Origin of the sequence: Escherichia sp. E2562 (genome assembly GCF_005781075.1) — a bacterium.
Classification (GTDB): Bacteria; Pseudomonadota; Gammaproteobacteria; order Enterobacterales; family Enterobacteriaceae; genus Escherichia.
Genome location: NZ_VATM01000017.1, coordinates 1 through 115,343, shown reverse-complemented (window position 1 = coordinate 115,343; position 115,343 = coordinate 1). Strand labels below are relative to the sequence as shown.

Here is a 115,343-nt window from a genome sequence, read left to right as displayed (position 1 = left end):
GCAAGTAATGAACTGGAAATAGGTCGGCGATGGGCGTTAACGGTGTAGCCAAGCGGCCCGATATCATCGCTGTAACTAACGCCACCGACCACGTCCACGACATTGAAGCCCATCGGCGTGGTGCCAATATCCCAACTCCAGACGTCATTTCGCCAGCCGACCGCCACGCTTGCGCCAGAATCCGACTGACTGCGATTGCCGCTACAATCTTGTAACGTACAGGTCCCCCAGTTGTTGTCCCACGTGCCGTCGTCGTTGGTGGAGAAACTGCCGACATTCATATTAACGAAATCGCTGCGGAAGAACATTCGTCCGTCCGCATAGGGCGCATCTACCTGCAACATGGTGGTGTGCGCTTTCAGATCGGAGTATCCGCCAGTGCCGCTCGATCCCCAGTAGTCGTGCTCCAGGGTGACGTTAAGATCCTGCTGACGATAGAGGTCCGCCGCATCGCTACGTACGCCGCGTTTCAGCCAGTCATCTTTCTCGTCGTTGCGGGTCAGTCGGGTAAAGGTGTCGTTATCCTGCGGACGCGTCGTGGTCACACCGGATGCGACCATCGCGTCTTTGTAGGTTTCCAGCGCCTGCTTTGGATCGCCCGCCTGTGCTTCAAACTTCGCACCATCGCGCAGTACCATCGCGCTTTCCATCGACGGCGGCTGAGATTTTGCCTGCGGGATCAGCTTGTTAAATGTCTGCTGCGCCGCTGCGGTATCGCCAAGCTGCGCCTGCGCCAGCGCCACGCGCCGCTGAGTGTTCAGAGAGGCGTTATCGGTGGCGGGCAGTTTCGCCAGCTGGCTACGTGCCGCCGCTTTGTCACCAGCAGCGATATCCACTTCCGTCAGACCAAGAATGGCGTCGACGTTATTCGACTCGCGCGTCAGGACGTTCTGATAAGCCGCGCGGGCGGCGGTGTAATCGCGCCGTTGCTGCGCCCAGTCGGCCAGGGTGAGATCAATGCGTGTGGAAGGCGGCTGCTGACGCAGCATCGCTTCCGCTTCGGCTTCTTTGCCGCTTTCACGCAGGCGATTGGCTGTTTCCAGCACCTGATCGCTTTGCAGTCGGTTCACCAGTTCATGAATATTGCTGTTCCACTGCGCGCGCGGCAGGCTGTTGATATGCGCCAGTGCCGCCCGGTCCTGATCATGACCGGAGAGATACAGCCCGTAGGCGTAAACCTGCTCCGGGTCGTTCGGCTTCTGCTGCGCCAGATTGCGCATCAGAGTATCAGCCTGGCTGCGTTGTCCGGCCTGCCAGAGATCCTGCGAAAGTCGGTAAGTAATCCACACACTGCCTGGGTCCAGTGCCAGTCGCTGGCGCTGAAGTGCTGCTGCTTGCGCCCATTTGCCCTGTTTTTCCAGCGCTTCGGCCTGCTGTGACAAACGGTCGTTTTGCAGACTACGTTCAATATCGTCAACGCTGCGCCGCTGGCTGGCAGAGAGCGAGGCAATAAATGCTTCAGCCTTTTCCGGCGATTGCTGGCGATAAAGATTCGCCAGACCGCGCACGGCGTTGGTGTTGCCGCTGTCCATCCGCAGCGTCTGCTGATAATAACGTTCGGCTGCAGGGTAATCTTTGCGCGCCATCGCCACATCACCCAGCCCCAGCACCGCATAGCTGTCAGTATTATCTACATTGCGCGCCTGCTGGAATAACCGTTCCGCTTGATCAGGATTGTTCGCTTTAAGCGCGGCATCGCCCTGTTGGATCGCCAGCCAATAACGGTTCACTTTCAGCAGGCTGTTCCATTTGTCGTTGTTGCTGCTGTGCGGGTCCAGCGCGAGGGCTTTCTCCAGATTCGCCACCGCATTGGCGCGATCGCCTTTCTGAGAATACGCCTGGCCCAGCGCCCCCAGCGCTTCACTGTCTTTCGGGTTAGCACGCACCGCCAGTTGCAACTCGGGGATGGCTTTACCCGCCATACCTGAATCCACCGCCGCTAAACCTTGCGCACGGGCACGGAAAGCAGGATCGGCCAGTTGTTTTTGTTGTTCTGCCAGTTGCGATTGTGCAGCAGCCACGTTGTCGCCATCGCTAAATACTGAGAGATATTTTTTCAGCGCCTGCACGCTGGCATCGCTGACAGGCATGTCTTTAATCTGCCCGTACCAGATTTTAGAGGCACCATCACGACCGGCGTTCGATTTCGCCATCTGCTCCAGTACGGCAAAACCTTCGTCACGGCGATCGCTGCTAAACAGCAATAGCGCCAGATTGTTTTGCAGGCCCGTATTGCCCGGCGTATCCGCATTGATGCGTTTTAGCTGATTAATCGCTTCGCCACGGCGAGCCGGAATTTTCGCCACGGTACTCCAGTACTCGACGGCAATGTCACCTTCCGGCGGCGCCCCGTTGAACAGTTTGTTGTAACCCGCCACGGCTTCTTCCGCATGCCCGGTGGTGGCCTGCAATCGTGCTTGTTGCAATGCCTGACGACCATCCGGCGTGGAAAGCAACATCGTCGTCCGCGACGATTTGTAAGCGTTTGAACTCGGCGCTAATTGCGACAATCGGTCGAGTTGTTTTTGCGCCCCATCAACATCACCCTGCCGTAACAGAGAGCGAAAACGGGCAGCAACGACGTCCGGGTTATTCGGATCAATAAGTTCCAGACGATACAGCGACTGCTGCACCAGGTCTTCGCGGTGAGTCGCTTCGCCAACTCGTACCTGCTCCAGTAGCTGTTGCTGGGCGGTTGGCGCCGCCTCGACCATCGGCATCACAGCCAGACCGAGGGAAAGTGTGAGGATGTTTAGTGTGAATTTGCGCATTCCTGGCCCCAGTCCGGTAATAACTCACCTTTTGTCGAGAAGCGGAAACGGTGTTGATCCCAGCCTTGTCCGAACAGGGTCAGCACATAATTGTAATAGGCATCGCTGCCAGGAAAGTTATCTGCCACACGCTGGCGCTGTACAGCCTGCGCGTCACGGTCCTGAAGAAATGGCAACATAGCCGCAGAAAAACCTACCGGCCCTTGCCCTTGCGCTTTACCCGTCGCGACATCAACTTTCTCCGGCGGATAGCCGTTCTTCTCAGTAAATGTCGCCATCGGTTTAAAACGCGCTAACAGCCGTGCTTTTTGCGGATCAGTATCTGGCATCATGCCGACCCACATATAAACGCGAATGGCGTCATAGCTGCTGATCAGCGTTTTTTCAGCTTTCAGCTGCCAGCCTTTATCTTTTTCATAACGCACCCAGTCAGGCGAAAAACCTTTCGGGGCAGTTTCCAGCAGCAAACGTTGATTCGTTTCGCGCAGCGTAGTCCAGGGCGCGCCAAAGCGGGTGAAATACTGCGCCAGCGTCGGTGGTAGATAACTCGGATTCAAACGCCAGCTGTTATTCTCGGCAAAGCCGACTTTTCCCGGTAACAGCATGGACCCCAGCCCCGGCACCGTCACCACTTCCTCTTGCGCAATGCGTTTTAACAATGCGCTGCCGATGTCGGTATAACGCTGCTCTTTCCACAATCGCCCCGCCTCAAGCAACGACCAGGCCATCCAGATATCACCATCAGAGGCCGAATTGCTGTCCAGCACTTCCCACTTTCTGTTCTCTTTTTTGCCCCACAGCCAGGCAGGCAAATGTTCGTTTAAGGCCCCCTGAGCAAGATTGTTCTGGGTCCAGTCAAGTAGGTTGTCAAATGTCGCACGATCATTAGCCGCCAGGGCAAAGAACATGCCGTAGCTTTGCCCTTCAGAGGTGGTAATTTTGCGTGCATCACTGGGGTCAATGACGCGCCCTTCCTGACTGATGTAATCCTTTTTGAACTGCTCCCAGGCAGGCCAGTTGCAGGCTGCCTGAACACTGAAGGCAGCCAACAGCAGCATCGTCACGATCCCACTACGCAAAACTTTCATCATCGATTACTCATTATCCGGATTAAGACGACGACGGCTGATGATGCGCAGCAGACGCCACAGTACCCATGCCAGTAGCACCACGCTGATTGCCGCCAGTATCGCCAGCAGAATCGGATGGTTCGCCAGTGCGTACCATAAACGTTCAAACCACGGCAGATGACCGACGTAATAGACGTCGCCAACGCGCAGGCTGTTAACACCGGACTCGCGAATCACCGCTACGGAACCAAACATAGTGGCGCGTTTACCGCTGTCGTTCACCGCATCGTTGAGCATCTCGTAACCGCGTGGACTATCCGCCAGTAACGCAATTACGCTGCGCTGGTCGTTATACGGTGACTGGAAGCCAATCACCGCCGCCATCGCACCAGAAGAGGTCAGCGTGGACTGAGTTTCTGCTGCGCGGTCGTTTTCGTCAGGTACAATGCCGGGGAACGGAGTCTGGCGCATCGGCGTTTTCACCCAACTTTCGGTAGCCTGCACCAGCAGATCGATCTGCTTGTCATCTTTTAACTTGTCCGGGATACCGCCAATTATCATGATATCGGCGTCTTTCCCCTGAATGGTGCTGCCATCATCGGTCACCGTCAGGTTGATCGCCGGGAAGCCCGTCTGTGCACCAATAAAGCCCACCGTATTAAGCAGTGTTTCCATCTGCGCTTCGTTTGGTGTTTTTGGCATCACGGTAATGGTTTGCGACAAATCCGCCATCCGGCTGAACGGGAAGCCCGCATTTGCAAACGCGCGCAGATCCGGCATCGGGATGAAGTGGTAATACTTCGAGAAGTCGATGGTAGAGTCGTCACCAATCACGACGTGATTCTGCACCGGCTGGAAGGTAATACAGTTATCTACCGAACCACCCGGCATTGGGTTCATATACTCAAAATCGAAACGCAACTGGTTGGTCGCCCCCAGTTTCAGCGCCGGAATGGAGACATCGGTTTTACCATCCAGCAAACCTTGCAACACCGGGATCCGCAGCAGCAGGCGGTTCGCCTCCTGTTTACTGCTCAGGTTGAAAGATTGCAGGAACTGGTTGTTCAGGCTGATATCCATCCGCGAGCTATCTTTCACCGGCGGCATGGTGTAGCGATAGTTGATATCCATATCGATACCGGTGCTGCGCATCAGGTAGAGATCTGGCGGCAAGTTCAGCGAGATATTAATCGCTGCCGGCTCCAGCCCGCTGGACTGTAACTGTTCTTCATAGGTTTTCAGCTCACCAAAGGTGACCGGACGATCGGTTCGCACCCAGTTTGGCGCATCGTACGGTTTACGTGGCAATAGCGGTTTAACATCGTTCACCACTACGCTGTCACCACGGAACAAAATATTGCCCTGAGCAATGCCTTTCGCCGCCTGCAATAGATCTTTGTCATCACGCCCAAAGACCACCAACAATTTGACGTAAGGATTCTCCGGATGGTTGATCATCTCAATCACCGGGGCTTTTACTGCCGGATGATCGCGCAGGAAGTCAGGTCGCTTGTCATTGGTCGCAAAGACAATCGCATTGCGGTCCGGAAGCTGATTATAGAGTACCGGGAAGTTCTGTCCGCGCCAGCCAGAACGCGAACCAAACCACGACGCAACAATCGCCGAAGCCTGTTGCAGACCAACATCCGGCGCACCAGCAAAAACTATCGGCAACGTATTGGCTCGGTTATCCCTCGGGTCGAAAAACGGAATCGGGAAGTGCGACAGATCATTTTTCACATTCAGTGATTGATATGTCAGATCCAGTCCGCTACTGCGTCCAACATCCAGCCAGAGCGTTGTGCTGGCCGGGTTTTCACAGACATCCTGATAATGACCAACAAACTCCAGCCGCACGCGGTTGAAGTCGGTGATAAACAGCGGATTAATCGGCATTTGCGCCAACGTCTTTTTACCCAACTGCTCTTTGGTCACTGGCAGCACGCCCATCAACTCATCGTTCAGATAGACTTTCAACTGTGACTGTATCGGCAGCAGTGATGGCGACGGCGTATATTCAAGGTTAAGCATCGCCTTCGTCACCACTTCATCACTGCGCATACCAAACTCTATGCTGCCGTTTGGGTTAATGCCACGCAGTACCATGCTACCCGGCGGCGGCGCGATTTGCGCAAAGGTCAGCTTCACATCGCGCGAAGGGCCATTCTGCGCCACGATGGGCGCGTCCGCGCCCTGCACGCCTGGCATCACCTGTCCGACCCGCGGATTTTGCTCCGCCTGGGCAGGCACAGTTGGCTCAGCATTGATCAGTGGTTGCGTCGTCGGTGTCGCCTGCGTCATGAAAGAGGGGAACGCACTCATCCCCATAGCCACTGCACAAATCCAGAATAGTTTTCTTTTCATCGCGTTATCATCATTGTTGAGCCAAAGCCTGATCCGATGGTTGTACCGTTTCGCTCCGCTCCGGGCGACGCGGAATGAACGAAACAACCCAGGAAACCAGAGAAGTCAGCACACGGAAAATGCCCTTCACCGAAGAAGGCGCAAACTCCGCCAGATGGCGGTAGCCACGGAAGCCGAGCTTCAGAATATCCAGCAGACTTTCCAGCGGCTTATCTTCCGGGTAGCTGTCCTGCCAGAGCGCCCATGTATCCGCACGGGCAAACGTACACTGCACAAAATCGATATGTTGCTGGGTAGTGAGCGGCATCAATTGCAGCCCCACTTCGTTACCCATCACGCGCGCAACCTGAGTCGGGAAGGCATACTCTTGCTGACCGCGTTTGAGCAGCAGATTCACTTTCTGTCCTTCCAGAATCTGCGCCTGACCGTTGATCTTGATCCCCAGGCCGCCGTCAGAGAAGTCCTGAACGGTGCAGGAGAAAAGATGCCCATCTTCCCGGGCAATCGCCGCTGGCATGGTCATCTCAACACGGTGCGAACGACGTACCTGCTTGCTTTCTACCGATACCGCTACTGCACCGCCGAGAATAATCAGGTTGTAGAACACCCAAACCATACTAACGACCACGGTGAGCATTTCAGTCGGCGGGCCATAGAAGTAACGCCAGATGCCGACAGCAACACCGACCAGGTTGAGTAATACGAGGAAGATGTACGGTCGCGAGATCACCCAGTCGACGTACTCTTCCTCCACCAGACCACCTTTGGCGGTGACGTTAAATTTGCCTTTGTGCGGGTTAATCAGCGCCACCAGCGTCGGCGGGGCGATATACCAGGCGAGCACCGTCTCGTAGATTTCACTCCAGAAGGAGTGGCGATATTTACCCTGAATCTTCGAGTTGGTCAGGCTGGCGTGAATCATATGCGGCAGCACAAACAGGGCAATCATCAACGCAGGCGCGTAAATGATGTAGGCGTGCAGCAGCAGGAACGCCAGCGGTGCGGTCAGGAAGATCAGCCGTGGAATCCCCGACAAGAAGTGGAACATAGCGTTGACGTAGCACAGCCGCTGAGCGAACTTCAGCCCTTTACCAGTAAGCGGGTTATCAAGACGGAAGATTTGCACCATTCCGCGCGCCCAACGGATACGTTGCCCAATGTGCGCCGAAAGGCTTTCAGTCGCCAGCCCCGCCGCTTGGGGAATACGCATATAAGCGGAAGTGTAGCCACGACGGTGTAAACGCAGAGAAGTATGCGCATCTTCAGTCACGGTTTCGACCGCGATGCCGCCAATCTCGTCCAACGGCTTACGCCGAATCACCGCACAGGAACCGCAGAAGAAAGTGGCATCCCACATGTCATTACCGTCCTGCACCAGACCGTAGAACAGCGTGCCTTCGTTCGGCGTTTTACGAAAACGCCCCAGGTTGCGTTCGAACGGATCTGGTGAGAAGAAGTGGTGAGGCGTCTGCATCATCGCCAACTGCTTTTCTTTCAGGAACCAGCCCATGGTCATTTGCAGGAACGAGCGTGTGGGAACGTGGTCGCAGTCGAAAATCGACACGAACTCGCCTTTGGCATATTTCAGTGCATTGTTGATGTTGCCTGCTTTCGCATGTTCATGCGTCGTTCGGGCGATATATTTCACCCCCACGTTTTGCGCAAACTGGCGAAACTCTTCCCTGCCGCCGTCATCGAGGATCCAGATGTTGAGTTTGTCTTTCGGCCAGTCGATACCCAGCGAAGCATAAATGGTGTTTTTCACCACGCTGAGATCTTCGTTGTAGGTCGGTACAAAGATATCCACCGACGGCCATTGCGACATGTCTTTCGGCAGCGGTACTGGCTGACGATTCAGTGGCCATACCACCTGGAAGTAGCCAAGCACCAGCACAATCCACGCATAAGTTTCCGCAAATAGCAGGATTAAGCCACATACCAGGCTGACCGGATCATCCCAGTTCAACGTCGAGGTATATCGCCACCAGATATAGCGACACGAGACAGTCAGCGACAGCACAATCAACATCAACGCCGAGAAGCGCCCTGGCATACGCCGCACCATTAGCGCCACGCCCCACAGCAACATCAGGAAGATAAATTGCGACAACGGGTTAAAAGGCTGAGTGACGCAAATTAGCGCCAGAATCAGCGAGAAAGTCACAATGACGCCAAGAATAAAACGCCGTGCTCCGGTGCTCAGATGGCCCAGTTCTTTTTTCTCATCAAGATGTTGCGTGTTCTGGCTGACACGCTCTGGCAGTTTGTCCATCCATTGATGGTAACGCCCACGGATATTCTGCAGGCCAGAAAATGCCCGCCAGCGTGGTTTTGGCGTCTCTCTGCGTGAAGCGCCGATCAACAACCAGCAAGTCTGAATGACATAACGGACCGGATCCAACGGGCGCGGACGCGAAGCGTTGATATGTGGGTAAAGGTTTTTATGTTCTGCGCGAATACGCTGCCAGCGCGGGTGTTCAAGCGGAATGAACACCCAGGCCAGGATCAGCCAAAAACAGCCAAGCGTCGCGCTGAAAGCCGAGGCGCCGTGACGACGATAATCCCGATAACGCCCGATAAGACGCGCGTTGACCGGCGGGATAAGCAACCACCGGGTCAAGATACTCATGACGCGCTCCCGACTGGCTTTTTCAGACCGGAATAGTTCAACAGGCACCAGTTTGCCAGCGTCAGAACTTCCTCCGCCGCCAGCGCATCACTGCGGTATTCACCTAACGGCTGTTTCGCCGCCAGGCATTCAGCCATCGCTTCATCGCGATGAATCAACATTGGCAGTAACCGGCGCTGGCTTTGCAACCACAACTGGTAAATATCTTCCTGTACCTGGCTGCCAATGCGGAAATCATTAATCAATATATGCGCGCCAGCAGGTAGTGCTTGCTGATGCAGCCGAATATGGCAGTTAGCATCCACTTTAACGATTGCCAGCGAGTGATCGCACAGGCTCAGGATTTGATGCGTTATCTGCGAGGCGTCGCACGGTAAGTCGATCAAAATCCATTGATAACGCCCACTGGCCTGCAGCTGCTGCAAGCCTTCGCAAATTGCACTCAACTGAGTTTGCCAGTGCTGGGGATTCTCTTGCTCTTCAATGGATAACTGACCAAAAGGCAGTAGATCGAGCTGCGAGGTATAGCGCATCCCGGCATCTCGCCAGTCCTGACCATCCAGTATGGCTCTGGCCCAGCCCTGACGATGGGTAAAATCAACGTTGAACGACAAGCGCAACAAATTGTCCGGGCAGGCATCAACCACCAGGACATTTTCTCCCAACATTTGCAATGCCCAGGCCAACGCGGCGGTGATGGTTGTTGTACCCACACCTCCCCGCACCCCCTGTAATCCCAGTACGGCCATTCACTACTCCCCTACTTCTGTTGCGCAAACTCAGCCAACAATGGCCAGCGTTTTAACGCCGCTGCTAACTGCTCACGCTGAGAAATATCGGCATAATCGATATCAGGCAGTGAAAACGCCTGCTTTAACGCCAAAATATCATTCTGAAAGATATAGCCTATCGCGGGATCAGGCAGAGTATCCTGTTCGTTGTTATTCATTATGCTTAATCTCGATAAAATATACCCGCCACGCATCAGTCAATTCTAATCGACAGAATTTTGCCCGTATAATGCCAGACGGCAATACGTAATCCGTTCATTTTTTAACTTTCATGTACGCAACTAACGAAAGTAAAAAACGAAAAGACTGATATCATAAGGCTTCCAGCCTGCTAAATTGATTCACATGCTAAATCTGATAAGTTTTAATTTCAATGGTAGGTTTATTTCTTAGCTTTCGCTAGTAAACTAATAATCAGACAAAATGGTGACTTGAGGGACGTTGTGGACCCTGTATTCTCTATCGGTATCTCATCTTTGTGGGATGAGTTGCGGCATATGCCAGCAGGCGGCGTCTGGTGGTTTAACGTCGATCGTCAAGAAGATGCTATCAGCCTTGTGAATCAAACGATGGCTTCTCAAGCTGAAACCGCGAAAGTCGCGGTCATTAGCATGGATAACGATCCCGAAAAAACCTTCAAATTAGATGATTCTCACGGACCGGAAAAAATAAAATTATTTTCAATGCTAAATCATGAAAAGGGGCTATACTATTTGCCCCGTGATTTACAATGTTCTATTGATCCCGAAAATTATCTTTTCATTCTTGTTTGTGCCAATAATGCATGGCAAAACATTCCAACTGAGCGGCTTCGTTCATGGCTGGATAAAATGAACAAGTGGAGCAGATTATACCATTGCTCACTGCTGGTAATTAATCCAGGAAATAATAACGATAAACAATTTTCATTGTTGCTGGAGGAATACCGCTCACTTTTTGGGCTTGCCAGTTTGCGTTTTCAGGGCGATCAACATCTGCTGGATATCGCCTTCTGGTGCAACGAAAAAGGGGTTAGCGCCCGTCAGCAACTCATCGTTCAGCAGCAAGAGGGTATCTGGACGTTAGTTCAGCGTGAAGAAGCGGAGATCCAACCACGCAGCGATGAAAAACGCATTCTTAGCAATATTGCTGTGCTGGAAGGCGCCCCCCCTTTATCAGAACACTGGCAACTGTTCGACAACAACGAAACTCTGTTCAATGAAGCCCGGACTGCACAGGCTGCAACCGTCGTTTTCTCTTTACAGCAAAATGGGCAAATTGAACCACTGGCCCGCAGCATTCATACCCTGCGTCGCCAGCGTGGTAGTGCGATGAAGATCCTCGTGCGGGAAAATACCGCCAGCCTGCGTGCCACCGATGAACGCCTGTTACTGGCCTGTGGCGCTAACATGGTTATTCCCTGGAACGCCCCGCTCTCCCGCTGTCTGACGATGATTGAAAGCGTGCAAGGGCAGAAGTTCAGCCGCTATGTTCCGGAAGATATCACTACCCTGCTATCCATGACCCAACCGCTGAAACTGCGCGGTTTTCAAAAGTGGGATGTGTTCTGTGAGGCGGTCAATAACATGATGAATAACACGTTGTTGCCTGCTCATGGTAAAGGCGTGCTGGTCGCTTTACGCCCAGTACCGGGCATCCGCGTTGAGCAAGCCCTGACGCTGTGCCGTCCAAATCGCACTGGCGACATTATGACCGTTGGTGGAAATCGACTGGTCCTGTTCCTCTCATTCTGCAGGATCAACGATCTGGATACTGCGTTGAATCACATTTTCCCGTTACCTACTGGCGACATTTTCTCTAACCGCATGGTCTGGTTTGAAGATGACCAAATCAGCGCTGAACTGGTGCAAATGCGTTTACTTGCCCCGGAACAATGGGGGGTGCCACTGCCTTTAACTCAGGCCTCCATGCCGGTAATCAATGCCGAGCATGATGGGCGTAACTGGCGACGAATACCGGAACCGCTGCGACTGTTGAGTGATCCTGTGGAGCATTCATCATGATGACCATCAGCGATATCATTGAAATCATTGTCGTTTGTGCGCTTGTTTTTTTCCCGCTGGGCTATCTGGCGCGCCATTCCCTACGGCGCATTCGTGACACCCTGCGTTTGTTATTTGCGAAACCTCGTTATGTAAAACCGGCCGGTACGTTACGCCGTGCAGAAAAAGCCAGGGCTACCAAAAAATGACTCAATTTACCCAAAATACCGCTATGCCTTCTTCACTCTGGCAATACTGGCGCGGCCTTTCTGGCTGGAACTTTTATTTTCTGGTTAAGTTCGGCCTGTTGTGGGCGGGCTACCTTAACTTCCATCCGCTACTCAATCTGGTATTTGCCGCGTTCCTGCTGATGCCGATTCCGCGCTACAGCCTGCATCGCCTGCGCCACTGGATCGCCCTGCCAATCGGCTTTGCCCTCTTCTGGCATGATACCTGGCTACCTGGCCCGGAAAGTATTATGAGCCAGGGGTCACAAGTGGCAGGCTTTAGTCCCGATTATTTAATCGATCTGGTCACGCGCTTTATTAACTGGCAGATGATTGGTGCTGTCTTTGTTTTGTTAGTGGCCTGGTTATTCTTGTCGCAATGGATTCGCATCACCGTTTTTGTGGTCGCCATTCTGGTATGGCTGAACGTACTTACGCTGGCTGGTCCAAGTTTCTCCCTGTGGCCAGCCGGTCAACCGACCACCACGGTAACAACGACGGGCGGTAACGCTGCGGCAACAGTCGCGGCAACCGGCGGCACGCCAGTAGTTGGAGATATGCCAGCGCAAACTGCACCACCGACAACCGCAAACCTCAATGCCTGGCTGAATAATTTCTATAACGCCGAGGCGAAACGTAAATCGACCTTCCCATCCGCGCTGCCAGCGGATGCGCAGCCATTTGAGCTTCTGGTGATTAATATCTGTTCGCTTTCATGGTCGGATATTGAAGCTGCCGGATTAATGTCACATCCGTTGTGGTCGCATTTTGATATTGAGTTCAAGAATTTCAACTCTGCAACCTCATACAGCGGTCCGGCGGCGATTCGTCTGCTGCGCGCCAGTTGCGGTCAGCCATCGCACACCAATCTGTATCAACCAGCAAATAATGACTGCTATCTGTTCGATAACTTGTCAAAACTGGGCTTTACCCAGCACCTGATGATGGGACATAACGGCCAGTTTGGCGGCTTCCTGAAAGAAGTTCGCGAAAACGGCGGTATGCAGACCGAATTGATGGATCAAACAAATCTTCCCGTCATTTTGCTGGGCTTTGATGGTTCGCCGGTTTATGACGATACTGCCGTGCTTAACCGCTGGCTGGACGTTACCGAAAAAGATAAAAACAGCCGTAGCGCCACGTTCTACAACACGCTTCCACTGCATGACGGCAACCATTATCCGGGCGTCAGCAAAACAGCGGATTACAAAGCGCGAGCGCAGAAGTTCTTTGATGAACTGGACGCCTTCTTTACTGAACTGGAGAAATCGGGTCGTAAAGTGATGGTCGTCGTAGTACCGGAACACGGTGGCGCGTTGAAAGGTGACAGAATGCAAGTTTCTGGTTTGCGTGATATCCCCAGCCCGGCAATCACTGATGTACCGGTTGGCGTGAAATTCTTCGGCATGAAAACACCACATCAGGGCGCACCAATTGTCATCGACCAACCAAGCAGCTTCCTGGCAATCTCTGATCTGGTGGTTCGCGTTCTCGACGGCAAGATTTTCACCGAAGACAATGTTGACTGGAAAAAACTCACTAGTGGATTACCACAGACTGCGCCTGTTTCCGAGAACTCGAATGCGGTGGTCATTCAATATCAAAATAAACCGTATGTTCGCCTGAACGGTGGCGACTGGGTGCCTTATCCGCAGTAATTACGAAAAAGGCCGCAGAGTTTCCCCCTGCGGCCTGGTCCGAGCGCAAATTGCCATTACGGCAGCCTGACGCCCGCATGGCATATTACTTCCGCTTATTCAGCCAGCTCACGATCAGGCTGGCGAGAATGCCAGCAATGACCGGAGCCGCTAAATCGTGCCAGAAGGCCATGCCCAACTCTGCGAGCGTCATATAGCCGCCTCTGTTGTAATGACAACGTTTCGCGGCTATCCTTGAGTGGTCTAGGTTCAAGATTAGCCCCCGTGATGTTGTCAGGTGCATACCTGCAATGTGCGGGGGTTTTCTCTCTCCAGCAACCAATGCCACCGGGGATACAGCCCCCGCAACATTGCGCCTCACCGGAACCCTTCCGGCTTGCCGCTGATTCTACGATCGTTTTTGTGCTTCGAAATCCATCACTTCTTCACTCTGTGCTGCGCATTCCGCAGAATATTATCCGCTTGCAACCGTTGCATTTTTCTTACGAAAAAGGCCGCAGAGTTCCCCCCAGCGGCCTGATCCGGGCGCAAATTGCCATTACGGCAGCCTGACACCCGCATGACACGTTACTTCCGCTTATTCAGCCAGCTCACGATCAGACTGGCGAGAATGCCAGCAATGACCGGAGCCGCTAAATCATGCCAGAAGGCCATGCTCAACTCTGCGAGCGTCATATAGCCGCCTCTGTTGTAATGACAACGTTTCGCGGCTATCCTTGAGTCGTCTAGTTTCAAGAATGGCCCCCGTGATGTTGTCAGGTGCATACCTGCAGCGTGCGGGGGTTTTCTCTCTCCAGCAACCAATGCCACCAGGGATAAAGCCCCCGCAACATTGCGCCTCACCGGAATCTTCCGGCTTGCCGCTGATTCTACGACCGTTTTTGTGCTTCGAAATCCATCACTTCTTCACTCTGTGCTGCGCATTCCGCAGAATATTATCCGCTTGCAACCGTTGCATTTTTCTTACGAAAAAGGCCGCAGAGTTCCCCCCTGCGGCCTGATCCGGGCGCAACTTGCCATTACGGCAGCCTGACGCCCGCATGACATATTACTTCCGCTTATTCAGCCAGCTCACGATCAGGCTGGCAAGAATGCCAGCAATGACCGGAGCCGCTAAATCGTGCCAGAAGGCCATGCCCAACTCTGCGAGCGTCATATAGCCGCCTCTGTTGTAATGACAACGTTTCGCGGCTATTCTTGAATGGTCTAGATGCAAGAATGGCCCCCGTGATGTTGTCAGGTGCATACCTGCAACGTGCGGGGGTTTTCTCTCTCCAGCAACCAATGCCACCAGGGATCAAGCTCACCGGAACCTTCCGGCTTGCCGCTGATTCTACGACCATTTTTGTGCTTCGAAATCCATCACTTCTTCACTCTGTGCTGCGCATTCCGCAGAATATTATCCACTTGCAACCGTTGCATTTTTCTTACGAAAAAGGCCGCAGAGTTCCCCCCTGCGGCCTGGTCCGGGCGCAAATTGCCATTACGGCAGCCTGACGCCCACGTTGCATATTACTTCCGCTTATTCAGCCAGCTCACGATCAGGCTGGCGAGAATGCCAGCAATGACCGGAGCCGCTAAATCATGCCAGAAGGCCATGCTCAACTCTGCGAGCGTCATATAGCCGCCTCTGTTGTAATGACAACGTTTCGCGGCTATCCTTGAGTTGTTTGGGTTCAAGAATGGCCCCCGTGATGTTGTCAGGTGCATACCTGCAACGTGCGGGGGTTTTCTCTTTCCAGCAACCAATGCCGCCGGGGATAAAGCCCCCGCAACATTGCGCCTCACCGGAATCCTTCCGGCTTGCCGCTGATTCTACGATTGCGTTTTACCGTCAGCATCTGGCAATTTTCCTCATTGCGTGATGCCTTCCAACTTAATTTCTTTGTTTACAATAGTTGCAGTTCATATCCGAGCTGACTCCAGACTGGTAGTGAAATGCGCAATTTTGTAGAATTGCGCCTCCTCGCGATCTCCCCAGTGAATCTGCTGTCTCATTCGTTACACACTGCATATTCAACTTCTCTACCAGTTGCGCAAGAGAAGCTGGGGTTATTCATTTTTATGAGGCTGACTTCTTTCTGGACAGGACTTTATGCAGCACAACACACAACCATTACACGATCACAAATTGCCGTTTACGCGCTATGACTTCGGCTGGGTTTTATTATGTATAGGAATGGCGATTGGTGCCGGAACCGTGCTGATGCCGGTACAAATTGGCCTGAAGGGGATTTGGGTATTTATTACCGCTGCAATCATTGCTTATCCGGCAACCTGGATAGTGCAGGACATTTATTTAAAGACACTTTCAGAAAGTGATTCCTGTAATGACTATACAGATATTATCAGTCATTACCTGGGCAAAAACTGGGGAATTTTCCTCGGGGTTATCTACTTTTTGATGATTATCCACGGGATTTTTATCTACTCTCTCTCCGTGGTTTTCGACAGCGCCTCATACCTGAAAACCTTCGGTTTAACCGATGCCGATCTTTCACAATCTCTACTTTATAAAGTCGCTATTTTCGCCGTACTGGTGGCAATTGCGTCTGGTGGTGAAAGGTTGCTATTTAAGATCTCCGGGCCAATGGTGGTGGTCAAAGTCGGCATTATTGTCGTGTTCGGTTTTGCGATGATCCCGCACTGGAATTTCGCCAATATAACCGCCTTCCCACAAGCCTCCGTATTTTTCCGCGACGTCCTGCTCACCATTCCATTTTGTTTCTTCTCTGCGGTATTTATTCAGGTGCTTAACCCGATGAATATTGCCTATCGTAAACGGGAAACAGATAAAGTACTGGCAACTCGGCTCGCGCTGCGTACCCACCGGATTAGCTATATCACGCTCATCGCGGTGATCCTGTTTTTTGCCTTTTCGTTTACCTTCTCAATTAGCCACGAAGAAGCCGTTTCTGCCTTTGAACAAAATATCTCGGCACTGGCACTGGCCGCGCAGGTGATCCCCGGGCATATCATTCATATCACCTCTACGGTGCTGAATATCTTTGCCGTACTGACCGCATTCTTTGGCATTTACCTCGGTTTCCACGAGGCCATTAAAGGCATTATTCTCAATCTGTTAAGCCGAATTATTGATACCCAGAAAATTAACTCGCGTATGCTGACTCTGGCAATTTGCGCTTTTATCGTCATTACGTTGACGATTTGGGTTTCGTTTCGTGTATCGGTGCTGGTGTTCTTTCAGTTAGGAAGCCCGTTATATGGCATTGTGTCGTGCCTGATTCCGTTTTTCCTGATCTCTAAAGTTTCACAACTGAAAAAACTACGCGGGCTAAAAACATGGCTTATCCTGTTTTATGGCATTTTGCTGTGCTTTTCGCCGCTGTTGAAGCTGATTGAGTAAAAGTAACGGGGGCTGCTCACAGCAGCCCCAGACGATGTCGATAGCATTTCAGTACAGCCTGGATATGCTCCTGAGTCATAAAGGACTGTTCATACGTTTCCATAACAATGGCATTTTCTTTACGTATATCCTGAAAGAGTTTTTCCAGCAATCTGGGCGCTAATCCCATCGATTCACCCAACAGCAAAAAGTCCTGCCCGATATACTCGCCATAATCACTTTCAAATCCAGGAGCCAGTTCCCGACCGCCTTCTTCTCGCATCAATAACGGCAGCGCCAGATAGTTTGAGAGAAAATATTCCGGATAGGGAGCGATAGAAACAAAGTCATACACCGGCGCTAACGCTGGCGTCAAACCATCGGAGTACACTAAGCCAAAGTTTCGTAAATGCATGTCGTTATTACCCAGCAACCAGGCGTAAACAATGCGACGAAAGAGATCGATTTTAAATGCGATGTTGTCGTTAACATGGGCAATTAAAAATCGGGCCAGCGTTTCATAGCTGACGTATTGCTCGTTATCATTTCCCGTTTTGCCATATTTATCTGTAATCTGCATCGCACCATCAAGCTGCTCCTGATGCACTGGCTGCCCCTTGTCATCCCGGTCATAGCGCCGGATAACAAACGCGTATTCAAGCTCCTCCTCTGATTGTGGTGCAAAACTCAGCAGGCCATGCACAGGTACGTCAAATCCCAAACGAGACATCAATGTCATTGTTGCATGTTCATTTTCGGCCAAACCGGGAAAGTCGGCTGGAGAGGGCTTAAGGATAAAATTTCCCTGATGATCTACGACGCGGAACTCTCCTTCATCCAGCACTAATTGCAATTTGGGCTGGTAACCGGAAATACTCATCCCTTTTTGTTGACGCGGAAGTTCCTGCACAAACTGAGTTCGCGTAAACCCCAGCCGAGGATTCAATTTTGCAGTGCCGCTCAGGCGCTTCAACCCTTGTGTCGAATATCCGCGCTGTTCGTCACGTTCATTCAGCGGCGTTAACAGAATGCGACAATTCGCCATTATTCCTCCCAAGGTAAAATCTGGATTGCCCCCAGCAGATTCTTGCCGTTATCAATAAGCATTCCCAGCGGATCGTTTTCGTCACGATGCTGTATCTGGCTGTAGCGTTGACGCAGCCATCCTTCTGGCGCCAGTGAGGCAAAATAAGGATGCAACGTCTCACTGGGAAACTGACGCTGTGCGACGGGCAGACTGATTGAGATTGCCGGTCCGTGGTAATCCGGGGCGTACTGAAACAAAAAACCACTGTCGTTCTGAGAGAGTTCACCCACTACCTGACCATAGAGCAACACTTTCACTCGTCGATGCATAGTTTCACTCCAAGAACGTTCGCCACCGCAAACACACTGCCGAATTTAACCTGTTCAGGATCCTTAAAAAGTCGCTTTAACGTGGACGTTGAGATCCCCGTTTGTAGTTCAAGGGTGTATAAATCAATGCCCAATTCTTTGCGACGTGCGTTCAGTTGTTCCCCCAAATGACGAGGAGTCTCAATGGTCCGGAGGGGGCGTGGTTGACTAATATTCGGCCCCTGAATAAGTTTCTTCTGCAACTCCTGGAGCTGGTCGCCGATCGCTTTCAACTCTTGAGCCAGATTCTGTGACCCCGTGTAGATCATTAAAGAACCTTTCAATTGATTAAAGACAAAAAAAGATCATTTATGGTTAAAGAAGTTCGTTAAGCATCACAAATGAACTATTTTTTATTAATTATTATAATTTAGCTCATATATAACCCATTGGCAACAGCAATGGTCAAAAAAGATCTATAAGTGATAGTTAAAGTACAAGAAGGTCATATTTGACATGAGACCAGCATGAAAGCCGGTCTCATCGGGTGGGTTATACAGCAGGCTTCTGCGGATTTTCATCCTGATCAACAGCAAAGCAGGCAACCAGTTGACCGCCGTAGTCTTTTAGCTGCGGCTGCAACTGGGTGCAGGGGCCGAAGCGTCGACGACAGCGGGCGTTGAAGGCGCAGCCCGGCGGTGGATTCAGCGGGCTTGGCAGTTCACCGGTGAGTTTGATGCGCTCGCGGCGATCGTCCGGGTTCAGGCGCGGCGTCGCAGAGAGCAGTGCCTGAGTATACGGATGGCGCGGGTTATTGAAGATTTGGTCCTTCGTTCCCTTCTCCACGCAGCGGCCCAGGTACATTACCATCACTTCATCAGCAATGTGCTCCACCACCGACAGGTCGTGGGAGATAAAGACATAAGACAGCCCCAACTCCTGCTGCAAATCCATCATCAGGTTGAGCACCTGCGCGCGCACCGAAACGTCCAGCGCGGAAACCGGCTCATCGGCAATCACCACATCCGGGTCGAGCATCAGGCCACGGGCAATGGCGATACGCTGACGCTGACCGCCGGAGAACATATGCGGATAGCGGTCGTAATGCTCGGTTTTCAGGCCGACTTTCGCCATCATCGACAGGGCTTTTTCCCGACGCTGTTCTTTGCTTAAGCTGGTGTTAATAAGCAGCGGCTCTTCGAGAATTTGCCCGACTTTTTTACGCGGATTCAGTGAACCATAGGGGTTCTGGAAGACGATCTGGATTTTCTGCCGACGCAGCTTCTGCGCCTGCGGATCGTGCTTGAGCAAATCCTGCCCCTGATAATACAGTTCACCGCCGGTGGGCGTTTCAATCATCGTCAGTAACCGACCAAGCGTCGATTTACCGCAGCCGGATTCACCTACTACCGCCAGCGTTTTGCCACGTTCAAGGTTAAACGAAACGCCATCCAGCGCCTTCACCAGACGTTCCGGCGCGAACATGCCTTTCTTCACCGGATAATGTTTTTTCAGGTCGATAGCCTGCAACAGCGGTTGTTGCGAGGTGGCCTCTTGCGTACTCATAGTGTCGGCCTCCCGGCATCATCAAGTGGGTAATGGCATTTGGACTGACGCCCGTCAGCGAGCATATTCAGCGCCGGTTCTTCAGCGCGGCATTTGTCTGTCGCATAGGGGCAACGCGGGTTAAGCAGGCAGCCGTTCGGGCGGTCGTATTTGCCTGGAACGACGCCAGGCAACGATGCCAGACGTTCTTTGTCCTGAGCAAATTCCGGCAATGCACGCAGCAATGCCTGAGTATACGGGTGACGCGGCGCACGGAAGATGGCGTGGGCATCACCCGTTTCCACCACCTGGCCTGCATACATCACGATGATTTTATGCGCCGCCTCCGCCACCAGCGCCAGGTCATGAGTGATCAACACCAGCGCCATATTCTCTTTCTGCTGCAATTCCAGCAGCAGTTCGATGATTTGCGCCTGAATGGTCACGTCCAGCGCGGTGGTCGGTTCATCGGCAATCAGCAGTTTTGGCCGACAGGCAATTGCCATAGCGATCATTACACGCTGGCTCATGCCGCCGGAAAGCTGATGCGGATAAACGTCTAAACGCGAGGCCGGGTCAGGAATGCCGACCTGATTCAACAGGTCAATCGCCCGCTGACGGCGGGTACTTTTGTTGCCGCCCTGATGCACCTTAATCGCTTCCATGATCTGGAAACCCACGGTGTAACACGGGTTAAGGCTGGTCATCGGGTCCTGGAAGATCATCGCCACTTCGGCGCCCACCAGATTGCGGCGCTCTTTTTCTGAGATACGCTGCAAATCCTGGCCGTTAAACTCCAGCTTTTCTGCCATCACGCGGCCTGGATAATCAATCAGCCCCATAATCGCCAGTGAACTGACCGACTTACCAGAGCCAGACTCACCCACAATCCCGACCACTTCGCCCTGTTTTACGCTGTAGCTGATGCGGTCTACGGCGCGGAACGGTGCGCTTTCGTCGCCGAAATGCACCGATAATTTATCTATATTTAATAACGCCATCTCGAACCTCTTACTGCTTCAGTTTGGGATCGAGCGCGTCACGCAGACCGTCACCCATCAGGTTAAATGCCAGCACCGTCAGCAGGATCGCCAGACCCGGGAAGGTCACGACCCACCAGGCGCTTTGCGCGAACTGCAACACATCGGAGAGCATGGTGCCCCACTCCGGTGTTGGCGGCTGCGCCCCCATGCCGAGGAAACCAAGAGCAGCCATATCGAGAATGGCGTTAGAGAAACCGAGCGACGCCTGAACAATCAACGGTGCAAGACAGTTGGGAAGAATATTGATAAACATCTGGCGCAGCGCCCCGGCACCTGCCACGCGAGACGCGGTGACGTAATCGCGATTCACCTCCACCAGCACGGCGGCGCGGGTTAAGCGCACATAGTGCGGCAAGGCAACGAAGGTTAGCGCCAGCGCGGCGTTACCAATCGACGGGCCGAAAATCGCCACCAGCACCAACGCCAGCAGCAGACTTGGCAGCGCCAGCATGATATCGACCACGCGCATGATGATGTTATCGACCAGGCCGCCGAAGTAACCGGCGACCAGGCCGAGAATAACGCCCATAATCAGCGATAACACCACCACCAGACAGCCAACCAGCAGCGACAAGCGCGCGCCGTACATCAGGCGCGACATAACGTCACGACCGACGTCATCTGTACCGAGCAAGTGCGCCATGCTGCCGCCTTCCTGCCAGGCTGGCGGGGCGAGTAGCGCATCGCGGAACTGTTCCGCCGGGTTATACGGCGCAATCCAGTTGGCAAAGATCGCGATAAACAGCACGATGACGACGTAAACCAGCCCGACAACCGCGCCTTTGTTGCGTTTAAAATAGTGCCAGAACTCCTGTAACGGGGTCATCGGCACCGGTGCGATAATCACTTTATTTTCAGTAACCTGTGACATGATGTCCCCTTACTTCTTATGACGAATACGCGGGTTCACCACGCCGTACAGCAGATCGACCAGCAGGTTGACGAGGATAATCATCGTCGCCACCAGCAATACGCCGCCCTGCACTACCGGATAGTCGCGGCGTTGCAGTGCGTCAATCAACCAGCGCCCAAGACCGGGCCACGAGAAGATGGTTTCGGTCAGAATCGCCCCCGCCAGCAATGTTCCCACCTGAAGGCCGATAACAGTCACCACCGGCAGCATCGCGTTACGCAGCGCATGGACGATAATCACCCGCATCCGGGTTAGCCCTTTAGCGCGCGCGGTGCGGATGTAATCCTCGCCCAGCACTTCCAGCATTGAGGAGCGCGTCATACGAACGATAACCGCCAGCGGAATTGTGCCCAGCACCATCGCCGGTAAGATCATATGGGCGACGGCATCGATAAAGTTACCGTCTTCACCCCAAATAGCGGTGTCGATCAGCATAAAACCGGTTAACGGATTGGAATCATCGAGGAACACCATGTCGCTCACGCGACCGGAGACAGGCGTCAGGTTCCAGTGCACCGAAACCAGCATGATCAGCATCATGCCCCACCAGAAGATCGGCATCGAGTAGCCGGTCAGCGCCAGGCCAACCGCAGTGTGATCGAAAATGGAACCGCGTTTAACCGCAGCCAGCACACCAACCGGAATACCGACTGCCGTAGCAAAAATCATCGCACAGACACCAAGTTCCAGCGTGGCCTGGAAGCGCGGCACGAACTCTTCCCAAACCGGGATGCGGCTTTTCATCGAAATGCCTAAATCGCCGTGCATTACGCCCCAAATGTAATGGAGATACTGCTGCCACATCGGTTTATCCAAGCCGAGTTCTGCCAGCAATTGCGCGTGACGCTCTGGGGAGATCCCACGTTCGCCCGCCATGATCATCACCGGATCGCCCGGGATCATGTGGACAAAGGCAAATGTGAGAAGGGTAATACCGATAAACGTGGGGATGACGAGTCCCAAACGTCGGAGAATAAACTGCAACATAACCCGGATTCTCTGTAGTGACCCGCAGCCTGGAACTGCGTGTCTGTATTGCTCACAAATCAATTCCCGCCCGTGTCGGACAGGGAATGAAGTATTGCTGCCGGATGGCGCTGCACGCAGAGGCACAGCGCCACCGGGTATACAGATTGTTGACAAAGTGCGCTTTGTTTATGCCGGATGCGGCGTTAACGCCTTATCCGGCCTACAAAATCGTGCAAACTCAATACATTGCAGAATTTTCGTAGGCCAGATAAGCGGAGCGCATCAGGCAGTTTTGCCTTTGCCATCAGTCTTGTATGGCTTTTAATTATTCGATAGAGACGTTTTCGAAGTGATGTTTGCCTAATGGATCAACCACATAGCCTTTAACTTCTTTGCGTACCGGTTCAAACACGGTGGAATGAGCGATGATCAGTGCCGGAGCCTGATCGTGCATCACCACCTGTGCTTGTTTGTACAGTTCAACGCGTTTGTTGTGGTCGTCGGTAGCACGCGCCGGTTGAATCAGATCTTCAAACGGTTTGTAGCACCATTTTGAGTAGTTGGAGCCTTGTTCAGAGGCGGCGCAGCTGAACAGGGTGGCGAAGAAGTTATCCGGATCCCCGTTATCGCCAGTCCAGCCCATCATTACCGTCTGGTGCTCGCCATCTTTCGCACGCTTGAGATACTCACCCCATTCGTAGGTGACGATTTTGGCCTGCACGCCGACTTTCGCCCAGTCAGCCTGAATCATCTCTGCCATGCGGCGAGCGTTCGGGTTATACGGACGTTGTACTGGCATAGCCCACAGGTCGATGGAGAAACCTTTTTCCAGACCCGCTTCTTTCAGCAAGGCTTTCGCTTTTTCAGGATCGTAGGTGTAGTCCTGAACGTCATCGTTATAGCCCCACATGGTTGGCGGGATCAGGTTTTTCGCTGCCACGCCCGCGCCCTGATAAACCGCTTTGATGATCGCGTCTTTGTTCACCGCGTAGGTCAGAGCCTGGCGAACTTTCACGTCATCCAGTGGTTTTTTCTGCACGTTATACGAGAGATAACCGACGTTCAGCCCCGGCATTTCCATCAGATTGATGGATTTATCCTGCTTCATGCGAGCGATATCTGCCGGGTTCGGGTACGGCATTACCTGGCATTCATTTTTCTGCAATTTAGCGTAACGCACGGAAGCGTCAGGGGTAATAGAGAAGACCAGCGTATCGATCTGCGGTTTGGTGCCCCAGTAGCCATCAAACGCTTTGTAGCGAATACGGGAATCTTTTTGATACTGCTGTAACTGGAACGGACCGGTGCCGATTGGGTTGAGGTCCAGTTTTTCCGGCGTACCGGCTTTCATCATCGCGTCAGCATATTCTTTTGACAGAATAGAAGCGAAGTCCATTGCCAGGTCAGCCAGGAACGGTGCTTCAGGGCGAGTCAGCACAAACTGAACGGTGTTGTCGTCCACCTTTTTCACTTCGCTGATCAGCTCCGGCAAGCCCATGCCTTCGAAGTATTCGTAGCTACCGCCAGAAACTTTATGGTACGGGTTTTGCGCGTTTTTCTGACGATCGAACGAGAACACCACGTCATCGGCGTTCAGTTCGCGCGTCGGTTTGAATTCTTTGTTGTCGTGCCACTTCACACCTTTACGCAAGTGGAAGGTATAGGTTTTACCGTCATCGCTGACTTCCCACTTTTCAGCGAGGCCCGGGATCACTTCAGTGGTGCCAATTTTAAATTCAACCAGACGGTTATAAAGCGGTACGGAAGAGGCGTCATAGGTGGTGCCGGAAGTAAACAGCTGCGGGTTAAACCCTTCCGGAGATCCTTCTGAGCAATAAACCAGAGTTTTAGCCTGAACACTTGCTGCGACGGTCATAGCCACCAGGCTGAGACCAAGCTTCAGCATCCCTGACTTTTTCAAGGAAATACGCATTATTCTGCTCCAATTGTGATGTTTGTTGTTTTAACCCTTTGCAGTGGGTTGTCGCTGCCTGACCTTTTTTGTTTTTTGCCCGGTCGGGTCAACGTTATGAGGTGGGGATGCCGTACTAATTAACATCAGTGTTACAGTGCGGATCCTCCATAAAATGCCCCTCGTGACCTACAATCTGTCAACAGAATGTGAAAACGTCAATACAGCCCACCGGGATTTACACCAACGGTGAGAATCCACAAACAAAGATTAAAAAAACTTCAAACAACTATTTGCAGCAGAGAAATTTGTGCTACGCCAACATAACCAGAACAATCAGCTTAATATTTAGCAACAATTGGTGATTAAGTTTTATGCATTTAATGAAAAAAATCTGAGGAAAAGGTGGATATCTGAGCGATTAATACCATGAACGCTAAACCGCACAGCGGAAAATGCCAGCGCCAGGCATAAGTAACGCAAAAAAAGATTTAAGCAAATATAAAAAAAGACAATGGTTTCTGTCACAAATCCGTTAATGGATAGTGAGATGTGGGGCGCAATTTTGGCAGGGAAATGTGTGCTGCCATTGCCTGATGCGACGCTGCCGCGTCTTATCAGGCCTACGTTCGAGCGGGTTACAGAAAGCAAAAAACCAGCCCGTAGGCTGGTTTTTCTAAATTGGTCGGTGATAGAGGATTACTCGCCACTTCGTGGCTCGCCCTGCGGGCCGTTGCTGACGCAACGTTCTCTCGCTTCGCTCGAGTCGAACCTCCCTGCCCCCGGAGGTTCTCGTCCTCATGGGCTACAAATGCAAAAAAGCCTGCTCGCTGAGCAGGCTTTTCGAATTTGGTCGGTGATAGAGGATTACTCGCCACTTCGTGGCTCGCCCTGCGGGCCGTTGCTGGCGCAACGTTCTCTCGCTTCGCTCGAGTCGAACCTCCCTGCCCCCGGAGGTTCTCATCCTCATGGGCTACAAATGCAAAAAAGCCTGCTCACTGAGCAGGCTTTTCGAATTTGGTCGGTGATAGAGGATTCGAACCTCCGACCCCTTCGTCCCGAACGAAGTGCGCTACCAGGCTGCGCCAATCACCGAATGCGGGGCGCATCTTACTGCTCAGATACGCCTTCGTCAATCCCTTAATAGCAAAATGCCTTTTGATCGGCGAGAAACTCAGCAGTGCATTTAGTTAGCTTCTGCTTTCTTCGCCTGAGGGATTCGACACCAGTTGTTGTTTTCGTTGATACCACCGTCCGGTGAAGTATAACCAAGGCAACCTAAAATGGTGTCGTACAGTTCTACATGACGGCGTGGCACTTTTATATCCGCCTCTTTTTTCAGCTGCGCGAATGCCTGCGCGTTGGCCGGATTCTCCAGATATTTATCCGACATCCAGACCATCATCGGTACGCGGAACTGCTCCGGTGGCGCATATTCACGTGGTGTGCCATGCAAGTGCTCACGTTCGTTAATTGACTCACCGTGGTCCGCTGCATAGAAAATAATGGCTTTCTTATCGCGGAATTTGTCGATAACCGTGTCGATAAAATGATCAACGTAGGTGATGGAGTTATCATATGAGTTAATCATCGGCGCTCGTGGGCATTTGCGGTCAATGGCATAGCACTCTGGCTTCCACTGGGCAAACTCACGGGGATAACGTTGAGTATAGTTGTAGTGCGAACCTTTGGTATGCAGGACAATCAGATGCTTACCTTCTGGTTTTTTCTCCAGAGAACGCTCGATTTCATTGACCAGTAACATGTCGTCCACCGCTTTCCCACGGTTACGCGGCTCTGCTGCAATTTGCTCGCGATAGGCAATGTTGTCAGCCATGGTGTTGCTGTAGAACCACATCTCACTCTGCATGGCGTACAAATCAGAGCTAAAGCCCAGCTGTTTGAGAACCGCAAATACGTTCTGCTCTTTAAGCGTACGTTGTGGGTTATCTTCCGTTCCACCTTCACGTACAAACATACAGCGTAGTGATAATTTAGTCGCGGTATCACAAGAATAACCACGGTACATCACCAGGTTTTTCTCTTTGGCCAGCTTCGGCGTGGTATCGCGCTCGTAGCCCAGCATCCCCATATGATCCCAACGCGTAGTTTCGCCAATAATGAAAACCACATAGGTGTCGTCGAGATTTTGCGTCGGGGTATAGGTGAATTTTTTTGCCGGATTCATCAGCGACCGATTGTCTGACGATTCATCCACTTGCGCCCAGGCATACAGCCCCAACGCAGAAAGCCAGTTCGAAGGCAGATAAGAGTTCGCCAGCACGCCGCCGTAGCTTGGCATATCCACTCCGGCCAAACGGTCTGCACGCTTTTGCACTACATCCATCAGACGAATTGGGCCCCATACCAACAAGCCCGCCAAAAGCACGGTAAGCGCACTACGCCAGCGAGTTTTCGGGGTACAAAGTTGGCGCCAGAAAGTGTCTTGTGAACGGTTCATCCAGATAAATAGCAACGGGATAATACTCACCAGTACAACCCATGCGATAAGCGTCCAGCCAACCACTTCTTTCGACAGGTCAATGTCGGTGGTCATCACCGAAGCAACAATCCCGTAGCCAATCATGACATTCATAAATGTCATGTAGTAGCTGGCTCCGGCAGAAATCAGCACCAGCAATGAAGCCAGCACTTTCCAGGCCGTTCTGCCAAAGAGTGAAATTAAGCGTAAAAAGAAGAAGGTTGCCAGAACCGTCCCTGCCAGTTCGATAACCGCCGAGACGCCATTAAGAAAAGTGAAGTTATGCGCGTAACCGTCAAACCGACGGAAATAGACTGCGCAATTCATAAACAGACCGATATAGACAGCGAGCAAAAAGCTTAGCTTTTGCTGCGTTATCGTTTTGATATATCTCATGCAAACAAACCCTGGAAAAACAGGTGATAACACCCTGCATTATGGCCTTTCAAGCCAGGCAAGGGAAAAGTGCGAAGGTCGTCAGATAAGGAAAATCTGCACACGCTGATAAGTAGACCACAGCAAAGGGAAAAAGTGTGGGGAAAGAGTGTGCTTGAAGCACAAATTTACAAAAATACAAGTATGAAAAAAGACTTTAGCGTTACAAAAAGCAGTAAAAAGGGCCAGTTTCCTGGCCCCGAAGATGCGAAATTATTCGTACTGAACGGTAAAATCGACCGTTGCATCCGCGCGACCAATGGTTGCATCAGCGCGAATTGGCACATAGCTGGCGATATAGTTCAGTTGATGTGCGCCATCACCGTTAATTGCAAACTCAACCGGTGTCGGTGTCGTATTTTCCGGGAACTGTTGTACTCCCGCGGCGGTTTTGATTTTCAGCCCAACGCCCGTAGCGCCCCCCGCATCCAGCGCAAAAAGATTCGGGTCGTCCGCATTGGGCGTACCATCCATAGTGACGTAGGCTCTGACCACATCGCTACAGTTTTTCAGACCGATGGAAAAAGTAGTGGGATTAAGTTCCGTTCCAATTCTTACTGGCTGTTTAAGGACAGCCCTTCCCAAGTCTACCTCAATATTGTCTTTTACCAGTTCACAAGCACCCTGGCTAATTTTGAGGGTGAATTTCAACGTTCCTTTCGGCCCTAAATCCGTGGTTGCCGCCAGTGACGAAAAGGAAAGAGGCAGCAGACATAACGCAAGTATTGTTCGCTTCATGGCTGTTACTCCAGTTCGACATGCATGGTAGCAATGCCGCTATAATCACCGGCAGCGGGTAATTTTCCGGTCGTGCTAACGGGATAAGCGGTAATTGTGGTTGTCGCTTTGCGTTTGACATCTTCGTACAGCGAACCGGGATTCATTTCTAATAAGCTATTACTGTCATTCGGCTTGAGGATATTACCTTTACCGTCCTCAATGACTGCACCAACATCGGCGTTACCTAAATCAATTGCGCTGGGGTAAGCATTATTCGGTGTTGCATCAATACTGAGATAAATTTTAACGCCATCTGAAATATTATTGCAGTCAAAACTCAGTTCTTTTTGTACCTTCCGAACATTTTGTGGCGGTTGCCCGGCACGCCCTTTAAAGTCATGGGCCTGATATTCTCCGAATGGAATATCCAGCACGGTGCCAGCGGCAAGTTCACAACCTTGAGTGACAGTGATTTTCCCCAAAATACTTACTGTTGCCATTGGAATACTGCCGTAAGATGAAGCTTTTTTTGAACCATAAAGTGCAGCAATTTGAGTTTTTGGAATATCCAGTTCACCAGTAAAAGGCTTGGTTATTTTTATTATACATTACCTTTACTCCCTGTCGTCCAACCCGTTGACAATCCCCGCGTACACTCCAGACCAAGAGTAACATTATCAATGTCCGTAAATGGAACAATATAATCCCCACGTCTAAAAATATAAATCTTCGTTAATACTGATATATTATTATTCAACTTGTAATAATTTGACTGGGGAGTTGAATCCAAAAGAGTAGATTCTCCTTTAAATCTAGTTACTACTCCCGTTTGAGGTATAGGATCAGGGCACTGACAATAAGCGGAATAAGTATACCCTAGATCAAATGGAATACTGACGATTTTACCTGATTTATTTTCAGTCGGGACCATAATGGTTTGCGTTATATCAAACCAATAGTCGTGAGGTATTCCTGAATCAGTCTGACAGGGTCCCCAATCCGCTGCATAAGTACTCGTAGAAAATAAACTTAAGGTTATTAATACAGCACCAAACACTAATTTCACAAAGCTCATCTGCATATCCTTATTTCTCACATACCGCATTAACCATCACGATAGCCGAATTGTCCTTTTTCTCTGGCAAACGGAACGGCACACGGCAACGTTGCGCCTGCTCATTCCCCCAGCTCACCTGTAACTCGCCCTCTTCCGGCATCCCGCTGATATAGAGCTGCCCCTCTTCACCCACAATGCTGCTGGCTGGTTTGCTGTCATCACTTAATGCTGCGGTAGCACCGAACGGTACAGCGTTGCCATTCGCCTGTTTTAAACTCATCAATACGCGGTAACCAACGCGCGTTTCAAAGCGGGAACGAACAACTGCGCCACGCGTTGGCACGACTTTCTGGAACGCTTCCTGTAGTTCAACGTTTTGCCCCAGCGTGTCGCTGCGCAGTTCCACAATGGTTTCACGATATGGCGTGAGATACGGCACCACCGCGTTACCCATCCAGTCAACTTCTACGCCGCTGCTATTAACCACATGTCCACCACGCGCGCCCGGAGCAGAAACAATCGCCAGACTTTCCCCTAAGGGCTGCGAAAGCGTTATACCTTCACTGTGAACGATGACACCGCCGCGCACGCCATAGTTAACCTGTTGGTTATCTTTGGAATAGTTATAGCCCATGTCGATGTTGCCAGAGCCACCCATATACCCCATATTGACGCTGCCACTGTAGCCAACGCCATTACTGGTGTAACCCTGCTGAACGTTATAGTTCAGGTTACGATCTTCCAGTAACGTGCCGCTGACAGAGGCCTGTTGCGACGTCCTGCCATTCTGGTCGGTGGTCATGCGATAACTGCTCCACGCGCCCCCCAGAGGGATCGAAACACTGAATGACCACAGGCGATCGTCTTCTTCCCATTCCGGGCTTCTCGTCCAAGTATAGGCCACACTGTAATTCACCCGACCAATATGACCGTGATAACCAGCGCTTAAGGAGTTCTCCTTACCGTCAACGTTCCAGTAATCCTGCTGCGTCATATTGAAATAAACAGAGCCGTAGTCTCCCAGTTGCTGAGTAATGTTGCCCTGTATCTGGCTGCGCTTGTGATAACGACGGTAATCACTGTCGGCGCCACTGCGAACATCGGTCGCTTCCTGGAAGGTGTAATAGCCGCTAGTTGAATACTTGTAGCCCAGCAGGCGCAAGTCAGTGCCGCCGTCAAAACTTTTCGAATAGAGGAAACGATAAGACTGGCCTTCCTCTTTTTCATTGTTGCGTAACTGACTTTTCGCCTGGGTGACATCCACCGATACCGCGCCAATGGTGCCGAAGTTTTTCCCCAGCCCCAGCGCTAAGGCGTTGTAGTCAGCCGATAACAATGCACCACCATAGGCGGTCATTCCCCACGGCAAGCCGTACATGGCGGTAAACTGCCCGAATCGCGATTTATCGCTGTCGTAATTACCCGCACGATACTCACCGGCAGCCAGGCTATATTTCAGATACCCTTCACGCTGAAAAATCGCCACCGCCGAAAACGGCTGGATGAAACGTTGTTCACTTCCGTCGGCTTCTTTAATGATCACCGTCAGGTCGCCGCTGCCGGAGGTTGCGTAGAGATCGTTAATCTCAAATGCGCCCGGCTGAACAAAAGTGCGATAAATGACATAGCCGTTCTGTTCGATACTGACTTCAGCGTTGCTTTTGGCGATGCCGCGCACCACCGGAGCAAAGCCACGCTGGCTGTCCGGCAACATCTCATCGTCAGATGCCAGTAACGCCCCGCGCATTTGTACGCTGTCAAAAATCTCGCCAGGCGTGGCGGTATCACCCAGTGTTATCTGTGACTTGAGTGGAATAATCGCCCGGTTTAACGATGTACCAACGTTATCCCATTGGTTTTTGCCATCGGTACGGTTCCAGATACTGTTATTACGTAAACGCCACGGACCGACGTTCAAACCGCTGCGCAGGTTCAGGTAATAACTGTCACTGGTAGAGTCTGAAGATGAACCTGTTCCTTCATTGCGCCCATTGCTGCCACTAAAGCTGTAATCCAGCAACAGCGCGGGTATTCCTTCGTCCCAGCGAGAAGGGTCAACCGTGCCACGAGCGGTCATCATCATTGCCGCCTGCGGGAAGGAAAGATGCAGCGTCTGAGTATTAAAATCAAAGCGGCTGGTGGCCTGGGGAATGATTTCATCAAACGCCACACAGGCTTCCGGTGGTGACATCTTCAGCGCCGGAAAGCTGTCAACACGCACGCCCATTTCTTCCAGTTGCACCCGGCTAAGGCAAGGCATAAGCGACTCACCGCTGGCTTTGCGTTTCGCTTCGCTGGCGGTACTAAAATCCAGCGTCCGGGAAGCCATTTTTTCTTCGTTTACAAACACCGAAACCCGGTATTTACCGGGTATTTGCTGGCCGACAGGTGAGTCGTATACCGACAAGTCGACGTGTTGATCGATACCCTGAACGTTTTCGAGAAATTTAGGGTTAAATTTTCCGCCATACGCAGGTAACGAGCTGGCAATCGTTAATGCCAGCAGTGAGAAAGAAAAATGCGCTCTGTAGTGATAGAGAGGTAAATGCATCCAATGCATAGTAAAAGCGCCTTGTAAAAGGATCAGTTAATCGGCTTCGTCAGCATTTCGCCAGCAACACCGAAATCATTAATAATGCTGTATTTCACTTCGTTCGCATTGCCTGTATCGGCTGGAAGGTTAATGTTTAACTTTCCTTTCGCGAGAACCATTCCCGCCCGTTCAATCTTTTGTCCATTAACGGAAAACTGATTAAAGGTCAGGTTATAAGCGGAGTCGTTATTAACCACAATTTGGTTATTTTGACGTTGAAAACGTAACTGCTTCATTGCCTCAAGATTACTTCCCGGTAAGCCTTTCGGACGGTAGAACAACTTCAGACGGGTGCGAACGGCTATCTGTAAGACGTTTTTATTTTCATTTTCAGCGCTTTTCGCAGGAATCGCTTTTACATTAATCCAGTAAACAGATTCACGATCTTTAGGTAAAGTATCTTCAATATTGACGATACGTAAGACGTTATTTTTATCGGGATCAAGTTTGAATAATGGCGGTGTAATAATAAACGGTGTTTTTTTATTGCCATTCACATCATCAATCCATGACTGGATCAAAAACTCTTCATTTTTATTGTGATTTTCAACGGTCAGCGACGCTTCTTTCTTGCCGCCATCATAAATAACACGCGTCGTGCTTAAGGCTATGCCACCAGCAAAACACTGTTGTGCGGTCATTAAAAGTGCCAGCACGGCAAGGCTAATACGTTTCATGATTCGGTCCCTGAGTCATTGGTGCGAATAATGGCAACAGATAATCTGTTGCCATTGAGAGATGATCGTTCCGTCAGGCTCGATTAGTTGTAAGTCAGGTTGAAGTCGACTTCGGCGTTACCGTAACCGATGGTTACTGCATCTTTAGTAGAGACATAGTTAGCGGTGAAATACAGAACGGTCTGGCCTTGTTTCAGAGTAGTTTTGGATTTACCAGTATTCAGTTCAACCAGCGTATTGGTGTTATCATAAATACCAATACCTACGCCAGATGCCGCACCTGGTTCAGTGCTCACAGAAATCAGTTTGCTGTTGTCTGCATCACCAACACCGTTAAAACTGATATCCACATTTTTGAACGTGGAGATATCGCAGTTTTCCAGTTTGATTTTGAACGGAGTTGCTGTGGATTTATCACCAGTAGCAGTAAACACAGACTTGTTCACCTGGCCCAGAACAACTTCTTGTTTTTGAGTGTCTGGAGACACAACACAAGCGGCGTCAACAATCTCACCAGTGAATTTAACAGTACCGTCGCCCGCATCAGCTGCGAATACGGAAGTAGAGGTCAGCGCAAGCGCAGATAAGGCAAACAGAACCTTTTTCATTTATAACTCCATTTATATAGATAAATATGCTTGATGTTGTTCATAACAACGGGGGGGCAGATTATACAAATGGTGCTAAAAAATAAAATTATTTTACTGAAGGTGTATTTTGGTAACAAAGTTAAATTTACTTCAACTTCAATGAATTACAAATAACGCATCAAATAGCCACTGTGTTTTTAGGAATATATTTATATTTATGATTTATATTAAATAACAAAACACATTCTTTATATGAATATTATTGCTCATTTAATATTCGATTATAAAAAAGGGAGACGCTGACGTCTCCCTGTGGGATTTATTTCAGTAGCCACATATTTCTAAATATGTGCTTCACGCAATACTTCCTGCTCTGGCTGGCGAATGGTAGTAGAAAGCGCCAGAGACAAAATCAGCAGGGCAAAAATGACGTAGAAAGTCACATAGAAGCCGCCAAACAGTGAGGCGATAAGCGAGCCGCAAATGCTGCCGATACCGAAACCGAGGTAAATCACACCGTAGTTTTTAGCCAGGTTATTAAGACCGAAAAACTCACTGACCAGTGACGGGAACACAGTAATCGTGCCGCCGAAGTTAAACGCCACACAGGCAATCGCCGCAAAGAATGTCACTGCATTCAATGGTGCAAACAGCAGTGCTGCCATACCCACCAGCGAAATCACCTGTCCAATAGTGATGACACGGATACGGGCGATTTTGTCAGACAGAATGCCCAGCACCAGACGACCAGAAAGGTTAGCAATAGAAATAACCGTCACTGCGTTGGCCGCGGAAATTGCATCAAGATGCGCCAGACTCTGAGCAATATCTTTCGCTACACCAATCACATACAGACCGCTCATGCAGGCAGTGAGGAACATCACCGCCAGCATCCAGTATTGCGGTTTACGCATTGACTCGGCCAGAGTGAAATCATTTTCCACCACACCATTATGGGTTTTGACTTCCTGTTTCGGCGCGTCTTTCATTAACGTCGCGCCAAAGACAATCATCACCAGCGCAATCGCGCCCCAAATCACAAAGGTTTTTTCCAGACCCACCGTCTCCAGCAGATGCGAGTCGATAAATTTGAATCCCAGGCTACCCAAACCATAGGAACCAATAGCAAACGCGGAGATCAGCCCTTTACGCTCCGGGAACCACTTCACACAGTTAGAGAGCGTCAGCAGATAACCTGCCCCATCTGCCAGACCAACCAGCACACCAGCGCTCAACCACAGCATCATCAGGCTGTTGGAGTGCGCGGTAAGAAAGAACCCCAATCCCAGCAGAATACCGGAAGCCATTGTGACGCGCTTGACACCAAAACGTTCCTGTAACTTGCCAGCAACAGAAGAAGAAATTGCCAGTCCCAGACTCAACAGGCCGAAGGAGAAAGCAACCTGACTGACCGGCGCATCCAGTTTGGCTGAGAGCGCGCCATTAAACAGGCTCCAGGTATAAACTGACCCCAGCGCAAACTGGGTGATAATGGTACCGATAAGGGTTAGCCAGCGGGTACGCTGATAGTTTGAAGGTGTCATGGCAGTGTCCTGCAGTAGTAAATTGGAAGATTCTCTGCCGACAACCATAACGAAGTGCATTTTATGCCAGGGGAAAAACGGCATGAAATGCCATCAGAACGGAATGAAATGCTTTAACTAAGGAATGAATGACATGACAAACATTCATTAAAATTATTATTTGAGTGAGTTAGCACCCACTATCATTACAATAATTGTTATTGCCGGGCTTTGATTGTGACCAATTCGTTAAAATCTGGCGCTAACGCCCATGGTATACAAGTAATCACTATCATTGGCGCTATTCTCCGCCTGGGATAACGCGGCATAGGCGGCAATATGTTGGTTAAGCAACATATCGGCTCCTACGGTCACATCGAGCCAGTTACCATTCTGATTTGTCGCTGTCATGCGACTTAGGCCTGATTGAGCCTTCCAGATATTTTCACCAAATTGCTGGTTGTAGCTGATTTGCGCCCAGGGGCGGAAATCGCCAAGTCGGGAATCAACACGCCAGCCTAACGTACTGACGCTGGCATGCCATAACGGATCGGTCAGCATTGCCGTGCTGTCGCCAAACTCGTTATACATCGAAGTGGTCGTACCGTCGTAATGCAATGCGGCAACCGGACCAGTCGTAACGTGTTCATATAAAGGGAAATTCCAGCCCATACTCATGCTGCTGGTTACATCCGCAGGCGTTTCTTCCGCCAGATTAACGTCCAGTCCCAGCACTCTTTGGCTGCTTTGAATACGTTGCGACAAAATATCGTTGTAATCCGGTTGGTGATCGCTATCCCAGGTGTAACGCTCCGTGGTATGTCCGGGTTGCGTATCAACGATATATTCTTGTTGCCAGGCGTAAGCTGTGTTGAGAAAAAAGGAATTGATTACCACGCTCGCCAGTAGACTTAACATCTGGCGACCACCACATTTTTTTATGATCATTAACACGACTCCAGGGAAGAGCCGAATTCGGCATTATTATTGTCATTGTATGAAAGATATCGGGCATAGTAGTCCTGTATTAAATATTGACTTTTTCACCGGTGCGTCAAGAAAAGCCGGTGAAATTTTTACGAACAGGTACATAGCGAGGGAAAGTATGGAACGTTGCGGCTGGGTGAGTCAGGACCCGCTTTATATTGCCTACCACGATGAAGAGTGGGGCGTGCCTGAAACTGACAGTAAAAAACTGTTCGAAATGATCTGCCTTGAAGGTCAACAAGCGGGGCTGTCCTGGATTACCGTTCTCAAAAAACGAGAAAATTATCGCGCCTGTTTTCATCAGTTCGATCCAGTAAAAGTTGCGGCAATGCAGGAAGAGGATGTCGAAAGACTGGTTCAGGACGCCGGGATTATCCGCCATCGCGGGAAGATTCAGGCCATTATTGGCAATGCGCGTGCATACCTGCAAATGGAAGAGAACGGCGAACCATTTGCCGATTTTGTCTGGTCGTTCGTAAATCATCAGCCACAGGTGACACAAGCCACAACGTTGAGCGAAATCCCCTCGTCGACACCTGCCTCCGACGCACTCTCTAAGGCATTGAAAAAACGTGGCTTTAAATTTGTAGGCTCGACGATTTGTTACTCCTTTATGCAGGCGTGTGGGCTGGTGAACGATCATGTGGTTGGCTGCTGTTGCCATCCGGGGAATAAGGCATGATTAGACAAGCGCAACGTTCTGAGCTGCCCGCGATCCTTGAACTGTGGCTGGAAAGCACAACCTGGGGACATCCCTTTATAGAAGAGAGTTACTGGCGTGACTGCATTCCACTGGTGCGTGATGCATATCTTGCTAACGCACAAAACTGGGTGTGGGAAGAAAGCGGTGAATTTCTCGGTTTTGTCAGCGTGATGGAAGGGCGATTTCTGGCAGCGATGTTTGTCGCACCGAAGGCTGTCAGGCGCGGTATCGGCAAGGCGTTAATGCAACATATGCAACAACGCCATCCCCATTTATTGCTGGAGGTTTACCAGAAAAACCAACCAGCGATAAGTTTTTATCATGCGCAAGGCTTTCGCATTGTCGACTGCGCATGGCAGGAGGAAACTCAACTCCCTACCTGGATTATGGACTGGCAGGCGGATCAAACGCCGTAAGCGTAAGTTCAGGGCCGGTGTATTTTTCCAGCCACGCCAGCGCCGTGTTACCTGCACAGCCATTCCCCAGCCGCGAGCTTGGGAGGTCTTTGGTCAGCACATTCACCGCACCGTTCTTACAAATCCCGCCAGCAGTAAAATCCAGATCCGGCCATGCCCCTTCGTGAATGCACATCACACCGGGTTTGATACCTTCGCTAATCACCGCTCCGGCAAGGATTTGCCCGCGTGAGTTCCACAGCCGAACAGTATCGCCATCTTGTATACCGCGCGCCTGTGCATCTACAGGATGAATTGTGACAGGTTCTCGATTTGCCACCGCGTACAATTCGCGCAGGGAACTGTAATTCAACTGACTGTGCAGACGATGCGCCGGATGAGCAGAAAGTACCTGCAACTGTTCCGGTTCGGCGTTGCCCTGCCACTCATCCGGCTCCAGCCACATGGGATGCCCTGGACAATCCGGGTAACCGTAATCCGCGATACGCTGCGAGAAGATTTCAATCTTACCACTGGCAGTTTTTAACGGATGCGCCTGTGGGGCGCGGCGAAAATCAGCAAACCGGATAAACTGTTCGCTGATTGGGTTTTCCGGCATCTCAATGAATTGGTTTGCTTCCCAAAACGCGTCAAACGATGGTAATTCAACCTGCTGACTTGCCCCTCGTTGTCGGGCGACGTTATAAAAAGTTTCCAGCCATTGCAGCTCAGTTTTCCCTTCCGTAAACCGCGCGTAGCCACCCTTCTCCCAACGTTCGCTTAATTCAGCAAAGACATTGAAATCATTACGCGCTTCGTCACGCGGCGGCACGACTTGTTTCATCGGAACAAGATGCTGATTGCTGTAATCTCCGGTCATGGTGAGATCGTTACGCTCAAAAGACGTGGTTGCAGGCAGGACGATATCGGCATGTTTCGCCGCCGCCGTCCAGAAGCATTCTGAAATGACCACCAGTTCCGGTTTTTGCCAGGCTCGAATCAGACGATTAGTGTCCTGATGATGTGTAAAATTGGCGCCGCCCGCCCACCAGATAAAACGAATATCCGGAAAATGTCGGTTCATGCCGTTGTGTTGATACGCGCCGCCAGGATTTTCCAGAGCTTCAACAATGCGAGCTACGGGGATTTTATCTACCGCATCGGTGCCCTCCGGCAAACTGCCCTGCATGGATGAAAGCACCGCAGCGCGGCGCGTGGGATTACCACCGTTGGCAAAATGATAAGAAAGCCCAAAACCGCCACCTGGTGTACCGATTTGCCCCAACATTGCCGCCAGCGTGACGAGCATCCAGTGTTTCTGCTCACCAAACTGTTGGCGTTGCATTCCCCAACCAGCCATCAGCATGGTGGTATTTTGATGGAAAATAGCCGCCAGTTCGCGGATTTTCTCTGCGCCAACACCACAAATCTCCGCCGCCCATTCGGCAGTTTTCGCAATGCCATCGCTCTCGCCCAGCAAATAAGCGGCGAAGACGTCATAACCTGTGGTACAACGTGCCAGAAATGCCTCGTCGTGCCAGCCATTTTCCACCAGCGTATGGGCGATCCCCAGCATCAGTGCTACGTCGGTGCCCATATGTGGAGCTACCCACTCTATTTTGTCGCCAAAGAAATCGACGGTTTCCGATCGCATTGGATCAATGCAGATCAGCTTTTTCCCACTGTCACGCAGTGCACAAAAGTAAGAAAGCCCCTGCTCATCAGACGCATTCCACGCAATTTTCAGCGTATTTAGAGGGTTAGCACTCCACAGCACCACCACATCGCTGTGTTGCAGCACCAACGGCCAGCTGGTCTGCTGTTGATAAACTTCGCTGCCGCCCACAACATACGGCATGATCGCCTGTGCTGCGCCGGTCGAATAATCCCCCAGATGGCCGGTATAGCCGCCTGCCAGCGCCATATAGCGTTGTAACAATGTTGACGCTTTATGCAGCACGCCATTTGAACGCCAACCGTAGGAACCGGCAAAAATCGACGCCGGACCATAAGTTCCGCGAATGCGTTTGTGTTGTTGGTGAATAAGATCCAGTGCCTCATCCCAACTCACGCGAACAAATTCGTCTTGCCCGCGAATTCCTTGTGGATTTTCTGGTGACGCAAGAAAGCCTTTACGCACCATCGGAAATCGCACCCGCGTATTGCTATGAACCTGGTCGCGAACCGCACTCTGCAAAGAGTTTTCCATTCCTGTGGTTAACACACCACGCGAGCTGAAAACTGTTTCACCGTCGGTTTCAACCAGCATTGGGCCCCAGTGGGCGGCAGTAAGAACAGAATAACGTGAGGATGAGTTGGCCAAACCAAAGGCTCCTGAAAAGTTAGATGTATTGAGCAGTTAAATATTACTTACAAATTTCCGAGTATTCCCAGGAATAATCTTCATGTTCACACGGCATAATCTTCCGCCACGAAACCCGTGGCAAAGAATAAAAAGGTTATTAAGGATTAACAATGAAGAAACGTGTTTATCTTATTGCCGCCGTTGTGAGTGGCGCTCTGGCGGTATCTGGCTGTACAACTAACCCTTACACTGGCGAACGCGAAGCGGGTAAATCTGCTATTGGCGCGGGTCTGGGCTCTCTCGTTGGCGCGGGCATTGGCGCACTCTCTTCTTCGAAGAAAGATCGTGGTAAAGGCGCACTGATTGGCGCAGCAGCAGGCGCGGCACTGGGCGGCGGCGTTGGCTATTACATGGATGTGCAGGAAGCGAAACTGCGCGACAAAATGCGCGGCACCGGCGTTAGCGTAACGCGCAGCGGGGACAACATTATCCTCAACATGCCGAACAATGTGACCTTCGACAGCAGCAGCGCCACTCTGAAACCAGCAGGTGCTAACACCCTGACCGGTGTTGCAATGGTACTGAAAGAGTACCCGAAAACGGCGGTTAACGTGATTGGCTACACCGACAGCACTGGTGGTCATGACCTGAACATGCGTCTGTCGCAGCAGCGTGCAGATTCCGTTGCCAGCGCGTTGATTACCCAGGGCGTTGACGCCAGCCGTATTCGTACCCAGGGTCTTGGTCCGGCTAACCCGATCGCCAGCAACAGCACCGCAGAAGGCAAAGCCCAAAACCGTCGCGTAGAAATTACCTTAAGCCCGCTGTAATCACTTTCATGCCAGGTGGTGATTCAATCACCTGGTATTCTTAGGTTTTCCTGCTTCATTTTTCAGGCTAAGGTGATCGCCTTATCAGTGAATGGAGAGAAGCATGAAGCCGTCCGTTATCCTCTACAAAGCCTTACCTGATGATTTACTGCAACGCCTGCAAGCACATTTCACCGTTCACCAGGTGACAGACCTCACTCCACAGACCGTCGCGCAAAACGCGGAAATTTTTGCCGAAGCCGAGGGCTTGTTAGGTTCAAATGAAAATGTTGATGCCGCGTTGCTGGACAAAATGCCGAAACTGCGTGCCACATCAACTATCTCTGTAGGCTACGACAATTTCGATGTCGATGCGCTTACCGCCCGAAAAATCCTGCTAATGCATACGCCAACCGTATTAACGGAAACGGTGGCCGATACACTGATGGCATTGGTGCTGTGTACCGCGCGTCGGGTTGTCGAGGTAGCAGAACGCGTAAAAGCAGGCGAATGGACCGCGAGCATTGGCCCGGACTGGTACGGCAGCGACGTGCATCATAAAACTCTTGGCATTGTCGGGATGGGACGGATTGGCATGGCACTGGCACAACGGGCGCACTTTGGCTTCAACATGCCGATTCTCTATAACGCTCGCCGCCACCATAAAGAAGCTGAAGAACGCTTTAACGCCCGTTATTGCGATCTGGATACGCTGCTACAAGAATCGGATTTCGTTTGCCTGATCCTGCCGCTAACTGAAGAAACGCATCACCTGTTTGGCGCTGAACAATTCGCCAAAATGAAATCCTCCGCCATCTTCATTAATGCAGGACGTGGACCGGTGGTTGACGAAAATGCACTGATTGCGGCATTGCAGAAAGGGGAAATTCACGCCGCCGGACTGGATGTCTTCGAACAAGAGCCACTGTCAGTGGATTCACCGCTGCTCTCAATGGCAAATGTCGTCGCAGTCCCACATATTGGTTCTGCTACTCATGAGACGCGTTATGGCATGGCCGCCTGTGCGGTGGATAATTTGATTAATGCGTTACAAGGGAATGTCGAGAAGAACTGTGTGAATCCGCAAGTCGCGGAATAACCGCGACTGCGTGGAGAAAAGCCCGAAAATCTCCCGGGCTTTTACTCTTTATTGGGTTGCAGTTACTGCTGCGGTCCAGGCCTGATTAAACGCCTGATGTTGTGCCGGTAATGGCGCAATCAGTTTGTTATATTCACTCGCCTGCTGCGAAGTCGGGAACTGAATGCCATTCGCCACAAAGCTTACCTGAGTACCCTGCTGGGAAATATAGTCCCCAACCATTACCAGTTGTTGTGTAAAGGTTTGTGCCGCCGGAATCAACGGTTGTAACGCATCAGCCGGTGTCGTCACCACTTTGGTGAATGCCTGATCAAAGACCGGTTTCAGGTCATCAGTCTGTTTCAGCGCAGAGTGCGCAGCATCGGCCTGCAACTTCGCATTTTGTAGCTGTTGCGCCAGTACACCCAGCGAACCGTTCATTTCACGCAGCGGACCACTTTGCGTGACATAATCCTGTGGTGCACGAATTGCGTTAACGCTGTCTACAACCGGACGTAGACCGGAATCCATCGCCTGATTCACCTGTTGGGAATAGCCATACAGAATCGCGTAATCAGAGACAAAAGGACCAAATTGTTTTTTCTGATCGGCAGTCAAGGTTGGTAGACGTTCACCGCTACGCATCACTGTATTCTGCAGGAAGTCGATAAACGCTTTACGCTGATCGCCTTCTTTATCAAAACACCCACTCAGGCTAACTACCATTAATAACGCCGCAAGAGGCGCAAACCAGCGAGAGCAGGACTTTCCTGTCGCCATTTTCTTACTCCTTTCACCCAAAAAAAGCGCACAACGACACACGCGTGTCTGACGTGACAAGGATAGTCCAGGACAAGCTTGCAAGATACCCTTTATGCATAATCTTCCTGGGAAAATGATGTAGAAAATGAAGGAAGGTTAATTTGTTGTTTCATTGTTAAAAACAGGCATTGCTATTGCGTTTTTTAGCCAGGACTTTACTTCTCTTAGGTAGGTGAAATTTTCGGAATCTTTACAATCCGGGATTCTGCGAAATATATCGGCATTAATCATATCGTTAGGCAACTATAAGTCACAGTTATTGATAGGCTGAATCGAATCACACTCTGGTTGCTTCCCGCTGAGTCTGTGTTTCCCGACTATTCTTAATGAGCTTCAATGCAATTCACGATCCCGCAGTGTGATTTGAGGAGTTTTCAATGGAATATAAAGATCCAATGCTTGAGCTGTTGAGCAGCCTGGAACAAATTGTTTTTAAAGATGAAACACAGAAGATTACCCTGATGCACAGACCTACGCCCTGTACCGAGATTGAGCAATTACGCAAAGGAACGGGGTTAAAAATTGATGATTTCGCTCGTGTTTTGGGCGTATCCGTTGCGATGGTAAAGGAATGGGAATCCAGACGAGTGAAGCCTTCCAGTGCTGAACTAAAATTAATGCGTCTGATTCAGGCCAATCCGGCATTAAGTAAGCAGTTGATGGAATAGAGTTTTATTAACTTTTTTGATGTTTACGGTCCTGATGACAGGGCCGTTTTCCGACCGATTAATCATAAATTTGAAAAATAATTGTTGCATCCACCTCCAATGCGTGGCTTAATGCACATCAACGGTTTGACGTACAGACCATTAAAGCAGTGTAGTAAGGCAAGTCCCTTCAAGAGTTATCGTTGATACCCCTCGTAGTGCACATTTCCTTTAACGCTTCAAAATCTGTAAAGCACGCCATATCGCCGAAAGGCACACTTAATTATTAAAGGTAATACACTATGTCCGGTAAAATGACTGGTATCGTAAAATGGTTCAACGCTGACAAAGGCTTCGGTTTCATCACTCCTGACGATGGCTCTAAAGACGTGTTCGTACACTTCTCTGCTATCCAGAACGATGGTTACAAATCTCTGGACGAAGGTCAGAAAGTGTCCTTCACCATCGAAAGCGGCGCTAAAGGCCCGGCAGCTGGTAACGTAACCAGCCTGTAATCTCTGCTTAAAAGCACAGAATCTAAGATCCCTGCCATTTGGCGGGGATTTTTTTATTGGAAAAACCGCTTTAAATGTAGAGAAGAACAGTCCCAGGAACAATCCAGATCCGGCACCGGGATGCCCGGGCAAAAGTCCGGGATGTGGCAATCGCGACAGGCCGCACCATCACACCCGGAACAATCACAATCATTATTCTTCTTTTTACGTGTAACCTCGTTCAGGTGTTGCTTCTGCCTGATTGTCTGTGCCGCTAGTCGGCAATCTGCAAAACGCTGACGTATCTCGCCCCAGCCTGCAATAACACCTTTCTGTTGAATAATCTCTTTGACCGCTCCCGAACATCCCTGCGTTTGGTGCAACACACTGTAAGCACAGCGATATCCTTTGCGAGGAGAAAGATGTCGTTGATAAAGCATTATCAACAGTAAAAGCAGTTTATTCATGAAGGCTCCGAACCATTCCTGTTCTCAATTAAAAACCTATTTAATAGCCAAATCCATTCGCATTTTTTAAATAATATTCATCAAGGAAATAAATTAGGGTGCATTGAGAATACCCAACACCGTAAGAAAGGCGGGAATAACTTCCCGCCGAAGACTCTTACTCTTTCAAATTGCAGGCTAAAAATGCCGCCAGCTCATAACTCCCCTGTTTAATATGCAATTCACACAGTGAATCTCTTACCATCCAGGTGAAAAATAAAAGCGTGAAACAAATCACTATTAAAGAAAGTAATCCGTATTTTTGCGGCATTCCCAGCCTCCTGTGTTGATTTCCAACGAGTAAGAGGCTAACCTTATGGTGTTCAGGCATAGAGGTAGCCTCACTTTGATTTATAGTCAGGTGGGGCTTTTCTCTGTCTGCCTTTCGGTGAATACCTGAGACAAACAGTCTCAAGCACCCACAGCTATTCTAGCGTAATAAATTCCTTTCCTCTCCTTAATAAAATCCTAAAAAAATCTCATGAAATTAATATATGAGATAATTTTTATTCAGCAGAAAATTATTAAAGGTAGCTGTATTATTTAGCTATAAAAAAAGCCTGCCAAGTGGCAGGCTATTTAATAACAGTGTTATTACTGCAACAGCGAAATATCCGCAACGCGCAGGAATAATTCGCGCAGTTTTTCCAGCATGGTCAGACGGTTGATACGCAGATCTTTGTCATCAACCATGACCATCACTTTATCGAAGAAAGCATCTACAGGTTCACGCAACTCGGCCAGTTCGACCAGCGCATCCTGGTAACGACCTTCAGCAAAGTACGGCTCCAGTTTGTCGCGCAGCACCACAACCTGCATCGCCAGCTTAATTTCTTCCGGCTCTTTCAGGGTAGAGGCATTCACGCGATCGCTCAGCACTTCGTCAGATTTCGCCAGAATGTTAGATACACGTTTGTTCGCCGCCGCCAGTGCAGCCGCCGCATCCAGCGTACGGAAGTGCGATACTGCTTTCATACGAGCATCGAAATCTGCCGGACGAGTCGGACGACGCGCCAGTACCGCCTGGATGGTGTCAACGGTGTAACCTTCGTCCTGATACCAGGCGCGGAAGCGACCAAGCATAAAGTCGATAACGTCATCAACCACGTTGGCGTTGGTCAGCTTATCACCGTACAAGCGCACCGCTTCTTCGGTCAGCGTTTGCAGATCAAGGTTGAGGTTCTTCTCAACGATAATACGCAGCACGCCAAGTGCGGCACGACGCAGCGCAAACGGGTCTTTGTCGCCTTTCGGATGCTGACCAATACCGAAGATACCCGCCAGGGTGTCCATCTTGTCAGCAATCGCCAGCGCACAGGCCACCGGGTTAGACGGCAGGTCATCACCGGCAAAACGCGGCTGATACTGCTCGTTCAGCGCAACAGCGACATCTTCCGCTTCGCCATCGTGACGCGCGTAGTGCATCCCCATAACGCCCTGGGTGTCGGTGAACTCGAAGACCATGTTGGTCATCAGGTCACACTTAGACAGCAGACCCGCACGGGTTGCGTGGTTGACGTCAGCGCCAATCTGTTCAGCAATCCAGCCAGCCAGCGCCTGAATGCGGTCAGTTTTGTCGCGCAGCGTACCCAGCTGTTGCTGGAACAGCACGGTTTGCAGGCGCGGCAGGTTATCTTCCAGACGTTTTTTACGGTCGGTGTTGAAGAAGAACTCGGCATCTGCCAGACGTGGACGAACGACTTTCTCGTTACCGGAGATAATTTGCTGCGGATCTTTCGATTCGATGTTGGCAACGAAGATAAAGTTCGGCAGCAGTTTGCCGTCGTTCGCGTACACCGGGAAGTACTTCTGGTCACCTTTCATAGTGTAAACCAGTGCTTCAGACGGCACAGCGAGGAATTTCTCTTCGAATTTCGCGGTCAGAACAACCGGCCATTCAACCAGAGAAGCCACTTCTTCCAGCAGGTTTTCGCTTAAGTCAGCGTTACCGCCAATCTTACGCGCTGCTTCTTCGGCATCGGCTTTAATCTTCGCCTTACGTTCTTCATAATCGGCGATGACTTTCCCGCGCTCACGCAGAATCTCCGGATACTGATCGGCATTGTCGATAGTGAATTCCGGTTCGCCCATAAAGCGGTGACCGCGAATCACGCGATCGGACTGAATGCCCAGGATCGTCGCCGGAATAACTTTGTCGCCCAGCAGCAGGGTTACGGTGTGAACCGGACGCACGAAGTGTACGTCAGACGCGCCCCAGCGCATCAGTTTCGGGATCGGCAGTTTCGCCAGCGAAGTCGCAACCATATTCGGCAGCAGTGCTTCGGTACTTTCGCCTTTCACGTGGGCGCGATACAGCAGCCATTCACCTTTGTCAGTGGTCAGGCGCTCTGCCTGGTCAACGGTAATACCGCAACCACGCGCCCAACCTTCTGCCGCTTTGCTCGGTTTGCCTTCGGCGTCGAACGCCTGGGCAATTGCCGGGCCACGTTTTTCGATTTCGCGATCCGGCTGTGCTTCCGCCAGGTTAGCTACTTTCAGCGCCAGACGACGCGGAGCAGCAAACCATTGAACGGTGCCGTGTGCGAGGCCAGCGTTATCCAGCTCCGCAGTAAAGTTCGCAGCAAAGGACTCTGCCAGGCTGCGCAGTGCTTTTGGTGGCAGCTCTTCAGTGCCGATTTCCACCAGAAAAGTTTTCTCAGACATAGCCGCCTCTTACTTATCTTTGTTGCACATCGGGAAGCCGAGGGCTTCACGGGAAGCGTAGTATGCTTCTGCCACTGCTTTGGTCAGGGTGCGAATGCGCAGAATGTAGCGCTGACGCTCGGTGACGGAGATGGCTTTACGCGCATCCAGCAGGTTGAAGCTGTGGGCGGCTTTCAGAATACGCTCGTAGGCTGGCAGCGGCAGCGGACTTTCCAGCGCCAGCAGCTGCTGGGCTTCTTTCTCGTACTGCTCGAAGCAGGTGAACAGGAAGTCCACATCCGCGTATTCGAAGTTGTAAGTGGACTGCTCCACTTCGTTCTGATGGAACACGTCGCCGTAGGTGGTTTTACCCAGCGGGCCGTCGCTCCAGACCAGGTCGTAAACGCTGTCTACGCCCTGAATGTACATTGCCAGACGTTCCAGACCGTAGGTGATCTCGCCGGTAACCGGTTTACACTCCAGACCACCAACCTGCTGGAAGTAAGTGAACTGCGTCACTTCCATGCCGTTCAGCCACACTTCCCAGCCCAGCCCCCAGGCACCCAGCGTCGGGTTTTCCCAGTTATCTTCCACGAAACGGATATCGTGGATAGTCGGGTCCATGCCCAGCTCTTTCAGAGAACCGAGGTACAGCTCCTGAATATTGTCCGGCGATGGCTTAATCACCACCTGGAACTGATAGTAGTGCTGTAAACGGTTGGGGTTTTCGCCGTAGCGACCATCGGTCGGGCGACGAGAAGGCTGAACATAAGCAGCCGCCATCGGTTCTGGCCCCAGCGCGCGCAGACAGGTCATTGGGTGAGAGGTTCCCGCGCCGACTTCCATGTCCAATGGTTGAACAATGGTGCAGCCCTGGCGAGCCCAGTAATCCTGTAAGGTCAGGATCAAGCCCTGGAAGGTCCTGGTATCAAACTTTTGCATATTATTTCGTGCTGGATACGTGTGGATTTAAAGGAAGGGATCAGTATACCCGCTGGATGGAAGATATACAGTACGAAACGGGAAAAAGCAGGGCTTAACGCATGGAAAGATGCAAAAAATGGCCATCTGCGTCAAAAGAACAGACAAACTGCTCTTTCCGGAAGGTATAACCACGCATTTCGTAGCTTCCCTGGAACTGTTCAAAGGCGGTGACGTCGATTTTTTGCTCGCCGGTGTTATAACGTTTTGCTGCCTGACCCTTGCACAATGCTTCCATATTCAATGAACGCAGCGGCTCAACCTTTACCCGCTGTGCTTTCTGCTCGGGTGGCGGTGTCGAGCATCCCACTAACACAATAAGTGCCATTGCTGGAAAGAAAGAGTTCATCATCATTAAATTACCGTCTTATTTGCAGGTGAGTCTTATTATTAATATCGGTATAGTGGCTGAATCTAACGAATTTCCTCAAGCCTCTATAAGCTGTAGAGATAAAACTCGGATTATTCCAGTGCACCAGCTGAATGATTTATCGGTCAGACCTTTTTTTAACCAGTTACAGAGACACAGATGCAGCCCAAAATTTATTGGATTGATAACCTGCGAGGGATAGCCTGTTTAATGGTGGTGATGATTCATACTACCACCTGGTATGTAACCAACGCCCATAGCGTTAGCCCCGTAACCTGGGATATCGCGAATGTTCTAAATTCTGCCTCCCGTGTCAGCGTGCCGCTATTTTTCATGATTTCCGGCTATCTCTTTTTTGGCGAACGTAGTGCCCAGCCGCGTCATTTTTTGCGTATTGGCTTATGCCTGCTGTTTTATAGTGTCATCGCGTTGATCTACATTGCGCTTTTTACCGCTATCAATGTGGAGTTAGCGCTGAAAAACCTGCTACAAAAGCCTGTGTTTTATCACTTATGGTTTTTCTTCGCGATTGCGGTGATTTATCTGGTTTCGCCGCTGGTTCAGGTGAAAAACGTTAGCGGTAAAATGTTGCTGGTACTAATGGTGGTGATTGGCATCATCGCTAACCCAAACACAGTGCCACAGAAGATCGACAGCTTCGAATGGCTACCGATTAACTTATATATCAATGGCGATACTTTTTACTACATCCTGTATGGCATGTTGGGCCGCGCCATTGGCATGATGGATACGCAACATAAATCACTGTCGTGGGTGAGCGCCACGCTGTTTGTTGCGGGGGTATTTATTATCTCTCGCGGGACATTATATGAATTACAGTGGCGAGGAAATTTTGCCGATACCTGGTATCTCTATTGCGGACCGATGGTTTTTATCTGTGCAATCGCGTTACTGACGCTGGTAAAAAATACGCTGGATACACGCACTGTTCCCGGGCTTGGGCTGATATCACGCCATTCTTTAGGTATATACGGGTTCCACGCATTGATTATCCATGCGCTGCGTACCCGGGGGATTGAGCTTAAAAACTGGCCAATACTGGATATTATCTGGATCTTCTGCGCCACGCTGGCCACAAGCTTATTACTTTCTGTGCTGGTGCAACGAATCGACCGCAACAGATTCGTAAGTTGAGCAAAAGCCCGGTCACACTGACCGGGCTTACAAGGATTATTCGCTATATTCTTCCTGAACAACCACAGTTTCTTTTGCTGGATTAACTCCAGCATCACGAATATTCTTCTGCACTGCTACTGCACCAAACAAACTTAAAAAGAAGGCCAGACCATAAAACCCTTTTTCGCTGAGTAATAATGTTGCATTCCACAGACCAACTATCAGTAATGCAACAGATATGATAAAGACAACCAGGCAGGTCATATAATAAATGGATGTAGTGGGGATGCCTTCATATTTGTCCCGCACAGTTTTTTGATAAGATGCGGCTGAAAATAGTCCTAGCACCAGAACAGCAAAGTAATATCCTTTTTCATTTAACTGCATTTCCGCATTCCATAGCCCTAATAAATAGGTAACAATACCGCCGCCAAGCGCTATCCATGACACAATGCTAAATGCTGGAGAATAGGTTGATATTTTGTTTTCCATCACAGTATTCCTTTCATTCCTGAATGTGTAAGAGCTTTATGTTGCTCATGCCGAGCGAAACAAACGCATTTGACCAAACAAGCAGACAAAAAAGGCGATGGGGTAGATCACCATTTCATAAGCATTGATAGGTGCATTTAAAACACCGATAAACAACAGACCGATAGTGATTAACGCAACTAACTGGCAGATGCGAATAAACATGTCATCCAGTTGCCCGAGTTTTTCAGCACGAAGATAAGCATAATTGCCAAACGTTCCCGTCATTAACACACCGAGAAAATAGCCTTTGCCGCTTAACAATGGGCATGAGATCCATAGCCCAACCAGATAAACCAACGCCCCGACAACGAATAATAGTTTTGCCACAGTCTTTGAGGTTTTCATAATGATCTCCGTATCTACCAGCGATACATTACGATTAACCAACGAAAGACAAAACTGAAAAATACCATTAACAAATGATTTTCAGAATAAATTCATATTGAATACTAATGAATTGATAATTTATATAGACAGGAATTATCCCTGCCCGGTCAGGCAGGGGATAAGTTTACGCCATTAGTGGCAGAAGTTGCTGGTAGAGACGACGGAATGTTTCGCGTCGTGGCTGATAAGCGGCATGATGCTGCGCGTTCGGCATATGCGACTGCTCTAACGGCAGTTGCGGCAACAATTCACTGAGTGATTTATCTGGATTCACCGCAATCTGCGCCAACCTTGCTGCGCCCAGTGCAGGTCCTACATCACCACCCGTGCGGTAATCCAACTGCTGACCGCTGATATCCGCCAGCATCTGACGCCAGTACTCACTACGCGCTCCACCACCAATCAGGGTAATACTTTGCGGTTTAATACCGCAGGCGTGCACGACATCCATGCCATCGGCCAGCGCATAACCCACGCCTTCCAGCACCGCTCGCGCCAGTTCATTAGGGCCGTGTTGATGGGTCAGGCCAAAGAAAACCCCCTTCGCCTGTGGATTATTGTGCGGGGTACGCTCGCCGGAAAGATAAGGCAAAAACCAGATTGGCTCGGCACTTTCATCTGCCTGTTGCGCAGCTGTAATTAAGGCTGGAACATTGCTCAGGCCGGTTAATTTCGCGGCCCAATCCAGACACGATGCCGCACTCAACATCACCGACATTAAATGCCAACGCTGTGGTAATGCATGGCAAAAGCTGTGTACGGCGCTTTCCGGCTTGCTTAAGAACCCTTCGCTCACCGCAAAATAAACACCAGAAGTTCCCAGCGACAGCATTGCCTGGTTGGCATCAACCATACCCACACCAACCGCGCCAGCCGCATTATCGCCGCCGCCCGCGACAACGGGCGCTGCCGCCATTCCCCATGCTTTTGCCACCTCGGGTAGCAAAGTCCCGGTAACTTCACTGCCTTCGTATAATGCTGGCATCTGGTCACGGGACAGCTGGCAAGCTTGCAGCATGACATCACTCCAGTCACGCTTCGCGACATCCAGCCACATGGTGCCTGCCGCATCAGACATATCACTGGCAAACTCCCCGGTCATACGCAGACGCAAATAATCTTTTGGCAATAAAACTTTGTCTACCTGACGGAATATATCTGGCTCATGGCGTTGCACCCACAGCAGCTTAGGCGCGGTAAATCCGGGCATCATCAGGTTGCCGGTTATAGCGCGCGAATCCGGGACTCGTGCTTCAAGCAAAGCGCACTCTTGCGCACAGCGCCCGTCATTCCACAAAATCGCTGGACGTAATACCTGCTGCCGAGCATCAAGTAACGTTGCTCCGTGCATCTGTCCGGCAATACCTAACGCCTTAACCTCTTGCAAAGAATATTGTCGCGCAAGCGTTCTCACTGCACGATCAGTTGCCTGCCACCACTGTTCCGGGTCTTGTTCCGACCAGAGGGGATGTGGGCGCGAAACGGTTAGTTTTTCTGTTTGTGAAGCAATTACCTCACCCTGTTCGTTGAGCAGAATGACTTTCACGCCCGATGTGCCAAGATCTATCCCGATATACATAGCGATCGTTCCTTAAAAAATGCCCGGTATCGCTACCGATAACCGGGCCAACGGACTGCACAGTTAGCCGTTATTTGTCGAACAGATAATGGTTTACCAGATTTTCTAACTGCTCCTGGCGACCACTCTGATGCACCGGTGCAAGATTATGTTCCTGGGCATATTTTGCTAAATCCGCCAGTGACATTTGGCCTTTCAGAATTTGCTGGCCCAGTTCGCTATTCCAGCCGGAATAACGTTGCGCTACGCGTTTATCCAGCTCACCGTCTTCAATCATGCGTGCTGCAATTTTCAGCGCCAGTGCCATCGTATCCATCGCGCCAATATGACCGTAGAACAGGTCATATTTATCGGTGCTCTGACGACGTACTTTGGCATCGAAGTTCAAACCACCGGTGGTAAAACCGCCCGCTTTGAGAATTTCATACATCACCAGCGCATTTTCTTCCACGCTGTTCGGGAACTGGTCGGTATCCCAGCCCAACTGCGCGTCACCACGGTTAGCATCGACAGAACCGAACAGACCAAGCGCAATGGCGGTGGCAATTTCATGGTGGAAAGAGTGACCCGCCAACGTTGCATGGTTTGCTTCAATATTCAGTTTAATCTCTTTTTCCAGGCCAAACTGCTTCAGGAAGCCGTAGACCGTCGCGGCATCGTAATCATATTGATGTTTGGTCGGCTCTTGCGGTTTCGGTTCGATAAGCAGGGTACCCTGGAAACCGATTTTATGTTTATGCTCAACCACCATCTGCATAAAGCGGCCAATCTGTTCACGCTCCTGACGCAAATCGGTATTCAGCAGCGTTTCGTAACCTTCGCGACCGCCCCACAATACATAGTTTTCACCACCCAGTTTATGCGTCGCTTCCATCGCCGTAACGACTTGTGTTGCTGCCCAGCTGAAAACTTCCGGGTCGGGATTCGTAGCTGCGCCCGCACCATAACGTGGGTTAGTAAAGCAGTTAGCGGTTCCCCACAGCAGTTTCACGCCGCTCTCTTCTTGTTTACCTGCCAGCACATCGACCATTTGCGCAAAGTTATTGATGTACTCTTTTAACGATGCGCCTTCCGGGGAAACGTCCACATCGTGGAAGCAATAAAAAGGCACATGTAATTTGTGGAAAAACTCAAATGCGACATCTGCTTTACGCTTCGCCAATGCCAGCGCCTCGCCAGGTTGCTGCCAGGGACGGTTAAACGCGCCTACGCCAAACATATCCGCCCCGTTCCAGCAGAAGGTGTGCCAGTAGCAAGCAGCAAAACGCAAATGGTCTTCCATACGCTTACCCAACACCAATTCGTCGGGGTTGTAGTGACGGAATGCTAACGGGTTAGAGGATTTCGGGCCTTCATAACGAACGCGATCGAGCTGGTCAAAATAAGCTTGCATAATGAACTCCATAATCAGGTAATGCCGCGGGTAATGGATGATGTCGTAATATTGGGCACTCCCTTTAAGTTGCTCAATTATGTTATTTCACACTGCTATTGAGATAATTCACAAGTGTGCGCTCGCTCGCAAAATAAAATGGAATGATGAAATTGGGTAATTACTCGAAGAGAAAAATGCAACAAATTCGATTAACCAACAAAAATAAGATCTCGGTCATAAATCAAGAAATAAACGAAAAATCGTAATCGAAAGATAAAAATCTGTAATTGTTTTCCCCCATTTAGTTGCTAAAAATTGGTCACGTTTAACGCGGTGATTGTTACTTTTTAAAGCTACCCTCTAACAAAAGAAGGCCTCTGAACCATGAAAATAAAGAACATTTTACTCACCCTGTGCACCTCACTTCTGCTAACCAACGTTGCGGCACATGCTAAAGAAGTCAAAATTGGTATGGCTATTGATGATCTCCGTCTTGAGCGCTGGCAGAAAGACCGGGATATTTTCGTGAAAAAAGCTGAATCTCTCGGCGCAAAAGTATTTGTGCAGTCTGCAAATGGCAACGAAGAAACTCAAATGTCGCAGATTGAAAACATGATTAACCGGGGAGTCGATGTTCTTGTCATTATTCCGTATAACGGACAGGTATTAAGTAACGTTGTAAAAGAAGCAAAACAAGAAGGCATTAAAGTATTAGCTTACGACCGCATGATTAATGATGCTGATATCGACTTTTATATTTCTTTCGATAACGAAAAAGTGGGCGAACTACAAGCAAAAGCGCTGGTCGATATCGTCCCGCAAGGAAATTATTTCCTGATGGGCGGCTCTCCGGTGGATAACAACGCTAAGCTTTTCCGCGCCGGGCAAATGAAAGTATTAAAACCTTACGTCGACTCCGGGAAAATTAAAGTCGTAGGCGACCAATGGGTTGATGGCTGGTTACCAGAAAACGCGCTGAAAATTATGGAAAACGCGTTGACCGCCAACAATAACAAAATTGACGCTGTTGTTGCTTCTAACGATGCTACTGCTGGCGGGGCTATTCAGGCATTAAGCGCGCAAGGTTTGTCAGGGAAAGTCGCCATTTCCGGTCAGGATGCGGATCTCGCCGGCATTAAACGTATTGCTGCGGGTACGCAAACCATGACGGTGTATAAACCGATTACTCTTCTGGCAAATACTGCCGCGGAAATTGCCGTTGAACTGGGTAACGCTCAACAACCTAAAGCAGATACCACGCTGAATAATGGGCTGAAAGATGTTCCATCCCGCCTGCTGACACCTATTGATGTGAATAAAAACAACATCAAAGACACGGTGATTAAAGACGGTTTCCACAAGGAGAGCGAGCTTTAAGCGTTACGTCCCTGTCGACAACGGGGACGTGATTTCTCTCCATGCCGCATGAACTGATTGGCTTAGGTGGAGTCGTTATGTCTTATCTACTTGAAATGAAGAGCATTACCAAAACTTTCGGCAGCGTAAAGGCGATAGATAACGTCAGTTTACGGCTAAATGCTGGTGAGATCGTCTCACTTTGCGGTGAGAACGGTTCTGGTAAATCAACATTAATGAAAGTGCTATGCGGAATTTATCCCTTTGGCAGTTACGAAGGCGAAATTACTTTTGCTGGTGAAGTAATACAGGCAAGTCACATCCGCGATACCGAACGCAAAGGTATTGCCATCATTCACCAGGAATTAGCATTGGTGAAAGAGTTGACCGTGCTGGAAAATATCTTTCTTGGCAATGAGATAACCCGCAATGGGGTCATGGATTATGACCTGATGACGCTACGCTGTCAGAAACTGTTAGCGCAAGTCAGCTTATCCATTTCACCAGATACCCGCGTGGGTGATTTAGGGCTTGGGCAACAACAACTCGTTGAAATTGCCAAGGCACTAAATAAACAGGTGCGTTTATTAATTCTCGATGAACCAACAGCCTCATTAACTGAGCTGGAAACCACAGTTTTACTGGATATTATTCGCGATCTGCAACAACACGGCATCGCATGTATCTATATTTCTCACAAGCTCAACGAAGTCAAAGCGATTTCCGACACAATTTGTGTTATTCGCGACGGTCAGCACATAGGTACGCGTGATGCAGCCGGAATGAGCGAAGACGATATTATCACCATGATGGTTGGGCGAGAATTAACGGCACTGTACCCAAACGAACCACATACCACTGGCGATGAAATATTACGTATAGAACATCTGACGGCATGGCATCCGGTTAATCGTCATATTAAACGGGTTAACGATGTCTCGTTTTCCCTGAAACGTGGCGAAATACTGGGGATTGCTGGACTGGTCGGCGCTGGTCGCACCGAAACTATTCAATGCCTTTTTGGCGTTTGGCCCGGACAATGGGAAGGGAAAATCTATATTGATGGCAAACAAGTGGATATTCGTAATTTCCAGCACGCCATCTCCCAGGGTATTGCAATGGTGCCAGAAGATAGAAAGCGTGATGGCATCGTTCCGGTAATGGCAGTTGGTAAAAATATTACCCTCGCCGCACTCAGTAAATTTACCGGGGGTATTAGCCAGCTTGATGATGCCGCAGAGCAAAAATGTATTCTGGAATCAATCCAGCGACTCAAAGTGAAAACGTCGTCTCCGGAACTTGCTATTGGACGTTTAAGCGACGGCAATCAACAAAAAGCGATCCTGGCACGCTGTCTGTTACTCAACCCGCGCATTCTCATTCTTGATGAACCTACCAGGGGTATCGATATTGGCGCGAAATACGAGATCTACAAATTAATTAACCAACTCGTCCAGCAGGGTATCGCCGTTATTGTCATCTCTTCTGAATTACCTGAAGTACTTGGTCTTAGCGATCGCGTACTGGTGATGCATGAAGGAAAACTAAAAGCCATCCTGATAAATCATAACCTGACTCAGGAGCAGGTGATGGAAGCCGCATTGAGGAGCGAACATCATGTCGAAAAGCAATCCGTCTGAAGTGAAATTAGCCGTACCGACATCCGGTGGCTTCTCTGTGCTGAAGTCACTGAATTTACAAGTCTTCGTGATGATTGCAGCAATCATCGCCATCATGCTGTTCTTTACCTGGACTACTGACGGCGCCTATTTAAGCGCCCGTAACGTCTCCAACTTGCTGCGCCAGACCGCGATTACCGGCATCCTTGCGGTAGGGATGGTGTTCGTCATAATTTCTGCCGAAATCGACCTCTCGGTCGGCTCGATGATGGGGCTATTAGGCGGCGTCGCCGCTATCTGCGACGTCTGGTTAGGCTGGCCTCTGCCGCTCACCATTATTGTGACGCTGGTTCTGGGCCTGCTTCTCGGCGCATGGAATGGTTGGTGGGTCGCGTACCGCAAAGTGCCTTCATTTATCGTCACTCTGGCGGGCATGTTGGCATTTCGCGGCATCCTCATTGGCATCACCAACGGTACGACGGTTTCCCCCACCAGCGCCGCGATGTCACAAATTGGACAGAGTTATCTACCCGCCAGCACCGGTTTCATTATTGGCGCGCTTGGCTTAATGGCTTTTGTCGGCTGGCAGTGGCGTGGAAGAATGCGCCGACAAGCTTTGGGTTTACAGTCTCCGGCATCTACAGCGGTGGTCGGTCGCCAGGCTTTGACCGCCATCATCGTATTAGGCGCAATCTGGCTACTGAATGATTACCGTGGCGTTCCTACTCCTGTCCTGCTGCTGACGTTGCTGTTACTCGGCGGCATGTTTATGGCAACAAGGACAGCTTTCGGGCGGCGCATTTACGCTATTGGCGGCAATCTGGAAGCGGCGCGACTCTCCGGGATTAACGTAGAACGCACCAAACTTGTCGTGTTTGCTATCAACGGTTTGATGGTGGCCATCGCGGGGTTAATCCTCAGTTCACGGCTTGGCGCAGGCTCGCCTTCTGCCGGTAATATCGCCGAACTGGATGCCATTGCAGCCTGCGTGATTGGCGGCACCAGTCTGGCTGGCGGCGTAGGGAGTGTTGCTGGGGCTGTGATGGGGGCATTCATCATGGCTTCGCTGGATAACGGCATGAGTATGATGGATGTTCCGACCTTCTGGCAGTATATCGTCAAAGGTGCGATTCTGTTGCTGGCAGTATGGATGGATTCCGCAACCAAACGCCGTTCCTGATTTTGATAAAAATTTTCTCAAAACCGGTAACGTGTTGCCGGTTTTGAGTTTTTGCATGATTCAGCAGGAAAAGAACCATGTTTACTAAACGTCACCGAATCACATTACTGTTCAATGCTAATAAAGCCTATGACCGTCAAGTTGTAGAAGGTGTGGGGGAATATTTACAGGCGTCACAATCGGAATGGGATATTTTCATTGAAGAAGATTTCCGCGCCCGCATTGATAAAATCAAGGACTGGTTAGGAGATGGCGTTATTGCCGACTTTGACGATAAACAAATCGAGCAAGCGTTGGCTGATGTCGACGTCCCCATTGTCGGGGTTGGCGGCTCGTATCACCTGGCAGAAAGCTATCCGCCCGTACATTACATTGCCACTGATAACTATGCGCTGGTTGAAAGCGCATTTTTGCATTTAAAAGAAAAAGGCGTTAACCGCTTTGCTTTTTATGGTCTGCCGGAGTCGAGTGGCAAAAGATGGGCAGCCGAACGCGAATATGCTTTTCGCCAGCTTGTCGCCGAAGAAAAGTACCGTGGTGTCGTTTATCAGGGACTGGAAACTGCGCCAGAAAACTGGCAGCACGCGCAAAACCGGTTGGCCGACTGGTTGCAAACGCTGCCACCGCAAACCGGGATTATTGCCGTTACTGACGCCCGGGCGCGGCATATTCTGCAAGTTTGCGAGCATCTGCATATTCCCGTACCGGAAAAATTATGCGTAATTGGCATCGATAACGAAGAGCTGACCCGCTATCTTTCTCGCGTCGCGCTTTCTTCGGTTGCCCAGGGTGCACGGCAAATGGGCTATCAGGCGGCAAAACTTCTGCATCGGTTGTTAGATAAAGAAGCGATGCCGTTGCAGCGGATTTTGGTCCCGCCAGTACGCGTCATTGAACGACGTTCTACGGATTACCGTTCGTTGACCGACCCGGCTGTTATTCAGGCCATGCATTACATCCGCAATCACGCCTGTAAAGGGATTAAAGTGGATCAGGTACTGGACGCTGTCGGCATATCACGCTCCAATCTTGAGAAGCGTTTTAAAGAAGAGGTGGGCGAAACCATACACGCAATGATTCATGCCGAGAAGCTGGAGAAAGCGCGCAGCCTGCTAATTTCAACAACCTTATCAATAAACGAGATATCGCAAATGTGCGGTTATCCATCGTTGCAATATTTCTACTCTGTATTTAAAAAAGCATATGACACAACGCCGAAAGAGTATCGCGATGTAAACAGCGAGGTCCTGCTGTAGCAGGAGGAGAAAAGCCGCCAGGCATGATAAGACGCGCCAGCGTCGCATCAGGTAACGCAGCACAACCACCTGATGCGAGCAAAAGCCTTATCCGACCAACAAGTCGGATAAGGCTCGAGGGAATACAATTACATATGCGCAGCGATTAACCGCTGGTTATCCTGGTACATCGCGAACAGGTAGTTGTTATAACTCTGTCCCTTCGTTGAATAACCTTTCAGCTTATGAATCATCGCTGTGGCGGTGATTTCCTGATCAGCTTTACGCAATTGTGCACGTGATTTACGGAACGAAGCGTAAGCCGGGTGCGTATTCAGGTTAGTGACATAGGCGCTCACCGATTCTTTGACAGAACTGAACTGTGAGTAGCCCTTCACTTTACCCGGTGCATTGGTACAACGCCCTTTCATGCACTTCATGCCAAACAGGTTGTTGTTGTTACGCGCCAGCTTCGACGTACCCCAACCACTTTCTGCCGCAGCCATCGTCGCCACCATACTGGTCGGGATAATGTCTACGCGTTCAAGCAGCGTATTCCACGGGATTTTTCGTGTATTACCAGACCACTTCACCTTATAGCGTTTGGCGATGTCTTTCAGACGCGCACGCTCTGCAGGCGACCATTGGCCCTGGTACTGTTTTGAAATCAGCCAGTTACGTTCCGCCGTAATGGCAGCATTTTGGCTGGTAATGTAAGGCATTACGGTCCGGAGAAACGCTTTTTTCCTTGGTGTTCCGGAAGGGTATTTTCGCAAATCAGGAAGTGAACTGCTCTTTGCACTATTGCGAGAATACTCTTGTTTACTGCTTACCTGTTTATTACTAGCTTTGGTTATGTGGGACTTTTGACTCGCTGTTGTCGTGTGCGTTTTCGCTAACACCTCACTCGAAAACATCAGAGTGAGTAACATAAGAATCATCGCCCCATATCGTCGTATGGGAGTCAAAATCATCAGTTCTCCTGGTCGGATTTAATCATTCCAACACCTTATATTTTTCACAAATTTGAGAGTTGAATCTCAAATCATATCAAAAATAGCTGTCAAGAGCACCCCAAGGAATAGTCCAAATCTGAAACTATGTCACGTGTTAACCGTTCAGATTGGCGCTAAATCGCAGAAAATGTGGGGTTTATCGCAAAAAATAAGCTTAAATCTCAGGTGAAATACTCCCCCTTTCGTCTCATCCTGGCGCAATCCTCATCAGGGAGGAGTTTTACCAGTATTATCACTGGCAAACTGGTGAAATTCGCAGCAACAAGGACTCATCCATTATGAAACTTGCCGCCTGTTTTCTGATACTCCTGCCCAGTGTTGCCATTGCCGCCAACTGGACATCTCAGGGATTTCCAACCTTTGCTGAACAAAGTGCAGGAACATTTGTTAGTCATGCCCAGCTGACCAAAGGTACGCGACCGCTGACGCTAAATTTTAACCAACAATGCTGGCAGCCTGCGGATGCGATAAAACTCAATCAGATGCTTTCTCTCAAACCTTGCGACAGCACGCCCCCTCAGTGGCGATTGTTCAGGAACGGTGAATATACGCTGCAAATAGATACCCGCTCCGGCACACCAACGTTGATGATTTCGGTCCAGAACACCACCGAACCGGTAGCGAACCTGGCTCTTGAATGCCCCAAATGGGATGGAAAACCACTGACGCTTAATGTCAGCGGCACTTTCCCGGAAGGTACGGTAGTCCGGGATTATTACAGCCAGCAAATCGCGACGGTGAAGAACGGCCAAATAACGTTACAACCTGCCGCCACCAGTAACGGCTTGCTACTGCTGGAACGGGCAGAAACCGCCACATCCGCCCCTTTCAACTGGCATAACGCCACGATTTACTTTGTACTAACAGACCGTTTCGAAAACGGCGATCCCAGCAATGACCAGAGCTACGGACGTCATAAAGACGGCATGGAGGAAATTGGCACTTTCCACGGCGGTGATTTACGCGGCCTGGCCAACAAACTGGATTATCTCCAGCAGCTGGGCGTCAATGCTTTATGGATAAGCGCCCCATTTGAGCAAATTCACGGCTGGGTCGGCGGCGGTACAAAAGGCGATTTCCCACATTATGCCTACCACGGATATTACACACAGGACTGGACGAATCTTGATGCCAATATGGGCAACGAAGCCGATCTACGGACGCTGGTTGATAGCGCGCACCAGCGCGGTATCCGCATTATTTTTGATGTGGTGATGAACCACACCGGCTATGCCACGCTGGCGGATATGCAGGAGTATCAGTTTGGCGCGTTATACCTTTCAGGTGACGAAGTGAAAAAAACGCTGGGTGAACGCTGGAGCGACTGGAAACCTACCGCCGGGCAAACCTGGCATAGCTTTAACGATTACATTAATTTCAGCGACAAAACAGGTTGGGATAAATGGTGGGGGAAAAATTGGATCCGTACCGATATCGGCGATTACGACAATCCTGGATTCGACGATCTCACCATGTCGCTAGCCTTTTTGCCGGATATCAAAACCGAATCAACTACCGCTTCTGGTCTGCCGGTATTCTATAAAAACAAACCGGATACCCACGCCAAAGCCATTGACGGCTATACGCCGCGCGATTACTTAACCCACTGGTTAAGCCAATGGGTCCGCGACTACGGTATTGATGGTTTTCGGGTCGATACCGCCAAACATGTTGAGTTGCCCGCCTGGCAGCAACTGAAAACTCAGGCCAGCGCCGCACTTCGCGAATGGAAAAAAGCTAACCCCGAGAAAGCATTAGATGACAAACCTTTCTGGATGACCGGCGAGGCCTGGGGCCATGGTGTAATGCAAAGCGACTACTATCGCCACGGATTCGACGCGATGATCAATTTTGATTATCAGGAACAGGCGGCGAAAGCGGTCGATTGCCTGGCGCAGATGGATACCACCTGGCAGCAAATGGCCGAGAAATTGCAAGATTTCAATGTGTTGAGCTATCTCTCCTCGCATGATACCCGCTTGTTCCGCGAAGGGGGCGACAAAGCAGCAGAGTTATTGTTACTCGCGCCAGGTGCAGTGCAAATCTTTTACGGTGATGAATCCTTACGTCCGTTCGGTCCCACCGGTTCTGATCCCCTACAAGGCACACGTTCTGATATGAACTGGCAGGATATCAGTGGTAAATCTGCCGCCAGCGTCGCGCACTGGCAGCGCATCAGTCAGTTCCGCGCACGGCATCCAGCCATTGGCGCAGGCAAACAAACGGCGCTTTCGCTGAAACAGGGGTACGGATTTGTCCGTGAACACGGCGACGATAAAGTAATGGTCGTCTGGGCGGGGCAACAGTAACTTTTCCGGCTTCCCGTGCGGCAGTACGTCGGGAAGCCACCCAGACTAAAATACCATCCTAACCGAAAACCACAGCATAAAGTGTCAACCCACCGTCAACAGCGTGATTTGCACCCTGGCAAATGTAGCGTTATTGTTACCTTCCTTGCTACAGAGTTCGACAGATATCCCGCTATGACATTCTCCCTTTTTGGTGACAAATTTACCCGCCACTCCGGCATTACGCTGCTGATGGAAGATCTGAACGACGGTTTACGCACCCCCGGCGCGATTATGCTCGGTGGCGGTAATCCGGCGCAGATCCCGGAAATGCAGGATTACTTCCAGACACTGCTGACCGACATGCTGGAAAGCGGTAAAGCAACGGATGCGCTGTGCAATTACGACGGCCCGCAAGGAAAGACGGAGCTACTGTCGCTACTTGCCGGTATGTTACGCGAGAAGCTGGGTTGGGATATCGAACCACAGAATATTGCACTAACAAACGGTAGCCAGAGCGCGTTTTTCTACTTATTTAACCTGTTTGCCGGACGCCGTGCCGATGGCCGGATCAAAAAAGTGCTGTTCCCGTTGGCACCGGAATACATTGGCTACGCGGATGCCGGGCTGGAAGAGGATCTGTTTGTCTCTACGCGTCCGAATATCGAACTACTGCCAGAGGGCCAGTTTAAATATCACGTCGATTTCGAACATCTGCGCATTGGCGAAGAGACGGGGATGATTTGCGTCTCGCGACCGACGAACCCAACAGGTAATGTGATAACCGATGAAGAGTTGCTGAAGCTGGATGCGCTGGCGAATCAGCACGGGATCCCGCTGGTGATTGATAACGCCTATGGCGTCCCGTTCCCGGGCATCATCTTTAGCGAAGCGCGCCCGCTGTGGAATCCGAATATCGTGCTATGCATGAGCCTTTCCAAGCTGGGTCTGCCAGGTTCGCGCTGCGGCATTATCATCGCCAATGAAAAAATCATCACCGCCATCATCAATATGAACGGCATTATCAGCCTCGCGCCTGGCGGCATTGGTCCGGCGATAATGTGTGAAATGATTAAGCGTAACGATCTGCTGCGCCTGTCTGAAACGGTGATTAAACCGTTTTACTACCAGCGCGTTCAGGAAACTATCGCTATCATTCGCCGCTATTTACCGGAAGATCGCTGCCTGATTCATAAACCCGAAGGGGCAATATTCCTCTGGTTATGGTTTAAGGATTTGCCGATTACCACCGAGCAGCTCTATCAGCGCCTGAAAGCGCGCGGCGTGCTGATGGTGCCGGGCCACAACTTCTTCCCAGGGCTGGATAAACCGTGGCCGCATACACATCAATGTATGCGCATGAACTACGTACCAGAGCCGGAGAAAATTGAGGCGGGTGTGAAGATTCTGGCGGAAGAGATTGAACGCGCCTGGGCTGAAAGCCATTAAAAATTGCCTGATGCGCTGCGCTTATCAGACCTACATAATTTCTGCAATCAATTGAATTTGTAGGTCGGATAAGGCGTTTACGCCGCATCCGGCATAAACAAAGCGCACAATTCCGGCGTTGAATAACGCCGGAAAAACGTTTCAAACAGGCTGCTGCTGTAGCCGCTGACGCTGGATTTTCTCGACATCCATACATTGCAACGCCTGTGTCGGGCAGGCTTCAACACAGGCCGGTCCCGTCGCCCGATGCCAGCACAGATCGCACTTAATCGCCCTCGCCTTTTTGCGCGCCGAAACCACCTCCATCGCACCAAACGGGCAAGCCAGCATACAGCTTTTACAGCCAATACAACGTGATTGTTCAACAAAGATATGCCCATGTTCGCGGCGAATCGCCTCCACAGGGCAGACATTCGCACACGGAGCATCTTCACACTGATGACAGGCTACTGCAGTGGTCCAGGTATGGTCTTTGATGACTCGAATTCGCGAAATAAACTCGCCCGGCGACAACGCAGAGCAATCCTGATTTTCCTGATGCGACACCGCGCAAGCCACTTCACAGGTACGGCAACCGATACATTTCGTCGCATCCGCAATAATAAACCGGTTCATGATCACTCCTTTGCACTAAAACAGCAGAGTGCCAGAGAGCGCCCCTCTACTGCTTTGATCCAACGAAGGAAATGTTAAAGTTTTGTCACCTGTCTAAAGCGTTATGTGATTGCACTCTGGTCGTCTCTGACAGTAAATCCCAGTTCATTAGAGATGGCCTGAGCGGTTTCACGCAGTGGTTTCAGAAGATTCTTCTCCCCTACCTGTTTCAACCGTGATGTCGAAAGCGAAATCGACACGGCATACGGCACCCGTCGATGAATATCAAATACCGGAACAGCAATACAGGAGACACCGAGCTCATTTTCTTCTCTGTCCATCGCTACTCCGCTTTCACGAATGTGCGCCAGTTCGTCGAACATCGCAGGTAACTCGGTAATGGTATTGCGGGTTAACGGCTGGATTTCATTCTGATGGCTTTCCCAGTACGACTTCACGTAGTCCGGGTGACCAAACGCCATGTAGACCTTGCCCATTGCGGAACAGTAGAGCGGCATATGCTGACCAATATAGGCGCGAGTACGCAGCATACCCGTGGTGGGTTCCAGTTTATAAATCAAAATAGCGTGATCATCTTCGCGACTGGAGAAATTAATGGTTTCGCCGGTGGCGATGTTGAGCGTCTCAAGATGCGGGGCTGCGATATGAATGATATTCAGCGAAGACAAAGCCTTTTGACCGACGGCAATAAATTTGGTGGTCAGGCGGTAACTCCCTGCGGCAGGCGCGGTGGTCACATAGCCACAGGACTGTAATCCCTGCAATAAACGATGGACGGTACTTTTGTTTAAACCTGCCAGTTCTGAGAGATGCGCCAGTGGGCAACCGTTTGGATAGTTACTCAAAATCTCAATCAGCATCAACCCACGAAACAGGCTCTGACTTCCGGCTGGACGCTCTTTTTCCTGTGCCATCTCGTTCTCATTTTTTCCCATCGCTTTTTCCCCATTTTGTCGCGTCCTGATGGTAGCGCAAAGTGTGTCGTAGTTCACGATCTCGACAGATAATTTATAACATTTTGATTTATATGATTTTTGAAAATCATGGCGCGGATTGCTTTGTTAAAAAGCGATCGATATATTTGAAATCAAATTTCGCATAGTGGAATTTTAAGCTAAAAAAGCGTTCAAAAAAACAAGGAAGCCAGGGATGAAAGTGACATTTGAGCAGTTAAAAGCGGCCTTTAATCAGGTCTTAATTTCACGTGGCGTTGGCAGCGAAACTGCCGATGCCTGCGCGGAAATGTTCGCCCGCACCACCGAGTCCGGCGTTTATTCCCACGGTGTAAATCGTTTCCCCCGTTTCATTCAACAACTGGATAACGGCGATATCATTCCTGACGCCCAACCCAAACGCGTGACCAGCCTCGGTGCGATTGAGCAGTGGGACGCTCAGCGCTCAATCGGCAACCTGACGGCGAAAAAGATGATGGATCGCGCCATCGAACTGGCTGCCAGTCACGGAATTGGCCTGGTGGCGTTACGTAACGCCAATCACTGGATGCGCGGCGGCAGCTACGGCTGGCAGGCGGCGGAAAAAGGCTATATTGGCATTTGCTGGACCAACTCCATCGCCGTGATGCCGCCGTGGGGCGCAAAAGAGTGTCGCATCGGCACTAACCCGCTGATCGTAGCCATTCCTTCCTCACCCATTACGATGGTCGATATGTCGATGTCGATGTTTTCCTACGGCATGTTAGAAGTTAACCGCCTGGCAGGTCGTCAGCTCCCGGTAGATGGTGGCTTTGATGATGAGGGCAATTTGACCAAAGAACCTGGCGTTATCGAGAAAAATCGCCGCATTTTGCCGATGGGCTACTGGAAAGGTTCGGGCATGTCGATTGTGCTGGATATGATCGCTACTCTCCTTTCTGATGGCGCATCGGTTGCTGAAGTCACCGAGGATAACAGCGACGAATACGGTGTTTCACAAATCTTTATTGCCATTGAAGTGGATAAATTGATCGACGGCGCCACCCGCGACGCCAAGCTGCAACGCATCATGGATTACGTTATCACCGCCGAACGCGCTGACGAAAACCAGGCTATTCGTTTACCCGGACACGAATTTACTACTTTGCTGGCAGAAAACCGCCGTAACGGTATTACCGTTGACGACAGCGTATGGGCAAAAATTCAGGCGTTATAAGGAGATAGACCATGATATCTGGACATATCACGCAGCCTAATCCGTGCCGTTTACCCGCTGCCATTGAAAAGGCGCTCGATTTTCTGCGCGCTACCGACTTCAACGCCCAGGAACCGGGCGTTGTCGAAATCGACGGCAAGAATATTTTTGCGCAAATTATCGACTTAACGACGCGCCAAGTGGAGGAAAATCGCCCAGAAGTACATCGTCGCTATATTGATATTCAATATCTGGCATGGGGCGAAGAGAAAATCGGCATTGCTATTGATACCGGAAATAATAAAGTCAGCGAATCCCTATTAGAACAGCGCGATATTATTTTTTATCACCATTGTGAAAAAGAATCATTTATTCAAATGACGCCCGGCAGTTACGCTATTTTCTTCCCTCAGGATGTTCATCGACCAGGTTGTATTCTGGAAGCAGCCTCTGAGATACGAAAAGTTGTGGTTAAGGTCGCATTAACGGCGCTGGATTAACCGAAGACTCTTCTACGCCAGAACGACAAGGTAATGTCATTGCGCTAAATATATATACCCTAAATATTTCAAATCGCATCACATGCAATCTGAAGTATGACGGGTATAGCCTAAAGGAATAGCTATGAAGAAAATACTTGAAGCAATACTGGCGATTAATCTCGCCGTGCTCTCCTGTATTGTGTTTGTAAATATTATTTTAAGATATGGTTTTCAGACAAGTATTTTATCTGTAGATGAATTATCGCGTTATTTATTTGTCTGGTTAACATTTATTGGCGCAATTGTGGCTTTTATGGATAACACCCACGTTCAGGTCACCTTTCTGGTAGAGAAACTCTCTCCAGCCTGGCAGCGACGAGTCGCTCTGGTCACCCATTCCTTAATCTTATTTATTTGTGGTGCACTGGCCTGGGGCGCAACGCTAAAAACAATTCAGGACTGGAGCGATTATTCACCGATCCTCGGTTTGCCCATCGGCCTGATGTATGCCGCTTGCCTGCCCACCAGCCTTGTTATCGCTTTCTTTGAACTGCGTCATTTATATCAACTCATCTCGCGCAGCGATTCTGTTACGCCACCACCGCAAGGAGCTTAATCATGGCTGTGCTGATTTTTCTGGGCTGCCTGTTGGGCGGCATTGCTATCGGTTTGCCTATTGCCTGGGCACTTTTGTTATGTGGCGCAGCGTTAATGTTCTGGCTGGAGATGTTTGATGTCCAGATTATGGCGCAAACGCTGGTGAACGGAGCCGACAGTTTCTCCCTGCTGGCGATACCATTCTTTGTGCTGGCGGGTGAAATCATGAATGCGGGCGGCTTGTCAAAACGCATTGTTGACCTGCCGATGAAACTGGTTGGGCATAAACCTGGCGGGTTGGGCTACGTGGGTGTTCTGGCGGCAATGATTATGGCAAGTCTTTCCGGTTCTGCCGTTGCGGATACCGCCGCCGTTGCCGCGCTATTAGTGCCGATGATGCGCAGCGCCAACTACCCGGTCAACCGGGCCGCGGGGCTAATTGCCTCAGGCGGGATTATCGCTCCCATTATTCCACCTTCCATTCCATTTATTATTTTTGGCGTTTCCAGTGGTTTGTCCATCAGCAAACTGTTTATGGCAGGAATTGCCCCAGGCATTATGATGGGCGCAACGCTGATGCTCACCTGGTGGTGGCAGGCCAGTCGTCTTAATTTACCCCGCCAGCAAAAAGCGACAATGCAGGAAATCTGGCACTCTTTTGTCTCCGGTATCTGGGCGCTGTTTCTTCCGGTCATCATTATTGGGGGTTTTCGCTCCGGTCTGTTTACCCCTACCGAAGCCGGGGCCGTTGCTGCTTTCTATGCGTTGTTTGTCGCCACAGTTATTTACCGTGAAATGACCTTCGCCACACTTTGGCATGTGCTAATTGGCGCGGCGAAAACGACCTCTGTGGTCATGTTTCTGGTGGCCTCGGCACAAGTTTCCGCCTGGCTGATTACCATTGCTGAACTGCCGATGATGGTTTCTGATTTACTGCAACCGTTGGTCGATTCACCACGTTTGTTGTTTATCGTGATTATGCTGGCAATTTTGATCGTCGGCATGGTTATGGATTTAACACCAACCGTGTTAATTCTCACTCCGGTATTAATGCCTTTAGTTAAAGAGGCTGGCATTGATCCGATTTATTTCGGTGTCATGTTTATCATCAACTGTTCAATCGGATTAATTACACCCCCCATCGGTAACGTACTTAACGTTATTTCAGGTGTGGCGAGATTAAAATTTGATGATGCAGTCAGAGGCGTTTTCCCTTACGTATTGGTTTTATATTCTTTATTAGCCGCATTTATTTTTATTCCCGATCTCATCATCCTCCCTTCGAAATGGATTAATTAAAAGGAAAATATTATGAAATTACGCTCTGTAACCTACGCATTATTCATTGCTGGCCTGGCTGCATTCAGTACATCTTCACTGGCGGCGCAATCATTACGTTTCGGTTATGAAACCTCACAAACCGATTCACAACATATTGCGGCGAAAAAATTCAATGAATTATTACAGGAGAGAACCAAAGGCGAACTGAAATTAAAACTGTTCCCGGACAGCACTCTCGGTAACGCACAGGCGATGATTAGCGGCGTGCGCGGCGGCACTATTGATATGGAGATGTCCGGCTCGAATAATTTCGCCGGGTTGTCGCCGGTGATGAACCTGCTCGACGTTCCTTTCCTGTTCCGCGACACCGCCCATGCGCATAAAACGCTTGATGGTAAAGTCGGTGATGACCTGAAAGCCTCCCTTGAAGGTAAAGGACTGAAAGTACTGGCCTACTGGGAAAACGGCTGGCGCGATGTCACCAACTCGCGCGCACCGGTTAAAACGCCTGCCGACCTGAAAGGGCTGAAAATCCGCACCAACAATAGCCCGATGAATATCGCAGCATTCAAAGTCTTTGGCGCTAACCCGATCCCGATGCCGTTTGCCGAAGTCTATACCGGGCTGGAAACCCGCACCATCGACGCCCAGGAGCATCCGATCAACGTCGTCTGGTCGGCAAAATTTTATGAAGTGCAGAAGTATCTTTCTCTGACACACCACGCCTATTCACCGCTTCTGGTGGTAATCAACAAAGCGAAGTTTGATGGCCTAAGCCCGGAGTTCCAGCAAGTGCTTATCTCATCCGCGCAAGAAGCGGGTAATTACCAGCGCAAACTGGTCGCCGAAAATCAGCAAAAAATCATCGATGGCATGAAAGCGGCTGGCGTTGAAGTTATTACCGATCTCGATCGCAAAGCCTTTAGCGACGCACTGGGTACTCAGGTCCGCGACATGTTTGTTAAAGATGTTCCGCAGGGTGCCGATCTGCTGAAAGCCGTGGATGAGGTGCAATAAACCATGACGCAATACTGGCTGGGGTTAGATTGTGGCGGTAGCTGGCTGAAAGCCGGGCTGTATGACCGCGAAGGCCGGGAGGCAAGCGTGCAGCGCCTGCCGCTATGCGCATTAAGCCCGCAGCCAGGCTGGGCAGAGCGCGATATGGCAGAACTGTGGCAATGCTGCACTGCCGTCATTCGCGCCCTGCTTACCCATTCCGGCGTCAGCGGGGAACAAATTGTCGGCATCGGTATCTCCGCTCAGGGAAAAGGCTTGTTTTTACTGGATAAAAACAACAAGCCGCTCGGTAATGCTATTTTGTCCTCGGATCGCCGGGCGATGGAAATCGTTCGTCGCTGGCAGGAAGATGGCATCCCGGAAAAACTCTCCCCATTGACCCGACAGACCTTATGGACCGGGCATCCAGTGTCATTGTTACGCTGGTTGAAAGCGCACGAACCGGAACGCTACACGCAAATTGGCTGCGTGATGATGACGCACGACTACCTGCGCTGGTGTTTAACCGGCGTCAAAGGTTGCGAAGAGAGCAATATTTCCGAATCCAATCTCTACAATATGAGCAGCGGTCAATATGACCCGTGTCTCACCGACTGGCTGGGGATCGGTGAAATCAACCACGCCCTGCCACCTGTTGTGGGATCTGCCGAAATCTGCGGGGAAATCACCGCTCAGACAGCCGCACTGACTGGTCTGAAAGCGGGTACGCCCGTTGTCGGCGGTCTGTTTGATGTGGTTTCTACCGCACTCTGCGCCGGGATCGAAGACGAATTTACCCTCAATGCGGTGATGGGCACCTGGGCGGTGACCAGCGGCATAACCAGCGGTCTACGTGACGGTGAAGCGCATCCGTATGTCTATGGTCGCTACGTTAACGATGGTGAATTTATCGTTCACGAAGCCAGCCCTACTTCTTCCGGCAACCTCGAATGGTTTACCGCACAGTGGGGAGAAATCTCGTTCGATGAGATTAATCGGGCCATTGCCAGCTTGCCGAAAGCCGGTGGCGATCTCTTTTTCCTGCCGTTCCTGTACGGCAGCAACGCCGGACTTGAGATGACCAGCGGTTTCTACGGGATGCAGGCCATTCATACCCGCGCGCACCTGTTGCAGGCCATCTATGAAGGCGTGGTGTTCAGCCATATGACTCACCTCAACCGAATGCGCGAACGTTTTACTGATGTTCACACCCTGCGCGTGACTGGCGGCCCGGCGCACTCCGATGTCTGGATGCAAATGCTGGCGGACGTTAGCGGCTTACGTATCGAGCTGCCGCAGGTGGAAGAAACCGGCTGTTTTGGCGCAGCACTTGCCGCCCGCGTCGGCACCGGGGTTTATCGCAATTTCAGCGAAGCCCAACGTGACTTACAGCACCCGGTACGCACCCTGCTGCCGGATATGACCGCGCATCAACTTTACCAACAAAAATATCAACGCTATCAGCATCTCATTGCCGCACTTCAGGGCTTTCACGCCCGCGTTAAGGAGCACACATTATGAGCAGACCACTTCTGCAACTGGCCCTCGACCACTCATCACTTGAGGCCGCACAGCGCGACGTTACGCTGTTAAAAGACAGCGTCGATATCGTCGAAGCGGGCACCATTCTCTGTTTAAACGAAGGGCTTGCCGCGGTGAAAGCCTTGCGCGAACAGTGCCCGGACAAAATCATCGTTGCTGACTGGAAGGTCGCCGACGCTGGTGAAACGCTCGCGCAACAGGCGTTTGGCGCAGGCGCTAACTGGATGACCATCATCTGCGCCGCGCCGCTCGCCACGGTAGAAAAAGGCCACGCGATGGCGCAACGCTGCGGCGGTGAAATCCAGATAGAGCTGTTTGGTAACTGGACACTGGACGACGCCCGTGACTGGCATCGTATTGGCGTGCGGCAGGCCATTTATCATCGTGGTCGTGATGCACAGGCCAGCGGGCAACAGTGGGGCGAAGCCGATCTGGCACGCATGAAAGCGCTTTCCGATATCGGCCTTGAGCTTTCCATTACTGGCGGGATTACCCCTGCTGACCTGCCGCTGTTTAAAGATATCCGCGTGAAGGCGTTTATTGCCGGGCGGGCGCTGGCGGGCGCATCAAATCCGGCGCAGGTGGCTGGCGATTTCCATGCGCAAATCGATGCTATCTGGGGAGGCGCGCGTGCGTAATCATCCGTTAGGGATTTATGAAAAAGCGCTGGCGAAAGATCTCTCCTGGCCGGAGCGGCTGGTGCTGGCAAAAAGCTGCGGCTTTGATTTTGTCGAAATGTCAGTGGATGAAACCGACGAACGGCTTTCACGTCTTGACTGGAGCGCCGCACAACGTGCCTCACTGGTCACCGCGATGATCGAAACGGGCGTTGCTATTCCGTCAATGTGTCTGTCTGCCCATCGCCGTTTTCCTTTTGGCAGCCGGGACGAGGCGGTGCGCGAACGGGCGCGAGAAATCATGAGTAAAGCGATTCGCCTGGCGCGCGATCTCGGCATTCGCACCATTCAACTGGCTGGTTACGACGTCTATTACGAAGACCATGACGACGGCACGCAGCAACGTTTTGCTGAAGGGCTGGCGTGGGCGGTAGAACAGGCTGCGGCATCACAAGTAATGCTGGCGGTGGAGATTATGGACACCGCGTTTATGAACTCCATCAGCAAATGGAAAAAATGGGACGAGATGCTCGCCTCGCCGTGGTTCACCGTCTACCCGGACGTCGGCAACCTCAGTGCCTGGGGCAATGATGTTCCCGCTGAACTAAAACTGGGCATTGACCGTATTGCCGCAATCCACCTGAAAGACACTCAACCCGTTACCGAGCAAAGCCCCGGACAGTTCCGCGACGTGCCGTTTGGCGAAGGCTGTGTCGATTTTGTTGGCATCTTCAAAACGCTGCATGAGCTGAACTATCGCGGATCATTTCTGATTGAGATGTGGACCGAAAAAGCCAAAGAGCCGGTGCTGGAGATTATTCAGGCGCGGCGCTGGATTGAAGCGCGTATGCAGGAGGCGGGATTTACATGTTAGAGCAACTGAAAGCCGACGTGCTGGCGGCGAATCTGGCACTTCCCGCTCACCATCTGGTGACGTTCACCTGGGGCAATGTCAGCGCGGTAGACAACACGCGGCAATGGATGGTAATCAAGCCTTCCGGTGTCGAGTACGACGTGATGACCGCCGATGATATGGTGGTGGTTGAGATAGCCAGCGGCAAGGTGGTGGAAGGCAGCAAAAAGCCCTCGTCCGACACACCAACGCATCTGGCGCTCTACCGTCGCTATGCGGAGATTGGCGGCATTGTGCATACCCACTCGCGCCACGCCACCATCTGGTCACAGGCCGGGCTGGATCTCCCCGCCTGGGGCACCACGCACGCTGATTACTTCTATGGTGCCATCCCCTGCACACGCCAGATGACCGCAGAGGAGATCAACGGCGAGTATGAATACCAGACCGGCAAAGTGATCATTGAAACTTTCGAAGAACGTGGCAGGAGTCCGGCACAAATTCCGGCGGTACTGGTGCATTCTCACGGTCCGTTCGCATGGGGTAAAAACGCCGCCGATGCGGTGCATAATGCCGTAGTGCTGGAAGAATGCGCCTATATGGGCCTGTTCTCACGCCAGCTCGCGCCGCAGCTTCCTGCCATGCAAAACGAACTCTTAGATAAGCACTACCTGCGTAAGCATGGGGCCAATGCTTATTACGGGCAATAATCTCTCACGCCGGGGCTTCAGCGCCCCGGTACTATGAATTGATATACTCCCGTATCCGCACAACACCGCCACTTCGGTTAGCAGCTCGTCTGTTGCAATAGCTCGGTCAGGCTGATGTCCACTGCCATATCCGACATTACATTGATCAGCAAAAGCAAAAACGTTTAACGCAGACGATTATAATCATCGACCATTTCGTTGTACTCGCGTAATGCTTTCGGGAAAGAATCCTGGACCATCCAGCTTGAATTTGCGTCCTGAAGTTGCTCTTTATCCCAGTCAGAGTACGGGACTTTATCTCTGACGCGGCGAACATATTTTTTAGCCTCAAGCTGATACTGGTCTGCCGAAAGGATGAATGAAAAATTCATGCCGCCTTTATCCGCTTCTTTGGCCTGCGCCACCAGCGTTTCCAGTTCAGTCACTTTCTTCATTGCCGCTTCTGCATCAAATTTCTCTTGCGAAATCAGGTTATTAATTTGTTTCGCTGAAATCATGATAGCCAGAGAATAGTAGTGGAATGTTTTCCCTTCTCTTTGTTCAATATTTTTCAGTTCCACAAGCTGGCGCTTATCATTAATTTCCTGAATCGCCGAGTGATAAGATTCCGCAACCGGTTCAAAGGCTTCGATATTTTTCAATAATGCCTGGTGCAGCGTTTTGGCTTTAGCAAATGCGTCGTCTTTATAATTTTCCTGGGTGTAATATTTGTCCATTTCATTAATAGTATTCCCCAGCGCGACTGCGGTATTAATATAATTCAACGCCACGCCATCAATAGGTTGCAGCTCAGGCGTTAACGCCACAACACTTTTCACGCCTTTTTCACACTCAGAAAGACTGGATTCACTAATGCCGTAGATGCCATAAACATGACTCTCTTTACCCGTTGGTCCCTGTTTAAAATCTTTCAGCCAGTCGGCATAACGCGCCAGACTGCTCTGTACAGGGATCTGTAACTTGTTGTAGCACTTAATATAGACATCCATTTTTTCGTCGAAAACCGCTTGTTCATCGACCACCGGTTGCGCAGGCGTTTCAGGTTTAGCTTCTGCTTTTGCAACGGGAGCTTCAGTAGGTTTCGCTTCAGGAGCTGGAGCGGCAGGTTGACTATTGGCGGGCGGGGGAGTTTCTGTTTCGGCTTTTTTATCATCACATCCGGTGATACCGAGGGCCATTATGCCGATAATAATAGCTGAAGATAATAAATTCCTTTTCATTTAATTGCCTTATAAATAGATAAAGAAGAGAGTGAATATAATAAAGGAAAAAAGAAAGCGTCACTACACGCGTTTTGTTTATAAATAAATAGATACAATTCACTGAATGAATAAGTCCTGTAATTTCATATATAAATTACAGGACTTAATTCAATTAACAGTTTAACCGCTGCGGGAGAGAAGTTTCTGCCCCCCGTTATTTAAATCTGCATTACATCCCATAACGTTCAGAAATAGCAGCATGTTTCTCTTCATTCGCTCCGACTTCTTTGGCAAGACGCCACCAGCACAACGGATGTTCCCAGTCAGCGGTCAATTCGTGCAAGGTCTTATCGATATCACCTTTAGAAACTGAACGCGGTGCGCTAATAACAAAATAGAATGCGGGCAGCGGATCAGCGCCTTCTCCCTGATGACTATCGGTTAACGTATAGTCATCATTACTGTTGCTCCAGTAGTACCAGTTTCGTTCACGAAGCGCCTCACGGAAGGCATTAAACTGTTCTTCACCAGGCATAACACCTTCGCAGAACCAGGACTCGCCGTACTCGGTCGGGATAATGGTTTTCAGACACCCATAAAGTGGCGTGAAATTCTTCTGCTCTTCTTCGTCTTCAGGTCGGGTATTCAACATTTCTGCATCGAAAACCACTATTTCATCAACATGTTGCGGGAAATCGGTCCGGTAAGTCGGCTCTATAATCCTTGCTGTTACCGGCCCAATGCGTTGAGCATAGTAGTAGCGGTATTCGTAATTTTCCCGGAAGCGAATGTTTAGCAGCCCCCATTTTTCGTCGATAAAACCTTCGCCTTCTGTGAGTTCGATTTCCAGTTCGGCAGCAATAGCACGCACCAAATCCCATTGTTGCAGGATGCTGGCGGTCGCCATGATATCCCACTGGAGATTACGAATATCTTCTTCACGGCTAATCATCAGTTGCTGCAATTGTTGTAAATAATCCAGCTGTCGCTCCCAGGCTTCCTGTTTTTGTGCTGCCCAGGAGCACATGCGATAAACGCCAACCCACTCACGCCCTTTTTCGTGTTGCAGCAACTGTTGCCCAATCGACTCCAGTTCACTCCAGTCTTCCTGTTGGTTGATCACTCGCGCGCGGAACCACAAGGCCATATGTAGCAGCCCCGCCTGTTCATACTGCTTCGCCAGATGCTCGATAGTTTGCAGATCGTCACGGTGGAGCAAGAGATCCAACAGATCGAAGCAAAGTCCATTATCTTCCTGAAGATGGCTTTCAACGTAGCGTTGCAGGAGTTCAATCGATTCATCAATCGCATTGCAGGCGTTTAACGCATTGACCAGCTTGCCCAGCAATTCCGCATCATCAGGCGTGTTCAGATAAGCGCGGCGGAATGTTTCTACGTCTTTTTCTGGATCTGGTTGCGTTTCTTCATCGCTATTTTCAGGTACTTCTACAACCGGACGAGCCAGCAACTCTGCTTCTTTGGCGGCAATTTTTTCACTCAGTTCGAGAAATTCGCGATCGACGCCCAGTAACGCGCGTAATTTTGGCATGTGTCGCTGGGCCAGTTTCATCGCTATTTTGGCAACCCAGACGGATTCACGCTCCAGCGCCAGGGTAATTTGCAGTTTCGCCAGATCAACCACTTTGCGGTGCGCCCCGGCCTGTGAGCGGTGCTCCAGCATTTTTTGGATGATGCGCGCCAGTTGCCAGTTATTTCTTTGTGGATGGCGAGGCAGTAGCGCAGTGATAATCTTGATCCAAATCCCCCACGAAAAAGGCGTAAGATCAGCCCAGCGCGGCAACTCTGCCCATACTTCTTCGTCCTGTCCACACAACGCCATGATATACAGTTTTTTCAACTGATAACTGATACGGTCGCGCCCCCAGTAATCATTTTCTTCTGCCAGTTCATCAATCAATTTGCGTGCTTCATCGTAGCGCTGTAGTTCAATCAAAATATCGGCACGGGTATTCAATAATGCTTCAATATCATCATCACCGGATGCTTTAACCGCGTCGATTTGCCGATCCAGGTACGCCAGTGCCTCTTCTGCCCTTTTGGAATCTATCAGTGCGCTGGCATATTCGGTGGACAAACATTGAAAACAGCTCCAGGTCGGATCAATGCGCGCGATAGTTTCTTCACACACCGCCATGCGTTCATTCGCCCAGCCAAGTGCATCAATATTTTCGTAGCAGGCGGATAAATCCTGGGTAACGCAAATAGATTGTGGGCAATCTTTTGCCTCTTCCCGGTGCGCTTTTTCAAACAGCGCCACCACGTCTGGCAGTACTTTTTCGCCTTCTTCGCGGTTAGTGAGACGATGGCGCATTTCCCAGTGACCAATAAAAATCTCCAGCCACGGATTTTTTGCCACCTGGGTAAGCGCTTTTACTTCAGGTAATAGCGAATCGCACTTTTCCATTTGCAGGTGCATAACGCCTTCCGAATAATCATCGATAAGTTGCGGAATATATTCCTGCCCGGCATCGCGCAACTCCTTAGTATATTTGTGGTACCACTCCCATATATCCATTTTATTTTCCTTGATTAATTAAAACGGGAATAACCTGAGTAAAATCTTCCAGTGCCTGATGTAAATCCCACTGCTGTTCTTTATTGCCGCTGGAGCACAAAATCACTTTCAGCGATTTTAATAACCGTAATGCTGCCGCTGGCTGTTGATGGTGTTGTAAGGCAGTCACCAGTTGCATGACACAGGGGTTATTAAGATTGATATACAGACTTGAGGTTTTCGTTTTTTGGATTTGCGAGGTAAATTGCCGCGCCAGCATTAACGCTGCGGTACTGATGCGTTTATCTGCGTCATCCTGTTCGAGAATTTGTTTTAATTCTGCTTCACGGTCTGGCGTGACCACGAGCGGTAAAACCGCTGGTTCGAAGCGGGAGATAATTAATTGCTCGCCATCGCAAAGATGCTCTTCCAGATAAGCCACCTGCTCTTCGGGTAATTCCGCCAGGCTGAACAACTGCTCATTACCTGTTTGCGTACCGACTTCGATAATCCGGCAGTGATATAACAGCGCCCAACGGCGTAAAAATGGCACCACCGCATAGCGATCGCCACGGGCTACGGGCCGTTGCAGAATGTGGAACAACATCTCTTCAAAACCGCCGTCGCGGCTTAACAGAATATGAATGCTGTTATTAACGCGTAAATCCTTCGCCAGCAGCGCCCCTTTTGACGTTGGCACCTGCAAGCGATCTTTGAGCAAATCAAACAGGCGGTCATCACACAATGCCGCACCCAGCAACGCTTCGTTATGGCGCGCTAACACACGCCGCCAGATTTCTGGCTGGTTTTGTGCAAGATCGGACAAACCAGAGATCAGCGCCTCTTTTAACGCCTCCTGCACCGCGACCCAGGTTTCGTCCCGCTGGAGATCTTCCCTGCTCGCCGTCGGCGTCAGTTTCGATGACTCAATCACGCCGCCAATAAATCCGGCCCAGGGCGGTAACAACTCACGCGCTTCGTCATCGAGTAACATGCCGCGCAAAAACAACGACAGGTTGCGGTTATCGCTGGTGCCGTAGGTTGCGCCATCCTGAATCCATAAAATCCCGACCGCATCGCTCATTCCCGCTGGCACCACCGGAATGGTGCAAATCGGTTCGAAGGAGGATTCAAACTGCGCGGCAAAGGCGAGATTTTTACGCTGTACCAGCGCGCGGTGCATGGTTACGCCTTCGGGAGCAACTTCACGCCACGGTGGTTGAAGTTTATTTACCGGCTCGCTGGCATCGCCGACATAGACCGGTTCGTGCAGCAATATGCAGTAGCGGGAAAGAACGCGGTTCAGCAAATTGTTACTCGCCAGATGGCTGTACTCTTCTTTGAGCGTCAGAATCACCTGCGTACCCGTTTCCGAGGACTGATGCGGCGTAACGGTATATTTTTGCCCGTCAGTAGAGTGGTATTTCCAGCTCTGATCCGGCGTTTGCCAGGATGTGGTCAACACCGTGACCTCTTTTGCAAGTACAAATGCAGACAAGAAACCAAGGCCGAACATACCAATTAAACCGGTGTTGTCATCCTGCTGGCGCAACATTCGGGTATAACCCACGCCCACTGTTGCCAGGAAGCCGTGAATTTCGCTTTCTGTCAGACCCGCGCCGGTATCGGTAATGGTGATGGTGGACTTCGCCACGTCTGCCACCACACGAATCGCGTTATCCTTTGGCGCATCGGGCTGCTCAATCCTGCGGCGCACAATCGCATCATGTCCGTTCTGCACCAGCTCGCGCACAGCGACCACGGGGGTAGAGTAAAGGTGCTTACTGAGCACCTCAATTAAGCCGTTTAAATTAACTTCTGTAGAATATGAACTGCCAGGTAACTGTAATGTACTCATTTTTCAATACTCATAATCCATCACCCACTATTGAAAATACATTGCTGTTTTTACAACCGGTGCAAGGTTTGTTATTTGCATTCATTCATCAGAAACATTTATTTATTGACGCGATGATTAAAACAAAATGTCTTATATAAATAATGATTAATTCTTAAAGGATTAATGCGACTGGAGTATATCGATATGAACCGGAATTAACGAGATAATTTATTGCGGTGAAATTATTATTTAAATGGTGAATAATATATTGAGGATTATTTAATAGAAAAATAAAACCGCAATCCAGAATCAGAATTGCGGTATTTCTTTAATTATGAATCAAACGCTGCGGATGCGTATAAACCGTTGCCCGCCCCGGTTTACAAAAGCCCACCAGCGTCAGATTACAGCGCTCGGCCACTTCCACGGCAAGTGTGGTCGCGGCAGACACCGCAAACAAAATCTCTACGCCACACATCGCCGACTTTTGCACCATTTCATAACTGGCACGACTGGAAACCAGCACCGCACCTTGCTGCCAGCTTTCCCCTTCTTGCGCCCGGCGGCCCAGCAGTTTATCCAGCGCCACATGGCGACCCACGTCTTCATGCCCGCCGACCAGTTCGCCAGATGGCAACATCCAGGCGGCGGCGTGAGTACAACCAGTCAGTTGCCCCACTGGCTGGAAATCATTGAGATGACGTAATGCATCATCCAGTTTATTGAGATCAAACGTCTGGGTGAACGGTAGCGGCTGCACCGGTTTTCCGATGTCATTAAGTTGCTCCACGCCGCATACGCCACAGCCCGTACGTCCCGCCAGCGCCCGGCGGCGCTCCTTCAACCCCATAAAGCGGCGGCTGGAAAGCTCAATTTGTACTTCAAGACCATTACAGGAAGGAACGACATCCATGCCGAAGATATCGCGCGGGCTTTCTATAATCCCCTCGGAAAGCGAAAAACCGAGCGCAAAGTACTCAAGGTCTTTGGGCGACGCCATCATCACCACATGCGAAATACCGTTGTAGACCAGCGCAACGGGAACTTCTTCCGCCACCTCATCTAACCGTGGGTGTTGTAAATCGTCACGCCGCCATAACTCAATTTGACGAACACCTGTGATATTTGTCACATTTTTGGTTTCTTTTTGCTGTGTTTTTTTCACTTTCTCTTAACCAGATAAGAACACACACACCAACATTATGGTATTCTGTTACAAACCCTTCCTGGATGGAGGGAAATTGAGCCAATTCTGGACCTTTGCGGCCCCTTCCGCAAAGAAAAATAACTCCCACTCCCTGCACACTCAGCAAGCGAATGTAAATGGGACGTGACAATGTCGAAACAAGGAGCAATCCATGCAGGTCAGCAGAAGGCAGTTCTTTAAGATCTGCGCTGGCGGTATGGCAGGCACCACGGCAGCGGCACTGGGTTTTGCACCCAGCGTAGCACTCGCGGAAACCCGGCAGTATAAACTGCTGCGCACCCGCGAAACCCGTAATACCTGCACCTATTGTTCCGTAGGCTGTGGGCTGTTGATGTACAGCCTCGGTGACGGAGCAAAAAACGCCAAAGCATCTATCTTCCATATCGAAGGCGATCCGGATCACCCGGTCAACCGCGGTGCACTTTGTCCGAAAGGCGCTGGCCTGGTGGATTTCATCCACTCCGAAAGCCGTCTGAAGTTCCCGGAATACCGTGCGCCAGGTTCTGATAAATGGCAGCAAATCAGTTGGGAAGAGGCGTTTGATCGCATCGCCAAACTGATGAAAGAAGACCGCGATGCTAACTACATTGCGCAAAACGCCGAAGGCGTGACTGTTAACCGCTGGCTCTCCACCGGGATGCTGTGTGCTTCCGCGTCGAGTAACGAAACCGGCTATTTAACGCAAAAATTCTCCCGCGCGCTGGGTATGCTCGCGGTCGACAACCAGGCGCGTGTCTGACACGGACCAACGGTAGCAAGTCTTGCTCCAACATTTGGTCGCGGTGCGATGACCAACCACTGGGTCGACATCAAGAACGCCAACCTCGTCGTGGTGATGGGCGGTAACGCCGCTGAAGCTCACCCGGTCGGGTTCCGCTGGGCGATGGAAGCCAAAATTCACAATGGCGCGAAGCTGATTGTGATCGATCCTCGCTTTACGCGTACGGCGGCGGTGGCTGACTACTATGCCCCTATTCGTTCCGGTACTGACATTGCTTTCCTGTCAGGCGTATTGCTGTACCTGCTGAACAATGAAAAATTCAACCGCGAATACACCGAAGCCTATACCAACGCCAGCCTGATCGTGCGTGAGGATTACGGCTTTGAAGATGGCCTGTTCACCGGCTACGACGCGGAAAAACGCAAGTACGATAAATCCAGCTGGGCCTACGAACTGGACGAAAACGGCTTCGCCAAACGCGATACCACGCTGCAACATCCGCGCTGCGTGTGGAACTTGCTGAAACAGCACGTTTCCCGCTACACGCCAGATGTGGTTGAAAACATCTGTGGTACGCCAAAAGACGCGTTCCTGAAAGTCTGCGAATATATCGCCGAAACCAGTGCTCACGATAAAACTGCCTCGTTCCTCTACGCGCTCGGCTGGACGCAACACTCCGTTGGCGCGCAAAACATTCGTACGATGGCGATGATCCAGCTGCTACTCGGCAATATGGGCATGGCAGGCGGCGGCGTTAACGCCCTGCGCGGTCACTCCAACATTCAGGGGCTGACGGACTTGGGGCTGCTGTCGCAGAGCCTGCCAGGTTACATGACGCTGCCAAGCGAGAAGCAGACTGATCTGCAAACCTACCTCGCCGCCAGCACGCCGAAACCGCTGCTGGAAGGACAGGTTAACTACTGGAGCAACTACCCGAAATTCTTCGTCTCCATGATGAAGGCCTTCTTTGGTGATAAAGCAACGGCGGAAAATAGCTGGGGCTTTGACTGGTTGCCGAAGTGGGATAAAGGCTACGACGTCCTGCAATACTTCGAGATGATGAAAGAGGGCAAGGTCAATGGCTATATCTGCCAGGGCTTTAACCCGGTTGCCTCATTCCCGAACAAAAACAAAGTGATCGGTTGTCTGTCGAAACTGAAGTTCCTCGTGACCATCGACCCACTGAATACTGAAACCTCCAACTTCTGGCAGAACCACGGTGAGCTGAACGAAGTTGACTCGTCGAAGATCCAGACCGAAGTGTTCCGTCTGCCATCGACCTGCTTCGCGGAAGAGAACGGTTCAATCGTTAACTCCGGTCGCTGGTTGCAGTGGCACTGGAAAGGTGCGGACGCCCCGGGGATTGCGCTGACTGACGGCGAGATCCTCTCCGGTATCTTCCTGCGCTTGCGCAAGATGTATGCCGAACAGGGTGGCGCGAACCCGGACCAGGTGCTGAACATGACCTGGAACTACGCCATTCCGCATGAGCCATCTTCAGAAGAAGTGGCGATGGAGAGTAACGGTAAGGCGCTGGCCGATATTACCGATCCGGCAACCGGTGCGGTTATCGTCAAGAAAGGCCAACAACTTAGCTCGTTCGCCCAACTGCGCGATGACGGTACGACCTCCTGTGGCTGCTGGATTTTCGCCGGTAGCTGGACGCCAGAAGGCAACCAGATGGCGCGTCGTGATAACGCCGATCCGTCTGGCCTCGGTAACACGCTGGGCTGGGCATGGGCATGGCCGCTTAACCGCCGCATTCTGTATAACCGCGCCTCCGCAGACCCGCAGGGTAACCCGTGGGATCCGAAGCGTCAGTTGCTGAAATGGGACGGCACTAAGTGGACCGGCTGGGATATTCCGGACTACAGCGCAGCGCCTCCGGGCAGTGGCGTCGGGCCGTTTATCATGCAGCAGGAAGGCATGGGACGTCTGTTTGCCCTCGATAAGATGGCGGAAGGTCCGTTCCCGGAACACTACGAGCCGTTTGAAACGCCGCTGGGAACTAACCCACTGCATCCAAACGTTATCTCGAACCCGGCTGCGCGTATCTTTAAAGACGACGCCGAAGCTCTGGGTAAAGCCGATAAGTTCCCATATGTCGGAACCACCTATCGTCTGACCGAGCACTTCCACTACTGGACCAAACACGCGCTGTTGAACGCGATTTTGCAGCCAGAGCAGTTTGTGGAAATCGGTGAGTCGCTGGCGAATAAACTTGGCATTGCCCAGGGCGATACCGTGAAAGTCTCCTCCAACCGTGGCTATATCAAAGCCAAAGCGGTGGTGACCAAACGTATTCGCACGCTGAAAGCGAACGGCAAAGATATCGATACCATCGGTATTCCAATTCACTGGGGCTATGAAGGCGTTGCAAAAAAAGGCTTTATTGCCAATACGTTAACGCCATTCGTTGGTGATGCGAACACGCAGACGCCGGAGTTTAAGTCCTTCCTTGTGAATGTGGAAAAGGTATAACGGAGACGACATATGGCTTATCAATCGCAAGACATTATTCGTCGCTCCGCGACTAACGGTCTGACCCCCGCGCCTCAGGCGCGGGACTTCCAGGAAGAAGTGGCGAAACTCATCGACGTCACCACCTGCATCGGCTGTAAAGCCTGTCAGGTGGCGTGTTCAGAGTGGAACGACATTCGCGATACCGTCGGCAATAACATTGGGGTGTACGACAACCCCAATGATTTAAGCGCCAAATCGTGGACGGTAATGCGCTTCTCGGAAGTGGAGCAGAACGACAAACTGGAATGGCTGATCCGCAAAGACGGCTGTATGCACTGTTCCGATCCAGGCTGCCTGAAAGCGTGCCCGGCGGAAGGGGCAATTATTCAGTATGCCAACGGTATCGTCGACTTCCAGTCCGAGCAGTGCATTGGCTGCGGTTATTGCATTGCGGGCTGCCCGTTCGATATTCCGCGCCTCAACCCGGAAGACAACCGCGTCTACAAATGTACGCTGTGCGTTGACCGCGTGGTGGTTGGGCAAGAGCCGGCCTGCGTGAAAACCTGCCCGACGGGTGCGATTCACTTCGGTACGAAAGAGTCGATGAAAACGCTGGCGATCGAGCGCGTGGCTGAGCTGAAAACCCGTGGTTACGACAATGCGGGTCTGTATGATCCGGCTGGCGTTGGTGGTACACACGTCATGTACGTGCTGCACCATGCTGACAAGCCGAATCTGTATCATGGCTTGCCGGAGAACCCGGAAATCAGCCAAACCGTGAAATTCTGGAAAGGCATCTGGAAACCGCTCGCGGCTGTTGGCTTTGCGGCTACCTTTGCGGCCAGTATCTTCCACTACGTGGGTGTCGGTCCGAACCGTGCGGATGAGGAAGAGAACAATCTGCACGAAGAGAAAGACGAGGAGCGCAAATGAAACGACGTGACACCATCGTGCGCTACACCGCGCCGGAACGTATCAACCACTGGGTCACCGCCTTCTGTTTCATCCTGGCGGCGGTGAGCGGGCTGGGGTTTTTCTTCCCCTCCTTCAACTGGTTGATGCAAATCATGGGCACACCGCAGCTGGCGCGCATTCTGCACCCGTTTGTCGGCGTGGTTATGTTTGCCTCGTTCATCATCATGTTTTTCCGTTACTGGCATCACAACCTAATCAATCGGGATGATATCTTTTGGGCGAAGAATATTCGTAAGATCGTCGTCAACGAGGAAGTAGGTTACACCGGGCGTTATAACTTCGGTCAGAAATGCGTTTTCTGGGCGGCGATTATTTTCCTGGTCCTGCTGCTGGTGAGCGGCGTGATTATCTGGCGTCCTTATTTTGCGCCTGCTTTCTCAATCCCGGTGATCCGATTCGCGTTAATGCTGCATTCATTTGCCGCAGTGGCGTTAATTGTGGTTATCATGGTGCATATCTACGCCGCCCTTTGGGTGAAAGGCACGATTACCGCCATGGTGGAAGGATGGGTTACCAGCGCCTGGGCGAAGAAACATCACCCGCGCTGGTACCGTGAGGTCCGCAAGACAACGGAAAAGAAAGCTGAATGAGTATTCGCATAATCCCGCAAGATGAGCTGGGTTCGAGCGAGAAACGTACGGCGGATATGATTCCGCCGTTATTGTTCCCTCGGCTCAAAAATTTATACAACCGCCGCGCCGAGCGTCTGCGCGAGCTGGCAGAAAATAATCCGCTGGGTGATTACCTGCGCTTTGCTGCGCTTATCGCCCACGCCCAGGAAGTGGTGCTGTACGACCATCCGCTGGAGATGGATCTGACCGCGCGCATTAAAGAAGCCAGCGCACAGGGCAAGCCACCGCTGGATATTCACGTTCTGCCGCGTGATAAGCACTGGCAAAAACTACTGATGGCTCTGATTGCTGAACTGAAACCTGAAATGAGCGGCCCGGCGCTGGCGGTGATTGAGAATCTGGAGAAGGCATCGACCCAGGAGCTGGAAGATATGGCCAGCGCACTGTTTGCCTCTGATTTCTCTTCCGTCAGCAGCGATAAAGCGCCGTTTATCTGGGCTGCACTGTCGCTCTACTGGGCGCAGATGGCCAATCTGATCCCCGGCAAAGCCCGCGCTGAATACGGCGAACAGCGTCAATATTGCCCGGTTTGTGGTTCTATGCCGGTATCCAGCATGGTGCAAATTGGCACCACTCAGGGGCTGCGTTACCTGCACTGCAACCTGTGTGAAACCGAATGGCACGTGGTGCGCGTAAAATGCAGCAACTGCGAGCAGAGCGGCAAACTGCACTACTGGTCGCTGGATGACGAACAGGCCGCGATTAAAGCCGAAAGCTGCGATGACTGCGGCACTTACCTGAAGATTCTTTATCAGGAAAAAGAGCCGAAAGTTGAAGCCGTGGCAGATGACCTCGCCTCTCTGGTACTGGACGCGCGAATGGAGCAAGAAGGCTACGCCCGCAGTTCCATTAACCCGTTCCTGTTTCCGGGTGAAGGGGAGTAATCTCTGACGTTTTCCGGGTGGCGCTGGTCGCCCGGATTACAGCTCATAAGGTGTGACGACACCTGCTATTCCCGCAAAATCTCTCGTATTTCGCGTTACTAGTTCAAAGCCATAAATCTGTGCTGTTGCCAGAATTATGGCATCTGGAAGTTTCATTCTATACTCCTGCCTTAAAGCAACGCTTCGTTCCGCGATATCCTGCGAAATCCCAATAACGTTAAACGCACTCATTGCAATCCGTGTGCGATGTTCTTGATCATATTTTTTAGCGCCAACTAGCACCTCCATCCAGGTGACCAGACTAATCGCATTCTGTAGGGGCCATGCCTCCAGTGCCTGTTTTGCCTCAATTCGTCCGCTGAACAAATCGATAAGGATATTGGTATCAAAAAGCGCAGTTCTTTTTGCCATTACCATTCCTCGCGCAGCTTACGCTGATATTCGACACCATCTTCATCACACCCTTGCCAGATACCAAGAGCACTGGATATTGTCGTTTTCGATTGATTTTCCAGATATTGATCTACCGCTTCTCGTAACAGCTCTGCGCGAGGAAGATTGCGCTGCACTTTGAGATCATCAAGTCGCTTAATCACCTCATCGGATAAATCGAGTAAAATTCTGCCCATATCCATACCTGCCATAGCGCTCATATATACCTCCAGTATATCATTTTTGAATGCATGATGAGCAAAATACTCTTGCAAAACCTTTAAAGAAAGCTCATTTACGCATCACTTTTTATTTTTGCGAGGCGTTTTCCAGATATGATGTAACAGTTGCAGTTATTATAAGTTCAGGTAAAACAGCCTTGTGTTAATGCCAGAATAAGAGCATCTGGCTTTTTGTTTTTATATTCAAGAATGAAAAAATCTTTTTGTCATTCCTTATGCTGCTTACATAGTTCTTCAACACCAACTGCCTCGTCCCTTTGCCTGCCGCCTTTTGCCTTACGCACCGGAAATTGCTGACGCTCCAGATATTGTTCTACCGCTTCGCGTAAAATTGCAGAGCGCGAAACCTTACGCCAGCCCCTGAGTTTATTCAGCCGTTTAATTGCCTCTTCTGATAAATGAAGAAAAACCGTATTCATCGCCATTGCCACCACCTTACACATATTACTCATTAATGTATCTGCGAAAATTACGCCGGAAAGTTAATTAACGAAAGCGGATTTTTTCATATTGTTTTGTTTTTGCGAGGCGCTTTCCAAAGATAATGTAATAGTTGCAGTTATTTCAATTGTTAATCAAAAATGGTTTAGTTATAGCCCAGGATGGTTTATTACTTTTAATTAATCGGGGGCACATCTACAGAAAAGCGACAACAAATAATAAGGATGAATTATGGGAGCTATAAATATTTTATATTCAAGAATATTTTTTTGATTGGGTCTTCATTTGCTTCATCAGGATGGTGTACCCGAAAAAAGTCAGCATCTTTACCGCACCAGGGTTTAAAGTGAAATCTACCATTCATAACTGACCGGTCAGTGCCGCACCAACCGGTCTTTAATTGTTAGTAGTAGTAAATTTGTGGATAACAGTCCGGGAACCAGACGATTCCTTCCGGATCATTCCCCTTCATTACCCGATAACATTGGCGTCGATCATCGGCACGACGGCGAAGCGTAGTATAGAGCCGCTTCCATTCATGATCACCCGGTGTACTGTAGTTTACCCAACAATCCATTGAAGTGTGACGCCATTTACCTGTCAGTGTTGGGATCCCTGAATGCTTATGCGGCTTTGCTTTACCATTACGATCCCTATCTTTACGCGTATTAAAGGTGGACATTTTTAGTCTCCTGTTGAGAGTTCTAAAAATGTGCTTCCTTAAAATAGTTCATCATTTTCCCTTAATTCGCATAGCGTGCTTTTGCACGAATTTCCGATATGCGGGGACCATTATGATAGCGTCGATGCCCACACATCCAACAAGAACAAATACAGGGAGTACGAAAGCAAACACCTGATGCTTTTTTGCTTCCATCGCCTGCTGTGCGATAACGACGGCGGATTTTTTTTAATCGCGCCATATGATGGCGACGTTCAGCACGATTACGGGTCATAGCAAAACTCCTGAGCAGGCGGCACTATGCCGCTTTCATAGGAGTTCTGAATGCTGGTGCTTTCTGTATGGCATAACCATGCCTCTAACGGTTAAGTGCTTGCAGCACATGTTGCGGATCATTGGCAATCGCTCGCAGCAAAGCCTTTGCAGGCCCGGTCGGTGAACGCCGCCCCTGCTCCCAGTTACGCAACGTGTCTACGCTTACGGAAATAAGATCGGCAAATTTAGATTGTGACAACCCTGAAGCGCGGCGTATTTCTTTGATTTTCATAGCATCAATTTCAAAAGTCCGTGAAGGCTGTCGCGTTCCTTCAATAATTTCATTCATCTGGGTCATGCTGTGAGTCAACCGCTCAAAAAGTGCCTTATCCATTTACCACCAACGATTAATTTTTGAGATCTTTACTGCCTTTTTGTTAAAGCAAAACTATACGCCATTGGCTTAGACTAACAATCATTTTTGTACGTCATTGACGTACCCTTGAAACCACTAGCTTACTGATAGTGCTCCAGCAAAACCATGTCTCTGCCGGGTTTGTCTTTACATTTGCGAGACGCTTTCCAGATTTTTCACGCCCGTGAATTTCCCTGTATCCATCCAGCAAAAACGGGTGTATAAAACTGTACATTCATACAGCAAAATGAGTTCTACTATGACACTGGAAAAAGGAATTGCAGAGTTAGTCGAAGAATTTATCGCTGCGGGTCGCCCCTCATCGCGTCAACAAAGTATTGCGCAGCGCAGGGAGGGCTATATCGCCAGCGCTGTCCTTGCGGGTGAGACAGAAACGCGGGTAGATATTCAGACTATCGAACTTGAAGGGATGACCTTACGAATAGTGTCACCGCTGAATGCCCCGACATTACTCCCGACGATAATTTATTACTACAGTGGCTGTTTTGTTAGCGGCGGGTTCGCAACTCACGACAACCAGCTGCGCCAGTTAGCCTATTACGGGCAATGTCGTGTTATTGCCGTCCAGTATCGGCTGGCACCGGAACATACTTTCCCCGCCGCCCATGATGATGCGCAACGAGGTGCAGAATTAGTCTGGCAACACGCCGAACGACTCGGCGTTGATAAACAACGGATAACTCTTGCCGGTGACAGTGCGGGCGGACATCTGGCGCTGGTAACTGCTTTGCGATTAAAGCGTGCTGGCGAGTGGCAACCAGCACAACTCATCTTAATTTATCCCATGCTTGATGCGACTGCGCATTTCGAAAGCTACATACGCAATGGTCACGATTACATCATTACACGCGATACTCTACTGAGCGGCTTTGAGATGTACCTGCCAGATATTGATCGCAAGCATCCTGAAGCCAGTCCTCTATGGCGCGATGATTTTAATGGCTTGCCGACTGTTCATATCATTACCGCAGAATATGATCCGCTTTGTGATGAAGGCGAAGCGTTGTATCACCACATGACCGAGCAAGGAGTGCAATGTACCTGCCAACGCTACCCTGGCGTTATCCACGGATTTTTTCAGTTAGGTGGTATCAGCGAGGCCGCGCGTACGGCGCTACGGGATGTGGCCTGGAGAGCGGGAAGGTAGCTCCGGATTCAGATAAAAATTATTTTCAACTTGAAAACATCACAGGTCTGCCTTACAGTGTTTTCAGGTTGAAAACTCGTAATGGAATTACACCATGCATGTTATCAGCCACAAGCCTTTTAACGAGGCGATAAAACGTTTTCCACTTTATGAAGATGCCCTTATTGATTTATTAAATCTTCTTGAAAAAACAACGTTTAGCGATCCGGGTGAGATGAAAAGATATATTTCCTCTCTGGATAACTTTAAGTACAGAGATAAATGGTGGGTGATTAATATTGCAGGCAATCATTTACGACTTATAGCCTATATAGATTTCAGGCTCCAAAAATGTTTTGTCAAACATATTGTTACCCACAATGAATACGACCGACTCACCACCTGGTATCGGAGCCATAAAAATGAGAACACATCACACACCAGCAGAAGACTCGGCCAATTTTGAAACGCTCGTCAGTACCTTCGCCCACGCAGTAAAAGGCATCCCATTATGTGGCCCTAAAGCAGATCAAGAGGAATACCATAATGCGCTGAAACTGATCGAGTTTTTAGTCGATCGTGACGATCTGGAAAACCCTTTATTTGAATTGCTCAGCGCGCGGATCCGCAAATATGAAAATAACGCTCCGGAATTTCAGCATTTCAATCAGCGGTTAGCATCGACCCCACGCGGCGTAAGTCTGTTACGGATCCTCATGGATCAACATGGGCTTAAGGCGGCTGATTTGGCACAAGAACTTGGCTCTAAATCCAATGTGAGTAATATTCTTAATGGTCGCCGGGCGCTCACCGTTCGTCATATCAAGGCGTTAAGCGAGCGTTTTAATCTCCCGGCTGAAGCGTTTATTGATAATTAAAACGCCCCTACTCTTCTTCGTTCCCGCCCTCTTCATACGGGCCAAATGGCTTCGCGGGCAGAACGATATACGTGCCTTCAAACACTGCACCCGGCGTCTCATCGCCAAAGATTTCGACCTGCATCTGCACGCGCGCTTTTCGTCCGCGCGCCAGACGGTCGAGATCGCCGCTTAACGCACCGAGGTCGGCTACCGCATGCGGTTTACCGCTAATCGGTTTGCTATAGCGGATATGCGCATCCGCCAGAATAATCGTTCCACCGAGATGGCGTTCGCGCAGCATCAACCAGATAAGCCCCCAACCGGTGAGCGTAGCCAGCGAGAATAAACTCCCGGCAAACAACGTATGATGCGGGTTCTGATTGCCGGTTTCCGGCATGGTGGTGATAAATTTTTGCCCGGTATATTGCTGAATGCGCACGCCCATTTTTTCACTAAGCGGGATATGTTCATACCACGCCTGTTGCAGCTGCGCGCACCAGTCACCGCGATGCAAAATATCATCCAGAGTGGCGACAGGTTTAATCATCAAAAAATGGCGAATCGGCGTGGTGGTTGGTGTGGTGATTTCTCCCTGATTAACAAACCCCAGCTTGGCAAAAAACTCTACCGCGTCTTCACGGGCGCTACAGGTCACGCGCTTAACGCCTTCCTGGCGCGCTACAGACTCCAGGGTCATCGCCATCAGCGTTCCCAGCCCTTTGTCCTGCACGTCGGGATGAACGGCCATAAAGCGAATGGACGCTTCGTTATCGGCATTAATATACAGCCGCCCTACTGCCACCAGATTACCCTGCTCGTCGACGACCATCTGGTGATGCGCCATCGCATCCCACGCGTCGCGTTCCGAACCTTTTGGTTGATGCAGGGGTTTACGCAACATCTCCCAGCGGAACTGATAGTAGCGCTCTAATTCTTCTTCTGTTTGTGGAACCCGAAGGTGATACATAGCGATACTCTCTCTTGTTTCCCGTGACACCCCTGGAAGCTGGCTCATACCTGCAACCAGAATGTCACGGGACCATCATTGACCAGCGATACCTGCATATCCGCAGCGAAGCGTCCTGTTTGCGTGTTCATCTCCTGCTGACGGCAGCGTTCGACGAAATAGTCATATAACGCCTCTGCGCGATCCGGTGATGCGCCTTTGGAGAAGCTTGGGCGCATCCCTCGTTCGGTATCTGCGGCAAGGGTAAACTGGGAAACCACCAGCACACTGCCGCCCGCCTGTTGCACGTTGAGATTCATCTTGCCTTCGGCATCGCTAAAAATGCGATAGCCGAGCACACGCTCGCACAGACGGTTTGCTTTCTGTTCGTCGTCATCCTTTTCGACACCCAATAACACCAAAAGTCCCGCGCCAATTTCGCCCGTCACTTCTCCCTCCACGGTGACGCTGGCACGGGTTACGCGTTGAATTAATGCAATCATGGTTCGTCGTCTTCTTCTTGTTCAGCTGCTTGTTTTAGTTTGCGGTATTCCCCGAGAGTGACAGTAATTTCCGCGCCAAGCAAGACGATACACCATGTCCAGTAGACCCAGACAAAGAGAATGGGTATCACCGCCAGCACGCCGTAAATGAGCTGATATGACGGGAACATGGTGATATAAAGCGCGAAACCTTTCTTTCCTGCTTCGAACAGGAGCGCAGCAACAAACGCGCCGACAATCGCGTCGCGGTTGGGTACGCGGATGGTGGGAACGATGCTGTAAAGCAACCAAAAGGAGATCCACGACAACAGCAGCGGAAAAATACGCAGCACATTGTCGATGACAGTATTGAGATCGCTCGCCCAGCGCAGGGAGAGCAGATAGGAACTGATCGCCAGACTGGCCCCCGCCAACAGCGGCCCTAACGTCAGGATCATCCAGTACACAGCAAAAGAGTAAATTTTTGGCCGTACCCGTTTACTTCGCCAGATGGCATTCAATGCACTATCAATGGAATACATCAACAATAACGCCGTGACGATCAGGCCACATGCCCCGACGGCGGTCATCTTGTTGGAATTGGCAACAAACTGTTCAATATATTGCTGGATAACGTCGCCAGTGGCAGGCAGAAAGTTGGCAAAAATAAAGTGACGCAACTGAATGCTGACGTCGGAAAACATGGGAAAAGCGGCGAAAAGCGCAAAAACAACGGCAACCAGCGGCACTAATGAGAGCAACGACACATAGGCAAGATTACCTGCCAGGGTGGTCATGTTGTCCTCATTAATGCGTTGCCAGAGTAGTTTCAGCCAGGCCCATAGCGGACGGGTACGATACCTGGCTTTTTCATGGATGGTTTTTAGCATAACACCTTCGCGAAATAGTCCGGGATGGTGGTTTTATCTTTCACCAGAATACTGGTAATGCCTAGCTGATTTGCTCCTTCTATATTATCGGCGTTATCGTCGAAAAAGACTGTATCGCTGGGTGAAAAACCTTCCACCTGTAAAACATGCTGGTAAATTCGTGCTTCAGGTTTGCGCATGCCCAGATCTTGCGAAAGATAGATATGGTCAGCAGCATCACGGATTTCCGGGTATTCCTCCGGCCAAAAGCTGGTATGCAGGCGGTTGGTATTGGAAAGCACCACCACGCGATGCCCCTGCTCACGCAGTTTATGCATGATGGCGATCACTTCCGGGCGCAGCGCGACAAACACCGCCTGCCAGCCGTGGGAGAACTGCTCGTAGCTTAGCGGTAGAGCCATCTCATGGCACATCGCCTCTGCGAACGCTTCGTCGCTAATTTCCCCGCGCTCATGCTGATGAAACGCCTCCCCCATATGAAAACTCTTCTTAAGCGATGCCAGCGGAATACGCGTTAAATCGCTCCAGGTTCCCAGCACACGGTTAAAGTCGATATCGACAATCACATTACCTAAATCAAAGATATAGAGCATTTTTGCCTCCTTTCTCGCCACAAGAAATTAACTGTAGCGGGAAAGGATGGGTTTGGCTATGTGACAATAAGGGTAATCTTGTGATGCTGATTGCGAAAAAGCAGAGTAATTTCACTGGCTTTTTCGCAATAGATGAATGGTTAAGATTCAGGTGTAAATTGCCAATGGGTTTCAATGAGCAGTGGCTTATCTGGTGCCGCTAATTCCGGCCTTAGTTGCCTGGGTAAGTGGATTAACACAGGTGGCATCGGGCTGTTTATCAAATACCACCAGACTGTTTGCAGAAGAAGTCATGGTCATCACGAGTTTACCAGGCCACAGTAACTTAACCTTCATCCCGTCATAAAAGACAAAACAGTCGTCCCAAGGGCCAGCTCAATCAGTCTGGTGCAAAAAATTTTGTTTTGCTGGATACGGGCTACGGTTGATAAGGCTGGTATTGTTTTCAATGGCCGGATTAAACACATCCGGCCATTAATCAAGCTTCAGCCGCCAGCATCTCTTTCTTACGTTGACTAATTCGCTTAACCAGCATTACGGAAACCACCGCACCACAGAATGCGAAGCAGGCCATAATGCCAAACACGATTTTGTAGCCAATAATCCCCGGATTTAAATCCAGAATGTAGCCATACAGACTGAAGCAGAACATCGCCGGGGCGTAACCAATAAAGCTACCCAACGCCATCGCCGCGCCTGTTTTATTTTCAGCAATTTTTGCTTCGCCGATAGGTGCAAAGAATACGGCTCGCTGTGTAAAGACTATCGCACCAAAGCCCAGCGTACATGCCATCCCTAAATAGACCGGCATGCTTTCGTGCGGCAGCATAATCAACAGTACGAGCGCAACGGTACTGATGATAAAGGTGTAGCATAGATATTTACTCGGTGATTTCAGAATCTTATCTGAAATCATGCCACCAATCGGTCCACCGATCATTTTCAGACAGTATTGGTTAATGATGCCGTAAGCCCCCACCAGCGCAACGGGCAGTAGATAGATGTTTTTCAGGAATGGAATGAAGAACGTCAGGCCACAGTAAACCGCGTAAACGAAGAAGACGTTGAAAGCGATAAGCCAGATGGTTTTGTCTTTCAGCACCGAGGTCATACTGGTGTTTTGCGATGCTTCGTCTTCTTTTTTCGCCTCCACGGACGGTGCCTCTTCTTTGTCATTCAGTACAAAGAAAATGATAATGCCCACGGCAATCACAATAAGGGAATAGAACCAGATACCCGCTTTAAAGCCCAACAAGCCACTGCCAAACCAGGTAAATACTGCCAACGCAGAAAATGCCACCACGGTATCAACAATGCCACGCCCTGTTTCGAAGAAGCCAAACAAACGACCTTGTTGTTCGCTATTGCCCAATCGACTTACTGACTTGAGCAAGACAGGCCAGTTCATCATGTCGCAGGTAACGCCAAATAGCGCCCAGACAAAGAGGATGCCCCAATAACCTGGCATTGTCGTCAAATAAACACCCAGTAATCCCGTCGCAATGAGGGAGAATGACATGGTGTATCTGCGCGGTAGTTTATCGGCAAAATAAATAGACAGAAAAAAGCCCACTGTGGTGACAAATGAGTTTACCGACATAGCATTACCAATTTGACCATTAGTCAAATGGAAATATTCCTGCATCGGGATATAAAACGCATCTTTCAGCGACGGTAATTTATAAATTGTACCGCCACACAGTGTTAATAGACTAAATAACGCCCATTTCTTTTTCGTGAGCATAACATCCCCTAAGCGATTTTTAAAATCACTGTTTTAAAGGCAATAAGATATCGACCATTCTTATGGAATGGTTTTATTAACTGCGTATGGGTTAAAACTTATTAGTGGTTCAGAAGATGGCTTGCCTCTTGTTTGATTTGTTGTAGTACGTTACGCACATGATTTATCTGATTAATTGCATCTTCTTTTTCTTTACGTAACCGCGCATCCAGTAAATGTTTTTCTGGCAACGGTGTTTCACTCATCTGGCGATAAGGGATCCACGGATTATCATCTTCGTCTTCAAAGCGGAACGCCGGAGCATAATAATCAACCTCTTCTTCCAGGCCATATGCCGTCACCTGCGGCTCATCATCGCCCAGGCAGATAAGGTGCGTTAATAACGCTTTGAATGGCATATCTCCCTGACCTGAAATACAGGCTTTATGGCCCAGACCACCCTGTTCTTTAACAATCAATGCATCTTTGATATGCACCTGGGTAATATGCGGCGCCATCGTTTTTAAAGCGTCCATGGGATGCTCATTAGCATTGATCATGTTCGCAAAATCAAACAGTAAGGAAAGAGATTCCATCTCACTTTCTTTGACCAGCGACACCAGCTCATGGCTTTTTAAATCTTCATGCTGCTCGATCGTAAAAGTCAGGCCGCTGTCCTGATACGTTTCCCGTACATAGGCAATATCGTTAGCGATGATCGATAATACGTCGCGCAAATTACCTTCATAACGTGGATAAAAACGTACGGACGATGCCCCGGTTTTCAACGCGATGGCGACGGCTTCGTCAATAGATGCCTTATCTGAGGCGCTAGTTTCCATATGAATATCAAGATTCAGACGGCGGGCTTTATCCCCAAAGGCAGAGAGTTCTTTATCGTCCATATTACCAAGAGAAAAACGTTCGCCATCCAGAACATGAATTTTGACGCCCCGCAGATTATTTTCACTCGCGATATCAAGTAAATCAGCAGGCAACACTCTTTCCAGCCGCATATTTAAATGAAAGGCATAGGCATGTAAATAAAGAGGAAGAGTGTCGACACGTTGTAGAATCTTTCTTGCGTTATTTATTGTCACCATAAAACACCTACAGATTAATGATGAGGTCTACGGCCTCAAATCGCCAATATTCAATATCTATCTGGACAATATTGCCTTGCTGGTCAGCGCGATGCTTTTCAATTAAGATCGCAGGCATACCCGCAGAACCGCCAAGATACTTGCTGATATCGCCCGGCATTCTGACGGGTTTGAAAATCAATTTTTTTACTACCGTCTCTTTTTGGTAGCACTTTTCCCAGACTGCAGAAAATGAGTGGTTTTCAAGTTGCTCAGTAAAACCTGGGGCAACTTCAGGATTAATATACGTTTCGTGATAGAAAACTTTATGTCCTTCCAGCGCCCCCCAACCGGTAATGCGGTAGAGTTCGGTTGACGGCGTCACTGCAATCAGTGGCATGAGCGTTTCAGGAATGTCGCGGGTACGTTTTTTCTCAGTAAATCCCCAGGAAGGTTCCCGCCCTTGTTCAATAGCGGCCCGCTGAAAGCTCGCCGACAGCTCCGGGCTGTAATTAAATCGCGGTTGAGTCACGAACCAACCTTTACGATCCTTACGGAAGATTTTGGATTCTGCCTCGAGGTTCAACAACGCCTGGCGCAGCGTCATACGTTTAATGCCCAGCAGCTCTCCCAGCTCTCTTTCTGAAGGGAGTTTTCCACCCGGCGTGGTGATGCCATCTTTCAACCACCGATCCAGTTTCTCTTTTGCATTTTCTACGGTGGATTGATTTCCCGCCATTGTTTAATCCTTTTGGTTTAAACCAGATGAGGCATCTTACGCTTACGCCAAAAAAGAAAGCAATTAACGGCGTATGACTTTGCAGATAATTGTGACAAAGCTCTCTATTGACGTAACCACAGACTTATAAGGGAGATACTCGCATTGGTGAGCGCTCACGACAGGCAAAAAAAAACCTGCCATCGCTGGCAGGTTTTTTATGACTAAAAAACGAAATTAATCGTCTTTCGGTGCGCGGTTAGCGCGACGACGATCGTTTTCCGTCAGGTGACGTTTACGAATACGGATAGAGGTCGGAGTCACTTCTACCAGTTCGTCATCATCGATGAACTCCAGAGCTTGTTCCAGAGTCATGCGGATAGGCGGAACCAGAACAACGGCTTCGTCAGTACCGGAAGCACGCATGTTGGTCAGTTTCTTACCGGTCAGGCAGTTTACAGTCAGGTCGTTAGAGCGGCTGTGAATACCGATAATCTGACCTTCGTAAACTTCTGCACCGTGACCGAGGAACAGCTTACCGCGATCCTGCAGACCGAACAGCGCGAACGCAACCGCTTTACCCTGACCGTTAGAGATCAGTACGCCGTTCTGACGCTGACCTACTTCACCCGGACGAACGTCGTCGTAGTGGCTGAAGGTGGAGTACAGCAGACCTGTACCGGAAGTCATGGTCATGAACTCAGAACGGAAGCCGATCAGACCACGGCTTGGGATCACGTAGTCGAGACGTACGCGGCCTTTACCGTCTGGATTCATGTTTTTCAGGTCGCCTTTACGTTCGCCCAGCGCCTGCATCACAGAACCCTGATGCTGTTCTTCAACGTCCAGAGTCACGTTTTCATACGGCTCTTGTTTACGGCCGTCGATTTCACGGAAGATAACTTTCGGACGGGATACCGCCAGTTCGAAACCTTCACGACGCATGTTTTCGATCAGAACAGACAGGTGCAGTTCGCCACGACCAGAAACGCGGAACGCATCGGCGTCTTCGGTTTCTTCTACGCGCAGCGCAACGTTGTGTACCAGTTCTTTGTTCAGACGGTCCAGGATCTGACGAGACGTTACGAACTTACCTTCTTTACCGCAGAACGGCGAGGTGTTAACGCAGAAGAACATAGAAACGGTCGGCTCATCAACGGAGAGTGCCGGCAGCGCTTCAACATTTTGCGTGTCGCAAACGGTGTCAGAAATGTTCAGTTCGCCCAGGCCCGTGATCGCCACGATATCGCCAGCTTCCGCCAGATCGGTTTCGATACGTTCCAGACCGAGGTGGCCCAGCACTTTACCGACTTTCGCGTTGCGGGTTTTGCCTTCGCTATCGATGATAGTAACTTGCTGGTTCGGCTTCACTTTACCGCGCTTGATGCGGCCAATGCCGATAACACCAACATAGCTGTTGTAATCGAGCTGAGAAATCTGCATCTGGAACGGACCGTCAAGGTCTACGTCCGGCGCAGGAACGTGGTCAATAATCGCCTGATACAGCGGGGTCATGTCTTCCGCCATATCTTCATGGTCCAGACCCGCGATACCGTTCAGCGCAGAAGCGTAAACGATCGGGAAGTCCAGCTGCTCGTCGGTCGCATCGAGGTTTACGAACAGGTCGAATACCTGATCCACAACCCAGTCAGGACGCGCGCCAGGGCGGTCAACTTTGTTGATAACAACAATCGGCTTCAGGCCGTAAGCAAACGCTTTTTTGGTTACGAAGCGCGTTTGCGGCATCGGGCCGTCAAATGCGTCAACCACCAGCAGCACTGAGTCTACCATGGACATTACACGTTCAACTTCACCACCGAAGTCGGCGTGCCCCGGGGTATCAACGATATTGATACGGTAATCATTCCATTTGATAGCGGTGTTTTTCGCGAGGATGGTAATCCCACGCTCTTTCTCCAAATCGTTGGAGTCCATCACGCGCTCTTGGGTTTCGGCACGAGAGTCGAACGTACCGGATTGTTGGAGCAGCTTGTCTACCAGGGTGGTTTTACCATGGTCGACGTGCGCGATGATGGCGATATTACGCAATTTTTCGATCACAACTTTGCCTCAGGCATTAGAAATAGCGCGTTATTGTACACGGATTAATCGCACTACAAAACAGGATCACAAACATCCTCCGCAAACAAGTATTGCAGAGTCCCTTTGTGATCGCTTTCACGGAGCATAAAAAGGGTTATCCAAAGGTCATTGCACCAACATGGTGCTTAATGTTTCCATTGAAGCACTATATTGGTGCAACATTCACATCATGGTGCAGCCCTTTTGCACGATGTTAAGCATGATAACGCCTTTTAGGGGCAATTTAAAAGTTGGCACAGATTTCGCTTTATCTTTTTTACGGCGACACGGCCAAAATAATTGCAGATTTCGTTACCACGACGACAATGACCAATCCAGGAGAGTTAAAGTATGTCCGCTGAACACGTACTGACGATGCTGAACGAGCACGAAGTGAAGTTTGTTGATTTGCGCTTCACCGATACCAAAGGTAAAGAACAGCACGTCACTATCCCTGCTCATCAGGTGAATGCTGAATTCTTCGAAGAAGGCAAAATGTTTGACGGCTCCTCGATTGGCGGCTGGAAAGGCATTAACGAATCCGACATGGTGCTGATGCCAGACGCATCCACCGCAGTGATTGACCCGTTCTTCGCCGACTCTACCCTGATTATCCGTTGCGACATCCTTGAACCTGGCACCCTGCAAGGCTATGACCGTGACCCGCGCTCCATCGCGAAGCGCGCTGAAGATTACCTGCGTTCTACTGGCATTGCCGACACCGTACTGTTCGGGCCAGAACCTGAATTCTTCCTGTTCGATGACATCCGTTTCGGATCATCTATCTCCGGTTCTCACGTTGCTATCGACGATATCGAAGGCGCATGGAACTCCTCCACCCAATACGAAGGTGGTAACAAAGGTCACCGTCCGGCAGTGAAAGGCGGTTACTTCCCGGTGCCACCAGTAGACTCTGCTCAGGATATCCGTTCTGAAATGTGTCTGGTGATGGAACAGATGGGTCTGGTGGTTGAAGCCCATCACCACGAAGTAGCGACTGCTGGTCAGAACGAAGTGGCTACCCGCTTCAATACCATGACCAAAAAAGCTGACGAAATTCAGATCTACAAATATGTTGTGCACAACGTAGCGCACCGCTTCGGTAAAACCGCGACCTTTATGCCAAAACCGATGTTCGGTGATAACGGCTCCGGTATGCACTGCCACATGTCGCTGTCTAAAAACGGCGTTAACCTGTTCGCGGGCGACAAATACGCAGGTCTGTCTGAACAGGCGCTGTACTACATTGGCGGCGTAATCAAACACGCTAAAGCGATTAACGCCCTGGCAAACCCGACCACCAACTCTTATAAGCGTCTGGTCCCGGGCTACGAAGCACCGGTCATGCTGGCTTACTCTGCGCGTAACCGTTCTGCGTCTATCCGTATTCCGGTGGTTTCTTCTCCGAAAGCACGTCGTATCGAAGTCCGTTTCCCGGACCCGGCGGCTAACCCGTACCTGTGCTTTGCTGCCCTGCTGATGGCCGGTCTTGATGGCATCAAAAACAAGATCCATCCGGGCGAAGCCATGGACAAAAACCTGTATGACCTGCCGCCAGAAGAAGCGAAAGAGATCCCACAGGTTGCAGGCTCTCTGGAAGAAGCACTGAACGAACTGGATCTGGACCGCGAGTTCCTGAAAGCCGGTGGCGTGTTCACTGATGAAGCGATCGATGCGTACATCGCTCTGCGTCGCGAAGAAGATGACCGCGTGCGTATGACTCCGCATCCGGTAGAGTTTGAGCTGTACTACAGCGTCTAAGTGTTTTAGTTGCCGTGGAAACTTTTCGCCTGTCTCTGGCAGGCTTGGGATCGATGGCAAGCACATCACGCCGGATGCGACGCAAATGCGTCTTATCCGGCCTACACGGTGATGATGTGGTAGGCCGGAGCAGGTGAAGTCGCTCTTCAACGTGAAGTTTGTCAGCTATCTGTAGCCCATCTCTGCATGGGCTTTTTTCTCCGTAACTTCTGTGATGCTTCGCGCTTTTTATCCGTAAAAAGCTATAATGCACTAAAATGGTGCAACCTGTTCAGGAGACTGCTTTATGGCAACAGGCACGCAGCCCGATGCTGGGCAGATCCTCAACTCGCTGATTAACAGTATTTTGTTAATTGATGACAATCTGGCGATCCATTACGCCAACCCCGCCGCGCAACAACTGCTCGCCCAAAGCTCCCGCAAATTGTTTGGTACGCCATTACCGGAACTGTTGAGCTACTTCTCATTAAATATCGAGCTGATGCAAGAAAGTCTGGAGGCGGGACAAGGTTTTACCGATAACGAAGTGACGCTGGTCATCGACGGTCGCTCGCATATCCTTTCTGTGACGGCTCAGCGCATGCCAGACGGCATGATCCTGCTGGAGATGGCACCGATGGATAACCAACGCCGCTTAAGTCAGGAACAGCTACAACACGCCCAGCAGGTTGCTGCCCGTGATTTAGTACGTGGCCTTGCGCATGAGATTAAAAATCCGCTTGGCGGTTTACGTGGCGCGGCGCAGCTGCTCAGCAAAGCATTACCTGACCCGTCACTGCTGGAATATACCAAAGTGATTATCGAACAAGCGGACCGGCTGCGAAATCTGGTCGACCGTCTGTTGGGGCCGCAGCTGCCCGGTACGCGCGTTACCGAAAGTATTCACAAAGTGGCTGAACGCGTGGTGACGCTGGTGTCGATGGAACTGCCTGACAACGTGCGGTTGATTCGTGATTACGACCCCAGCCTGCCGGAACTGGCGCACGACCCGGATCAAATTGAGCAAGTGCTGCTGAATATTGTGCGCAATGCGCTACAGGCGCTGGGGCCGGAGGGTGGTGAAATCATTCTGCGTACCCGCACCGCGTTTCAACTGACCTTACACGGCGAACGCTATCGGCTGGCGGCGCGGATTGATGTGGAAGATAACGGGCCGGGCATTCCGCCTCATTTGCAGGATACGCTATTTTACCCGATGGTCAGCGGCCGCGAAGGTGGCACCGGGCTTGGCTTATCCATCGCCCGTAATTTGATTGATCAGCATTCAGGCAAAATTGAATTTACCAGTTGGCCAGGTCATACCGAGTTCTCGGTTTACCTGCCTATCAGGAAATAAAGGTGACGTTTATGCAACGAGGGATAGTCTGGGTAGTCGATGACGATAGTTCCATCCGTTGGGTGCTTGAACGTGCGCTCGCTGGGGCGGGTTTAACCTGTACGACGTTTGAGAACGGCGCGGAGGTGCTGGAAGCACTGGCGAGCAAAACGCCGGATGTACTGCTGTCGGATATCCGTATGCCGGGAATGGACGGGCTGGCGCTGCTCAAGCAGATTAAACAGCGCCATCCGATGCTTCCGGTCATCATTATGACCGCACATTCAGATCTGGATGCCGCCGTTAGCGCCTATCAGCAAGGGGCGTTTGATTATCTGCCTAAACCGTTTGATATCGACGAAGCCGTGGCGCTGGTTGAGCGCGCCATCAGTCATTACCAGGAACAGCAGCAGCCGCGTAATGTTCAGCTTAACGGCCCAACGACCGATATCATCGGCGAAGCGCCAGCCATGCAGGACGTGTTCCGGATTATCGGTCGGCTTTCGCGTTCTTCGATTAGCGTGCTGATTAATGGCGAATCCGGCACCGGTAAAGAACTGGTCGCTCATGCCCTGCATCGCCACAGCCCGCGCGCCAAAGCGCCGTTTATCGCGCTCAATATGGCGGCTATCCCGAAGGATTTGATCGAATCAGAACTGTTCGGTCACGAAAAAGGCGCGTTTACCGGCGCGAATACCATTCGTCAGGGGCGTTTTGAACAGGCCGATGGCGGCACATTATTCCTCGATGAAATTGGCGATATGCCGCTGGATGTGCAGACGCGTTTGCTGCGCGTGCTGGCAGACGGTCAGTTTTATCGCGTTGGCGGCTATGCGCCGGTGAAAGTGGATGTGCGGATTATCGCTGCCACTCACCAGAATCTCGAACAGCGGGTGCAGGAAGGCAAGTTCCGTGAGGATTTGTTCCACCGCCTGAACGTTATCCGTGTTCATCTGCCGCCGCTGCGTGAGCGTCGGGAAGATATTCCCCGTCTGGCACGCCATTTTTTACAAGTTGCCGCTCGCGAGCTGGGCGTAGAAGCAAAGTTGCTGCATCCAGAAACTGAAGCCGCTCTGACGCGTCTGGCGTGGCCAGGCAACGTGCGCCAGCTGGAAAACACCTGCCGATGGCTAACGGTAATGGCTGCCGGACAGGAAGTGTTGATTCAGGATTTGCCTGGCGAACTGTTTGAATCAACCGTACCGGAAAGCACTTCACAAATGCAGCCGGACAGTTGGGCAACGCTGTTAGCACAGTGGGCAGATCGGGCGCTACGTTCCGGTCATCAAAACTTGCTGTCTGAAGCGCAACCAGAGTTGGAGCGGACGTTACTGACTACCGCGTTGCGACATACGCAGGGACATAAACAGGAAGCAGCGCGCTTACTTGGCTGGGGGCGTAACACCCTGACGCGTAAGTTAAAAGAGCTTGGAATGGAGTGATTCAGGCTCGCCATGTAAAGATTGATTATTGAGCGCAAATTGCTGTTATTTTGCGCTTTACTGTTCCGGTAAGTTCAGTATGATCATGCCCGAAAAACGGGGGGAGTGTCATTATGCTGGAATCAATAATTAATCTGCTATCAAGTGGCGCAGTTAACAGCCACACGCCGCAAACTGCCGTTGCTGCTGTGCTGTGTGCCGCAATGATTGGGCTGTTTAGCTGAGTTTCAGATTGCTGATGAAGTGCTCTTTGTTCATGCCGGGTGCGGCGTGAACGCCTTATTCGGCCTACAAAAGCAATAATTTCAACAGGTTTTGCAGGCCAGATAAGCGTAGCGCATCAGGCAATCTTGTTCTCAGCACATTGATGGCGCTTTCGTTTTCTACTTTGTCAACGAAGCGCCATTCACTATTTAAATCACCCGTGAGAACTGCTGCATTCGCGCTTTCTGGCGCAGATAAGTATCAAAGCACATGCAAATGTTGCGGATCAGCAAGCGACCTTTAGCCGTCACCTGAATCCCTTTCTCATCCACATCCACCAGCCCGTCTTCTGCTAATGGGGCGAGCAGCTTGAGATCTTCCGCAAAGTAATCAGCGAAGTGCAAATCCCACTGTTGCTCAATGGGGGCGTAATCCAGACGGAAGTTGCAGATGAGCGACTTAATCACATCGCGGCGAATACAGTCATCGCGCGTTAGTGCAATACCACGCCACAGCGCATTGCCTTGTTCATCCACTTGCTGATAGTACTGCTTCAACTCTTTCTGGTTCTGCGCGTAGCAGTCACCAATCATGCTGATGGCGGAAACGCCCATCCCAAGCAGATCGGTATCGCCCTGGGTGGTGTAGCCCTGGAAGTTACGATGCAGCACGCCTTCACGTTGGGCCACCGCCAGCTCGTCATCCGGGCGGGCAAAGTGATCCATACCGATAAACTGATAGCCCGATTGTGTCAGGAAGGCGATGGTTTCCTGCAGAATATCGAGTTTTTGTTGCGGACTCGGCAAGTCAGCATCTTTGATTTTGCGCTGGGCGGCAAAAATAGTTGGCAGATGCGCGTAGTTAAAGACGCTCAGACGGTCAGGGTTCAGTTCCGCCACGCGTTTCAGGGTAAAGGCGAAACTCTCCGGCGTCTGTTTCGGCAGGCCGTAAATCAGGTCAATGTTGGTGGAGGTAAAGCCAATCTCACGCGCATGGTTAAGCAGCGCAAAGATGAACTCTTCATCCTGCTCGCGGTTAACCAGACGCTGTACTTCTTTGTTGAAGTCCTGCACGCCCATGCTCAGGCGGTTAAAGCCTTCCGCGCGTAAATGATCGAGTACATCCAGTTCGATTTCGCGCGGATCGACTTCGATCGAGATTTCCGCATCGGCATTGAACTGGAAGTTTTCGCGCAACAGCTTCATCAGGCGGCTGATTTGCGCTTTATTCAGGTATGTTGGCGTTCCACCGCCCCAGTGCAGCTGGCTCACCTTGCGCCCGGCAAAAAGCGGTGCACGATGGACGATTTCTTGCTCAAGCACGTCCAGATACTGGTCGGCCTTGTGCTGCTGACGAGTCACAATCTTGTTGCAACCGCAGAAGTAGCAAAGTTTATGGCAGAACGGAATATGTACGTAGAGAGATAAGGGACGCTCAGGGTAGCGCGCCACGGCTTGTAAAAACGCCTGTTCGCCGAAGTCTTCTGAAAACTCCAGCGCGGTCGGGTACGAGGTGTATCGTGGCCCGGAATAGTTATATTTCTGGATCAGGGCCAGGTCCCAGTCGATTTGCTGTACAGACATGCTCACTCCTTCCGATGGCGTCTCTGGCGGCTACGGCGTACCGGCGGATGCCCGTTTCGGGTCATCAGCCGGTTGCGCAGCCACTTTTGTCGCCGCGACAACCGCTGTAGTTTAACGAATAACCACACCAGATAACATATAACCGGAAGGGTTATCAGCAGAACGGGAAGGCCCACGCAGGCAATCCGTTAGTTGCCCCGCAGCAGACGCATCATGTCTTCTTGCTTCTCGTCTTCTTCCTCTTCTTCGTCGTCGTCATAAGAGAGGCCAAGTTTCTGCATCAGCTCATCAATACGATCCAGCTTGGCATCTACCCAGGATTGCTCTTCGGCACTCAGGGTTTCGCCTGCTTCCAGACGTTCCAGCAGCGCATCCAGACGCTCATCTGTCTCCAGTAACTCCAACTCCGCCTGCGGTGAAAGCATAGGTTTCTCACTCTTCGGTTTGTGCTGTTTGGTGACTTTTTCAGTCACGCCCAATGGAATAGGGGTTTTACTGCCAATACGTGGATCTTTCGGTGCATTCTGGCCCTTGCTACCCGAAGTAGCGCTACCGCCCGCTGCGCGGCTGCCTGGTGCATGACCACGGCGTTTTTTCTGGCGCTTGCGATCACGAGCTTCCTGATTCAGCTCTTCGCGGGTTTTACGACGCGCTTTTGCATGACCTTTGCTGCGTGAGTTTGAAGATGATGGTTTCATATCAATTCGTCTTTTAGCCGTTTTATTTAGTATAGATTTGCGGCGGAATCTAACAGAAAGCAAGCAAAGAAAAAAGGCGACAGATTACTCTGTCGCCTTTTTTCCTGACTCACAACCCTTAACGGGTCTTACAATCCTTGCAGGCCGCCAACACACCCTGTTTTTCCATTAGCCGGAACATTCCGTGTTGATTCCATTTCCCTTTAGTGACGTCTCCGGACGTTTGTCTTCCTGACAATCCTCTGTCTTCGCCTCCTGGCGCTCCTGACCCTCATCCTGAGTCATTGTTCCTGTTAGCGTCCTCGCTCTATGGGTGCTACTTTACGCTTCTGTGTTAAACAAACAATAAACTATCATCAGTATTTACTCATTTTCAGATTATTGTATAAAACTAATCACATGATTTATTTAGCCTATTTGACATGTGTCGCAGAAATTTCTCTTCGATTTCGCATAAAAACAATCGGCAATGTCTCACAAAGTACATGGTATTTACTTACACCGTTCACGCCGAAAAATCCGTCTTTTATTGTGGTTCAGGTATAATCGCCACAAAGCTTTGACTGACGGAGACGACCGCTTTGACTAATTTGAATTATCAACAGACGCATTTTGTGATGAGTGCGCCTGATATTCGCCACTTACCTTCCGATACCGGGATCGAAGTGGCTTTTGCAGGCCGTTCCAACGCAGGTAAATCCAGCGCGCTGAACACGCTGACTAACCAGAAAAGCCTGGCGCGTACCTCGAAAACACCAGGACGTACCCAGCTTATCAACCTGTTTGAAGTGGCTGAGGGCAAACGTCTGGTCGACTTGCCTGGCTATGGCTACGCGGAAGTTCCTGAAGAGATGAAGCGCAAATGGCAGCGCGCGCTCGGTGAGTACCTCGAAAAACGTCAGAGTCTACAAGGCCTGGTCGTGCTGATGGATATTCGCCATCCGCTGAAAGATCTCGACCAGCAGATGATTGAGTGGGCGGTGGACAGCAATATCGCCGTACTGGTGTTGCTGACCAAAGCGGACAAACTGGCGAGCGGTGCACGTAAAGCGCAATTGAATATGGTGCGTGAAGCAGTGCTGGCGTTTAACGGTGATGTGCAGGTAGAGACATTCTCTTCTCTGAAGAAGCAAGGCGTGGATAAGCTTCGCCAGAAACTGGATACCTGGTTCAGCGAGATGCAGCCTGTAGAAGAAACGCAGGACGGCGAATAATTTTCTAGCCCTTATGCATGTGCCGGATATCGCGTATCTGGCACATAAAATCATGCAAATTCAATGAGCTATTTTCTACCGTAGGCCTGTTAAGCACAATGTATCCGGCAATACGGATCTTTTCTTTCGCACAATAAAAAACGCCCCAGTCATTACTGACTGGGGCGGCTAAAAAATTCAGCCAAATCCGATTACGTGAAGTAAAAGGTCTGAAAGATAGAACATCTTACCTCTGTACCCTACGCGACTAACTTTACTCTTTTTTGTTCAGTTCAGAAAGCACTTTTTGTAATTTTTTTTCAGTTGTTGCATAGGATTTTCTAATACCCATCACAAATCGTGGCTGGTTATGTTGCTTAGTTACGAAAAAAAGGCTTGTTAAGGCAAATCTTAGTGCGCCTGATCCCAGTTTTCGCCACTACCCACTTCCACCAGCAAAGGCACATCCAGGCGGGTACAGTTTTCCATCAACTGATGGATCTTCTTCGCTACCGCATCGACATCATCTTTATGAACTTCAAACACCAGTTCATCGTGTACCTGCATGATCATGCGCACGCGCGGTTGCTCTTCCTGTAGCCAGGCATCAACGGCAATCATCGCCCGTTTGATGATATCCGCAGCGGTTCCCTGCATTGGTGCGTTAATGGCTGCACGTTCAGCCGCGGCACGACGCGCACCGTTGCTGGATTTGATATCCGGCAGATAGAGGCGACGTCCGTCCAGGGTTTCAACGTATCCCTGCTCTTTCGCCTGAGCACGAGTGCGTTCCATATACTCCAGTACGCCTGGGTAACGTTCGAAGTAAAGGTCCATGTACTTCTGTGCTTCTTTACGTGGAATGTTCAATTGCCGTGCCAGACCAAAAGCACTCATGCCATAAATCAGACCAAAGTTGATCGCTTTCGCGCTACGGCGTTGTTCGCTGGTGACGGTTTCCAGTGGCAAACCAAACACTTCTGCCGCCGTTGCCCGGTGGATATCTTTTCCTTCTGCAAATGCGGTCAGCAAGCCTTTGTCTCGTGAAAGATGCGCCATGATGCGCAGTTCAATCTGCGAGTAGTCCGCCGAGACAATCACATAATCCTGCGGCGCAATAAACGCCTGGCGGATACGGCGGCCTTCTTCGTTACGCACCGGAATGTTTTGCAGGTTAGGATCGGTTGAGGATAAACGCCCCGTCGCAGTTACTGCCTGGTGATAGGATGTATGCACGCGCCCGGTTTTCGGGTTGATCATCAGCGGCAGCTTGTCGGTGTAGGTCGATTTCAGCTTCGCCAGGCCACGGTACTCCAGAATCACTTTTGGCAGCGGGTAGTCCAGCGCCAGCTCTTCCAGTACCTCTTCTGACGTTGAAGGCGCACCACCCGGCGTTTTCTTCAGCGGCTTAATACCCTGTTTTTCAAAAAGAATAGTTTGCAGTTGCTTGGTGGAAGAAAGGTTAAATTCTTCACCTGCAATTTCATGCGCTTTCTTTTCCAGCTCAGCCAGACGCAAGGTGAGCTCTTCAGAATGATTGTGCAGAACTTTCGGGTCGATCTTCACACCGTTGCGTTCGATGCGTGAAAGCACCGGCACCAGCGGCATTTCGATGTTTTCGAAGACGTTCAGTGGCCCTTTGTGTTTTTGCAGATCCGGCCACATTTTCAGATGCAGCTGCAAGGTGACATCTGCATCTTCAGCGGCGTAACGTCCGGCCTCTTCTAGGGCAATCTGGTTAAAGGTCAGTTGATTTTTGCCTTTACCAGCAATCTCTTCAAAAGTGATGGTTTTGTGCTTCAACCAACGTTCCGCGAGGCTGTCCATATCGTGACGACCGGCAACGCTGTTGAGAATGTAGGACTCGAGCATGGTATCAAACGCAATCCCCCGCAGCTCAATGCCGTAATTTGCCAGAATACCGCGATCGTATTTCAGGTTTTGCCCGACCTTCAGCGCCTTTTCATCTTCCAGCAGCGGTTTTAGCAGCTCGAGTGCGCGCTCGCGGGAGATCTGATCGGGCGCATCAAGATAATCATGAGCAACCGGAATATAGGCCGCTACGCCAGGTTCGATAGCAAAAGAAAGCCCTACCAGGTTGGCGGAGATGTTATCGAGGCTGTCGGTTTCGGTATCAAACGCAAATACAGGCGCTTTTTCCAGCTTCGTAATCCATGCTTTTAGAGTTTCTTCGTCCAGAATAGTGACGTAGTTATCGTAAGAAATCGCTGTTGCAGTCACTTCGGGTGTTTCGTCGACAACAATGGTTTCCTGCGGCTTCGCGGCTGGTTTTGCCCCTTTGGCCTGTAACCATTTGCCCGCTTCGACATCAGCAGTCCAACGCTTGAACTCATACTTTTTGAACAGCCCCAACAACTCTTCAGCCGCCGGTTGTTGTACTTCCAGTTGTTCGCAGGTCAGTTCCAGTTCAACGTCGGTTTTAATCGTCGCCAGCTGGTAAGAGAGATAGGCCACCTCTTTATTTTGCTCAAGCTTCGCCGCCATTGTTTTCGCGCCGCGGAAGCTCAATCCAGCAATTTTTTCCGGCTCGGCATACAGCGTATCCAGGCCGCCAAGACCTTGTAGCAGTGCCTGTGCGGTTTTTTCGCCGACGCCCGGTACGCCAGGAATGTTATCAGAGGAGTCGCCCATCAGCGCGAGGAAGTCGATGATCAGTTCTGGCGGTACGCCGTACTTATTCACCACCTCTTCCGGGCCGAGGATGGTATTCGTCATGGTATTGATAAGCGTAATATTTGGCGTCACCAGCTGCGCCATATCTTTATCACCGGTGCTGATCAATACCGGACGCCCAGCTTTTTCTGCTTCACGTGCCAGAGTACCAATAACGTCGTCTGCTTCTACGCCAGAAACGGCCAGCAGAGGCAGCCCCATCGCTTTTACCATTGTGTGCAGGGGTTCGATCTGCGCGCGCAAATCGTCCGGCATTGGCGGGCGATGTGATTTGTAATGTTCAAACAGTTCATCACGAAAGGTTTTTCCCTTGGCGTCAAAGACCACCGCTGCATGCGTCGGTTGGTATTGCATGATCAGACTACGCAGCATGTTGAGGACACCGTACATCGCACCGGTTGGCTCGCCTGCGCTGTTAGTCAGCGGCGGAAACGCGTGATATGCGCGATAAAGATAAGATGAACCATCTACAAGGATAAGTGGGTTTTGGGGGATCTGAACCATAATGTCCGTGCCTGTTTATCAGATTATGGGTAAAGGATGCCACAGACAGGATGAAAACATGAGTTTTTCACCGCTTTTCGTGAAAATCTTTTGTAGATCTTGTGGATCGCTCGCAAATCGTCATGTGGATAACTTTGTGTATAAATTATTTACATCACTTTTAATTTATTATCATGCTTGTTACAGCATTATGTTTGTTGTTGTTTTTCATAAAGTTAAAAATAAAAGCATTGCTGGTGATTGAGTAATAGGGATTTTTTCTAATGTGGATAGATATGAATTATTTTTCTATTTAAGGATCATCCGTTATTTGGGCCGTTTTCTGCTAAAATCTGCGCCTTGCGCTTCTTTAGCGCACTGTCTATGGCTAACCTTTTGAATAATTTAATTATGACGAGAATACTCGCTGCGATAACACTTTTGGTGAGTATCGTATTGACCATTTTGGTCACCATTTTTTGTTCTGTCCCGATCATCATTGCCGGGATCGTAAAACTATTGTTACCTGTGCCAGTGATTTGGCGAAAGGTATCGCTTTTTTGTGATTTTATGATGTATTGCTGGTGTGAAGGATTAGCGCTATTACTGCACCTTAACCCACACCTGCAATGGGAAGTTCGCGGACTGGAAGGGCTAAGTAAGAAGAACTGGTATCTGCTTATTTGTAACCACCGCAGTTGGGCTGATATTGTTGTACTGTGCGTGTTGTTTCGTAAGCATATTCCAATGAACAAATATTTTCTCAAGCAGCAACTGGCCTGGGTGCCTTTCCTGGGCCTGGCATGCTGGGCGCTGGATATGCCATTTATGAAGCGCTATTCCCGCGCTTATTTGATACGTCATCCGGAACGGCGCGGTAAAGATGTTGAAACCACTCGCCGATCTTGCGAAAAGTTTCGCCTGCATCCCACCACGATTGTGAATTTTGTTGAAGGCTCCCGTTTTACTGAACAGAAACACCAGCAAACCCACTCGACATTTAAAAATCTCCTGCCTCCCAAAGCCGCCGGTATCGCGATGACGCTGAATGTGCTGGGTAAACAATTCGATAAACTACTCAATGTTACGCTGTGTTATCCGGACAATAACCGCCAGCCATTCTTCGATATGTTAAGTGGCAAACTGACGCGGATTGTCGTGCATGTGGATTTACAACCTATTGCTGAAGAGTTGCATGGCGACTATATCAATGACAAAAGCTTCAAACGTCATTTTCAGCAGTGGCTGAACACACTGTGGCAGGAAAAAGACCGACTTCTGACTTCACTGATGTCATCACGGCATCAGGATAAGTAGTTATAACTCGCCTCCGTATTAGCAGAGGCGAGTTATCATTTTAATGCACTAAACGTCCGGCACGAGACATAAACTCTTCTTCGCTCATCTCCTGCCCGTTAAAAACAACTTTACCTGGCAAATAATGCAGTTGCAGCGAGGCGATATTGTTGTCAATTGTGATTAACTGAAACATCTTACCTAATGTTGCCATTCCGCCGATTTGTTTATCAGCCAGCTTTTGAGCTTTTTCAGCATCCATTCCTTCAGATAAATTAATCTGTTTAGCTATTTCAGTGACGACATTAATCGGTACATTCATATCCAGATTGAAAGATTTAATATCTTTGTTTGTGGATGATGACGATTGGGCTGGTTCGGCAATACTAATATCCAGATTAGCATTTAGTTCACCGACAGCGTTCTTCCAGCTTACAGGTAGTTTAATGATCGGCTCACTTTTTTGTAATAACGGTAAATACTCTTTGAACAATGCCGTATTCATTGCTTCCAGTGCATCTTCATCATTTGCTAACTCAGGGTGTGCTGCAAGTTGCTTCTGCGTCGCAATGTTGTACTGGATGATAAACTGGCGAACTGCTAAGGGATCAATAGATTCAGCAATCAATGACCATTGACCGCTACCGAGTTGCTGATTCCCTTTTGTTAACTTATCAATTTCGTAACTCAGATTGACATTGATATGATCTTTATCTTTTACGCGCTCTAGTGTGGTTTTCGCGACGAAAGCGTCGAGTTTGGCAACTTCGTTACCGTGATTGACAATGCTAATCTGATTAAATTTCGACTCGCTTTCACCAACCGGAAATTTCTTTTCTTCTAATCGCGTCAGAGAATTAATGGTAAAACTTTTCGCCGTGACTTTATTCATTGGCGATAATTCCAGAACAATATCTTCGACTTTGCCTTCAACATCGAGATTAGACAATGAACTGTCATCACCATTAAAAGTAAACTGACCTTCACCAAAGGAGAGTTTTCCATACTCTGCTGGGGCAACGTCCAGAGTTGTAGAGAAAGAACCGCCAAAGGCGAATCGCAATGTTGCTTCGACGGGCGCTCTATCTTTTGCGGCAATAAATAGCGGTTGTGTCAGTTCATTATTGACTAATTTAACTTTTGCTGCCGCCATAGCAGGTAAGATATTGCCACTTTTTAACATTGATAGCGGCAAGGGGCCATGATCGACATCCACATCAAATGCAATACCTTGTCCTGGCTTGATATTGAGATCTGGCGCACCTTTATCAAAGGTAATAAGCATTTGAAAATGAGAACTAAAAAAACCTTTGTCAAAGTTTTTATAGCTGGCAGTCATATCATAGGCATGCTCTCCCTTCTTTTTACTGTCGTTAAAATCTTTAATAAATTTTTCGACGCCAGACTGGATTTGAGTCCCTTCATACCATGTTCCACCGCCCCAGATAATGGCTAATGCAACAATAACACCTGTGGCTGACTTACGTATCATATCTATTATTCCCTGATAAAACAGCAAAACTTTTAATATCCGCGCTTGATATTAAAATGTCCAGAAACGAGGTGAATTATCAGAAAGTATTTATATTGATTAAACAATAAAAAAGCCCGTGAATATTCACGGGCTTTATGTAAGTTACAATAAATTATTTTTTCTCAGACAGATATTTTACTGTATCGGCATACTGCTGAACAAAAACATCCATATTGCTGGTATCCATACCCTGCGGATTCAGCTGATATTTACCGTTAACAAACATCGCTGGAACGCCACGCAATTGTACATCTGCAGCCGCTTTTTCTTGCTGTGCGACCAGAGATTTAACAACAAAGCTGTTCCATGCTGCATCATACTCTTCGCCTTTAATACCTGCGTTGATGAAGACATCACGAATGTCGGCCGTAGAGCGAATGGTCTGTGTTTTCTGTACGCCTTCAAACAGTGGTACAGTCACTTTATCTTCTACACCCAGCGCCATCGCCACAGCCCACGCTTGTGTCAGAGATTGCCCCAGCTCCCCGCCCATGAAGTTGACGTGGTATTTAGTCATCTTCACACCTTCCGGCAGTTTTTTCTTCACATTCTCAGAAATATGCAGAACTTCTTCAAACTGATAGCAGTGTGGGCAGAAGAAAGAGAAAAACTCCAGCACTTGCGGCGCGCCAGCAACCGGCTTTTCCAGCGTGGTGTATTGTTTACCATCTTCATACTGCGCCGCCGATGCGCTAAACGCTAAAACCAAACCAGCCAGCGCCAGCCAAATCTTTTTCATGATCTACTCTCTCCGATTAATACATAGGTGTTAATTGCAAAGGGGGTTCTTGTAGAACTTTTGCCTGTTCTATAAAAGTCGCCGTCTGTCGCAGCCAGTAATCTTCCCCGGTTAACCACGGGAAATTTTTCGGGAACGCGGGATCAGCCCAACGCCGCATTAGCCAGGCAAGATAATAAACCAAACGCATGGCGCGTAAAGGTTCAATCAGTCCGATTTCAGCGGTGTCGAACTCGCTAAATTCTTCATAAGCTTCAATAATAGTTTCTAACTGCATCCGCTGCTCAGCTTTATCGCCATTCAGCAACATCCACAGGTCCTGAATTGCAGGGCCATTACGCGCATCATCCAGATCGACAAACATTGGACCATCGCGCCAGAGAATATTTCCGGCATGGCAGTCACCATGTAATCGCAGAACGGTGAAGTCCTCCCGCCAGTGTGCTGTAACGGCGGTAATAAGCTCATCCGTTGCCTTAAGGAAGGCCGCTTTCAGCCCAGAAGGTATCAGCGTAGCATTTTCAAACAGCTTGCGTGGTTCAATGAGATATTCATTCAGACCGATGGTCGGGCGATGGATAAAAAGCTGTTTGCGCCCCGTCTGGTGCATGCGCCCTAAATAGCGCCCAACCGCTTCCATCTGATCAATATTATCGGCTTCGAACTGACGACCACCGACGCTTGGGAAAACGGCGAAATAAAATCCCTGATGAATCAATAAGTTCTGGCCGTTAAAAGCCAAAGGGGCCGCGACAGGAACTTCGTCGTTTACCAGTTGCAGCGCAAATTGATGCTCTTCGAGGATTTGATCTGCTGTCCAACGTTCAGGGCGATAAAATTTGACGACAAAACGCCGACGATCTTCGTCCTGAAATTGATAGACACGGTTTTCATAGCTGTTAAGCGGGGTAAGACCGGAATCCACCCGGATCCCATGCTCAAACAGAGCGTCCATGATGGTATCCGGGTGTAGTGTCTGGAAAGTAAAAGCGCTGTTGTTCATCCCATCATCCGGAAAACATTACGAATGATGAAGGATATCATTTCACAATGATTTTGTTGGTAGCGCTTACAAGCTTTTACTCTTTAATTACGCCACGCGCACGTAATAGCGCCGTTTTGAAATCTTCTTCATAATCTTTCTGCAGCCCTGGGATCACCGCATCTTTCGCGGAATCGCGCATTTTCAGGTGATAGATCAGAATGTCATCCGTCAAATCCGCCAGATCGCCGTCAAAACCTGACTCTTTCGCCAGTTTCTGCAAAAATTGCAGCAGGTTAAGGTCTGGCTCTTTTTGCCAGGCTGGCTGGAGGAGTTCAATAACTTCATTCAGACGTTTACATTTCATAGTAATGCTCCTTACTCTTGAGACAGACACGTTAGCAGGGTCAATCCCACAATAAAAGAGGCGATATCGGTGAATCTGATGACGACGATAACAGGCGTTATACTGGCGGGCGGTAAAGCCAGACGAATGGGCGGCGTAGATAAAGGATTGCTTGAATTAAACGGCAAACCATTATGGCAACATGTCGCTGACGCGCTTATGACGCAGCTGTCTCACGTCGTGGTTAATGCCAATCGTCATCAGGAAATCTATCAGGCAAGTGGTCTGAAAGTAATAGCGGATTCACTGGCGGATTATCCTGGCCCGCTGGCGGGAATGCTTTCGGTAATGCAGCAGGAAGCAGGTGAGTGGTTTCTGTTTTGTCCGTGCGATACGCCTTATATTCCCCAGGATTTAGTCTCCCGGCTTAATCATCAGCGCAAAGATGCACCTGTTGTGTGGGTCCATGACGGTGAACGCGATCATCCAACTATTGCTCTGGTAAATCGCGCTATTGAGCCGTTGTTGCAGGAATATCTGCAAGCAGGAGAACGCCGGGTAATGGCATTTATGAATCTTGCTGGCGGTCACGCGGTTGATTTTAGCGACCGTAAAGAAGCATTTGTGAACGTGAATACGCCAGAGGAGCTTGCCCGATGGCAGGAAAAACAATGATACCGCTACTCGCCTTTGCCGCGTGGAGCGGCACCGGAAAAACGACGCTGTTGAAAAAACTTATCCCGGTATTATGCGCCAGAGGGATCCGCCCGGGGCTGATTAAACATACGCATCATGATATGGATGTCGATAAACCGGGCAAAGATAGCTATGAGCTGCGCAAGGCTGGCGCGGCGCAAACCATCGTTGCCAGCCAGCAGCGTTGGGCGCTAATAACGGAGACGCCAGACGAAGAAGCGTTGGATCTGAATTTTCTTGCAAGTCGCATGGATACCTCAAAGCTGGATCTGATTCTGGTTGAAGGGTTCAAGCATGAAGAGATCGCGAAGATTGTGTTGTTTCGCGATGGTGCCGGACATCGACCAGAAGAATTAGTGATAGACAGACATGTTATTGCTGTAGCCAGTGATGTGCCTCTTAATCTTGATGTCGCGTTACTGGATATTAATGATATTGAGGGGCTGGCTGATTTTGTGGTGGAGTGGATGCAAAAGTAGGACGGATAAGCAAGAGTAGGTTGGATAAGACGCGCCAGCGTCGCATCCGGCATTTTTTTCTGCATCAACGCAAAAAGGCCCAGTCTTCCGACTGGGCCTTTCGTTTTATTTGATGCCTGGCA

General features: G+C 50.2%; 107 protein-coding genes, 1 tRNA gene, 2 other RNA genes and 2 pseudogenes (1 of these 112 running past the window's edge). 41 read left to right on the top strand and 71 right to left on the bottom strand.

The annotated features are described in order from the left end of the window. The 6 genes in view from bcsC to bcsR are tightly spaced (at most 11 nt apart) and all read right to left on the bottom strand, a layout consistent with a single transcriptional unit that may run on beyond the window. On the bottom strand, positions 1-2,771 hold the 5' portion of the coding sequence (bcsC, locus tag FEK43_RS19240) for a cellulose synthase complex outer membrane protein BcsC (protein WP_135408236.1). The gene continues 703 nt to the left of window position 1, outside the view; only the first 2,771 of its 3,474 coding nucleotides appear in the window; its start codon is at positions 2,769-2,771; its stop codon lies beyond the left edge, outside the window. Then, entirely contained in the window at positions 2,753-3,859 is a 1,107-nt protein-coding gene (gene bcsZ, locus FEK43_RS19235) for a cellulose synthase complex periplasmic endoglucanase BcsZ (protein WP_135408325.1), read from the bottom strand. Before bcsZ ends, bcsC begins: the two co-directional genes overlap by 19 nt. Positions 3,860-3,865: 6 nt before the next feature. Continuing rightward, positions 3,866-6,205 (bottom strand): cellulose biosynthesis cyclic di-GMP-binding regulatory protein BcsB, encoded by a 2,340-nt coding sequence (gene bcsB, locus FEK43_RS19230; RefSeq protein WP_130210110.1) that lies wholly within the window; start codon positions 6,203-6,205, stop codon positions 3,866-3,868. A gap of 10 nt (positions 6,206-6,215) precedes the next feature. After that, positions 6,216-8,834, bottom strand: a complete 2,619-nt coding sequence (bcsA, locus tag FEK43_RS19225) for a UDP-forming cellulose synthase catalytic subunit (RefSeq protein ID WP_135488607.1) — start codon at positions 8,832-8,834, stop codon at positions 6,216-6,218. Beyond that, a complete protein-coding gene (gene bcsQ / locus FEK43_RS19220) occupies positions 8,831-9,583 on the bottom strand; it encodes a cellulose biosynthesis protein BcsQ (RefSeq protein ID WP_135408238.1) in 753 nt (250 codons plus the stop codon). Before bcsQ ends, bcsA begins: the two co-directional genes overlap by 4 nt. Positions 9,584-9,594: 11 nt before the next feature. After that, positions 9,595-9,783 carry a cellulose biosynthesis protein BcsR gene (bcsR, locus tag FEK43_RS19215; protein WP_064527810.1) on the bottom strand — a complete coding sequence of 63 codons (189 nt, stop codon included), beginning with the start codon at positions 9,781-9,783 and terminating at the stop codon, positions 9,595-9,597. A gap of 273 nt (positions 9,784-10,056) precedes the next feature. Between bcsR and bcsE the strand changes: the two genes are divergently transcribed. Genes bcsE through bcsG form a run of 3 tightly spaced genes read left to right on the top strand, consistent with a single transcriptional unit; the run spans position 10,057 to position 13,492 of the window. Beyond that, positions 10,057-11,628 (top strand): cellulose biosynthesis c-di-GMP-binding protein BcsE, encoded by a 1,572-nt coding sequence (gene bcsE / locus FEK43_RS19210; protein ID WP_130210104.1) that lies wholly within the window; start codon positions 10,057-10,059, stop codon positions 11,626-11,628. Beyond that, positions 11,625-11,816 carry a cellulose biosynthesis protein BcsF gene (gene bcsF, locus FEK43_RS19205; protein ID WP_130216286.1) on the top strand — a complete coding sequence of 64 codons (192 nt, stop codon included), beginning with the start codon at positions 11,625-11,627 and terminating at the stop codon, positions 11,814-11,816. The genes bcsE and bcsF overlap by 4 nt, the downstream gene beginning before the upstream one ends. Beyond that, entirely contained in the window at positions 11,813-13,492 is a 1,680-nt protein-coding gene (bcsG, locus tag FEK43_RS19200) for a cellulose biosynthesis protein BcsG (protein WP_130210100.1), read from the top strand. The genes bcsF and bcsG overlap by 4 nt, the downstream gene beginning before the upstream one ends. Before the next feature lie 85 nt (positions 13,493-13,577). Here bcsG and FEK43_RS19195 read toward each other — a convergent pair whose 3' ends face one another. From FEK43_RS19195 to FEK43_RS19165, 4 genes are all read right to left on the bottom strand, one after another. Then, positions 13,578-13,685 (bottom strand): type I toxin-antitoxin system toxin Ldr family protein, encoded by a 108-nt coding sequence (locus FEK43_RS19195; protein WP_002431793.1) that lies wholly within the window; start codon positions 13,683-13,685, stop codon positions 13,578-13,580. Between the two features lie 374 nt (positions 13,686-14,059). Next, positions 14,060-14,167: a type I toxin-antitoxin system toxin Ldr family protein gene (locus FEK43_RS22875; protein ID WP_074399497.1), complete on the bottom strand. Its 108-nt coding sequence runs from the start codon at positions 14,165-14,167 to the stop codon at positions 14,060-14,062. Positions 14,168-14,540: 373 nt separating this feature from the next. Next, complete coding sequence (locus FEK43_RS19175; protein ID WP_002431793.1) at positions 14,541-14,648, bottom strand: type I toxin-antitoxin system toxin Ldr family protein; 108 nt, start codon at positions 14,646-14,648, stop codon at positions 14,541-14,543. A 356-nt stretch (positions 14,649-15,004) separates the two neighbouring features. Next, positions 15,005-15,112, bottom strand: coding sequence for a type I toxin-antitoxin system toxin Ldr family protein (locus FEK43_RS19165; protein WP_074399497.1), 108 nt, complete (start codon positions 15,110-15,112; stop codon positions 15,005-15,007). Between the two features lie 475 nt (positions 15,113-15,587). Between FEK43_RS19165 and FEK43_RS19155 the strand changes: the two genes are divergently transcribed. Beyond that, a complete protein-coding gene (locus FEK43_RS19155) occupies positions 15,588-16,859 on the top strand; it encodes an amino acid permease (RefSeq protein WP_130210096.1) in 1,272 nt (423 codons plus the stop codon). 16 nt (positions 16,860-16,875) lie between these two features. On the opposite strand, the gene FEK43_RS19150 is transcribed toward FEK43_RS19155, so the two are convergent. The 20 genes from FEK43_RS19150 to FEK43_RS19055 form a co-directional block, all read right to left on the bottom strand. Next, positions 16,876-17,883: a HipA domain-containing protein gene (locus FEK43_RS19150; protein WP_135408242.1), complete on the bottom strand. Its 1,008-nt coding sequence runs from the start codon at positions 17,881-17,883 to the stop codon at positions 16,876-16,878. After that, on the bottom strand, positions 17,883-18,194 hold the full coding sequence (locus FEK43_RS19145) for a HipA N-terminal domain-containing protein (protein WP_130210092.1): 312 nt from the start codon (positions 18,192-18,194) through the stop codon (positions 17,883-17,885). Before FEK43_RS19145 ends, FEK43_RS19150 begins: the two co-directional genes overlap by 1 nt. Continuing rightward, positions 18,179-18,502 (bottom strand): helix-turn-helix transcriptional regulator, encoded by a 324-nt coding sequence (locus FEK43_RS19140; protein ID WP_130260126.1) that lies wholly within the window; start codon positions 18,500-18,502, stop codon positions 18,179-18,181. Before FEK43_RS19140 ends, FEK43_RS19145 begins: the two co-directional genes overlap by 16 nt. A gap of 223 nt (positions 18,503-18,725) precedes the next feature. Further along, complete coding sequence (gene dppF, locus FEK43_RS19135) at positions 18,726-19,739, bottom strand: dipeptide ABC transporter ATP-binding subunit DppF (RefSeq protein WP_130260125.1); 1,014 nt, start codon at positions 19,737-19,739, stop codon at positions 18,726-18,728. After that, positions 19,736-20,719, bottom strand: a complete 984-nt coding sequence (gene dppD, locus FEK43_RS19130; protein ID WP_001196445.1) for a dipeptide ABC transporter ATP-binding protein — start codon at positions 20,717-20,719, stop codon at positions 19,736-19,738. The genes dppF and dppD overlap by 4 nt, the downstream gene beginning before the upstream one ends. Before the next feature lie 10 nt (positions 20,720-20,729). Then, positions 20,730-21,632 (bottom strand): dipeptide ABC transporter permease DppC, encoded by a 903-nt coding sequence (dppC, locus tag FEK43_RS19125; protein WP_130210086.1) that lies wholly within the window; start codon positions 21,630-21,632, stop codon positions 20,730-20,732. A gap of 9 nt (positions 21,633-21,641) precedes the next feature. Continuing rightward, positions 21,642-22,661 (bottom strand): dipeptide ABC transporter permease DppB, encoded by a 1,020-nt coding sequence (gene dppB / locus FEK43_RS19120; RefSeq protein ID WP_000938857.1) that lies wholly within the window; start codon positions 22,659-22,661, stop codon positions 21,642-21,644. 307 nt (positions 22,662-22,968) lie between these two features. Beyond that, on the bottom strand, positions 22,969-24,576 hold the full coding sequence (gene dppA, locus FEK43_RS19110; protein WP_016262652.1) for a dipeptide ABC transporter substrate-binding protein DppA: 1,608 nt from the start codon (positions 24,574-24,576) through the stop codon (positions 22,969-22,971). Positions 24,577-25,237: 661 nt separating this feature from the next. Continuing rightward, positions 25,238-25,371: non-coding RNA, RtT sRNA (locus FEK43_RS19105), on the bottom strand. Between the two features lie 34 nt (positions 25,372-25,405). Continuing rightward, a non-coding RNA gene (locus FEK43_RS19100) (RtT sRNA) lies at positions 25,406-25,539 on the bottom strand. A gap of 34 nt (positions 25,540-25,573) precedes the next feature. Then, positions 25,574-25,650: transfer RNA gene (locus tag FEK43_RS19095), tRNA-Pro, on the bottom strand. 91 nt (positions 25,651-25,741) lie between these two features. After that, positions 25,742-27,433, bottom strand: a complete 1,692-nt coding sequence (gene eptB / locus FEK43_RS19090; RefSeq protein WP_130260123.1) for a kdo(2)-lipid A phosphoethanolamine 7''-transferase — start codon at positions 27,431-27,433, stop codon at positions 25,742-25,744. Between the two features lie 252 nt (positions 27,434-27,685). Next, entirely contained in the window at positions 27,686-28,210 is a 525-nt protein-coding gene (lpfE, locus tag FEK43_RS19085) for a long polar fimbrial protein LpfE (RefSeq protein ID WP_135408246.1), read from the bottom strand. Positions 28,211-28,215: 5 nt separating this feature from the next. Beyond that, the gene (locus FEK43_RS23200; RefSeq protein ID WP_240783047.1) at positions 28,216-28,692 is read right to left on the bottom strand and encodes a fimbrial protein; all 477 of its coding nucleotides are present in this window, start codon (positions 28,690-28,692) and stop codon (positions 28,216-28,218) included. A gap of 101 nt (positions 28,693-28,793) precedes the next feature. Next, positions 28,794-29,267, bottom strand: coding sequence for a hypothetical protein (locus FEK43_RS23195; protein ID WP_240783048.1), 474 nt, complete (start codon positions 29,265-29,267; stop codon positions 28,794-28,796). A gap of 10 nt (positions 29,268-29,277) precedes the next feature. Next, positions 29,278-31,809, bottom strand: a complete 2,532-nt coding sequence (gene lpfC, locus FEK43_RS19075; RefSeq protein WP_135408248.1) for an outer membrane usher protein LpfC — start codon at positions 31,807-31,809, stop codon at positions 29,278-29,280. 23 nt (positions 31,810-31,832) lie between these two features. Next, positions 31,833-32,519, bottom strand: a complete 687-nt coding sequence (lpfB, locus tag FEK43_RS19070) for a long polar fimbrial biogenesis chaperone LpfB (protein WP_138158692.1) — start codon at positions 32,517-32,519, stop codon at positions 31,833-31,835. An 83-nt stretch (positions 32,520-32,602) separates the two neighbouring features. After that, positions 32,603-33,127, bottom strand: a complete 525-nt coding sequence (gene lpfA, locus FEK43_RS19065; RefSeq protein WP_130210072.1) for a long polar fimbrial major subunit LpfA — start codon at positions 33,125-33,127, stop codon at positions 32,603-32,605. Positions 33,128-33,450: 323 nt separating this feature from the next. Beyond that, positions 33,451-34,653: an MFS transporter gene (locus FEK43_RS19060; protein ID WP_135491247.1), complete on the bottom strand. Its 1,203-nt coding sequence runs from the start codon at positions 34,651-34,653 to the stop codon at positions 33,451-33,453. 228 nt (positions 34,654-34,881) lie between these two features. After that, the gene (locus FEK43_RS19055) at positions 34,882-35,580 is read right to left on the bottom strand and encodes an autotransporter outer membrane beta-barrel domain-containing protein (RefSeq protein ID WP_138158691.1); all 699 of its coding nucleotides are present in this window, start codon (positions 35,578-35,580) and stop codon (positions 34,882-34,884) included. Between the two features lie 157 nt (positions 35,581-35,737). Here FEK43_RS19055 and tag point away from each other — a divergent pair, with 157 nt between their 5' ends. Further along, a complete protein-coding gene (tag, locus tag FEK43_RS19050; protein WP_135408256.1) occupies positions 35,738-36,301 on the top strand; it encodes a DNA-3-methyladenine glycosylase I in 564 nt (187 codons plus the stop codon). After that, entirely contained in the window at positions 36,298-36,738 is a 441-nt protein-coding gene (locus FEK43_RS19045; RefSeq protein ID WP_130210064.1) for an N-acetyltransferase, read from the top strand. Before tag ends, FEK43_RS19045 begins: the two co-directional genes overlap by 4 nt. On the opposite strand, the gene bisC is transcribed toward FEK43_RS19045, so the two are convergent. Next, on the bottom strand, positions 36,707-39,040 hold the full coding sequence (gene bisC / locus FEK43_RS19040; RefSeq protein ID WP_135408258.1) for a biotin sulfoxide reductase: 2,334 nt from the start codon (positions 39,038-39,040) through the stop codon (positions 36,707-36,709). The two genes, FEK43_RS19045 and bisC, sit on opposite strands and share 32 nt — an antisense overlap. Before the next feature lie 152 nt (positions 39,041-39,192). Here bisC and FEK43_RS19035 point away from each other — a divergent pair, with 152 nt between their 5' ends. Together FEK43_RS19035 and ghrB are read left to right on the top strand one after the other, a co-directional pair. Beyond that, entirely contained in the window at positions 39,193-39,852 is a 660-nt protein-coding gene (locus FEK43_RS19035) for an OmpA family lipoprotein (protein WP_000747625.1), read from the top strand. A gap of 103 nt (positions 39,853-39,955) precedes the next feature. Then, the gene (gene ghrB, locus FEK43_RS19030) at positions 39,956-40,930 is read left to right on the top strand and encodes a glyoxylate/hydroxypyruvate reductase GhrB (RefSeq protein ID WP_130210060.1); all 975 of its coding nucleotides are present in this window, start codon (positions 39,956-39,958) and stop codon (positions 40,928-40,930) included. Positions 40,931-40,978: 48 nt separating this feature from the next. Here the strand turns inward: ghrB and FEK43_RS19025 are convergent, their stop codons facing one another. Beyond that, complete coding sequence (locus FEK43_RS19025) at positions 40,979-41,689, bottom strand: DUF3053 domain-containing protein (protein ID WP_130210058.1); 711 nt, start codon at positions 41,687-41,689, stop codon at positions 40,979-40,981. A 419-nt stretch (positions 41,690-42,108) separates the two neighbouring features. Between FEK43_RS19025 and FEK43_RS19020 the strand changes: the two genes are divergently transcribed. Together FEK43_RS19020 and cspA are read left to right on the top strand one after the other, a co-directional pair. Beyond that, entirely contained in the window at positions 42,109-42,399 is a 291-nt protein-coding gene (locus FEK43_RS19020) for an HTH-type transcriptional regulator (RefSeq protein ID WP_130210056.1), read from the top strand. 281 nt (positions 42,400-42,680) lie between these two features. Next, positions 42,681-42,893: an RNA chaperone/antiterminator CspA gene (gene cspA / locus FEK43_RS19015; RefSeq protein ID WP_000014594.1), complete on the top strand. Its 213-nt coding sequence runs from the start codon at positions 42,681-42,683 to the stop codon at positions 42,891-42,893. Between the two features lie 53 nt (positions 42,894-42,946). Here cspA and yidD read toward each other — a convergent pair whose 3' ends face one another. From yidD to FEK43_RS18990, 5 genes are all read right to left on the bottom strand, one after another. Beyond that, complete coding sequence (gene yidD, locus FEK43_RS19010; RefSeq protein WP_135408260.1) at positions 42,947-43,339, bottom strand: membrane protein insertion efficiency factor YidD; 393 nt, start codon at positions 43,337-43,339, stop codon at positions 42,947-42,949. A gap of 157 nt (positions 43,340-43,496) precedes the next feature. Continuing rightward, on the bottom strand, positions 43,497-43,649 hold the full coding sequence (gene hokA, locus FEK43_RS19005) for a type I toxin-antitoxin system toxin HokA (protein ID WP_001135725.1): 153 nt from the start codon (positions 43,647-43,649) through the stop codon (positions 43,497-43,499). A 323-nt stretch (positions 43,650-43,972) separates the two neighbouring features. Further along, positions 43,973-46,042 carry a glycine--tRNA ligase subunit beta gene (glyS, locus tag FEK43_RS19000; RefSeq protein WP_135408262.1) on the bottom strand — a complete coding sequence of 690 codons (2,070 nt, stop codon included), beginning with the start codon at positions 46,040-46,042 and terminating at the stop codon, positions 43,973-43,975. Between the two features lie 9 nt (positions 46,043-46,051). After that, the gene (gene glyQ, locus FEK43_RS18995) at positions 46,052-46,963 is read right to left on the bottom strand and encodes a glycine--tRNA ligase subunit alpha (RefSeq protein WP_001168547.1); all 912 of its coding nucleotides are present in this window, start codon (positions 46,961-46,963) and stop codon (positions 46,052-46,054) included. Positions 46,964-47,057: 94 nt separating this feature from the next. Further along, on the bottom strand, positions 47,058-47,357 hold the full coding sequence (locus tag FEK43_RS18990) for a YsaB family lipoprotein (RefSeq protein ID WP_130210050.1): 300 nt from the start codon (positions 47,355-47,357) through the stop codon (positions 47,058-47,060). Positions 47,358-47,531: 174 nt separating this feature from the next. Here FEK43_RS18990 and wecH point away from each other — a divergent pair, with 174 nt between their 5' ends. Then, the gene (gene wecH / locus FEK43_RS18985) at positions 47,532-48,527 is read left to right on the top strand and encodes an O-acetyltransferase WecH (RefSeq protein ID WP_131161474.1); all 996 of its coding nucleotides are present in this window, start codon (positions 47,532-47,534) and stop codon (positions 48,525-48,527) included. Between the two features lie 36 nt (positions 48,528-48,563). On the opposite strand, the gene yiaA is transcribed toward wecH, so the two are convergent. From yiaA to xylA, 4 genes are all read right to left on the bottom strand, one after another. After that, a complete protein-coding gene (gene yiaA, locus FEK43_RS18980; protein ID WP_130260111.1) occupies positions 48,564-49,001 on the bottom strand; it encodes an inner membrane protein YiaA in 438 nt (145 codons plus the stop codon). Between the two features lie 45 nt (positions 49,002-49,046). Then, on the bottom strand, positions 49,047-49,388 hold the full coding sequence (gene yiaB, locus FEK43_RS18975) for an inner membrane protein YiaB (RefSeq protein WP_130210044.1): 342 nt from the start codon (positions 49,386-49,388) through the stop codon (positions 49,047-49,049). 166 nt (positions 49,389-49,554) lie between these two features. Further along, complete coding sequence (gene xylB, locus FEK43_RS18970) at positions 49,555-51,009, bottom strand: xylulokinase (protein WP_130210042.1); 1,455 nt, start codon at positions 51,007-51,009, stop codon at positions 49,555-49,557. 70 nt (positions 51,010-51,079) lie between these two features. Beyond that, positions 51,080-52,402, bottom strand: coding sequence for a xylose isomerase (xylA, locus tag FEK43_RS18965; RefSeq protein ID WP_064527882.1), 1,323 nt, complete (start codon positions 52,400-52,402; stop codon positions 51,080-51,082). Positions 52,403-52,768: 366 nt separating this feature from the next. On the opposite strand from xylA, the gene xylF reads away from it, so the two are divergent. From xylF to xylR, 4 genes are all read left to right on the top strand, one after another. After that, the gene (gene xylF, locus FEK43_RS18960) at positions 52,769-53,761 is read left to right on the top strand and encodes a D-xylose ABC transporter substrate-binding protein (protein ID WP_131161472.1); all 993 of its coding nucleotides are present in this window, start codon (positions 52,769-52,771) and stop codon (positions 53,759-53,761) included. 77 nt (positions 53,762-53,838) lie between these two features. Beyond that, positions 53,839-55,380 carry a D-xylose ABC transporter ATP-binding protein gene (xylG, locus tag FEK43_RS18955; RefSeq protein WP_135408264.1) on the top strand — a complete coding sequence of 514 codons (1,542 nt, stop codon included), beginning with the start codon at positions 53,839-53,841 and terminating at the stop codon, positions 55,378-55,380. Then, complete coding sequence (xylH, locus tag FEK43_RS18950) at positions 55,358-56,539, top strand: xylose ABC transporter permease XylH (protein ID WP_130210036.1); 1,182 nt, start codon at positions 55,358-55,360, stop codon at positions 56,537-56,539. Before xylG ends, xylH begins: the two co-directional genes overlap by 23 nt. Positions 56,540-56,616: 77 nt before the next feature. Then, on the top strand, positions 56,617-57,795 hold the full coding sequence (gene xylR, locus FEK43_RS18945) for a D-xylose utilization transcriptional activator XylR (protein WP_130210034.1): 1,179 nt from the start codon (positions 56,617-56,619) through the stop codon (positions 57,793-57,795). A gap of 128 nt (positions 57,796-57,923) precedes the next feature. Here the strand turns inward: xylR and FEK43_RS18940 are convergent, their stop codons facing one another. Next, a complete protein-coding gene (locus FEK43_RS18940) occupies positions 57,924-58,748 on the bottom strand; it encodes a protein bax (RefSeq protein WP_130210032.1) in 825 nt (274 codons plus the stop codon). Between the two features lie 320 nt (positions 58,749-59,068). On the opposite strand from FEK43_RS18940, the gene malS reads away from it, so the two are divergent. Further along, entirely contained in the window at positions 59,069-61,099 is a 2,031-nt protein-coding gene (malS, locus tag FEK43_RS18935) for an alpha-amylase (protein ID WP_135408266.1), read from the top strand. 174 nt (positions 61,100-61,273) lie between these two features. Then, positions 61,274-62,527 (top strand): valine--pyruvate transaminase, encoded by a 1,254-nt coding sequence (gene avtA, locus FEK43_RS18930; protein ID WP_135408268.1) that lies wholly within the window; start codon positions 61,274-61,276, stop codon positions 62,525-62,527. A gap of 141 nt (positions 62,528-62,668) precedes the next feature. Here the strand turns inward: avtA and FEK43_RS18925 are convergent, their stop codons facing one another. Both FEK43_RS18925 and yiaJ read right to left on the bottom strand, forming a co-directional pair. Continuing rightward, a complete protein-coding gene (locus FEK43_RS18925; protein WP_130210026.1) occupies positions 62,669-63,142 on the bottom strand; it encodes a 4Fe-4S binding protein in 474 nt (157 codons plus the stop codon). Between the two features lie 101 nt (positions 63,143-63,243). After that, entirely contained in the window at positions 63,244-64,077 is an 834-nt protein-coding gene (gene yiaJ / locus FEK43_RS18920) for an IclR family transcriptional regulator YiaJ (protein ID WP_130260105.1), read from the bottom strand. Positions 64,078-64,291: 214 nt separating this feature from the next. Between yiaJ and yiaK the strand changes: the two genes are divergently transcribed. From yiaK to araD, 9 genes are all read left to right on the top strand, one after another. Continuing rightward, complete coding sequence (gene yiaK / locus FEK43_RS18915) at positions 64,292-65,290, top strand: 3-dehydro-L-gulonate 2-dehydrogenase (RefSeq protein WP_135408270.1); 999 nt, start codon at positions 64,292-64,294, stop codon at positions 65,288-65,290. Between the two features lie 11 nt (positions 65,291-65,301). Continuing rightward, positions 65,302-65,769 (top strand): YhcH/YjgK/YiaL family protein, encoded by a 468-nt coding sequence (locus FEK43_RS18910; RefSeq protein WP_135408272.1) that lies wholly within the window; start codon positions 65,302-65,304, stop codon positions 65,767-65,769. A gap of 124 nt (positions 65,770-65,893) precedes the next feature. After that, complete coding sequence (yiaM, locus tag FEK43_RS18905; protein ID WP_135408274.1) at positions 65,894-66,367, top strand: 2,3-diketo-L-gulonate TRAP transporter small permease YiaM; 474 nt, start codon at positions 65,894-65,896, stop codon at positions 66,365-66,367. Positions 66,368-66,369: 2 nt separating this feature from the next. Then, complete coding sequence (gene yiaN, locus FEK43_RS18900; protein ID WP_130258798.1) at positions 66,370-67,647, top strand: 2,3-diketo-L-gulonate TRAP transporter large permease YiaN; 1,278 nt, start codon at positions 66,370-66,372, stop codon at positions 67,645-67,647. Positions 67,648-67,659: 12 nt separating this feature from the next. Next, a complete protein-coding gene (gene yiaO / locus FEK43_RS18895; protein WP_131161465.1) occupies positions 67,660-68,646 on the top strand; it encodes a 2,3-diketo-L-gulonate TRAP transporter substrate-binding protein YiaO in 987 nt (328 codons plus the stop codon). Positions 68,647-68,649: 3 nt separating this feature from the next. Next, a complete protein-coding gene (lyxK, locus tag FEK43_RS18890; RefSeq protein ID WP_135408277.1) occupies positions 68,650-70,146 on the top strand; it encodes an L-xylulokinase in 1,497 nt (498 codons plus the stop codon). Then, positions 70,143-70,805, top strand: a complete 663-nt coding sequence (gene ulaD, locus FEK43_RS18885; protein ID WP_135408279.1) for a 3-keto-L-gulonate-6-phosphate decarboxylase UlaD — start codon at positions 70,143-70,145, stop codon at positions 70,803-70,805. Before lyxK ends, ulaD begins: the two co-directional genes overlap by 4 nt. Beyond that, positions 70,798-71,658 carry an L-ribulose-5-phosphate 3-epimerase gene (locus tag FEK43_RS18880; RefSeq protein WP_135408281.1) on the top strand — a complete coding sequence of 287 codons (861 nt, stop codon included), beginning with the start codon at positions 70,798-70,800 and terminating at the stop codon, positions 71,656-71,658. Before ulaD ends, FEK43_RS18880 begins: the two co-directional genes overlap by 8 nt. Further along, positions 71,652-72,347 (top strand): L-ribulose-5-phosphate 4-epimerase, encoded by a 696-nt coding sequence (gene araD / locus FEK43_RS18875; RefSeq protein WP_135408284.1) that lies wholly within the window; start codon positions 71,652-71,654, stop codon positions 72,345-72,347. The genes FEK43_RS18880 and araD overlap by 7 nt, the downstream gene beginning before the upstream one ends. A gap of 164 nt (positions 72,348-72,511) precedes the next feature. On the opposite strand, the gene FEK43_RS18870 is transcribed toward araD, so the two are convergent. The 4 genes from FEK43_RS18870 to fdhD all read right to left on the bottom strand — a co-directional run bounded on the left by FEK43_RS18870 (position 72,512) and on the right by fdhD (position 79,069). Continuing rightward, complete coding sequence (locus FEK43_RS18870; RefSeq protein WP_138158690.1) at positions 72,512-73,567, bottom strand: YiiG family protein; 1,056 nt, start codon at positions 73,565-73,567, stop codon at positions 72,512-72,514. A gap of 211 nt (positions 73,568-73,778) precedes the next feature. Next, the gene (locus FEK43_RS18865) at positions 73,779-76,085 is read right to left on the bottom strand and encodes a tetratricopeptide repeat protein (RefSeq protein ID WP_135408287.1); all 2,307 of its coding nucleotides are present in this window, start codon (positions 76,083-76,085) and stop codon (positions 73,779-73,781) included. Between the two features lies 1 nt (position 76,086). Continuing rightward, positions 76,087-77,922 carry an ATP-binding protein gene (locus tag FEK43_RS18860; protein ID WP_131161459.1) on the bottom strand — a complete coding sequence of 612 codons (1,836 nt, stop codon included), beginning with the start codon at positions 77,920-77,922 and terminating at the stop codon, positions 76,087-76,089. Positions 77,923-78,232: 310 nt separating this feature from the next. Continuing rightward, positions 78,233-79,069 carry a formate dehydrogenase accessory sulfurtransferase FdhD gene (gene fdhD, locus FEK43_RS18855; protein ID WP_135408289.1) on the bottom strand — a complete coding sequence of 279 codons (837 nt, stop codon included), beginning with the start codon at positions 79,067-79,069 and terminating at the stop codon, positions 78,233-78,235. A 193-nt stretch (positions 79,070-79,262) separates the two neighbouring features. Here fdhD and fdnG point away from each other — a divergent pair, with 193 nt between their 5' ends. The 4 genes from fdnG to fdhE are packed head-to-tail and all read left to right on the top strand — an operon-like array spanning position 79,263 to position 84,786. Next, complete coding sequence (gene fdnG, locus FEK43_RS18850) at positions 79,263-82,313, top strand: formate dehydrogenase-N subunit alpha (protein ID WP_138158689.1); 3,051 nt, start codon at positions 79,263-79,265, stop codon at positions 82,311-82,313. A gap of 12 nt (positions 82,314-82,325) precedes the next feature. After that, the gene (gene fdoH, locus FEK43_RS18845) at positions 82,326-83,228 is read left to right on the top strand and encodes a formate dehydrogenase O subunit beta (protein ID WP_135408294.1); all 903 of its coding nucleotides are present in this window, start codon (positions 82,326-82,328) and stop codon (positions 83,226-83,228) included. Continuing rightward, positions 83,225-83,860 carry a formate dehydrogenase cytochrome b556 subunit gene (gene fdoI, locus FEK43_RS18840; RefSeq protein WP_135408296.1) on the top strand — a complete coding sequence of 212 codons (636 nt, stop codon included), beginning with the start codon at positions 83,225-83,227 and terminating at the stop codon, positions 83,858-83,860. The genes fdoH and fdoI overlap by 4 nt, the downstream gene beginning before the upstream one ends. Next, on the top strand, positions 83,857-84,786 hold the full coding sequence (fdhE, locus tag FEK43_RS18835) for a formate dehydrogenase accessory protein FdhE (protein ID WP_000027708.1): 930 nt from the start codon (positions 83,857-83,859) through the stop codon (positions 84,784-84,786). Before fdoI ends, fdhE begins: the two co-directional genes overlap by 4 nt. A gap of 36 nt (positions 84,787-84,822) precedes the next feature. Here fdhE and FEK43_RS18830 read toward each other — a convergent pair whose 3' ends face one another. The 6 genes from FEK43_RS18830 to nadS all read right to left on the bottom strand — a co-directional run bounded on the left by FEK43_RS18830 (position 84,823) and on the right by nadS (position 87,232). Next, positions 84,823-85,197, bottom strand: coding sequence for a type II toxin-antitoxin system VapC family toxin (locus FEK43_RS18830; RefSeq protein WP_001129490.1), 375 nt, complete (start codon positions 85,195-85,197; stop codon positions 84,823-84,825). Beyond that, complete coding sequence (locus tag FEK43_RS18825; protein ID WP_130216196.1) at positions 85,197-85,439, bottom strand: CopG family transcriptional regulator; 243 nt, start codon at positions 85,437-85,439, stop codon at positions 85,197-85,199. Before FEK43_RS18825 ends, FEK43_RS18830 begins: the two co-directional genes overlap by 1 nt. 227 nt (positions 85,440-85,666) lie before the next feature. Further along, a complete protein-coding gene (locus tag FEK43_RS18820; protein ID WP_001314326.1) occupies positions 85,667-85,885 on the bottom strand; it encodes a CopG family transcriptional regulator in 219 nt (72 codons plus the stop codon). Between the two features lie 419 nt (positions 85,886-86,304). Continuing rightward, complete coding sequence (locus FEK43_RS18810; protein WP_135408298.1) at positions 86,305-86,583, bottom strand: hypothetical protein; 279 nt, start codon at positions 86,581-86,583, stop codon at positions 86,305-86,307. A gap of 61 nt (positions 86,584-86,644) precedes the next feature. Next, positions 86,645-86,857 carry a hypothetical protein gene (locus tag FEK43_RS18805; protein WP_135559162.1) on the bottom strand — a complete coding sequence of 71 codons (213 nt, stop codon included), beginning with the start codon at positions 86,855-86,857 and terminating at the stop codon, positions 86,645-86,647. Positions 86,858-86,941: 84 nt separating this feature from the next. Then, positions 86,942-87,232 (bottom strand): NadS family protein, encoded by a 291-nt coding sequence (gene nadS / locus FEK43_RS18800; protein ID WP_135408300.1) that lies wholly within the window; start codon positions 87,230-87,232, stop codon positions 86,942-86,944. Positions 87,233-87,512: 280 nt separating this feature from the next. Between nadS and FEK43_RS18795 the strand changes: the two genes are divergently transcribed. The 3 genes from FEK43_RS18795 to FEK43_RS18785 all read left to right on the top strand — a co-directional run bounded on the left by FEK43_RS18795 (position 87,513) and on the right by FEK43_RS18785 (position 89,278). Further along, positions 87,513-88,421: an alpha/beta hydrolase gene (locus FEK43_RS18795; protein ID WP_135408302.1), complete on the top strand. Its 909-nt coding sequence runs from the start codon at positions 87,513-87,515 to the stop codon at positions 88,419-88,421. A gap of 94 nt (positions 88,422-88,515) precedes the next feature. Continuing rightward, entirely contained in the window at positions 88,516-88,866 is a 351-nt protein-coding gene (locus tag FEK43_RS18790; protein WP_130209990.1) for a type II toxin-antitoxin system HigB family toxin, read from the top strand. Continuing rightward, the gene (locus FEK43_RS18785) at positions 88,823-89,278 is read left to right on the top strand and encodes a helix-turn-helix domain-containing protein (protein WP_130209988.1); all 456 of its coding nucleotides are present in this window, start codon (positions 88,823-88,825) and stop codon (positions 89,276-89,278) included. The genes FEK43_RS18790 and FEK43_RS18785 overlap by 44 nt, the downstream gene beginning before the upstream one ends. A 7-nt stretch (positions 89,279-89,285) precedes the next feature. Here FEK43_RS18785 and fabY read toward each other — a convergent pair whose 3' ends face one another. The 9 genes and pseudogenes from fabY to typA all read right to left on the bottom strand — a co-directional run bounded on the left by fabY (position 89,286) and on the right by typA (position 97,755). Then, positions 89,286-90,227, bottom strand: coding sequence for a fatty acid biosynthesis protein FabY (gene fabY, locus FEK43_RS18780; protein ID WP_001297068.1), 942 nt, complete (start codon positions 90,225-90,227; stop codon positions 89,286-89,288). 44 nt (positions 90,228-90,271) lie between these two features. After that, on the bottom strand, positions 90,272-90,709 hold the full coding sequence (dtd, locus tag FEK43_RS18775; protein ID WP_000560983.1) for a D-aminoacyl-tRNA deacylase: 438 nt from the start codon (positions 90,707-90,709) through the stop codon (positions 90,272-90,274). Next, positions 90,706-91,578 (bottom strand): virulence factor BrkB family protein, encoded by an 873-nt coding sequence (locus FEK43_RS18770; protein WP_130209986.1) that lies wholly within the window; start codon positions 91,576-91,578, stop codon positions 90,706-90,708. Before FEK43_RS18770 ends, dtd begins: the two co-directional genes overlap by 4 nt. After that, entirely contained in the window at positions 91,572-92,171 is a 600-nt protein-coding gene (gene yihX / locus FEK43_RS18765) for a glucose-1-phosphatase (RefSeq protein WP_135408304.1), read from the bottom strand. The genes FEK43_RS18770 and yihX overlap by 7 nt, the downstream gene beginning before the upstream one ends. Positions 92,172-92,311: 140 nt before the next feature. Further along, positions 92,312-92,546: pseudogene (locus FEK43_RS18760) on the bottom strand (aldose 1-epimerase); the annotation flags it as partial. 103 nt (positions 92,547-92,649) lie between these two features. Beyond that, complete coding sequence (locus FEK43_RS18755; RefSeq protein WP_131161456.1) at positions 92,650-93,915, bottom strand: MFS transporter; 1,266 nt, start codon at positions 93,913-93,915, stop codon at positions 92,650-92,652. A gap of 101 nt (positions 93,916-94,016) precedes the next feature. Beyond that, positions 94,017-94,997 carry a TIM barrel protein gene (locus FEK43_RS18750; RefSeq protein ID WP_135408306.1) on the bottom strand — a complete coding sequence of 327 codons (981 nt, stop codon included), beginning with the start codon at positions 94,995-94,997 and terminating at the stop codon, positions 94,017-94,019. Between the two features lie 7 nt (positions 94,998-95,004). Beyond that, the gene (locus tag FEK43_RS18745) at positions 95,005-95,715 is read right to left on the bottom strand and encodes a GntR family transcriptional regulator (RefSeq protein ID WP_135408308.1); all 711 of its coding nucleotides are present in this window, start codon (positions 95,713-95,715) and stop codon (positions 95,005-95,007) included. Between the two features lie 216 nt (positions 95,716-95,931). Continuing rightward, complete coding sequence (gene typA / locus FEK43_RS18740; RefSeq protein ID WP_001514692.1) at positions 95,932-97,755, bottom strand: ribosome-dependent GTPase TypA; 1,824 nt, start codon at positions 97,753-97,755, stop codon at positions 95,932-95,934. Positions 97,756-98,127: 372 nt separating this feature from the next. Here typA and glnA point away from each other — a divergent pair, with 372 nt between their 5' ends. From glnA to FEK43_RS18715, 4 genes are all read left to right on the top strand, one after another. Continuing rightward, entirely contained in the window at positions 98,128-99,537 is a 1,410-nt protein-coding gene (gene glnA, locus FEK43_RS18735) for a glutamate--ammonia ligase (RefSeq protein ID WP_001271717.1), read from the top strand. A 286-nt stretch (positions 99,538-99,823) separates the two neighbouring features. Next, positions 99,824-100,873, top strand: coding sequence for a nitrogen regulation protein NR(II) (gene glnL, locus FEK43_RS18725; protein WP_000190577.1), 1,050 nt, complete (start codon positions 99,824-99,826; stop codon positions 100,871-100,873). Positions 100,874-100,884: 11 nt separating this feature from the next. Continuing rightward, positions 100,885-102,294, top strand: a complete 1,410-nt coding sequence (gene glnG, locus FEK43_RS18720) for a nitrogen regulation protein NR(I) (RefSeq protein WP_088563506.1) — start codon at positions 100,885-100,887, stop codon at positions 102,292-102,294. A gap of 113 nt (positions 102,295-102,407) precedes the next feature. Continuing rightward, entirely contained in the window at positions 102,408-102,518 is a 111-nt protein-coding gene (locus FEK43_RS18715; RefSeq protein WP_064527982.1) for a YshB family small membrane protein, read from the top strand. 189 nt (positions 102,519-102,707) lie between these two features. Here FEK43_RS18715 and hemN read toward each other — a convergent pair whose 3' ends face one another. From hemN to FEK43_RS18695, 3 genes and pseudogenes are all read right to left on the bottom strand, one after another. Continuing rightward, positions 102,708-104,081: an oxygen-independent coproporphyrinogen III oxidase gene (gene hemN, locus FEK43_RS18710; protein ID WP_130209974.1), complete on the bottom strand. Its 1,374-nt coding sequence runs from the start codon at positions 104,079-104,081 to the stop codon at positions 102,708-102,710. A gap of 188 nt (positions 104,082-104,269) precedes the next feature. Continuing rightward, entirely contained in the window at positions 104,270-104,779 is a 510-nt protein-coding gene (gene yihI, locus FEK43_RS18705; RefSeq protein ID WP_130209972.1) for a Der GTPase-activating protein YihI, read from the bottom strand. 118 nt (positions 104,780-104,897) lie between these two features. Continuing rightward, positions 104,898-105,064: pseudogene (locus tag FEK43_RS18695) on the bottom strand (hypothetical protein). A gap of 296 nt (positions 105,065-105,360) precedes the next feature. Here FEK43_RS18695 and yihA point away from each other — a divergent pair. Continuing rightward, positions 105,361-105,993: a ribosome biogenesis GTP-binding protein YihA/YsxC gene (gene yihA / locus FEK43_RS18690; RefSeq protein ID WP_130209968.1), complete on the top strand. Its 633-nt coding sequence runs from the start codon at positions 105,361-105,363 to the stop codon at positions 105,991-105,993. Between the two features lie 390 nt (positions 105,994-106,383). On the opposite strand, the gene polA is transcribed toward yihA, so the two are convergent. Further along, positions 106,384-109,170, bottom strand: a complete 2,787-nt coding sequence (polA, locus tag FEK43_RS18685; RefSeq protein WP_130209966.1) for a DNA polymerase I — start codon at positions 109,168-109,170, stop codon at positions 106,384-106,386. Between the two features lie 363 nt (positions 109,171-109,533). On the opposite strand from polA, the gene FEK43_RS18675 reads away from it, so the two are divergent. Next, positions 109,534-110,466 carry an acyltransferase gene (locus FEK43_RS18675; protein WP_135408313.1) on the top strand — a complete coding sequence of 311 codons (933 nt, stop codon included), beginning with the start codon at positions 109,534-109,536 and terminating at the stop codon, positions 110,464-110,466. Positions 110,467-110,506: 40 nt separating this feature from the next. On the opposite strand, the gene FEK43_RS18670 is transcribed toward FEK43_RS18675, so the two are convergent. The 4 genes from FEK43_RS18670 to FEK43_RS18655 all read right to left on the bottom strand — a co-directional run bounded on the left by FEK43_RS18670 (position 110,507) and on the right by FEK43_RS18655 (position 114,067). Further along, the gene (locus FEK43_RS18670; RefSeq protein ID WP_138158687.1) at positions 110,507-111,937 is read right to left on the bottom strand and encodes a DUF945 family protein; all 1,431 of its coding nucleotides are present in this window, start codon (positions 111,935-111,937) and stop codon (positions 110,507-110,509) included. 154 nt (positions 111,938-112,091) lie between these two features. Next, positions 112,092-112,718 carry a thiol:disulfide interchange protein DsbA gene (gene dsbA / locus FEK43_RS18665; RefSeq protein WP_064527999.1) on the bottom strand — a complete coding sequence of 209 codons (627 nt, stop codon included), beginning with the start codon at positions 112,716-112,718 and terminating at the stop codon, positions 112,092-112,094. Positions 112,719-112,734: 16 nt separating this feature from the next. Then, positions 112,735-113,721: a stress response kinase SrkA gene (gene srkA / locus FEK43_RS18660; RefSeq protein WP_130209956.1), complete on the bottom strand. Its 987-nt coding sequence runs from the start codon at positions 113,719-113,721 to the stop codon at positions 112,735-112,737. 76 nt (positions 113,722-113,797) lie between these two features. Then, a complete protein-coding gene (locus tag FEK43_RS18655) occupies positions 113,798-114,067 on the bottom strand; it encodes a YihD family protein (protein WP_064528003.1) in 270 nt (89 codons plus the stop codon). A 69-nt stretch (positions 114,068-114,136) separates the two neighbouring features. Between FEK43_RS18655 and mobA the strand changes: the two genes are divergently transcribed. Both mobA and mobB read left to right on the top strand, forming a co-directional pair. After that, on the top strand, positions 114,137-114,721 hold the full coding sequence (mobA, locus tag FEK43_RS18650; protein ID WP_130209952.1) for a molybdenum cofactor guanylyltransferase MobA: 585 nt from the start codon (positions 114,137-114,139) through the stop codon (positions 114,719-114,721). Further along, positions 114,703-115,221: a molybdopterin-guanine dinucleotide biosynthesis protein MobB gene (mobB, locus tag FEK43_RS18645; protein WP_130209950.1), complete on the top strand. Its 519-nt coding sequence runs from the start codon at positions 114,703-114,705 to the stop codon at positions 115,219-115,221. Before mobA ends, mobB begins: the two co-directional genes overlap by 19 nt. Positions 115,222-115,343 lie beyond the last annotated feature (122 nt).

What these genes read in the sequence shown, in the direction of transcription:
- FEK43_RS18940 (WP_130210032.1), bottom strand. Translation starts at nt 58,748, where the DNA reads ATGATTTTGACTCCCATACGACGATATGGGGCGATGATTCTTATGTTA.
- lyxK (WP_135408277.1), top strand. Translation starts at nt 68,650, where the DNA reads ATGACGCAATACTGGCTGGGGTTAGATTGTGGCGGTAGCTGGCTGAAA.
- dppA (WP_016262652.1), bottom strand. Translation starts at nt 24,576, where the DNA reads ATGCGTATTTCCTTGAAAAAGTCAGGGATGCTGAAGCTTGGTCTCAGC.
- lpfC (WP_135408248.1), bottom strand. Translation starts at nt 31,809, where the DNA reads ATGCATTGGATGCATTTACCTCTCTATCACTACAGAGCGCATTTTTCT.
- FEK43_RS18755 (WP_131161456.1), bottom strand. Translation starts at nt 93,915, where the DNA reads ATGCTCACGAAAAAGAAATGGGCGTTATTTAGTCTATTAACACTGTGT.
- FEK43_RS19150 (WP_135408242.1), bottom strand. Translation starts at nt 17,883, where the DNA reads ATGGCGAATTGTCGCATTCTGTTAACGCCGCTGAATGAACGTGACGAA.
- FEK43_RS18820 (WP_001314326.1), bottom strand. Translation starts at nt 85,885, where the DNA reads ATGGCGATGAATACGGTTTTTCTTCATTTATCAGAAGAGGCAATTAAA.
- FEK43_RS19155 (WP_130210096.1), top strand. Translation starts at nt 15,588, where the DNA reads ATGCAGCACAACACACAACCATTACACGATCACAAATTGCCGTTTACG.
- FEK43_RS19165 (WP_074399497.1), bottom strand. Translation starts at nt 15,112, where the DNA reads ATGACGCTCGCAGAGTTGAGCATGGCCTTCTGGCATGATTTAGCGGCT.
- ulaD (WP_135408279.1), top strand. Translation starts at nt 70,143, where the DNA reads ATGAGCAGACCACTTCTGCAACTGGCCCTCGACCACTCATCACTTGAG.
- FEK43_RS19060 (WP_135491247.1), bottom strand. Translation starts at nt 34,653, where the DNA reads ATGACACCTTCAAACTATCAGCGTACCCGCTGGCTAACCCTTATCGGT.
- yiaO (WP_131161465.1), top strand. Translation starts at nt 67,660, where the DNA reads ATGAAATTACGCTCTGTAACCTACGCATTATTCATTGCTGGCCTGGCT.
- avtA (WP_135408268.1), top strand. Translation starts at nt 61,274, where the DNA reads ATGACATTCTCCCTTTTTGGTGACAAATTTACCCGCCACTCCGGCATT.
- FEK43_RS22875 (WP_074399497.1), bottom strand. Translation starts at nt 14,167, where the DNA reads ATGACGCTCGCAGAGTTGAGCATGGCCTTCTGGCATGATTTAGCGGCT.
- FEK43_RS18910 (WP_135408272.1), top strand. Translation starts at nt 65,302, where the DNA reads ATGATATCTGGACATATCACGCAGCCTAATCCGTGCCGTTTACCCGCT.
- FEK43_RS19055 (WP_138158691.1), bottom strand. Translation starts at nt 35,580, where the DNA reads ATGATCATAAAAAAATGTGGTGGTCGCCAGATGTTAAGTCTACTGGCG.
- yihX (WP_135408304.1), bottom strand. Translation starts at nt 92,171, where the DNA reads ATGCTCTATATCTTTGATTTAGGTAATGTGATTGTCGATATCGACTTT.
- FEK43_RS18790 (WP_130209990.1), top strand. Translation starts at nt 88,516, where the DNA reads ATGCATGTTATCAGCCACAAGCCTTTTAACGAGGCGATAAAACGTTTT.
- fdoH (WP_135408294.1), top strand. Translation starts at nt 82,326, where the DNA reads ATGGCTTATCAATCGCAAGACATTATTCGTCGCTCCGCGACTAACGGT.
- yihI (WP_130209972.1), bottom strand. Translation starts at nt 104,779, where the DNA reads ATGAAACCATCATCTTCAAACTCACGCAGCAAAGGTCATGCAAAAGCG.
- FEK43_RS18825 (WP_130216196.1), bottom strand. Translation starts at nt 85,439, where the DNA reads ATGAGCGCTATGGCAGGTATGGATATGGGCAGAATTTTACTCGATTTA.
- FEK43_RS18745 (WP_135408308.1), bottom strand. Translation starts at nt 95,715, where the DNA reads ATGGCGGGAAATCAATCCACCGTAGAAAATGCAAAAGAGAAACTGGAT.
- bcsG (WP_130210100.1), top strand. Translation starts at nt 11,813, where the DNA reads ATGACTCAATTTACCCAAAATACCGCTATGCCTTCTTCACTCTGGCAA.
- FEK43_RS18810 (WP_135408298.1), bottom strand. Translation starts at nt 86,583, where the DNA reads ATGTCCACCTTTAATACGCGTAAAGATAGGGATCGTAATGGTAAAGCA.
- FEK43_RS19175 (WP_002431793.1), bottom strand. Translation starts at nt 14,648, where the DNA reads ATGACGCTCGCAGAGTTGGGCATGGCCTTCTGGCACGATTTAGCGGCT.
- FEK43_RS18785 (WP_130209988.1), top strand. Translation starts at nt 88,823, where the DNA reads ATGAGAACACATCACACACCAGCAGAAGACTCGGCCAATTTTGAAACG.
- FEK43_RS18925 (WP_130210026.1), bottom strand. Translation starts at nt 63,142, where the DNA reads ATGAACCGGTTTATTATTGCGGATGCGACGAAATGTATCGGTTGCCGT.
- FEK43_RS18795 (WP_135408302.1), top strand. Translation starts at nt 87,513, where the DNA reads ATGACACTGGAAAAAGGAATTGCAGAGTTAGTCGAAGAATTTATCGCT.
- xylH (WP_130210036.1), top strand. Translation starts at nt 55,358, where the DNA reads ATGTCGAAAAGCAATCCGTCTGAAGTGAAATTAGCCGTACCGACATCC.
- fabY (WP_001297068.1), bottom strand. Translation starts at nt 90,227, where the DNA reads ATGTATCACCTTCGGGTTCCACAAACAGAAGAAGAATTAGAGCGCTAC.
- xylB (WP_130210042.1), bottom strand. Translation starts at nt 51,009, where the DNA reads ATGTATATCGGGATAGATCTTGGCACATCGGGCGTGAAAGTCATTCTG.
- srkA (WP_130209956.1), bottom strand. Translation starts at nt 113,721, where the DNA reads ATGAACAACAGCGCTTTTACTTTCCAGACACTACACCCGGATACCATC.
- xylF (WP_131161472.1), top strand. Translation starts at nt 52,769, where the DNA reads ATGAAAATAAAGAACATTTTACTCACCCTGTGCACCTCACTTCTGCTA.
- FEK43_RS23200 (WP_240783047.1), bottom strand. Translation starts at nt 28,692, where the DNA reads ATGGCAACAGTAAGTATTTTGGGGAAAATCACTGTCACTCAAGGTTGT.
- yiaN (WP_130258798.1), top strand. Translation starts at nt 66,370, where the DNA reads ATGGCTGTGCTGATTTTTCTGGGCTGCCTGTTGGGCGGCATTGCTATC.
- tag (WP_135408256.1), top strand. Translation starts at nt 35,738, where the DNA reads ATGGAACGTTGCGGCTGGGTGAGTCAGGACCCGCTTTATATTGCCTAC.
- xylR (WP_130210034.1), top strand. Translation starts at nt 56,617, where the DNA reads ATGTTTACTAAACGTCACCGAATCACATTACTGTTCAATGCTAATAAA.
- araD (WP_135408284.1), top strand. Translation starts at nt 71,652, where the DNA reads ATGTTAGAGCAACTGAAAGCCGACGTGCTGGCGGCGAATCTGGCACTT.
- yiaA (WP_130260111.1), bottom strand. Translation starts at nt 49,001, where the DNA reads ATGGAAAACAAAATATCAACCTATTCTCCAGCATTTAGCATTGTGTCA.
- lpfB (WP_138158692.1), bottom strand. Translation starts at nt 32,519, where the DNA reads ATGAAACGTATTAGCCTTGCCGTGCTGGCACTTTTAATGACCGCACAA.
- dsbA (WP_064527999.1), bottom strand. Translation starts at nt 112,718, where the DNA reads ATGAAAAAGATTTGGCTGGCGCTGGCTGGTTTGGTTTTAGCGTTTAGC.
- hokA (WP_001135725.1), bottom strand. Translation starts at nt 43,649, where the DNA reads ATGCCGCAAAAATACGGATTACTTTCTTTAATAGTGATTTGTTTCACG.
- FEK43_RS19045 (WP_130210064.1), top strand. Translation starts at nt 36,298, where the DNA reads ATGATTAGACAAGCGCAACGTTCTGAGCTGCCCGCGATCCTTGAACTG.
- bcsA (WP_135488607.1), bottom strand. Translation starts at nt 8,834, where the DNA reads ATGAGTATCTTGACCCGGTGGTTGCTTATCCCGCCGGTCAACGCGCGT.
- FEK43_RS23195 (WP_240783048.1), bottom strand. Translation starts at nt 29,267, where the DNA reads ATGAGCTTTGTGAAATTAGTGTTTGGTGCTGTATTAATAACCTTAAGT.
- yiaM (WP_135408274.1), top strand. Translation starts at nt 65,894, where the DNA reads ATGAAGAAAATACTTGAAGCAATACTGGCGATTAATCTCGCCGTGCTC.
- bcsF (WP_130216286.1), top strand. Translation starts at nt 11,625, where the DNA reads ATGATGACCATCAGCGATATCATTGAAATCATTGTCGTTTGTGCGCTT.
- dppD (WP_001196445.1), bottom strand. Translation starts at nt 20,719, where the DNA reads ATGGCGTTATTAAATATAGATAAATTATCGGTGCATTTCGGCGACGAA.
- glyQ (WP_001168547.1), bottom strand. Translation starts at nt 46,963, where the DNA reads ATGCAAAAGTTTGATACCAGGACCTTCCAGGGCTTGATCCTGACCTTA.
- malS (WP_135408266.1), top strand. Translation starts at nt 59,069, where the DNA reads ATGAAACTTGCCGCCTGTTTTCTGATACTCCTGCCCAGTGTTGCCATT.
- FEK43_RS18675 (WP_135408313.1), top strand. Translation starts at nt 109,534, where the DNA reads ATGGCTAACCTTTTGAATAATTTAATTATGACGAGAATACTCGCTGCG.
- eptB (WP_130260123.1), bottom strand. Translation starts at nt 27,433, where the DNA reads ATGAGATATATCAAAACGATAACGCAGCAAAAGCTAAGCTTTTTGCTC.
- hemN (WP_130209974.1), bottom strand. Translation starts at nt 104,081, where the DNA reads ATGTCTGTACAGCAAATCGACTGGGACCTGGCCCTGATCCAGAAATAT.
- cspA (WP_000014594.1), top strand. Translation starts at nt 42,681, where the DNA reads ATGTCCGGTAAAATGACTGGTATCGTAAAATGGTTCAACGCTGACAAA.
- FEK43_RS19140 (WP_130260126.1), bottom strand. Translation starts at nt 18,502, where the DNA reads ATGATCTACACGGGGTCACAGAATCTGGCTCAAGAGTTGAAAGCGATC.
- glnL (WP_000190577.1), top strand. Translation starts at nt 99,824, where the DNA reads ATGGCAACAGGCACGCAGCCCGATGCTGGGCAGATCCTCAACTCGCTG.
- FEK43_RS18655 (WP_064528003.1), bottom strand. Translation starts at nt 114,067, where the DNA reads ATGAAATGTAAACGTCTGAATGAAGTTATTGAACTCCTCCAGCCAGCC.
- wecH (WP_131161474.1), top strand. Translation starts at nt 47,532, where the DNA reads ATGCAGCCCAAAATTTATTGGATTGATAACCTGCGAGGGATAGCCTGT.
- xylA (WP_064527882.1), bottom strand. Translation starts at nt 52,402, where the DNA reads ATGCAAGCTTATTTTGACCAGCTCGATCGCGTTCGTTATGAAGGCCCG.
- dppF (WP_130260125.1), bottom strand. Translation starts at nt 19,739, where the DNA reads ATGAGTACGCAAGAGGCCACCTCGCAACAACCGCTGTTGCAGGCTATC.
- lpfE (WP_135408246.1), bottom strand. Translation starts at nt 28,210, where the DNA reads ATGAAGCGAACAATACTTGCGTTATGTCTGCTGCCTCTTTCCTTTTCG.
- bcsZ (WP_135408325.1), bottom strand. Translation starts at nt 3,859, where the DNA reads ATGAAAGTTTTGCGTAGTGGGATCGTGACGATGCTGCTGTTGGCTGCC.
- FEK43_RS18990 (WP_130210050.1), bottom strand. Translation starts at nt 47,357, where the DNA reads ATGATGATGAACTCTTTCTTTCCAGCAATGGCACTTATTGTGTTAGTG.
- xylG (WP_135408264.1), top strand. Translation starts at nt 53,839, where the DNA reads ATGTCTTATCTACTTGAAATGAAGAGCATTACCAAAACTTTCGGCAGC.
- FEK43_RS19025 (WP_130210058.1), bottom strand. Translation starts at nt 41,689, where the DNA reads ATGGCGACAGGAAAGTCCTGCTCTCGCTGGTTTGCGCCTCTTGCGGCG.
- FEK43_RS19035 (WP_000747625.1), top strand. Translation starts at nt 39,193, where the DNA reads ATGAAGAAACGTGTTTATCTTATTGCCGCCGTTGTGAGTGGCGCTCTG.
- yiaB (WP_130210044.1), bottom strand. Translation starts at nt 49,388, where the DNA reads ATGAAAACCTCAAAGACTGTGGCAAAACTATTATTCGTTGTCGGGGCG.
- polA (WP_130209966.1), bottom strand. Translation starts at nt 109,170, where the DNA reads ATGGTTCAGATCCCCCAAAACCCACTTATCCTTGTAGATGGTTCATCT.
- fdoI (WP_135408296.1), top strand. Translation starts at nt 83,225, where the DNA reads ATGAAACGACGTGACACCATCGTGCGCTACACCGCGCCGGAACGTATC.
- bcsR (WP_064527810.1), bottom strand. Translation starts at nt 9,783, where the DNA reads ATGAATAACAACGAACAGGATACTCTGCCTGATCCCGCGATAGGCTAT.
- FEK43_RS18870 (WP_138158690.1), bottom strand. Translation starts at nt 73,567, where the DNA reads ATGAAAAGGAATTTATTATCTTCAGCTATTATTATCGGCATAATGGCC.
- bcsQ (WP_135408238.1), bottom strand. Translation starts at nt 9,583, where the DNA reads ATGGCCGTACTGGGATTACAGGGGGTGCGGGGAGGTGTGGGTACAACA.
- dtd (WP_000560983.1), bottom strand. Translation starts at nt 90,709, where the DNA reads ATGATTGCATTAATTCAACGCGTAACCCGTGCCAGCGTCACCGTGGAG.
- FEK43_RS18860 (WP_131161459.1), bottom strand. Translation starts at nt 77,922, where the DNA reads ATGAGTACATTACAGTTACCTGGCAGTTCATATTCTACAGAAGTTAAT.
- dppB (WP_000938857.1), bottom strand. Translation starts at nt 22,661, where the DNA reads ATGTTGCAGTTTATTCTCCGACGTTTGGGACTCGTCATCCCCACGTTT.
- dppC (WP_130210086.1), bottom strand. Translation starts at nt 21,632, where the DNA reads ATGTCACAGGTTACTGAAAATAAAGTGATTATCGCACCGGTGCCGATG.
- FEK43_RS18750 (WP_135408306.1), bottom strand. Translation starts at nt 94,997, where the DNA reads ATGGTGACAATAAATAACGCAAGAAAGATTCTACAACGTGTCGACACT.
- glnG (WP_088563506.1), top strand. Translation starts at nt 100,885, where the DNA reads ATGCAACGAGGGATAGTCTGGGTAGTCGATGACGATAGTTCCATCCGT.
- mobB (WP_130209950.1), top strand. Translation starts at nt 114,703, where the DNA reads ATGGCAGGAAAAACAATGATACCGCTACTCGCCTTTGCCGCGTGGAGC.
- FEK43_RS18670 (WP_138158687.1), bottom strand. Translation starts at nt 111,937, where the DNA reads ATGATACGTAAGTCAGCCACAGGTGTTATTGTTGCATTAGCCATTATC.
- glyS (WP_135408262.1), bottom strand. Translation starts at nt 46,042, where the DNA reads ATGTCTGAGAAAACTTTTCTGGTGGAAATCGGCACTGAAGAGCTGCCA.
- yidD (WP_135408260.1), bottom strand. Translation starts at nt 43,339, where the DNA reads ATGAATAAACTGCTTTTACTGTTGATAATGCTTTATCAACGACATCTT.
- FEK43_RS18865 (WP_135408287.1), bottom strand. Translation starts at nt 76,085, where the DNA reads ATGGATATATGGGAGTGGTACCACAAATATACTAAGGAGTTGCGCGAT.
- FEK43_RS18830 (WP_001129490.1), bottom strand. Translation starts at nt 85,197, where the DNA reads ATGGCAAAAAGAACTGCGCTTTTTGATACCAATATCCTTATCGATTTG.
- glnA (WP_001271717.1), top strand. Translation starts at nt 98,128, where the DNA reads ATGTCCGCTGAACACGTACTGACGATGCTGAACGAGCACGAAGTGAAG.
- bcsB (WP_130210110.1), bottom strand. Translation starts at nt 6,205, where the DNA reads ATGAAAAGAAAACTATTCTGGATTTGTGCAGTGGCTATGGGGATGAGT.
- FEK43_RS19145 (WP_130210092.1), bottom strand. Translation starts at nt 18,194, where the DNA reads ATGCATCGACGAGTGAAAGTGTTGCTCTATGGTCAGGTAGTGGGTGAA.
- FEK43_RS19020 (WP_130210056.1), top strand. Translation starts at nt 42,109, where the DNA reads ATGGAATATAAAGATCCAATGCTTGAGCTGTTGAGCAGCCTGGAACAA.
- yiaJ (WP_130260105.1), bottom strand. Translation starts at nt 64,077, where the DNA reads ATGGGAAAAAATGAGAACGAGATGGCACAGGAAAAAGAGCGTCCAGCC.
- nadS (WP_135408300.1), bottom strand. Translation starts at nt 87,232, where the DNA reads ATGGATAAGGCACTTTTTGAGCGGTTGACTCACAGCATGACCCAGATG.
- fdhE (WP_000027708.1), top strand. Translation starts at nt 83,857, where the DNA reads ATGAGTATTCGCATAATCCCGCAAGATGAGCTGGGTTCGAGCGAGAAA.
- lpfA (WP_130210072.1), bottom strand. Translation starts at nt 33,127, where the DNA reads ATGAAAAAGGTTCTGTTTGCCTTATCTGCGCTTGCGCTGACCTCTACT.
- FEK43_RS19195 (WP_002431793.1), bottom strand. Translation starts at nt 13,685, where the DNA reads ATGACGCTCGCAGAGTTGGGCATGGCCTTCTGGCACGATTTAGCGGCT.
- FEK43_RS18805 (WP_135559162.1), bottom strand. Translation starts at nt 86,857, where the DNA reads ATGACCCGTAATCGTGCTGAACGTCGCCATCATATGGCGCGATTAAAA.
- FEK43_RS18770 (WP_130209986.1), bottom strand. Translation starts at nt 91,578, where the DNA reads ATGCTAAAAACCATCCATGAAAAAGCCAGGTATCGTACCCGTCCGCTA.
- ghrB (WP_130210060.1), top strand. Translation starts at nt 39,956, where the DNA reads ATGAAGCCGTCCGTTATCCTCTACAAAGCCTTACCTGATGATTTACTG.
- FEK43_RS18715 (WP_064527982.1), top strand. Translation starts at nt 102,408, where the DNA reads ATGCTGGAATCAATAATTAATCTGCTATCAAGTGGCGCAGTTAACAGC.
- yiaK (WP_135408270.1), top strand. Translation starts at nt 64,292, where the DNA reads ATGAAAGTGACATTTGAGCAGTTAAAAGCGGCCTTTAATCAGGTCTTA.